Source organism: Mesorhizobium sp. B3-1-6 (genome assembly GCF_006439555.1).
Lineage (GTDB): Bacteria > Pseudomonadota > Alphaproteobacteria > Rhizobiales > Rhizobiaceae > Mesorhizobium.
Genome location: NZ_VFTM01000029.1, coordinates 1 through 90,184 on the forward strand (window position 1 = coordinate 1; position 90,184 = coordinate 90,184).

General features: G+C 63.7%; 83 protein-coding genes, 1 tRNA gene and 4 pseudogenes. 34 read left to right on the forward strand and 54 right to left on the reverse strand.

The features are described from left to right. Positions 1 to 76 precede the first annotated feature (76 nt). Both deoC and FJ414_RS23445 read right to left on the reverse strand, forming a co-directional pair. The gene (gene deoC, locus FJ414_RS23440) at positions 77 to 1,132 is read right to left on the reverse strand and encodes a deoxyribose-phosphate aldolase (protein ID WP_140646766.1); all 1,056 of its coding nucleotides are present in this window, start codon (positions 1,130 to 1,132) and stop codon (positions 77 to 79) included. Between the two features lie 428 nt (positions 1,133 to 1,560). Next, positions 1,561 to 2,388 carry a ferredoxin--NADP reductase gene (locus tag FJ414_RS23445; protein WP_140646767.1) on the reverse strand — a complete coding sequence of 276 codons (828 nt, stop codon included), beginning with the start codon at positions 2,386 to 2,388 and terminating at the stop codon, positions 1,561 to 1,563. Between the two features lie 222 nt (positions 2,389 to 2,610). On the opposite strand from FJ414_RS23445, the gene FJ414_RS23450 reads away from it, so the two are divergent. Together FJ414_RS23450 and FJ414_RS23455 are read left to right on the forward strand one after the other, a co-directional pair. Continuing rightward, complete coding sequence (locus tag FJ414_RS23450) at positions 2,611 to 4,683, forward strand: hydantoinase/oxoprolinase family protein (RefSeq protein ID WP_140646768.1); 2,073 nt, start codon at positions 2,611 to 2,613, stop codon at positions 4,681 to 4,683. Between the two features lie 2 nt (positions 4,684 to 4,685). Then, positions 4,686 to 6,386 carry a hydantoinase B/oxoprolinase family protein gene (locus tag FJ414_RS23455; protein ID WP_140646769.1) on the forward strand — a complete coding sequence of 567 codons (1,701 nt, stop codon included), beginning with the start codon at positions 4,686 to 4,688 and terminating at the stop codon, positions 6,384 to 6,386. 233 nt (positions 6,387 to 6,619) lie between these two features. Here FJ414_RS23455 and FJ414_RS23465 read toward each other — a convergent pair whose 3' ends face one another. The 6 genes from FJ414_RS23465 to FJ414_RS23490 form a co-directional block, all read right to left on the reverse strand. After that, positions 6,620 to 7,081 (reverse strand): MarR family transcriptional regulator, encoded by a 462-nt coding sequence (locus FJ414_RS23465; protein WP_140646841.1) that lies wholly within the window; start codon positions 7,079 to 7,081, stop codon positions 6,620 to 6,622. Next, positions 7,078 to 7,662, reverse strand: coding sequence for an amino acid synthesis family protein (locus FJ414_RS23470; protein ID WP_140646770.1), 585 nt, complete (start codon positions 7,660 to 7,662; stop codon positions 7,078 to 7,080). Before FJ414_RS23470 ends, FJ414_RS23465 begins: the two co-directional genes overlap by 4 nt. Then, positions 7,655 to 8,539, reverse strand: coding sequence for a UPF0280 family protein (locus FJ414_RS23475; protein WP_140646771.1), 885 nt, complete (start codon positions 8,537 to 8,539; stop codon positions 7,655 to 7,657). Before FJ414_RS23475 ends, FJ414_RS23470 begins: the two co-directional genes overlap by 8 nt. Further along, positions 8,539 to 10,080, reverse strand: a complete 1,542-nt coding sequence (locus tag FJ414_RS23480; protein ID WP_140646772.1) for a 6-hydroxynicotinate reductase — start codon at positions 10,078 to 10,080, stop codon at positions 8,539 to 8,541. The genes FJ414_RS23475 and FJ414_RS23480 overlap by 1 nt, the downstream gene beginning before the upstream one ends. Further along, complete coding sequence (locus tag FJ414_RS23485) at positions 10,077 to 12,824, reverse strand: molybdopterin-dependent oxidoreductase (protein ID WP_181181696.1); 2,748 nt, start codon at positions 12,822 to 12,824, stop codon at positions 10,077 to 10,079. Before FJ414_RS23485 ends, FJ414_RS23480 begins: the two co-directional genes overlap by 4 nt. Before the next feature lie 62 nt (positions 12,825 to 12,886). Further along, entirely contained in the window at positions 12,887 to 13,744 is an 858-nt protein-coding gene (locus FJ414_RS23490; RefSeq protein WP_140646774.1) for a xanthine dehydrogenase family protein subunit M, read from the reverse strand. A gap of 290 nt (positions 13,745 to 14,034) precedes the next feature. On the opposite strand from FJ414_RS23490, the gene pncA reads away from it, so the two are divergent. Then, positions 14,035 to 14,649: a bifunctional nicotinamidase/pyrazinamidase gene (pncA, locus tag FJ414_RS23495; RefSeq protein WP_140646775.1), complete on the forward strand. Its 615-nt coding sequence runs from the start codon at positions 14,035 to 14,037 to the stop codon at positions 14,647 to 14,649. Between the two features lie 169 nt (positions 14,650 to 14,818). Continuing rightward, complete coding sequence (locus tag FJ414_RS23500; protein WP_140646776.1) at positions 14,819 to 16,243, forward strand: sodium:proton antiporter; 1,425 nt, start codon at positions 14,819 to 14,821, stop codon at positions 16,241 to 16,243. A gap of 224 nt (positions 16,244 to 16,467) precedes the next feature. Here FJ414_RS23500 and FJ414_RS23510 read toward each other — a convergent pair whose 3' ends face one another. From FJ414_RS23510 to gcvA (FJ414_RS23550), 8 genes are all read right to left on the reverse strand, one after another. After that, the gene (locus tag FJ414_RS23510) at positions 16,468 to 17,196 is read right to left on the reverse strand and encodes an ABC transporter ATP-binding protein (protein WP_140646777.1); all 729 of its coding nucleotides are present in this window, start codon (positions 17,194 to 17,196) and stop codon (positions 16,468 to 16,470) included. After that, positions 17,189 to 17,917 (reverse strand): ABC transporter ATP-binding protein, encoded by a 729-nt coding sequence (locus FJ414_RS23515; protein WP_140646778.1) that lies wholly within the window; start codon positions 17,915 to 17,917, stop codon positions 17,189 to 17,191. The genes FJ414_RS23510 and FJ414_RS23515 overlap by 8 nt, the downstream gene beginning before the upstream one ends. Next, complete coding sequence (locus FJ414_RS23520; RefSeq protein WP_140646779.1) at positions 17,914 to 18,876, reverse strand: branched-chain amino acid ABC transporter permease; 963 nt, start codon at positions 18,874 to 18,876, stop codon at positions 17,914 to 17,916. The genes FJ414_RS23515 and FJ414_RS23520 overlap by 4 nt, the downstream gene beginning before the upstream one ends. After that, positions 18,873 to 19,754 carry a branched-chain amino acid ABC transporter permease gene (locus FJ414_RS23525; protein ID WP_140646780.1) on the reverse strand — a complete coding sequence of 294 codons (882 nt, stop codon included), beginning with the start codon at positions 19,752 to 19,754 and terminating at the stop codon, positions 18,873 to 18,875. The genes FJ414_RS23520 and FJ414_RS23525 overlap by 4 nt, the downstream gene beginning before the upstream one ends. A 218-nt stretch (positions 19,755 to 19,972) precedes the next feature. Then, positions 19,973 to 21,277 carry an ABC transporter substrate-binding protein gene (locus tag FJ414_RS23535; protein WP_140646781.1) on the reverse strand — a complete coding sequence of 435 codons (1,305 nt, stop codon included), beginning with the start codon at positions 21,275 to 21,277 and terminating at the stop codon, positions 19,973 to 19,975. Between the two features lie 155 nt (positions 21,278 to 21,432). Beyond that, positions 21,433 to 22,821, reverse strand: coding sequence for a hypothetical protein (locus tag FJ414_RS23540; RefSeq protein ID WP_246672486.1), 1,389 nt, complete (start codon positions 22,819 to 22,821; stop codon positions 21,433 to 21,435). Between the two features lie 12 nt (positions 22,822 to 22,833). Continuing rightward, positions 22,834 to 24,138, reverse strand: a complete 1,305-nt coding sequence (gene pncB, locus FJ414_RS23545) for a nicotinate phosphoribosyltransferase (RefSeq protein ID WP_140646782.1) — start codon at positions 24,136 to 24,138, stop codon at positions 22,834 to 22,836. A 282-nt stretch (positions 24,139 to 24,420) separates the two neighbouring features. After that, the gene (gcvA, locus tag FJ414_RS23550; protein WP_140646783.1) at positions 24,421 to 25,404 is read right to left on the reverse strand and encodes a transcriptional regulator GcvA; all 984 of its coding nucleotides are present in this window, start codon (positions 25,402 to 25,404) and stop codon (positions 24,421 to 24,423) included. 218 nt (positions 25,405 to 25,622) lie between these two features. On the opposite strand from gcvA (FJ414_RS23550), the gene speB reads away from it, so the two are divergent. The 4 genes from speB (at position 25,623) to FJ414_RS23570 (ending at position 28,858) form a co-directional block, all read left to right on the forward strand. After that, positions 25,623 to 26,678, forward strand: a complete 1,056-nt coding sequence (speB, locus tag FJ414_RS23555) for an agmatinase (protein ID WP_140646784.1) — start codon at positions 25,623 to 25,625, stop codon at positions 26,676 to 26,678. Positions 26,679 to 26,753: 75 nt separating this feature from the next. Further along, positions 26,754 to 27,551 carry a transporter substrate-binding domain-containing protein gene (locus FJ414_RS23560; protein WP_140646785.1) on the forward strand — a complete coding sequence of 266 codons (798 nt, stop codon included), beginning with the start codon at positions 26,754 to 26,756 and terminating at the stop codon, positions 27,549 to 27,551. A 6-nt stretch (positions 27,552 to 27,557) separates the two neighbouring features. After that, positions 27,558 to 28,214 carry an amino acid ABC transporter permease gene (locus FJ414_RS23565; protein WP_140646786.1) on the forward strand — a complete coding sequence of 219 codons (657 nt, stop codon included), beginning with the start codon at positions 27,558 to 27,560 and terminating at the stop codon, positions 28,212 to 28,214. Beyond that, a complete protein-coding gene (locus FJ414_RS23570; RefSeq protein WP_140646787.1) occupies positions 28,211 to 28,858 on the forward strand; it encodes an amino acid ABC transporter permease in 648 nt (215 codons plus the stop codon). The genes FJ414_RS23565 and FJ414_RS23570 overlap by 4 nt, the downstream gene beginning before the upstream one ends. Before the next feature lie 40 nt (positions 28,859 to 28,898). On the opposite strand, the gene FJ414_RS23575 is transcribed toward FJ414_RS23570, so the two are convergent. The 4 genes from FJ414_RS23575 to FJ414_RS31895 form a co-directional block, all read right to left on the reverse strand. Continuing rightward, complete coding sequence (locus tag FJ414_RS23575) at positions 28,899 to 30,302, reverse strand: MATE family efflux transporter (protein ID WP_140646788.1); 1,404 nt, start codon at positions 30,300 to 30,302, stop codon at positions 28,899 to 28,901. Between the two features lie 235 nt (positions 30,303 to 30,537). After that, the gene (locus FJ414_RS23580; RefSeq protein ID WP_140646789.1) at positions 30,538 to 33,345 is read right to left on the reverse strand and encodes a DUF3131 domain-containing protein; all 2,808 of its coding nucleotides are present in this window, start codon (positions 33,343 to 33,345) and stop codon (positions 30,538 to 30,540) included. Continuing rightward, positions 33,342 to 34,532, reverse strand: coding sequence for a glycosyltransferase family 2 protein (locus FJ414_RS23585; RefSeq protein ID WP_246672489.1), 1,191 nt, complete (start codon positions 34,530 to 34,532; stop codon positions 33,342 to 33,344). The genes FJ414_RS23580 and FJ414_RS23585 overlap by 4 nt, the downstream gene beginning before the upstream one ends. Further along, entirely contained in the window at positions 34,435 to 35,670 is a 1,236-nt protein-coding gene (locus tag FJ414_RS31895; protein WP_246672487.1) for an NAD-dependent epimerase/dehydratase family protein, read from the reverse strand. Before FJ414_RS31895 ends, FJ414_RS23585 begins: the two co-directional genes overlap by 98 nt. Before the next feature lie 443 nt (positions 35,671 to 36,113). Between FJ414_RS31895 and FJ414_RS23595 the strand changes: the two genes are divergently transcribed. From FJ414_RS23595 to ugpC, 7 genes are all read left to right on the forward strand, one after another. Continuing rightward, positions 36,114 to 37,460, forward strand: a complete 1,347-nt coding sequence (locus FJ414_RS23595; protein ID WP_140646792.1) for a nucleotide sugar dehydrogenase — start codon at positions 36,114 to 36,116, stop codon at positions 37,458 to 37,460. Between the two features lie 114 nt (positions 37,461 to 37,574). Continuing rightward, the gene (locus FJ414_RS23600) at positions 37,575 to 38,492 is read left to right on the forward strand and encodes an AraC family transcriptional regulator (protein ID WP_140646793.1); all 918 of its coding nucleotides are present in this window, start codon (positions 37,575 to 37,577) and stop codon (positions 38,490 to 38,492) included. Between the two features lie 239 nt (positions 38,493 to 38,731). Further along, positions 38,732 to 40,006: an extracellular solute-binding protein gene (locus tag FJ414_RS23605; RefSeq protein ID WP_140646794.1), complete on the forward strand. Its 1,275-nt coding sequence runs from the start codon at positions 38,732 to 38,734 to the stop codon at positions 40,004 to 40,006. A 160-nt stretch (positions 40,007 to 40,166) separates the two neighbouring features. Further along, a complete protein-coding gene (locus FJ414_RS23610; RefSeq protein ID WP_140646795.1) occupies positions 40,167 to 41,033 on the forward strand; it encodes a sugar ABC transporter permease in 867 nt (288 codons plus the stop codon). Beyond that, a complete protein-coding gene (locus FJ414_RS23615; protein ID WP_181181694.1) occupies positions 41,030 to 41,857 on the forward strand; it encodes a carbohydrate ABC transporter permease in 828 nt (275 codons plus the stop codon). Before FJ414_RS23610 ends, FJ414_RS23615 begins: the two co-directional genes overlap by 4 nt. Positions 41,858 to 41,873: 16 nt before the next feature. Then, positions 41,874 to 42,920, forward strand: coding sequence for an NAD(P)-dependent alcohol dehydrogenase (locus FJ414_RS23620; protein WP_140646843.1), 1,047 nt, complete (start codon positions 41,874 to 41,876; stop codon positions 42,918 to 42,920). 3 nt (positions 42,921 to 42,923) lie between these two features. Beyond that, positions 42,924 to 44,009 (forward strand): sn-glycerol-3-phosphate ABC transporter ATP-binding protein UgpC, encoded by a 1,086-nt coding sequence (ugpC, locus tag FJ414_RS23625; protein ID WP_140646797.1) that lies wholly within the window; start codon positions 42,924 to 42,926, stop codon positions 44,007 to 44,009. Positions 44,010 to 44,036: 27 nt separating this feature from the next. Here the strand turns inward: ugpC and FJ414_RS23630 are convergent, their stop codons facing one another. The 9 genes from FJ414_RS23630 to gcvA (FJ414_RS23670) all read right to left on the reverse strand — a co-directional run bounded on the left by FJ414_RS23630 (position 44,037) and on the right by gcvA (FJ414_RS23670) (position 54,111). Further along, positions 44,037 to 45,623, reverse strand: coding sequence for an FGGY-family carbohydrate kinase (locus FJ414_RS23630; protein ID WP_140646798.1), 1,587 nt, complete (start codon positions 45,621 to 45,623; stop codon positions 44,037 to 44,039). Next, the gene (locus tag FJ414_RS23635; protein ID WP_140646799.1) at positions 45,620 to 46,303 is read right to left on the reverse strand and encodes an HAD-IA family hydrolase; all 684 of its coding nucleotides are present in this window, start codon (positions 46,301 to 46,303) and stop codon (positions 45,620 to 45,622) included. Before FJ414_RS23635 ends, FJ414_RS23630 begins: the two co-directional genes overlap by 4 nt. Before the next feature lie 82 nt (positions 46,304 to 46,385). After that, positions 46,386 to 47,864 (reverse strand): mannitol dehydrogenase family protein, encoded by a 1,479-nt coding sequence (locus FJ414_RS23640; protein ID WP_140646800.1) that lies wholly within the window; start codon positions 47,862 to 47,864, stop codon positions 46,386 to 46,388. Between the two features lie 166 nt (positions 47,865 to 48,030). Beyond that, the gene (locus tag FJ414_RS23645) at positions 48,031 to 48,801 is read right to left on the reverse strand and encodes an L-iditol 2-dehydrogenase (protein ID WP_140646801.1); all 771 of its coding nucleotides are present in this window, start codon (positions 48,799 to 48,801) and stop codon (positions 48,031 to 48,033) included. Positions 48,802 to 48,811: 10 nt separating this feature from the next. Beyond that, positions 48,812 to 49,816: an ABC transporter ATP-binding protein gene (locus FJ414_RS23650; protein WP_140646802.1), complete on the reverse strand. Its 1,005-nt coding sequence runs from the start codon at positions 49,814 to 49,816 to the stop codon at positions 48,812 to 48,814. A gap of 46 nt (positions 49,817 to 49,862) precedes the next feature. Beyond that, positions 49,863 to 50,687 (reverse strand): carbohydrate ABC transporter permease, encoded by an 825-nt coding sequence (locus tag FJ414_RS23655; protein ID WP_140646803.1) that lies wholly within the window; start codon positions 50,685 to 50,687, stop codon positions 49,863 to 49,865. Between the two features lie 11 nt (positions 50,688 to 50,698). Then, entirely contained in the window at positions 50,699 to 51,571 is an 873-nt protein-coding gene (locus tag FJ414_RS23660) for a sugar ABC transporter permease (protein WP_140646804.1), read from the reverse strand. Positions 51,572 to 51,714: 143 nt separating this feature from the next. Next, on the reverse strand, positions 51,715 to 53,025 hold the full coding sequence (locus tag FJ414_RS23665) for a sugar ABC transporter substrate-binding protein (RefSeq protein ID WP_140646805.1): 1,311 nt from the start codon (positions 53,023 to 53,025) through the stop codon (positions 51,715 to 51,717). Between the two features lie 177 nt (positions 53,026 to 53,202). After that, entirely contained in the window at positions 53,203 to 54,111 is a 909-nt protein-coding gene (gene gcvA, locus FJ414_RS23670; RefSeq protein WP_140646806.1) for a transcriptional regulator GcvA, read from the reverse strand. A 212-nt stretch (positions 54,112 to 54,323) separates the two neighbouring features. Between gcvA (FJ414_RS23670) and FJ414_RS23675 the strand changes: the two genes are divergently transcribed. Next, positions 54,324 to 54,509: a hypothetical protein gene (locus tag FJ414_RS23675; RefSeq protein ID WP_140646807.1), complete on the forward strand. Its 186-nt coding sequence runs from the start codon at positions 54,324 to 54,326 to the stop codon at positions 54,507 to 54,509. A 20-nt stretch (positions 54,510 to 54,529) separates the two neighbouring features. On the opposite strand, the gene FJ414_RS23680 is transcribed toward FJ414_RS23675, so the two are convergent. Beyond that, complete coding sequence (locus FJ414_RS23680) at positions 54,530 to 55,486, reverse strand: sugar-binding transcriptional regulator (protein ID WP_140646808.1); 957 nt, start codon at positions 55,484 to 55,486, stop codon at positions 54,530 to 54,532. 208 nt (positions 55,487 to 55,694) lie between these two features. On the opposite strand from FJ414_RS23680, the gene FJ414_RS23685 reads away from it, so the two are divergent. Further along, positions 55,695 to 56,327, forward strand: a complete 633-nt coding sequence (locus tag FJ414_RS23685; RefSeq protein WP_140646809.1) for an HAD family phosphatase — start codon at positions 55,695 to 55,697, stop codon at positions 56,325 to 56,327. A 388-nt stretch (positions 56,328 to 56,715) separates the two neighbouring features. Here the strand turns inward: FJ414_RS23685 and FJ414_RS23690 are convergent, their stop codons facing one another. The 9 genes from FJ414_RS23690 to ureC all read right to left on the reverse strand — a co-directional run bounded on the left by FJ414_RS23690 (position 56,716) and on the right by ureC (position 63,634). After that, complete coding sequence (locus tag FJ414_RS23690) at positions 56,716 to 57,483, reverse strand: class II aldolase and adducin N-terminal domain-containing protein (RefSeq protein ID WP_140646810.1); 768 nt, start codon at positions 57,481 to 57,483, stop codon at positions 56,716 to 56,718. Between the two features lie 83 nt (positions 57,484 to 57,566). Further along, positions 57,567 to 58,199 carry an urease accessory protein UreG gene (ureG, locus tag FJ414_RS23695; RefSeq protein ID WP_140646811.1) on the reverse strand — a complete coding sequence of 211 codons (633 nt, stop codon included), beginning with the start codon at positions 58,197 to 58,199 and terminating at the stop codon, positions 57,567 to 57,569. After that, entirely contained in the window at positions 58,196 to 58,636 is a 441-nt protein-coding gene (locus tag FJ414_RS23700; protein WP_140646812.1) for a DUF3995 domain-containing protein, read from the reverse strand. Before FJ414_RS23700 ends, ureG begins: the two co-directional genes overlap by 4 nt. Then, on the reverse strand, positions 58,633 to 59,304 hold the full coding sequence (locus tag FJ414_RS23705) for an urease accessory protein UreF (protein WP_140646844.1): 672 nt from the start codon (positions 59,302 to 59,304) through the stop codon (positions 58,633 to 58,635). The genes FJ414_RS23700 and FJ414_RS23705 overlap by 4 nt, the downstream gene beginning before the upstream one ends. Next, entirely contained in the window at positions 59,297 to 59,869 is a 573-nt protein-coding gene (gene ureE, locus FJ414_RS23710; protein WP_140646813.1) for an urease accessory protein UreE, read from the reverse strand. Before ureE ends, FJ414_RS23705 begins: the two co-directional genes overlap by 8 nt. Further along, complete coding sequence (locus FJ414_RS23715; RefSeq protein ID WP_140646814.1) at positions 59,866 to 60,471, reverse strand: glutathione S-transferase family protein; 606 nt, start codon at positions 60,469 to 60,471, stop codon at positions 59,866 to 59,868. Before FJ414_RS23715 ends, ureE begins: the two co-directional genes overlap by 4 nt. A gap of 59 nt (positions 60,472 to 60,530) precedes the next feature. After that, positions 60,531 to 61,124, reverse strand: a complete 594-nt coding sequence (locus FJ414_RS23720; RefSeq protein ID WP_140646815.1) for a hypothetical protein — start codon at positions 61,122 to 61,124, stop codon at positions 60,531 to 60,533. Positions 61,125 to 61,240: 116 nt separating this feature from the next. After that, a complete protein-coding gene (locus FJ414_RS23725) occupies positions 61,241 to 61,729 on the reverse strand; it encodes a DUF29 domain-containing protein (protein ID WP_140646816.1) in 489 nt (162 codons plus the stop codon). A gap of 189 nt (positions 61,730 to 61,918) precedes the next feature. After that, the gene (gene ureC / locus FJ414_RS23730) at positions 61,919 to 63,634 is read right to left on the reverse strand and encodes an urease subunit alpha (RefSeq protein ID WP_181181698.1); all 1,716 of its coding nucleotides are present in this window, start codon (positions 63,632 to 63,634) and stop codon (positions 61,919 to 61,921) included. 179 nt (positions 63,635 to 63,813) lie between these two features. Between ureC and FJ414_RS23735 the strand changes: the two genes are divergently transcribed. Both FJ414_RS23735 and FJ414_RS23740 read left to right on the forward strand, forming a co-directional pair. Next, positions 63,814 to 64,200 (forward strand): hypothetical protein, encoded by a 387-nt coding sequence (locus FJ414_RS23735; protein ID WP_140646818.1) that lies wholly within the window; start codon positions 63,814 to 63,816, stop codon positions 64,198 to 64,200. A 117-nt stretch (positions 64,201 to 64,317) separates the two neighbouring features. Next, entirely contained in the window at positions 64,318 to 64,815 is a 498-nt protein-coding gene (locus tag FJ414_RS23740; RefSeq protein WP_140646819.1) for a hypothetical protein, read from the forward strand. A gap of 20 nt (positions 64,816 to 64,835) precedes the next feature. Here the strand turns inward: FJ414_RS23740 and FJ414_RS23745 are convergent, their stop codons facing one another. From FJ414_RS23745 to FJ414_RS23765, 5 genes are read right to left on the reverse strand one after another with little or no spacing between them, the layout of a single operon-like run. Further along, the gene (locus tag FJ414_RS23745) at positions 64,836 to 65,141 is read right to left on the reverse strand and encodes an urease subunit beta (RefSeq protein WP_140646820.1); all 306 of its coding nucleotides are present in this window, start codon (positions 65,139 to 65,141) and stop codon (positions 64,836 to 64,838) included. Between the two features lie 7 nt (positions 65,142 to 65,148). After that, positions 65,149 to 65,742 carry a HupE/UreJ family protein gene (locus tag FJ414_RS23750; protein ID WP_140646821.1) on the reverse strand — a complete coding sequence of 198 codons (594 nt, stop codon included), beginning with the start codon at positions 65,740 to 65,742 and terminating at the stop codon, positions 65,149 to 65,151. Positions 65,743 to 65,767: 25 nt separating this feature from the next. Beyond that, positions 65,768 to 66,022, reverse strand: a complete 255-nt coding sequence (locus tag FJ414_RS23755; protein ID WP_140646822.1) for a DUF1272 domain-containing protein — start codon at positions 66,020 to 66,022, stop codon at positions 65,768 to 65,770. 5 nt (positions 66,023 to 66,027) lie between these two features. Continuing rightward, the gene (locus FJ414_RS23760; RefSeq protein WP_041003069.1) at positions 66,028 to 66,330 is read right to left on the reverse strand and encodes an urease subunit gamma; all 303 of its coding nucleotides are present in this window, start codon (positions 66,328 to 66,330) and stop codon (positions 66,028 to 66,030) included. Positions 66,331 to 66,351: 21 nt separating this feature from the next. Next, positions 66,352 to 67,227: an urease accessory protein UreD gene (locus FJ414_RS23765; RefSeq protein ID WP_140646823.1), complete on the reverse strand. Its 876-nt coding sequence runs from the start codon at positions 67,225 to 67,227 to the stop codon at positions 66,352 to 66,354. A 201-nt stretch (positions 67,228 to 67,428) separates the two neighbouring features. On the opposite strand from FJ414_RS23765, the gene FJ414_RS23770 reads away from it, so the two are divergent. The 3 genes from FJ414_RS23770 (at position 67,429) to FJ414_RS23780 (ending at position 69,730) form a co-directional block, all read left to right on the forward strand. Beyond that, entirely contained in the window at positions 67,429 to 67,683 is a 255-nt protein-coding gene (locus FJ414_RS23770; RefSeq protein ID WP_041003067.1) for an acyl carrier protein, read from the forward strand. Positions 67,684 to 67,687: 4 nt separating this feature from the next. Next, positions 67,688 to 68,896 carry a beta-ketoacyl-[acyl-carrier-protein] synthase family protein gene (locus FJ414_RS23775; protein WP_140646824.1) on the forward strand — a complete coding sequence of 403 codons (1,209 nt, stop codon included), beginning with the start codon at positions 67,688 to 67,690 and terminating at the stop codon, positions 68,894 to 68,896. Between the two features lie 129 nt (positions 68,897 to 69,025). Next, complete coding sequence (locus tag FJ414_RS23780) at positions 69,026 to 69,730, forward strand: glutathione S-transferase N-terminal domain-containing protein (protein WP_140646825.1); 705 nt, start codon at positions 69,026 to 69,028, stop codon at positions 69,728 to 69,730. A 3-nt stretch (positions 69,731 to 69,733) separates the two neighbouring features. Here the strand turns inward: FJ414_RS23780 and FJ414_RS23785 are convergent, their stop codons facing one another. The 3 genes from FJ414_RS23785 to FJ414_RS23795 all read right to left on the reverse strand — a co-directional run bounded on the left by FJ414_RS23785 (position 69,734) and on the right by FJ414_RS23795 (position 72,311). Beyond that, positions 69,734 to 70,060 (reverse strand): hypothetical protein, encoded by a 327-nt coding sequence (locus tag FJ414_RS23785; RefSeq protein WP_140646826.1) that lies wholly within the window; start codon positions 70,058 to 70,060, stop codon positions 69,734 to 69,736. A 200-nt stretch (positions 70,061 to 70,260) separates the two neighbouring features. Beyond that, on the reverse strand, positions 70,261 to 70,872 hold the full coding sequence (locus FJ414_RS23790) for a nucleoside triphosphate hydrolase (protein WP_140646827.1): 612 nt from the start codon (positions 70,870 to 70,872) through the stop codon (positions 70,261 to 70,263). A 332-nt stretch (positions 70,873 to 71,204) separates the two neighbouring features. Then, complete coding sequence (locus FJ414_RS23795) at positions 71,205 to 72,311, reverse strand: hypothetical protein (protein ID WP_140646828.1); 1,107 nt, start codon at positions 72,309 to 72,311, stop codon at positions 71,205 to 71,207. A gap of 221 nt (positions 72,312 to 72,532) precedes the next feature. On the opposite strand from FJ414_RS23795, the gene FJ414_RS23800 reads away from it, so the two are divergent. Then, positions 72,533 to 72,976 carry a hypothetical protein gene (locus FJ414_RS23800; RefSeq protein WP_140646829.1) on the forward strand — a complete coding sequence of 148 codons (444 nt, stop codon included), beginning with the start codon at positions 72,533 to 72,535 and terminating at the stop codon, positions 72,974 to 72,976. A gap of 354 nt (positions 72,977 to 73,330) precedes the next feature. Here the strand turns inward: FJ414_RS23800 and FJ414_RS23805 are convergent, their stop codons facing one another. Further along, positions 73,331 to 73,555 carry a DUF6471 domain-containing protein gene (locus FJ414_RS23805; RefSeq protein ID WP_140646830.1) on the reverse strand — a complete coding sequence of 75 codons (225 nt, stop codon included), beginning with the start codon at positions 73,553 to 73,555 and terminating at the stop codon, positions 73,331 to 73,333. Positions 73,556 to 73,705: 150 nt separating this feature from the next. Between FJ414_RS23805 and FJ414_RS23810 the strand changes: the two are divergent. Beyond that, positions 73,706 to 73,821, forward strand: a pseudogene (locus FJ414_RS23810) (transposase); the annotation flags it as partial. Between the two features lie 526 nt (positions 73,822 to 74,347). Next, positions 74,348 to 75,088: pseudogene (locus tag FJ414_RS23815) on the forward strand (D-alanyl-D-alanine carboxypeptidase family protein); the annotation flags it as partial. Positions 75,089 to 75,549: 461 nt separating this feature from the next. Here FJ414_RS23815 and FJ414_RS23820 read toward each other — a convergent pair. Continuing rightward, a complete protein-coding gene (locus FJ414_RS23820; protein ID WP_140646832.1) occupies positions 75,550 to 75,999 on the reverse strand; it encodes a universal stress protein in 450 nt (149 codons plus the stop codon). A gap of 382 nt (positions 76,000 to 76,381) precedes the next feature. On the opposite strand from FJ414_RS23820, the gene FJ414_RS23825 reads away from it, so the two are divergent. Then, positions 76,382 to 77,305, forward strand: coding sequence for a DUF1003 domain-containing protein (locus tag FJ414_RS23825; RefSeq protein WP_140646833.1), 924 nt, complete (start codon positions 76,382 to 76,384; stop codon positions 77,303 to 77,305). Between the two features lie 261 nt (positions 77,306 to 77,566). Next, positions 77,567 to 77,643: transfer RNA gene (locus FJ414_RS23830), tRNA-Arg, on the forward strand. 281 nt (positions 77,644 to 77,924) lie between these two features. On the opposite strand, the gene FJ414_RS23835 is transcribed toward FJ414_RS23830, so the two are convergent. After that, positions 77,925 to 78,518 carry a hypothetical protein gene (locus FJ414_RS23835; protein WP_246672488.1) on the reverse strand — a complete coding sequence of 198 codons (594 nt, stop codon included), beginning with the start codon at positions 78,516 to 78,518 and terminating at the stop codon, positions 77,925 to 77,927. A 92-nt stretch (positions 78,519 to 78,610) separates the two neighbouring features. Between FJ414_RS23835 and FJ414_RS23840 the strand changes: the two genes are divergently transcribed. Together FJ414_RS23840 and FJ414_RS31900 are read left to right on the forward strand one after the other, a co-directional pair. After that, positions 78,611 to 78,826: a helix-turn-helix transcriptional regulator gene (locus FJ414_RS23840; RefSeq protein ID WP_082525684.1), complete on the forward strand. Its 216-nt coding sequence runs from the start codon at positions 78,611 to 78,613 to the stop codon at positions 78,824 to 78,826. 209 nt (positions 78,827 to 79,035) lie between these two features. Beyond that, positions 79,036 to 79,110 (forward strand): annotated as a pseudogene (locus FJ414_RS31900) (transcriptional regulator); the annotation flags it as partial. Between the two features lie 5 nt (positions 79,111 to 79,115). Here FJ414_RS31900 and FJ414_RS23850 read toward each other — a convergent pair. Beyond that, positions 79,116 to 79,967: an exonuclease domain-containing protein gene (locus FJ414_RS23850; protein ID WP_140646834.1), complete on the reverse strand. Its 852-nt coding sequence runs from the start codon at positions 79,965 to 79,967 to the stop codon at positions 79,116 to 79,118. Positions 79,968 to 80,377: 410 nt separating this feature from the next. Between FJ414_RS23850 and FJ414_RS23855 the strand changes: the two genes are divergently transcribed. Next, positions 80,378 to 82,360 carry an AAA family ATPase gene (locus tag FJ414_RS23855; protein ID WP_181181695.1) on the forward strand — a complete coding sequence of 661 codons (1,983 nt, stop codon included), beginning with the start codon at positions 80,378 to 80,380 and terminating at the stop codon, positions 82,358 to 82,360. Positions 82,361 to 82,616: 256 nt separating this feature from the next. Here FJ414_RS23855 and FJ414_RS23860 read toward each other — a convergent pair whose 3' ends face one another. Beyond that, positions 82,617 to 82,817: an AlpA family phage regulatory protein gene (locus FJ414_RS23860; protein WP_140646846.1), complete on the reverse strand. Its 201-nt coding sequence runs from the start codon at positions 82,815 to 82,817 to the stop codon at positions 82,617 to 82,619. A 127-nt stretch (positions 82,818 to 82,944) separates the two neighbouring features. Continuing rightward, the gene (traA, locus tag FJ414_RS23865) at positions 82,945 to 85,992 is read right to left on the reverse strand and encodes a Ti-type conjugative transfer relaxase TraA (RefSeq protein ID WP_140646836.1); all 3,048 of its coding nucleotides are present in this window, start codon (positions 85,990 to 85,992) and stop codon (positions 82,945 to 82,947) included. A 172-nt stretch (positions 85,993 to 86,164) separates the two neighbouring features. Here traA and FJ414_RS23870 point away from each other — a divergent pair, with 172 nt between their 5' ends. From FJ414_RS23870 to FJ414_RS23885, 4 genes are all read left to right on the forward strand, one after another. Continuing rightward, entirely contained in the window at positions 86,165 to 86,491 is a 327-nt protein-coding gene (locus FJ414_RS23870) for a conjugal transfer protein TraD (RefSeq protein WP_181181699.1), read from the forward strand. Position 86,492: 1 nt separating this feature from the next. Continuing rightward, a complete protein-coding gene (locus tag FJ414_RS23875) occupies positions 86,493 to 86,759 on the forward strand; it encodes a conjugal transfer protein TraD (protein ID WP_140646838.1) in 267 nt (88 codons plus the stop codon). Positions 86,760 to 87,199: 440 nt separating this feature from the next. After that, positions 87,200 to 88,798, forward strand: a complete 1,599-nt coding sequence (locus FJ414_RS23880) for an AAA family ATPase (RefSeq protein ID WP_140646839.1) — start codon at positions 87,200 to 87,202, stop codon at positions 88,796 to 88,798. After that, positions 88,785 to 89,876, forward strand: coding sequence for a UvrD-helicase domain-containing protein (locus FJ414_RS23885; protein WP_140646840.1), 1,092 nt, complete (start codon positions 88,785 to 88,787; stop codon positions 89,874 to 89,876). Before FJ414_RS23880 ends, FJ414_RS23885 begins: the two co-directional genes overlap by 14 nt. Before the next feature lie 90 nt (positions 89,877 to 89,966). Here the strand turns inward: FJ414_RS23885 and FJ414_RS23890 are convergent. Further along, a pseudogene (locus FJ414_RS23890) lies at positions 89,967 to 90,108 on the reverse strand (IS630 family transposase); the annotation flags it as partial. Between the last annotated feature and the right edge of the window lie 76 nt (positions 90,109 to 90,184).

The following is a 90,184-nucleotide window of genomic DNA, read 5'->3' on the forward strand; positions in this document are numbered from 1 at the left end:
CCCCCCTTGTGGGGGAGATGTCCGGCAGGACAGAGGGGGGCGCGAAGGAACTCGGCGTTCAAGGGCTTCACTCGCCCTACGCCATCGCGTGGCGATGGTTGGCCGAATAGTGGCCGGTCAAATGATGCTCAAGCTGGCGTTCGATGTCGGTGAGCAGGCTTGAGGCGCCGAAGCGGAACAGGTCCGGTTCGAGCCACGGCCGGCCGAGCTCTTCCTTCATCAGCACCAGCCAGTCCAGCGAGACCTTGGCGGTGGAGATGCCGCCCGCCGGCTTGAAGCCGATCAGGTAGCCGGTCTCCTCGAAATAGGCGCGGATGGCGCGCACCATGGCAAGGCCGACGGGGAGCGTGGCGTTGACGCTTTCCTTGCCGGTCGACGTCTTGATGAAGTCCGCCCCTGCCATCATCGCCACCATGGAGGCAAGCATGACGTTGCGCAGCGTGGCGAGGTCGCCGGTGCCAAGGATGACCTTGAGATGCGCATCGCCGCAGGTAGCGCGCATGGCGACGATCTCGTTGAACAGTTCGCGCCATTTGGCGCCGTAGACCAGGCCGCGCGGGATGACGACGTCGATCTCGTCGGCGCCGTCCTTCACCGAGGCCTCGATCTCCTGCAGGCGGGTCGAGAGCGGCGCAAGGCCGTGCGGGAAAGCGGTCGAGACGGCGGCGACATGGACGCCGGTGCCGCGCACGGCGTCGACCGCGGTGGCGACGAAGGGATGGTAGACGCAGACCGCCGCCGGGCGGATGGTTTCGCCTGATATGCCCAGACCCTCGACGATATCCTTGCGTAGCGGATTGATCGCCTTGGCGCAGAGCCGGCGCACGCGCTCGTCGGTGTCGTTGGAGTTCAGCGTTGTCAGATCCATGCAGGCGATGGCCCGCAGCAGCCAGGCCGCCTGGTTGTCGGCCTTGATCGAGCGCCGCTTGGTCAACGTCGCGACGCGGAGCTCCAGCGCCGAGCGGTTGACGCTGTGCACCGATTCCAGGAAGCCGAGATCGAGCTTCATGCCGGGATTGCGGGCAATGCCGTGTTCCAGCGGCAGCGGCGTGTTGGCGGCGGCGCGTGCCGGCAGCGGCATCACCTTGGACGCACCTGCGCCTGCGCCGGCTTCGCGGATGGTGCTGCTCATCTCCTGCCCTTTCATTTCAGCGCCTTTGCGCTTTTATGCCTTCGTGGTGTCATTGGGCGACAGACACGAAGATAGCCCGCGAAGCGATGCTTCACGAGTCCTTCAAAGCGTCATAGCGGAAAAAGGCCGCTCAGGCAGCAGATTTTTGACCCTATGGTCAAAACATCATGCTGGGTAGGCGCTCCGGCGTTGGAGATTGGCGGCAACGCCCATCCCTTCGTCATACTCGGGCTTGACCCGAGTATCCATGCCGTGACCTCTGCCGCAGAGTGCAACGGTGCAGAATTCTGTAACCGCCGCAACGCCTTGGCGTAATGGCATGGATTCTAGGGTCTGCGCGCGTCGCTCCGCTCCTTGCTCCGCCCTAGAATGACGAAGCGCGAATAATCTCAAACGCCTCCAACAGAGCTGGCGGACCGCGATATGTCTCAGCCGACGAAGGCGCGCTCGACGACGAAGCTTGCCGGGTGGCTGAGCGAGCCTTCCTGGAAGCCGAGGCTCTCGGCGAGTTCCTTGACGTCCTTCAGCATATGCATCGAGCCGCAGATCATGATGCGGTCGGCCTCGGGATTGAGCTTGTCGATGCCGAGGTCGGAATAGAACTTGCCCGAGCCGATCAGCGCGGTGATGCGGCCCATGCGCGCCGACTCTTCCCGCGTCGTCGAATTGTAGAGCGTGACGCGGCCGCCGGTCAGCTCGCCGATCAGCGGGTCGCTTTCGAGCCCTGCGACCAGTTCCTGGCCGTAGATGAGCTCGGCATTGTCGCGGCAGGTGTGGGTGAGGATGACCTCGTCGAACTTCTCATAGGTATCGGGGTCGCGCAGCAGGCTGGCAAAGGGCGCGATGCCGGTGCCGGTCGAGATCATGACCACGCGCTTGGCGGGCGTCAACGCGTCGAGCACCAGCGTGCCGGTCGACTTCTGGCGCATGATGACGGTGTCGCCGACCTCAATCTTCTGCAGCTCGGAGGTCAGCGGACCGTCCGGCACCTTGATCGAGAAGAATTCGAGCTCGTCATCCCAGGCGGGGCTGGCGACCGAATAGGCGCGGAAGATCGGCTTCTCGGCATTGGGCAGGCCGATCATGACGAATTCGCCGGAGCGGAAACGCAGCGACTGCGGGCGGGTGATGCGGAAGGAGAACAGCCGGTCGGTGTAATGCTTCACCGACACCACGGTCTCGGCGTAGACATTGGCCGGGATCGGGAACTGCAGCGGCTTCGAGCCTGCGACGTTCAACGCGGATGTCGTGTTCATTCCAACCCAACTTTCCGGCCCAGATGGAACGCACTGGGCGCCAAACTTTTTCCTGCGCGCCCGAACGGTCAGGTTCCGGCGTGCTCCTCACACACTGCCAAGCGGTAAGCTCTTGTGTCGGGAATTTATTAGTATACAAATGATCTTCAGGTCAAGATGGCAGCGTAAAACGCCTTTCCAAACCAAGGCATATCCGTAGTTCTGGCATTTCGGGTTTCGGCAATGAGTGAGAAATTTTCGGCGCCGGCTGGAAGCGTCGTTGCCGGCATCGATGTCGGCGGGACCTTCACCGATCTGCTCTTGATCGACGGCAAGGCAGGCGGCAAGGTCCATATCGCCAAGACGCCGACCACGGTGGAGAACCAGGCCTTCGGCGTGGTCGCAGCGCTTGGCGCCACCGGTTTTCCGATCGACGGCATCGACCTCATCGTGCATGGCACGACGACCACCACCAACGCCGTGCTGGAGCGCCGGCTGGCGCGGACCGGCATGATCACCACGCGCGGCTTTCGCGACGTGATCGAACTTGGCCGCCGCACAAGGCCGCAGGCTTATGGCATGACGGGAACTTTCGTGCCGGTCATTCCCCGCGACCTTCGGCTCGAAGTGTCGGAGCGGGTCGAGGCGTCGGGCGCCGTGCGCATTCAACTCGACGAAGCCGAGATGCGCGATGCGGTGAAAAAGCTGCTCGACGCCGGCTGCGAATCGCTGGTCATCCATTTCCTGCACTCCTACGCCAACCCATCGCATGAGCGGCGGGCCGCCGCGATCGCGGCGGAGGCCTGGCCGAACGGCCACATCACCACCGGACATGCGCTGCTCTCGGAAGCGCGCGAGTTCGAGCGCGGCGTGACAGCGGCAGTCAACGCGTCGGTGCAGCCGATCCTGGAGCGCTATGTCGAGCGGCTGCGCAAGGAACTTGGCGCGAAGGGCTACGCCCGCGACTTCCTGATCATGAACGGCAATGGCGGCATGATCTCGGCCCGCTTCGTCACGCTGGAATCGGCCAAGACCGTGATGTCCGGTCCGGCCTCCGGCGTGATCGCCGCCGCCTATACGGGAAAACGCGCCGGCTTCGGCAACCTCGTCACCTACGACATGGGCGGCACATCGACCGACGTGGCGCTGATCCGCAACGCGGAACCCGCCGTGTCGAACGAGATCGAGATCGAATATGCGATGCCGATCCATGTGCCGATGGTGGCGGTGCACACGGTCGGCGCCGGCGGCGGCTCGATCGCGCGCGTCGACGCGGCCGGGCTGATCCAGATCGGCCCGGAAAGCGCGGGCGCCAATCCCGGCCCGATCTGCTACGGGCGCGGCGGCGTGGAACCGACCATCACCGACGCCAATCTGGTGCTCGGCCGCCTGGCGCCGAAGAAGCTGCTTGCGGTCGACAATCCGGTCACCGTCGAGCGCGTCACCTCGATCTTCGAGGACAAGATTGGCAAGCGCACCGGCCTTTCCGGCGTCGAAGCCGCCGGCGCGGTGCTGCGGCTCGGCAACATGAAGATGGCGGGCGCGATCCGCATGGTTTCGGTGTCGCGCGGCCACGACCCGCGCGATTTCGCGCTGTTCGCCTTCGGCGGCGCCGGGCCGCTGCATGCGACGGCGCTCGCCCGCGAACTCGGCCTGCCCAGGGTGCTGGTGCCGGCGCGCCCCGGCATCACAAACGCGCTCGGCTGCGTCGTCGCGGATCTGCGCCACGACTTCGTCAACACCATCAACCAGCCGGTGACGCTGCTCGACGAAGCGAAGCTTCGCGAGTTATTGGAACGGCACCGTGACGAAGGCGAGGCGCTGATCGCCAAGGAAGCGGTGAAGCCGGACGCGATCCGCGTCACGCATTCCGCCGACATGCAGTTCGTCGGCCAGACGCACATCATCAACGTGCCGCTGCCCTCCTCGTCGGTTTCACGAGAAACGCTGCAGCTTCTGTTCGAAAAGGCCTATTTCTCCCGTTTCAAGGTCGAACTGCCCGAAATCCGCGCCAACCTCGTCAACCTCAACACCTCGGTCACCGGCGTGCGGCCGCAGATCGACCTGTCGCGGCTGATCGACCCGGCAGGCCGCGGGGCAACGCTCGAGGAAGCGCGGCGCGAGATCCGGCCGGTCTGGTACGATGGGCGCTGGTACGACACACCGGTCTATGCGCGCGAAAAGCTGCCGCTCGACGCCGTGATCGAGGGGCCGGCGATTCTCGAACAGATGGACGCCACGACTGTGCTCGAACCCGGCGACCGGGCGTGCTCGGACGCGGACGGCAACATCATCATCGACATCGGCGAGGCCTGACAATGCCAGCGTTTGGGGCAAAACTCGACACGATCACGCTTTCGGTGCTGCAGGCTGCCCTGCAACAGGTCTGCGACGAGATGGACCTGACTTTCTCCCGCGCGGCCTTCTCGCCGGTCATCGCCGAAGCCAATGACCGCTCGGACGGCATTTATTCGGCGGTCGACGGCTCGCTGATCGCGCAAGGCAGCCAGGGCCTGCCGGTATTCGTCGGCGTGATGCAGTATTCCACCAAGACGGTGATCGAGATGATCGCCGACGGGCGGTGCCTGGCGCCGGATCCGGGCGACATCTACATCGTCAACGATCCCTATCTCGGCGGCACGCATCTGATGGACGTGCGCTTCGTCATGCCGGTCTATCGGGGTGGCAAGATCTTCTGCTGGCTTTCCAACACCGGTCATTGGCCGGATATCGGCGGCTCGGTGCCGGGCGGCTTTTCGGCCTCTGCCACCGCGGTCGAACAGGAAGGCTTGCGGCTGCCGCCGGTGAAACTGTTCAAGAAGGGCGCGCTCGATTCCGAGATCTACGCCATCATCTGCTCGAACATCCGGGTCGCCGACCAGCGTATCGGCGACATCCGCGCGCAGGCCGCCGCATTGCTGATCGGCCAGGACAGGTTCAATGAAATACTGGATCGTTACGGTGACGAAACCGTCGTCGAGGCGATCGCGGAACTGCGCCGCCGCGCCGCCGAGCAGATGCGCGCCTCGATCGCCGTCATACCAGACGGCGTTTATCGCTCGCAGGCCTTCGTCGATTCCGACGGCGTGGTGAACGAGCCGCTGACCATCGATCTCGCCGTCGAGAAGAAGGGCGACACGCTGACCTTCGACTTTGCCGGCTCATCGAAGCCTTGCGCCGGGCCGATGAACAGCGTGCTGGCGACGACCTTGTCGTCCGTCTATCTCGCCATGCGCCATATCTTCCCGGAAGTGCCGATCAGCGCCGGCGCCTTCGAGCCGCTCATCGTCAAGCGGCCGGAAGGCACATTCCTCGACGCAAAATACCCGCGGCCCGTATCAGGCTGCGCGGCGGAAGTGTCGCAACGCATCGCCGAAGCGGTGTTCGCGGCCATGGTGCAGGCGCTGCCGGAAAAGGTGACGGCGGCGCCCGCCGGCTCCAGCGGCAATTTCGCGCTCGGCGGCAACGATCCGGCGCGCGGTCGCGACTATGTCATGTACCAGATCTCCGGCGGCGGCTATGGCGGCAATGCCGGCCATGACGGACTGAGCAATGGCTGCTCGACCATCGGCATCTCGAAGTCGCCGCCGGTCGAGATCATGGAGCAGGCTTTTCCGGTGCTCTACCGCCACTACGCGCTGCGTGAAGGCTCCGGCGGCGCGGGCAAGCATCGCGGCGGCTTCGGGCTTGCCTACGAGGTGGAGATATTGCGCGGCGAGGCGCGTGCGTCCTTCGTCATGGACCATGGCCGCTTCGGGCCGCAGGGCGCGCTCGGCGGCAAGGATGGCGCGCCAAACAGCGTGACTGTGTTCCGGAACGGCGAAGCGCATGTGCCACCGCATCTTTCCAAGGAGCAGGACATCGCGCTCAAGGCCGGCGACCGCGTGCGTGTGGGCACGCCAGGCGGCGGCGGCTATGGCGATCCGCGCGAGCGCGACCCCAAGCAGGTCGCCGAGGATGTCAGGCTTGGTTACTATACGGCCGAGCAGGCTAGGGAGATGTTCGGGGTGGACTTGTAGGGGGACGGGCGTGGCATTAGGCCAAACGCCCGGGTCGAGTTCCCGCCAACCCCCCTCTGCCCTGCCGGGCATCTCCCCCGCAAGGGGGGAGATCGGCCGTCACCTTCGCTTTCGCCAATCGCCAACGCTGCAGGACGAGCGCCGGCGTTCGAACTGCTAATCTCCCCCCTTGCGGGGGAGATGGCCGGCAGGCCAGAGGGGGGTGCTGTCCCTCCAGCGTCGAAAGCAACCCTTCACGCCAGCTTCGCCAGCAGCCGCAAAAAGGTTGCGGTCTCCTTGGCCGTCAGCGGCGCCAGCGTTTCCTCTGTAATCGTGCGGGCAAGCGGGATCAGACGCTCGATCGCCTCGCGGCCTTGCGGCGTCAAATTGACCAGCAGCCGCCTTTTGTCGACCTCGTGCTTGGAAACCTCGACCAGACCGCGCGCCTTCAGCCGGTCGATGACGCCTTTCACGGTGGCGGCGTCCATGGCGATCAGCGTTCCGAGCTGGTTCTGCGAGGTTTCGCCGATATCGTAGAGCTTGGCGAGCGCCGCGAATTGCGGCGGCGTCAGGTCGCCGATATGCGAGGCGAAGAGCGCGACGTGGCGCTGATGCGCCTTGCGCAGGATGAAGCCGACCTGGTCCTGCAGATGGTAGTTGTTCTCGTCGCCGTCTTCGGCCTCGACCAGCCGCAGCAGATTGTCCTCGCCGCTCATCTTAAACCGTCCCATGCCTTGATGTCCTGCGCAGCCAGGCCACCCATGCGGTTGTGGACGCGCGGGCCGCAGGTCATGGCGAGGCAGAACAGGATCTCGTCGGGACGCGGGCCGTCGCTGATGCCGACTTCCATGGCATCGAAATGGCTGCGCACATAGGCGGCGTTGATGTGGCCGAGCGGCACGTCGAGCCGCGAGCCGAAGGCGCCGACCTTCTTGGCCGACGGCACGATGGCCTTGGCGTCGCCCAATCGCTCGCGCATGGCGTAGCCGCCGGGCACGTGCCACAGCGCACCGTGCTCCAATTCGCCGGCGGAGCCGACGATGGCGCCCTTGCCGTAGCCGTCGATCTTCTTCACGTCGCCGCCGAGCGCCGCGATCAGCCTGTCGGAGAGCAGAAGCCCGAGCGGCTTCAGGTCTTCCATCGCGCCTTGCAGGTCCTCGACATAGCGGCCGGCGAAGGGGTTCTTGACCACGGCGAGAGCCGCCGCGCGAAGGCGGGGCTCTTTCGCCACCGGGCCGCCATCGTGAAAAATCTCCTCGGTCAGAACCGCGACCTTGCGGATCGGAAAGTCAGGCATGGGCAGTTTCCTTCGCTTTATGTTTGTTGGGCGCGGCGAGCGCCACCGAACCACTGATGCGGGCCTCGCCCGCCAGAAACAGCGCCGATGCGGCGATCAGGCCGCGCCGGCGAAAATCTTCGGCGACGGCAAGGCCGTTGTCCAGCGCGCGCGCAACCTCGGCGGGCGCGAGCGCGCCGACGCTTTGCGTCACCAGCATCTCACCGAGATCGCTGTCCGGCGCCAGGTCGCGCGCCGCGGCGCGGGCGATGGCAGGGTGACCGGGAAGATCGACGGCGTTGGCAATCAACGTCGCCGCCGCGTCGGCCTCGGCGCCGGTCGGGGCGAGAACGGTAACGGCGTCGGCGATCCCGAATGAAAACGAGCGCCCGCGCCAACCACTGGTGGCAATGCCGCGCACGCCGTCCTGAGCGCGAATAGTGACGCGATCGGCCATGCGACTGCCGGGGCCGGCAATGGCCACGGTCATCGACTGGCTTCTGCCGAGATGGAGGGCGCAATCGCCGCCATTGTTGACGTAAGCGCGATCGAGCCGGCGGCCGGCGAGCATTGAGCCAAGAATTTCGTCGGCTACCGAACCGGCAACGGCGGCCATCGGGGTGATGAAGCATTCCGCCAATGACGTGACGGCTGCTTCCATGCGGCGCGCCGTAGGGCCGGCAAAACTGCGGGGCGCCAGGAAGAATGCAGGAAGCCGCAATTCGGGCAGCTCTTCGACCACCTCGATCAGGATCGTCTGAAAGCGGGCGACTGCCTGTTCGTAAGCGGCGCGGCGTTCATCCGCTTCGCCAAAGGCCTCGACGACCAGGTCGATCGGCCCATGGTTGAGATGGAGCCGCCTGCCGTCGGCAAGCCAATGCGCCTGTGGGCCGTTCATCAGCCGGCACCATTCGCCGCTGAACGCCGCAGCTGCGCCAGCGGCGGCCAGGGATTGCCGGCCGGCGCGCCGGTGTTGTTGCGCGGGTTGAGGTATTCGCCGCCCTTGGCGAGGATGTCCTCGACGCTGCGGATCTCGTTTTCGTAGCCGCCGAGCCTGACATAGTCGTCGCGGCGCATGGTGAACTCGATCGGCGCCACCAGCGCCGGCGTCGGCACATAGCCGAAGGCGCCTTCCGGCACGCGGGTGACGTCGACCATCAGCGTGATGCCGCCGCCCGGCCAGACATAGACGGGCGCGCCGCCGACGGTCACATAGGTCTTCAGGCCCTGCACCGAGCGGGTCAGGTTGACCGGGTTCTCGGTGACGCCGGCGCGCAGCGAGCCGCCGGCGCCGCCGATGAAGAGAACCGTGCACAAAGCCGGTTCGCAATTGTCCTCGATCAGGCCGACGGACTTTTGCAGCCGTTCCGGGAACGGCTTTTCGACCGGCTTCAGTTCGTCGTCGAGCTCGTAATAGGCGAATTGCTCGCCGGTGGTCGACACCATCAGCAGCGACAGGCCCGGACGCGCGCCTTTCTTGGCATTCCAGTCGCCGAGGATCGACAATGGGTCTGAAATCGTGGTGCCGCCCCAGCCGAGCCCGGGCTCGGACACCTTGAAGTAGCGGCCGGGCGTCGAGCGGCGGCCGATGATCTTGATGCCGGTGTCCTCCCAGCCCAGCACCTTGCCGGCCTGATGCTCGGAGACGACGCCGGTGATGTGGTCGTCGACCACCACCACTTCGTCGACCAACCCGCGCCATTGCGTGGCGAACATGCCGATGGTGGCCGAGCCGCAGCCTACGCGCATGCGGTGCTCGACCTTGCCGTCGATGACCGGCGGTTTGCCGGCTTCGACGATCACCGTCGCGCCGCCGTCAATGGTGAGTTCGACCGGCCTCCTGTTGCAGAGGTCGAGCAGCGCATCGCAGGTGGCGCGGCCTTCGGCCTTGGAGCCGCCGGTAAGGTGATGCACGCCGCCGAGCGACAGCATCTGCGAGCCGTATTCGCCGGTCGTGACATGGCCGATCGCTTCGCCTTCCGAGCGCACGATCGCCGTCTCGTCGCCGATATGACGATCGGTGTCGATCTTCACCTTGACGCCGCAATAGGAGAAGATGCCCTCGGTGACGACGGTGACGAGATCGACGCCCTCGACTTCCTGGCTGACGATGAAGGGGGCCGGCTTGTAATCGGGATAGGTGGTGCCGGCGCCGATGGCCGTCACGAAGCGATGGCCGGTGTTGACCAGCTCGCCGTTCCAGGCCTCGCCCTCGGCGACGAACGGCACGACCGCGCCGCCGGTTTCGGCCGCGTGGTCGAGAATGGTCAGCGGGTCCATGCGCACGATGCGGCCGCCGACATTGCCGTAGCGGTCGCAGGCGCCGGTGCGGCTGTCGGCGATGTAGCACATGACCGGACAGGCATCGCAGCGGATCTTCTCCGCCACCTGCTTCTCGCCGGGATCGTGGGTTTCGAAACGTTCGGCAAGCTCGCTCATCGGCGCGCCTCCTTCTCGCGGATCGCCGCAAGGATGCGGCTCGGCGTCGCCGGCACCTTGGTGACCAGGACGCCGGTGGCATGGCGGATGGCGTTGAGGATCGCCGGCGCGGTCGGGATCAGCACATGCTCGCCAAGGCCCTTGGCGCCGAAGGGTCCCTCCGGATCCGGAACCTCGACCAATATGTGCTCCACGGGCGGCACGTCGCCGATGGTAGGGATGAGGTAATCGTGCAGGTTCTCGGTGCGTCCGGGGATATATTCCTCCATCAGCGCCATGCCGATGCCCTGCGCGATGCCGCCTTCGATCTGGCCCTCGACCAGCACCGGGTTGATCGCCTTGCCGACGTCATGCGCGGCGGTGATCCTGATCAGCTTCACCGTGCCGAGCTTGAGGTCGACCTCGAGCTCGGCGATCTGCGCGCCATAGCCATAGACGGCATAGGGCTTGCCCTGGCCCTTGGCGTCGAGCGGCAGCGTCGGCGGATCGTAGGTTTCCTCGGCGACGAACACCAGGCCGTCGGCATCGGCCTTGAGTGCTGCGAGGTCGATGCGCCGCGCGGCATCGCCTTCGCGGATGGAGATGCTGGCATCGTCGAGCGCGATCGTCGCCTGGCCGGAGACATTGGCGAAGCGCAGGATTTTCTCGCGCAATGCGCGGCCTGCCTTCTCCGCCGCCTTGCCGGTGACAAAAGTCTGGCGCGAGGCCGATGTCTTGCCGGCGTCGGGCGTGATAGCGGTATCGGCGCTCTTCAGCTTGAACCTGCCCAGCGGCAGGCCGAGCGCGTCGGCGCAGATCTGCGTGATGACCGTGTTGGAGCCCTGGCCGATATCGACCGCGCCCTGATGCAGGACGACGTCGCCGGAGGCCGAGATGCCGACCTTGATGGTCGAGGGATTGGGCAGCGAAGTATTGCCGCAGCCATACCAGCAGGAGGCGATGCCAACGCCGCGCTTGCTTGCGCTATGGATCGCATTGAACGCCTCCGCGTCCGCCAGCGCGCGCGCCCAATGCGGTTGAAGCTGCTCCAGGCATTCGCCGATGCCGACGCCCGACTCGAGGCGCTGGCCGGTGACCGTTTCGCAGCCGTCACGCAGGCAATTCCTTAGCCGGAAGTCCAGCCGATCGATGCCCAGCTTGCCGGCAAGCTCGTCATAGAGCGTCTCCTGCATGATCGTCGACTGGGGGACGCCAAAGCCGCGGAAGGCCCCCGCGATCGGGCCGTTGGTGTGGATGGCATAGCCGGCCGCCCGGTAGTTCGGCGTGAGATAGGGGCCGGAGGCATGCACCGGCACGCGGTTGGCGACCGTCGGCCCCCAGCTGGCATAGGCGCCGGTGTTGAAATCGCCCTCGAAGACCATGCCGGTGACGCGGCCTTCGGCATCGGCGCCGATGGTCGCCTTCATCTCGGCCGGATGGCGCTTGGTGGTCGACATCATCGATTCATTGCGCGTGTAGGCGAGCGCCGCCGGCCGTCCCGTCTTCATCGCCACAAGGCCGATGAGAGGTTGCAGCGAGACATCGAGTTTCGAGCCGAAGCCGCCGCCGGTGGCGGTTGGAACGATGCGCACTTTGTCGACGGCAAGGCCCAGCACCTTGGCCGTCTCGTCGCGGTCCATATAGGGCGCCTGAGTACAAGCAACGACGACCAGCGTGTCGCCGTCCACATAAGCATAGCCGGCTTCCGGCTCGATATAGGCATGCTCGACAAAAGAAGTCTCGATGGCGCCCGACACGGTGGCAGCGGAAGCTGCCAGCGCTCCCTCAGGATCGCCGCGTTCGACCAGGCCGGAGGTGAGCAGGTTCGCCGGCCGGTGGCCGTGGATCAGCGCGGCACCCTTGGCCTTCGCCTCGGCGGGCTGCAGCATATGCGGCAGTTCCGTCCATCCGATCGGAAAATCCGTCAGGTCGAGATCGAGGATCGCCTCGCGCTCGCCCGCCACCAGGGCCACGGCCTCGCCGCGCAGACGGACAAAACCCTCGGCCAACGCCGGCTGGTCGGCGAAGGGACCGATGACGCCGAAGCAGTTGTGGCCTGGGATGTCGGCCGCCGTGAAGACGCCGGCAATGCCGAGATGCGCTTTCGTCCAGGCATCGAGATCACCGAAGCTGAAGCGGGCATGATAGTGCGGCGAGCGCACCACAAGCACCGACAATGCGTCGGCCGGAAAGGAGTCTCCACCGAACATCTCGTCGCCCGTGACTTTCGGCACGCCGTCGAGGCGGATGGGAGAGGCGCCGACGGCGTGGCCCACTTCCGGGAGGCGAAGATCGATGCCGTTCATATGCCGCGAGGCGCCCATCACCGCCGCGACGATCTTCCTGTAGCCGGTGCAGCGGCAGAGCACGCCGCCCAGCGCATCCTGCGTCTCGGTCTCGCTTGGCGTGGGGTTGCGTTCCAAAAGCGCGGTGGCCGCGACCAACAGGCCGGGCGTGCAAATGCCGCATTGCGCGGCGCCGTGTTCGAGGAAGGAGGCCTGCAAGGCGGACAGCCGGCCATTGGCAAGGCCTTCGACGGTGGTGACGGAAGCGCCGACCACGGAGGCCGCCGGCATCAGGCAGGCGCAAACCGGATTGCCGTCGACCAGCACGGTGCAGGCGCCGCAATCGCCGGCATCGCAGCCGACCTTGGTGCCGGTCAGCCGCAACTCGTCGCGCAAGACCTGCGACAGCCGCCTGACCGGCGGCACGGATACGCTGACAGCCGCGCCGTTGACCTCGAAGGCAATCTCGGCGCGCTCCATGCCGGACCGGGCCATGGCGGATTGGGCCATGCCGGATTTGGCAGCGCCGGACTGGGTCATGCTCATGCGGCCACCTTGCCTTCGCCGTGATCGATCGCAGCGCGCACCGCGCGGGCTACGATCTCGCGCGCGGCATCCTGTCGGTATTCCGCGCTGCCACGCACATCGGCGATCGGCGACAGTTCGTCGATCGGCGCGGATAGCACCGCATCGGCAAGGGCAGAAGTAACTGGCTGCCCGCGCAACGCCGCCTCGACGCCGGCGAGACGACGGGCAACGGCAGAGCAGGCGCCGACGGCGATCGCCGCATCGGCGACGACGCCATTCTCGACCACCAGCCGCGCCGCCGCCATCGCGATCGAGATGACGAGATAGCGCCGGGCGCCGAGCTTGACGAAGGCCGAGGCGCCGACGGCGGAGCGCTTCGGCACGCGAATGGCGGTGACCATCTCGCCCGGCTGCAGGGCGGTGCGGCGATTGCCGAGGATGAATTCACCGAGCGGAAGATGGCGGACGGCTGTGGCCGAGCGCAGTTCGACGTCGGCTTCGAGCGCCAGCAATGCCGGCACGCCGTCGGCCGCAGGCGAGGCATTGCAGAGATTGCCGGCTACCGAGGCAACATTCTGGATTTGGACCGAGCCGACCTCGCGCGCGGCGGCCTTCAGCGCGTCGAACGCCGTCGGCAGCGGATGGCGGACAACGTCCGTCCAGGTGGTGCGGGCGCCGATGCGCCAATGATCGTCGGCCTCGGCGATGCCGCGCAGTTGGGCGAGACCATTGATGTCGAGGATGTTGTCGCGGAAGGGTTTGGCGCCCTGCGTCGGATAGAAATCGGTGCCGCCGGCCAGAATGCGCCAGCGGTCCTCGCCAAGCAAAGCGAGCGCCTCGTCGACCGTGGTGGGTTTCGCGTAACGGATCACGCTCTGCCTTCCAGACAATTGGGCCTTTCCGAAAGGGGCCTTCCCCTGGCCCTCCGAAGTGCCTGCTTCGGGTCTTCCCGCCGGCATGCGCACCGATCAAATTTCATTCGTATGCAAATGATATCAGGCCGGCGGCAATTGTCAAAGCCAGAGTTGGCGCCGCGAACACCTGAACGCGATTGTTATGGCGCCGGAGGTTGACGCCGCCGGCCATCTGGTCAAGGTTCCGTGTCCGGTCGCGTCAGCGGCTTTTGGACTGGAGCCCCCAAGCTGAAACGAGAGGGAACCGCATGGCCGAAGAAGCGCTCATCGTCATCGACCTGCAGAATGATTTTTGCCCCGGCGGCGCGCTGGCGGTTGCCGGCGGCGACGAGATCGTGCCTTTGGTCAACGACCTGATCCGGCGCAGCGAGCATGTGATCCTGACTCAGGACTGGCACCCCGCCGGCCATTCGAGCTTCGCCTCCAGCCATCCCGGCAAGCAGGCTTTCGAAACCATGGAGATGCCCTATGGGCCGCAGACGCTTTGGCCGGACCATTGCATCCAGGGCAGTCTCGGTTCCGATTTCCATTCCGGGCTCGCCTGGACCAAGGCCGAGCTGGTGATCCGCAAGGGGTTCCGCACCGCGATCGACTCCTACTCGGCCTTCTTCGAGAACGACCATACGACGCCGACCGGCCTTGCCGGCTACCTGAAGGAGCGCAGCATCGACACGATCACGCTTGTCGGGCTTGCTACGGATTTCTGCGTCGCCTTCTCCGCCCTCGACGCGGTGAAGCAAGGATTCAAGACGACGGTGCGGCTCGACGCCTGCCGCGGCATCGATCTCAACGGCTCCGTCGAGGCGATGCTGGGGCGGATGCGCGAGGCCGGCGTGACGCTCGACGATCATCTGTCGGACTGACCGGACTGTGGGGAAGGCCCCCCTCACCCGGATTGCCCACCGAATTGCGAAGGGCAATTCGGTGCAATCCGACCTCTCCCCGAGGGGAGAGGAGGTCGCCGGTATGCGCCGCCGGATTGCGGGTTCCCCCTTCTCCCCTTGTGGGAGAGGGTGTCGCCGACGGCGAGGGATGAAGGAGCTTTTTCCATACTTCACCGCGCTCGCCATCGCGATGCTGTTTCCAGCACAGGCGCTGGCCGCCGAAATCCACGAACTGCCCGGCGCCGCGATGTCGCTGTGGTGGGGCCTGCCCTTTGCCGGCCTGCTCTTGTCGATCGCGACCGGGCCGCTGCTCTTCCCGCATGTGTGGGAACATCACTACGGCAAGATCGCCGCTGCCTGGGCCGTGCTGGCGGTCGTGCCGCTGGCGGTGGCCTTCGGCCTTGCTTCGGCAGGCGACGCGGTGCTGCACACGCTGCTTACCGAATATCTGTCCTTCATCATCCTGTTGTTCGCGCTCTACACGATTTCGGGCGGCATTCTGCTTGCCGGCAACATCCACGGCACCCCGCTGGTCAACGCCGGGCTGCTGCTGATCGGCGCGATGCTCGCCTCGGTCATCGGCACGACCGGCGCTTCGATGATCCTGATCCGGCCGATGCTGCGCGCCAATGACAACCGGCCGTTCAACGCTCATGTGGTGATCTTCTTCATCTTCCTGGTTTCCAACATCGGCGGCTCGCTGACGCCGCTCGGCGATCCGCCTTTGTTCGTCGGCTTCCTGCGCGGCGTCGACTTCTTCTGGACGACCGCAAATCTGTGGCGGGAGACGTTGTTCGTCGGCGGTGTCGTGCTCGCCGTGTTCCTGGCGCTCGATATCGTGCTGCATCGCCGCGAGGGCGGCATGCAGAAGATCAAGGATCCCACTCCGGACACGAAGGTGCGTCTGCGCGGCCTGGCCAACCTGCCGCTGCTGGCCGGGGTTATCGGCGCCATCCTGCTTTCGGCCGCGTGGAGGCCCGGCGTCAGCTTTTCCGTCCTGGGCATCAGCCTCGAACTGCAGAACCTCGCGCGCGACGCCATCATCCTGGCGCTGGCGTGGCTGTCACTTCGCGTCTCGTACAAGAGCCACAGGGAAGCCAACGGCTTCACCTGGGGGCCGATCGCCGAAGTGGCGAAATTGTTTGCCGGCATTTTCGTCTGCATCGTGCCGGTCATCGCCATCCTCAGGGCCGGCCACGACGGCGCGCTGGCGCCGCTGGTCGCGCTGGTCACGTCGGCGGATGGCCAGCCTAACAACCTTGCCTATTTCTGGCTGACCGGGGGGCTGTCGTCCTTCCTCGACAACGCGCCGACCTATCTGGTGTTCTTCGAGCTCGCCGGCGGCGACGCCCGGCATTTGATGACGGAGGCTGCCTCGACGCTTGCGGCGATCTCGGCCGGCGCCGTGTTCATGGGCGCCAATACCTATATCGGCAACGCGCCGAACTTCATGGTCTATGCCATCGCCCGGCATCGCGGCGTGAAGATGCCCGGCTTCTTCGGCTATATGGCGTGGTCGGGTGCGGTGCTGATCCCGACGTTCTTGATCGCCGGGTTTTTGTTTTTTCGATGAGCTGAGCTACTCAATTTCCACCGTCGGCGCTGCCCCTCATCTGGCTACCGCCATCTTCTCCCGTGAACGGGGAGAAGGGAGCTGACATCGCCGATTTCGCCAATCACCAACGTTGCAGAATGACCGCCGAGGTCGCGGCCAGCTTCTTTCTCCCCGTTCACGGGGCAGGGCAATGAGGGGCAGCGCAGCGGCCGATAGTCTTGGTACGAACGCGCATTCAGCGCTTATCCCACACCGACATACCGCCGCACCGCCGACGGATCGGCGCGCAATTCCTCGACATCGACCGTCTCGCGGTTGCGGCCGTTCTCGATGAACGAGACGCGATCGGCGACCGAGAGCACGGCGTCGACGCGCTGCTCGACCAGGATGGTCGAGACGCCAAGATCGCGCAGCTTCGCCACCGTCTCGCGGATTTTGGCGATCATCGACGGCATCAGCCCTTCGGTCGGCTCGTCGAGCAGCAGCACCTGCGGTTCGAGGCAGAGCGCGCGGGCCATGGCCAGCATCTGCTGTTCGCCGCCGGAGAGCGTGCCGGAGCGCTGCTTCAGCCGTTCGCGCAGCAGCGGGAAGAGGTCCAGCACGTTTTCCCGCACGACCTTGCCCTTGCCGCGCGCCATCAGGCCGATCTCGATGTTTTCCGCCACCGTCATCTCGGCGAACAATCGCCTGCCCTGCGGCACATAGGCGACGCCGGCCTTCGGCACGTCATGCGCGGCGAGCCCGGTCAATTCCTTGCCGTCCAGTTTGATCGAGCCGCCGGCCGGCGGGACCAGGCCCATGATCGCCTTCAGCGTCGTCGTCTTGCCGGCGCCGTTGCGGCCGAACAGGCACAGCACCTCGCCCTTGTTGAGCACGAGGTCGAGGCCGTAGAGCACCTGCACCTCGCCATAGAAGCAGTCGAGGCCGGAAATGGCGAGCAGGCCTGTGTCGGCCATGAGGGGCTCAGCCATGGGTCGCTCCGAGATAGGCATCCTGCACCTCGGCGTTGGCGCGGATCTGCTCCGGCGTGCCTTCGGCGAGGATCTTTCCCGAATTGAAGACGGTGATGCGGTCGGCAAGCTGCATGACCACCGGCATGTTGTGCTCGATCAGAAGCACGGTGGCGTCCTTGGCGATCTCGTGCACCAGCGTGATGAAATTGTCGATCTCGGCGTCGGCCAGGCCTTGCGTCGGCTCGTCGAGGATGAGCAGGCGCGGTTTCAGCGACAGTCCCATCGCCACTTCGAGCAGGCGTTGGTGGCCGTAGGAGAGCTGTCCCGCCAGCGTGCCGGCGCGGTCGGCCAGGCCCGTGCGCTCCAGCGCCGACATCACGCCGGCCCTGACCGCGCCCCTGGAGCGGCCATCCGTCAGCGTGCGCTGCACCGGCAACGCGACATTGTCGAAGGCGGTGAGGTTGGCAAAGACGCTGGTGATCTGAAAGGTGTAGGCGACGCCGAGGCGGACCCTGGCATAGGCCGGCAGGCTGGTGATGTCGCTACCGTCGAAGACGATCATGCCCGACGACGGCTGGATGCGGCCCGAGAGCAGGCTGACGAAAGTGGTCTTGCCGGCGCCGTTGGGTCCGATGATGGCGCGGATCTCGCCCGGCATCAGCGCGAAGTCGACGCCGTCGACGGCGCGAAGACCGCCGAAGTTGCGCGACAGGCCCTTGGTGGTGAGCAGCGGCATCATGGCAGCCACCCCAGCCAGCGCTGGCGGATGCTGCCCATAATGCCCTTCGGAGCAAACAGGACGAGCAGGATGAGCGCCACGCCGACGATCAGGAGATAGGCGGAGGTGAAGCCGCTGGTGATGTCGGTGACGTAATACATGAACAGCGTGCCGATGAGCGGCCCGAGCGTGGTCGCGGCACCCCCCAGCAGCACCCAGAGCAGCGGCAGGATCGAATATTGGACGCCGGCGAAGCTCGATCCGACATAACCGAACAGCAGCGCATAGGCGGCGCCCGACGCCGCGCAGATGGCGCCTGAGGCCACGACGGCCGCGAGCTTGTTGGCGACCGTGTCGTAGCCAAGCATCTTTGTCCGCTCCTCGTTCTCGCGGATGGCGACCAGCACGCGGCCGAAGCGGGAGCGGACGACGGCAAGGGTGATGAGCAGCACGACCGCGAACAGCGCCAGCGCGCTCATATAACGAACGGTCGGATCGGTCAGGTCGAGGGAGGTGCCGCCGATCGAAAACACCCGCGATGCCTGCTGGATGACCAGGCCCTGGTCGCCGCCGGTCCAGGCGGCGAAATAGAGGATGAGCAGGTAGAAAACCTGGGCGAACATCATGGTGACGATCATGAACGCCACACCCGAGGTGCGCAGCGCCAGCAGGCCGATGACCAGAGCGAGCAGCGCGCCGCAGACGACTCCGGCAACGAAGGCTTCGGGTACACCCCAGCCGAGATGATAGACGGTCAAGCCCGCGCCGTAGAGGCCGGCCGAGAAGAACATGGCGTGGCCGAGGCTGAGCAGGCCGACATAGCCGAAGAGCAGATTGTAGCCCATGGCGAAGACGGCCAGCGTCATGATGCGGGCGGACAGGCCCTGGTGATAGTCCGGCAGGATGAAGTTCAGCGCGAAGAGAAGCGCGATGACGCCGATATGCAGGGCGTAGGCCTTTGTCGGCGAAGCATCCCTCATCGCGGCGTGGTCCCGAACAGGCCCTGCGGCCGGAACACCAGCACCATGGCGACCACCAGCGTGGCGATGATCTTGGCGAGCGTCGGCGAGAAGAACATCGAGATGATGCCGTCGGAGAGGCCGATCAGGACGGCGGCGACCACAGTGCCGCGCAGCGAGCCGAGTCCGCCGATGATGACGACGATGAAGGAAAGCAGCAGCGGGTCCTGCCCCATCAGGTAATGCGCCTGGCTGATCGGCACGATCAGCACCGCGGCGATCGCCGCCAGCATGGCGCCGACGGCGAAGACGCCGGCATAGACGCGCTCGACCGGGATGCCGAAGGCCTGCGCCGTCTCGCGGTCATATTGGGTGGCGCGCATGATCAGGCCGATCTTCGTTCGCGTCAGCACCAGCCAGGTGATCACCAGCAGGATGGCGGAAGCGGCAACCACGGAGAGCTTGTAGCCGGAATAGCCGAACCACGGCAAAAGGATGCGGTAGCTGAAGGGCGGCTCGACCGGTCGCGCCTCGGGGCCATAGAAGGTCAACGCCAGTTGCTGGATGATGTAGAGCATGCCGATGGTAGCGACGATGGTGCCTTCGGGATTGTAGTTGAGCCGGCGCAGCACCAGGCGTTCGGCGACGAGCGCAACCAGCCCGACCAGCACGGGCGCGATCACCAGCGCGGCCACGAAACCGATCGCCGGGTGGCCCGAGATCGCCGTCGAGACCGCCCAGGCCAGCACCGCGCCCAGCATGAAGAACTCGCCATGGGCGACGTTGACGACGCGCATGACGCCGAACACCAGCGAAAGGCCGAGCGCCGTCAGCGCCAATACGGCGGAGGTGACGAGGCCTTCGAGGGCGGCGAGGAGGAGATGGGGTCCGAAGTGCATATGCTAAGCACCAACGGATGCGCGAGGCACCCCCCTCTGCCCTGCCGGGCATCTCCCCCGCAAGGGGGGAGATTGGCCTTCACCTAAGGCTTCGCCAATCGCCAAAGGAAGAAAATAGGCGCTGCCGCACGAACTGCTGATCTCCCCCCTTGCGGGGGAGATGGCCGGCAGGCCAGAGGGGGGTGCCTTGGCGCTCACGTGTGCAGGAGCAGCTAAGCTCACAGCGCCTGCGTCGTGTAATCCCCTTCCGGCTCGTAGAGGCCCTCCTCGATCTTGGTCTTGTGCACGACCTTGAGCTTGCCGCCTTCGACCTTGGAGATGTTCTGGATGCCGAAGCACTGGTGGATCTTGCCGTTGAAGGTCTTTGGACCCTGGGGATGCTCCGGCCCCTCGGCGAATTCCTTCAGCGCCTCGGTCGCCTCGACCAGCTTGGCGCGGTCCTCCGGTCCCTTGTAGCCGGCGTCTTCCATCGCCTTCTTGACGACATAGAGCGTTTCCCAGCAGCCGAACATGTGGGCGGCGGTGGAGACGTCCTTGGGGTCGCCGACGGCGGCGCCATTGTCGTCGATGCCGACGGCGGCGCGATAGGCCTTCTGCGCGGCCGAGTCATCGGCCTGCGCGTAACGCGGCGAGCCCTCCCAGAAATGGCTGCCGTCGAGGAATTCGAGGCCAGGGCTGTTGATGTCGACGGCCTCGAGCGAATCGATGAAGCCGAAGAGCTGCGGTCGCTGCGAACCGTAGAACTCGCCAAGCTCCTTGACGAAGGTGAGCACGGCCGGGCCGACCATGACATGATAGATCACCTCGGTCTCGGCCGGGATCTGCGGGAAGTATTTGGTGAAGGAGCTCTCCGTCGGCGGGATGGCGATCTGCGCGATCACGTCGGCGCCCTGCGCCTTCAGCGCCGGCGGCAGGTAGTCGCGGTGGTCATAGCCGAAGGCGAAGTCGGGGAAGATCTGCGTCACCTTCTTGCCGGCGTTCGCCGCGATCCATGGCGCCATCGACTGGATTTGGCTTTTCACGTCGGTGATGCCGGGCTGGAAGACGTAGCGGTTGAGCTTGGTCGAGGCGACGTGATGACCTTCGCTGACCACGAAATAGGGGATCTTGTTTTCCCCGGCGGCGGGCGCCGAGCCGATCACGACATGCGAGAACAAAGTGCCGAAGACGATGTCGGTCTTGTGCTGCTTGGCGAACTTGGCCACCACTTCGGCGCCGCGCGCCGGGTCGGTGCCGTCATCCTCGATGACCAGCTCGACCTGGCGGCCGCCGATGCCGCCGGCATCGTTGATCGCCTTGACGGCGGCGGCGCTGGTCTTCTCGTACCAGCGGCCATAGGCGGCGCCGATGCCGGTGCGGTGCGACTGGAAGCCTATTCTGATCGGCGCCGAGCTCTGCGCCTGGCTGTAGCGGACGAAGCCGGGCGCCAGCGCCAGGCCGGCGCCGGCGGCGATGCCCTTCAGCGCGGTGCGGCGGGATAGTGTGGTTTTCGAGAGGTCGAAAAATCCGTTCTTGTCGGCCATGTCGGTTCCCCTGTTTTTTCAGTCTTGACCAGCGATAAGGCGGCTAAACCATCCCGTTCTGGAGGATGGGAAAATTGCATGTGTACAAACTAAATCACCAAAGCTTTGGCCTGGCAAGCGAGCTTTACCCGACGGCACCGGAGCGCGCCCTTGTGTCATCCGGCGGTCGGCGTGGCAAGCAACCACAAGCCGAAGATCGTGTAGGCGATCATCAACAGTGTGAGCGGGAGTTGGCTGAGCGCGGCTCGCGATGGCTGCGGGTGGAGACGCCAGGCAAGGCCATGCGCGACGAGCACGGCCAGCACATGGCCGGCGATGATGACGCCTGCCTGAAGATTCCACAGCCACCAGGCCGACTGAGCGCCGGCGACGACGCCTGCCTCGACCATCATGTCGGCGGTGCCGAACAGGTTCCAGCCGAGCGCGAAGGGATCGGAGAGAGCGACCAGGGCGTACTGGCCGTCAACCAGCAGCACTGTGAGGTAATGCGCGATGTGGTAGGCAAGCGCGATCGGCACGATCGACCAGACCAGCAGGCCGGCGGCTTTTCCGAACGACTGCACATCGGCGGCGAGGCGTTGGCCGAGAAAGACGGCCAGCGCGAACGCCGCCGCAAGCAGGATGAAGGTCAGGACGAGGCCAAAGCTGCCGATGCCGATCAACGCGGTGCGGCCGGGAAATTCCAGCGGGTTGATGCCGAACTGAGCGAGCCAGAAGAAGGTTTTCGACAGGCCGTCAAAGGATACCGAGGACAGGGCCAGGAGGAGAAAGGCGGTGCCGCTTAGTGGCAGCGGCTCAGCGGCGAGCAGCTTGGCGCCGGGCCAGCAGAGCGAGAGCCGGCCTTCGTCATGCTCGAAAGGTGCGAAGCGGGCGACCATGGAGAAGAAGACGGTCAGGAATTCGCCCCGTTTGCTCCAGCCGTCGTAGCCGACGATGAGCATGGCGATGAAGCTGACCAGCCAATAGATGCCGGCGGCGCATGCCAATCGCGCGGGATCGTCGGGCGCGGGATCGATCAGCTCGAACCAGGCGAAGGCAAAGAACAGCACGAAGGCCGGCCAGTAGCTGAGCCATGACGGCAGGCCTGACCGCTTTGCATCGCCCGCATGAATGCCGAAGACACGAGAGGCGACGCGCCACGGCCCGTACCACGGGTTGAACCATGACCAGAGGTTGCCGAGCACGCCCTGCAGCAGCGTGAATCCGGCCCAAAGCAGCGTCCAGACCACCAGCGGCAGCGGGTTTGAGAGCGGGTCCCGGCTACCGAAAAGGCCGGCGGCGATGAGAAGTGTGAAGCCGGCAAAGGAAATCAGGCTGACGATGACGCGCGGGCGGTGGCTGAGGGTGAGGAGCGACAGACGCTTGCGCCAGAAATTGTCGAGGGCGGCGGGCGGCAGCAGCGCCAGGACGAGGAAGCTGACGGCCACGGCAAGCGCGCCGCCGGCGAGGTAGTAGCCGGTGGGTAGCAGCAGGACAGAGGGGGGTGGGCGGGAACTCAACGTTTCAGGATTATTGGCGTCAGGTGGTGATCCAGGCATGGACATCACCGATGTCCTCTACACCTTCACCAACTGCTCCACCCGCCCCTTCTCGCCGAAAATCCTCAGATACCTTTTGATCTCCTTCTCGTCCCCCGTCGCCTTGGCAGGATTGTCGGAGAGCTTCACCGCCGGCCGGCCATTGGCCTCGGTGACCTTGCAGACCAGCGATATCGCATCGAGGCTGTCGGTCTCCGTCGGGGCGCAGCCTTCGAAATCGTTGGTGAGGTTGGTGCCCCAGCCGAAGGACATGCGCACCTTGCCGCGGAAATGCCTGTAGGTCTCCTCGATGGTCTCGACCTCCAGACCGTCGGAGAAGATGAGCAGCTTCTGCTTGGGATCCTTGCCCTTCTTGCGCCACCAGTCGATGATTTTTTCGCCGCCCTCGATCGGCGGGGCGCTGTCGGGGCGGAAGCCGGTCCAGTCGGCGACCCAGTCCGGCGCGTCGCGCAGGAAGGAATCCGTGCCGAAGGCGTCGGGCAGCACGATCAGGAGATTGCCGCCATAATAGCGCTGCCAGTCCTGCAGCACCTTGTAGGGCGCCTCGCGCAATTCCTCCTCGGAATTGGCCAGCGCCGCGAAGACCATCGGCAGCTCATGCGCGTTGGTGCCCAAGGCTTCGAGGTCGTTGTCCATGGCCAGAAGCACGTTGGAGGTGCCGGTGAAGGCATCGCCGATGCCTTCCTTCAGCGCCTCGACGCACCAGCGCTGCCACAGGAAGGAGTGGCGGCGTCTTGTGCCGAAGTCGGAAATGCGGATGCCGGGCAGCGCTTTCAGCCGCTCGGTCTTGGCCCACATCTTGGCCTTGGCGCGGGCGTAGAGCACATCGAGCGCGAACGGGCCGTAGGAGCGCATCGCCGCGCGGGAGCGCAACTCGTTGATGATGGCCAAGGCCGGGATTTCCCAGAGCGTGGTGTACATCCAGGGGCCGGGGAAGGAGAGCTCGTACTGGCCGTCACGCCTGGAAAGCTCGTAGTCGGGCAGGCGGAAATTCTCCAGCCAGGCCAGGAATTCCGGCTCGAAGATCTGCTTGCGGCCATAGAAATTGTTGCCGCCCAGCCAGATCATCTCCTTCTTGGAAAAACGCAAGGTGCGAGCATGGTCGAGTTGGGCGCGCAATTCGCCTTCGTCGATCTCGTCGGCCAGGCGCACCGAGGTGGTGCGGTTGATCAGGGAGAAGGTGGCGTCGACCTTGGGATACATGCCCCAGATCATCTGCAGCATCAGGAGCTTGTAGAAGTCGGTGTCCAGCAGGCTGCGGACGATCGGGTCGAGCTTCCAGGTGTGGTTGTAGACGCGCCGCGCTATATCGGTTTTTGCCATGTCTCAATGCGCTTTCGTTGCTCGCTAGATCAGGATGACGTTTCGTTGAATCGCCATCCTGATCTACTTTTTTGTTGAGCATGATCTTTTCCGAAAACCGGTTCCCACTTTTCGGGATCATGCTCTGGCCGCGGGAATGCCTCTTAGCACTGTATTTTCGAACGCGCTTGCTGCTTTGCAAGCTGGCCCGACAAAAAGCAGCTATGCAAGTCCAACCATCAAGACGCCGCGCCGGAGCATTTCCAGACGGAGGCTACGGCGAAGTCGCCGAGCCTAACCGCTTCACACTTTTCCTGGAATTGCTCTAGCCCCGATCACCTTCAGGGCGGGGCGTTTCCTGCGGCTGGGCACGCGGCCGGCCACCGGCGCGTCGGCCCGGCCCTCATCCTGCTCCTTCTCGGCGAACAGCCAGTCGATGAAGAGCTGGACGATCGGCGCCGAGCGCATTTCGTTGCGGCAGACGACGTAGAAATCATCAACCGCCGGCACCGACAAGGTAAAAGGCGCGACGAGCATGCCCCTGGCCAGCAAGGCGCGCGCGGTGACGGAATCGCCGAGCGCCACGCCATGGCCGTGCACGGCGGCCTCCGTCGCCATGCGCGCATCGCCCAGATGATGGCGGCGGCCGCGCTCCAGATCGAGCGCATCGGCGGCGGCCAGCCAGGTGTGCCATTCGCGGCCGTCGTCGCCGTGCAGGAAGACGTGATCGGCAAGGTCGCGGACGCCGCGGATCGGCCGGTTGTTGATCAGCGTCGGGCTGACCACGGGAAAAAGTTCCAGCCCCGACCATTTGCGTATCCAGCAATCGCTCCAGCTGCCGTCGCCATAATGCACGCAGACGTCGATCTGCGGGGCGCGAATATCACGGGCGTCGTTGGATGGGATCAGCGTCAACTGGATGTCCGGATATTGCGCCGTGAAGGAACCGAGCCGCGGCGTCATCCAGAGCAAGAGCAGCGCCGGCACGCAGGATACCGACAGCGCGCCGGCGCTTGCCGGCCTGGTCATGCGCTGGGTGGCGGCGGCGATGCCATCGAAGGCGGACGAGACCGCCGGCAGGAATTCGGCGCCATGCGGCGTCAGCTTCACGCGCTGACCGGTGCGCTCGAAGAGTTTCACGCCAAGCGATTGCTCGAGCGCCTTGATCTGGTGGCTGACGGCGCCGTGCGTGACATTCAGCTCACCCGCGGCCTTGGTCAGCGAGGCGTGCCGCGCCGCGGCTTCGAAGGCGCGCAGCGGGTTCAGGGGCGGCAGGCGCTTGGCCATGGGTCGGCTCCTACTTTGTGAGATTTTCTCACATCCAAGACCCTAACAATATCAATTGATTTTTCAAAGCGGCTGCCCGACACTTTTGCCCGGAACAGCTTCAAGAGACGTGGAATCCGCAGCACAGCCGGCGGGCAACGATCCAGCCGGACAACAGGCTGGCTTGGCAAATCGTCCATGCGGGCAGTGCTGCGGGCAGGCAAGAGAGGAGACCGGACATGGGTTACGATCGCGGCAAGCTCGAAGCGTTGCGCCGCAAATATGGCGAGAGCCATGGCGGCGAGATGTTCGACCCGAAATTCCGCAAGGTTGCCGACAAGATCTTCAACAAGTCGGGCACAAGGTTGGCGCCCTATTCCGGCATCCCGACCTTCCTCGCCGCGCCCTATCGCGAAATATCGGCCGACAATCCGGATTTCGGCGACCTGCAGGTGGCGATAATCGGCGTGCCGATGGACCTCGGCGTCACCAACCGTCCCGGCTCGCGCTTCGGGCCGCGCGCGCTGCGCGCTATCGAGCGCATCGGACCCTACAACCATGTGCTGGAATGCGCGCCGACGCATGAGCTTCGCGTCGCCGACATCGGCGACACGCCGTTCCGCAGCCGCTACCGGCTGGAGATCAGCCATGAAGACATCGAAAAGCGCACCAACCAGATCGTCGACGCCGGCGTGCTGCCGCTCTCGGTCGGCGGCGACCACTCGATCAGCCACCCGATCCTGAAGGCGGTCGGCAAAAAAGCGCCGGTCGGCATGATCCATATCGATGCCCATTGCGACACCAGCGGGCTGTTCGACATGACCAAGTTCCACCACGGCGGCCCATTCCGCAACGCGGTGCTGGACGGCGTGCTCGATCCCTCGCGCACGATCCAGATCGGCATTCGCGGCTCGGCCGAGTATCTGTGGGAGTTCACCTACGAATCCGGCATGACCGTCGTGCATGCCGAAGAGGTGACCGGGCTCGGCATCCCGGCAATCATCGAGAAGGCGCGCAAGATCGTCGGCGACGGCCCGACCTATATCTCCTTCGACGTCGACAGCATCGATCCGGCCTTCGCGCCCGGCACCGGCACGCCGGAAGTCGGCGGGCTGACGACGCGCGAGGTGCTCGAATTGCTGCGCGGCCTGAAGGGCCTCAACATCGTCGGCGGCGACGTCGTCGAGGTGGCGCCGCAATATGACGCGACCACCAACACCGCCCATGTCGGCGCCCAGGTCCTGTTCGAGATTCTCAGCCTGATGGTGTTCAGCCCGGCCATCAAGAAGGGCTAATGCCATACCAACACGGCCGCCGCGCTGGAGCCGGCGGCCGGATGCAACAAACAAGCTTCCAGCAGGGGAACAACAATGACTCTTCGCAACGCACTGAAATCCGTCATCACCGCGGCCGTCATCCTCGGCGCCGGCCTCGCCACTCAGGCGAAGGCCGATGCCGTCGACGACATCACCAAGGCCGGCGCCATCAATGTCGGCATCTTCTCCGACTTCCCGCCCTTCTCGTCGGCCAGCGCCGACATGAGCATCAAAGGCTACGACGTCGACGTCGCGCAGGCGATCGCCGATGCCTTGAAGGTGAAGCTCAACCTGGTCAGCGTCACCGGCCAGAATCGCATCCCGTATCTCACCGACAAGCGCGTCGATATCCTGATGAGCGTTGGCTACTCCAAGGAACGCGAGCAGGTGATCGACTTCGCCGCCGCCTATGCGCCCTACTACATCGCCGTCATCGGCCCGAAGGCAATGACGGTCAAAGGCAAGGAAGACCTTGCCGACAAGTCGATCGCCGTCAATCGCGGCACGCTGGAGGACACCTCGCTGACGGAAGCAGCACCGGCTTCCGCCGACATCCGCCGCTTCGACAACTACAATGCGGTTATCCAGGCCTTCATCTCCGGCCAAACCCAGCTGATGGTGGTCGGCAACGATGTCGGCGCCCAGGTTCTGGCCAAGCAGGACGCGCTGCAGCCGGAGCAGAAATTCCAGTTGCTCACTTCGCCTTCGCATATCGGCCTCAACAAGAACGAGGACCGGCTGAAGAAGGCGGTCAACGACGCGGTCGCCAAGATGCTCGCCGACGGCAAGCTCGACGAGAGTTCGAAGGCCTGGCTGAAGACGCCGCTCAATCCCGACAACCTCAAGGATTGAGTTGCCGTGGCCTTCGGCTGGCTTCCAGGCGCTGTGGGCGACATCGCTCACGGCGCGGCCACGACGATCCTGTTGATCGCCGTGACCACGGTGGCGGGAACGCTGCTCAGCATTCTCGGCGCCGCGGGCCGGCGGAACGGCCCCGTGCTGCTGCGTCGGGCCATAGGCTGGTATGTCGAGGTGATGCGCAACACGCCGTTCCTGGTGCAGCTGTTCTTCATCTTCTTCGGCCTGCCCAGCCTCGGCATCAGGCTCGACCCGATCCTGGCCGCGATGCTGGCGATGACGCTCAACATGGCGGCCTATACGATCGAGATCGTCGGGGCCGGGCTCGACGCCGTGCCGCGCGGCCAGGCTGAAGCCGCACTGGCGCTCGGCCTCAGGCCTCGCCAGGTGTTCATCAAGATCGTGCTGCCGCAGGCGCTGAAGGTGATCTACCCGGCGCTGACCAGCCAGATCGTCATCATGATGCTGGAATCGGCCGTGGTGTCGCAGATCGCGGTGCGCGAGCTGACCTATGAGGCCGACATGCTGCAGGCCCGCACCTTCCGCGCCTTCGAGACCTATTTCGTGGTGACGTTGGTCTATCTCGGCCTGTCGATTGGGCTGCGCCGGCTGCTCGTTGCCGGGGGGCGCCAGGCGCTTGGAGCAGGTGTTTCATGATCGAGTTCACCTTCTGGGACATCCTGCGCAACCTGCTGCTCGCCGCCCGCTGGACGGTGCTGTTGTCGCTCGCCGCCTTCATCGGCGGCGCGCTGGTCGGGCTGATCGTGCTGTTTTTCCGTATCGCCAAGACCAAATGGAGCCGGCGCATCGCTTCGGGCTATATCGCGCTGTTCCAGGGCACGCCGCTTTTGATGCAGCTCTTCCTGATGTTCTTCGGCCTGCCGATGCTGGGGCTGCGCATCGAACCGTGGACGGCGGCGGCGCTCGGGCTCACCTTCTTCGCCAGCGCCTATCTGGCCGAGATCTGGCGCGGCGGCGTCGACGCGCTGCCGCGCGGTCAGTGGGACGCGGGCGCGAGCCTCGGGCTGCATTATCTGCAGGAGCTCAGGCTGATCATCCTGCCGCAGGCCTTCGCGATCACCCGCGCGCCGACCGTCGGCTTCCTGGTGCAGCTGATCAAATCGACGGCGCTGACCTCGATCATCGGCTTCGAGGAACTGGTCAGGACCTCCAACGCCATCAACAACGCGACCTTCGAGCCGTTCAAGGTCTACGGGCTGGTGGCGCTGATCTTCTTCGCCCTGTGCTTCCCGCTGACGCAATACGCGCGCCGGTTGGAGCAACGCGCCGGAGCGCGTTGAGCCGGCGCAAGGCTGCCGATCGTGCCGGCAGCCTTTCCTGTCAATGCCCGAAGGCCAGCGCCGGCGCGATGCGGTCGCGCCTGAGCCAGCGCGCCAGGAGCAGCGCCGCCACCACGGCCAGCCCCGAGGCCAGGCCGATCCAGATGCCGACGCCGTTCAGGCCGAAATGGAAGGCGAGCAGCACGCCGAGCGGCAGGCCGACGCCCCAATAGCCGATCGCGGCGTAGATCATCGGCACCTTGGTGTCGTGCAAGCCGCGCAGCATGCCGGCCGCGACCGCCTGGGCGCCGTCGAAAATCTGGAACAGCGCGGCGAACATAAGGAACGACACGGCAAGCGTGATCACCCTGGCATTGGCCGGATCGGCGAGATCGATGAAGGCGCTGATCAGCGCATGCGGCCAGAGAATCATCACCAGGCCCATCAGCGCCATGAACGAGACGCCGATGACGAAGGCAGTCCAGCCGGCGCGCGAAACGCCATCCGGGTTGCCGGCGCCGTGCGCCAGGCCGACCCGCACGGTGACCGCCTGGTTGAGCCCGAGCGGCACCATGAAGGAGATCGAGGCGATCTGGATGGCGATCGCGTGGGCGGCCAGCGAATCCGCATCGATCAGCCCCATGAGCAGCGCCGCCGCATTGAAGATCGTGACCTCGAAGGCGAGGATGCCGGCGATCGGCATGCCGAGTCTCAGCAGGCCGCGGAAACGCGGCCAGTCGGAGCGCCAGAAGCGGCCGAACAGACGGTAGCGGCGGAACTTCTTCTCCAGCATCACCACCGCCGCCATGCCGACGAACATCAGCGTGCTGGACAGAGTGGTGGCAAGGCCGGAGCCGGCGATGCCCATCGATTTGACGCCGAGATTGCCGAACATGAACACCCAGTTGAAGAAGGCGTTGCAGGCGACCGCGACGAAAACGATGATCAGCGCCCAGCCCGGCCGCTCCAGCGCCGAGATGAAGGAGCGCAGCACGATATAGCCATAGAAGGGCAGCACCGCCCATTGCAGCCAGTGCAGGTAGACGCCGGCCTGATGCGCGAGCTCCGGTTTCTGGCCCATGGCCAAAAGCACCTCTTCGCCATGCGAGAGAAAAATCCAGATCGGGATCGAGATCAGGATCGCCAGCCACAGGCCCTGGCGCACGGTGCGGCGCAGGTCGCGCACCGAATGGCGGCGGCGGCCGAGCTCGGTCGCCATCATCGGTGAGGTCGCCAGCATCAGGCCGAGGCCGAAGATCAGCGGCATGAAGTAGAGGTTGGCGCCGAGCGCGCCGGCGGCGAGCGTATCGGACCCCAGACGGCCCATCATCATGACGTCGGTCGCGGTCATGGCGGTCTGGCCGAGATTGGTCAGCACCATCGGCCAGGCAAGCGTGATCGTCGCCCTGATTTCCTGACGCCAAAGGTTTTCCGGCGCGCGAGCGCCGGCTTCGATCGCAGACATTGTTCTGCTCTTTCAGAACACGGCGCGTCGGCCAAAGGGCCGGAAGCCGCACAACAACGGCGCGAAATGGCGCCATTTGCGTCGCCTTGTGAACGAAATGCGACATGTTGGCAAGGGAGGGACCCGGGTAGCGATTGATCCAGCCGACGCAATCCGGCGCGACGGCTGCCGCTTCCGTGCCAGGTGACAGAAACGCCGGGCAGCGCGATTCCACCGCCGCAAGGAGCGGCGCAGTTCAGGCCTCTGCGCGTGAAATCAGGGGTTTGCGGCCACCGAGTATATAGGCGACAGACTCGAGGATGACGCCGTTGGTGTTGATATCGGTGACCTCGATCCGCTTGCCGGTCCGCTCGGATATGCCGGCGGAAAAACCTATTCCCTTCATCCTGGCGCGCTCCCTGACATGGGCTACGAGCTTTTGCGCGTAGTCGCCCGGCCGCGCCGCGAGCCACAGATAGGCGCCCTTGGAGTTGACCAGCCGCAGCGAGTCGGAAAGCTTCGCCGCCTTCTCGGGCGCGGAGGTCTTCAACGTGTCGACCGGGAAAGTGCCGCCATCGTGGGTCAACTGGTAGCCCTGGTAGGTGAAATAGGGCGGCCCGGCCATGGCGGTCTCTGAAACGCAGGTCAGGATGCCGGTGTCCTGGAAGCGCTTCATCTGGGCGGCGTAGAGGATGTCCGCGATCAGCCGCCCATGCGGTGATGCGCCCAGCTCGATTTCCTCGGTGACATGAGGCTCGGTCGCGATGCGGCCGCGCCGCTGGATTTCCACCATGGCCGCGAGGGCGGCGTCCATGTCGTTGCTCGGATCCGCGGTGCCGAAGACCGGCGATATCGCCTCGCCCCAGAGGCTGTATCCGCGGCCGGCATAGCCGGCATAGCTGTTGTACTGTCCCGACGAAATCTTGCCGGTGTCGCTCACCACATGCATCTCGCCATCCTTGAGGACGGGTCCGAATGACCAATGCTGCACCAGCTTGAACACCGGGAAGGCACCCGCCGTGTAGCTGTCCAGGATCTTCAGCGCGACGAGCAGGCGCCCGGTATCGGCGCTATCGAAACCATCGCGCTCGCCGCCCCTTGAACTCAGCCGCCGCTCGGTATTTGGAATCTTCACCCCGGCGAAGCTGAAATCACCTTGGCCCAGGAATGCCAGGATCCGATTGATCATCGTCTCGAATTCGGTCTGGTCGATGATGCGCAGGCGTTGGGCGGAAACCGCCGCCAGGATGTGCGATCCGATATCCCACATGGTGACAAACGGATATCCGGCCTGCTTGCCGGATTCGATCCAGGACGTGGCCGGCGCCATGCCGTTGTAATGCCTTGCGCCCCAGTCGAAATAGGTCCAGGCCAGTTCGGCATCGGCCCTTAGCGCTTCCTCCTCCAGCCAATACGGATCGGGTTTTCTCCAGTCCTTCACCGATACCTCGGCACGGGCTTGCCTGATCCGATCCACCTTCGGCATGGCCGGGCAGACGGCTTTGTAGTACTGCGCGAAATTGACCAGCGTCGTCCCCGGCAGGCCTGCCATCCGGGTGATGGAGTCGAGTATCACCTGCTTCTTTTCGGGCGTTTTGGCGGTGTCCGGATGGATGCAGAAGACCGCATCATTGTCCTCTCCAAGATAATCGAAGACCTGTTCTTGCGAGAAATAGGGAAGGTCGCCCGTCCAGGCGGCTTCGAACTTGACGGTATTGGACACATGCAGGATTCCACGCCTGTCGAGACCGTTGAACCAGCGCATGTCGCCCTTCTCGGCGGCGAACATCGGCGTCCCTGTGCCGGCCACGGCATCGAGCGTGTTGTCGTCGAAATCGTCGTTCGGAGGGATATAAGTCAGCGGCAGCCTGCCGGTGGAGCGGTAGATTTCGCTCATGCAGTCCCTGATGAGGTCGACGTCCTTCGCGAGCGAGTTTCCGAGCAGCTCGGAAGGCGTATGATGCCAGCCATGCCCCGCGATATCGTATCGCTGGTCCGCCAGCATCGATCGCAGAAAGGCCTTGCTGTTTTCGTCCGCCGACAGCAGGCCCGCCTTGGGGGCCGGGATGATGGCGTTGGTGACTGGATAGCCGGCTTCGATGAGGCCCTTGACGAAGGCCATGTGGCTCGGATCGGTGTCGCTGTCGAGACGCAGGTCATCCACCCTGACCACGATGTAGCGCCTGCCGGCAGCGCGGCTCTGCGTATAGAGCCTCTGCGGCGTCAGGACACGCACGGCGCCGGATGAGGTGGCCGCAAGCACCGCCTTGGCGACGCCGGCCGCGTAGTCGGCCGCATCGGTGTTGGACAGGCCGGCGAGCGCGTCAAAGGGAATTTCAATGATGACCGGGTCGATGTTGGCGGCAAGAGCCGTGATATTCCGCGCAAGCGCGGCCGAGGCCGTCAGCGCGGCTGTCGCATTGCCCGATGTGGCGGATGTTCGCACCGAGGCGACGGTGTTCACAAGGCCGGTGTTGGTCATCCAATAGCCTCCATCCGGAGGCTGCTGGCCGACCTTGTCGTCTGGCTCGCCCGCAAGACGAATGACGGTGCGAATGCCGGCCGACCTCATCGAGGCGGCGTCCTGAGGCGATTGCAGCGGCTGATTGGTGGTCAGCGTCAGCGCGGTGATGACGGCCTTGGACTTGTAACGGTCGAACGCGTTGATCATGAGCGAGAAGGCGGCCTGCATCTCGCCGGCCTGCCGGGCCTGCAGATAGGGATCGGCCGGCGCGATCTTCGTGGCATGGATTCCGAATTCGATGGCGTTTGGAGCCAGTTCCACGGACTGCCTGATCCACTTGGCCAGGCCGGAGCTGTAACCTGGGATGTCGCCGGGATCGCCTGCCATCTTGATGGTCATGGCGATCGGCAGACCGGCGGACGAGAAGGCGTTTGCGACAGCTTCGAGCTTGCCTGTGTCGGCGCGGGCGCCGACGCCGCTGACGGTCACGATCAGCGGATTGGGCAGGCGCGCCGCGGCCGTGGCGACACCTCGTCCGGCAACGGCCAGGAGCGGGATGCCGATGCCGCCGAGAAGGACCGAACGCCTGGTTATATTCATGAGTGCCTCCTGTCGGCGGCGGGAATTGCGTACCGCGCCGGGCTCACCCAGCGGCCATCGGATTTCGCGGAGAAGGATTTGGCGAGGGCACGCAGGAAAAGAGCGGCGTCGAGAAGCCGGATGGCGGGAAAGGCGATGCCGTAGAGCATCAGGCTCGGCCGCCGCTCGATGACCGCGACGACCAGTGTGAGCGCATAATCGACGGCGAGGAACAGAGCGAGGAGAATGACGGGCGAGACCGGCCGTATCGCCAATTGGCCGATCGACAATGCGGGCACTTCAAGGCCTGTCGCGAGATACGCCAGGACGGCCAGCGGCAAGGCGAGCGCGAAAACCGATATGACGAGCAATTCCGCCAGCAAGCCGCCGAGCGAAAGCCAGAAGCGGCTTGGCCAGATGCCATGCCGGCGCACCGTCTGCCAGAAACCCAGATACCAGCGTTGCACCTGCTTGCGGTAGTCGGAGAGGTTGAACGGATCTTCCGACGAGCATCGCGCTCTCGGCGTATAGGCGACGCGGCCCAGCCCTTTGTGCTGCACCTCGAAGGTCATGTTGAAGTCTTCGATCACAAGGCCCGGGGCCGTGATGTCGATCTGGGTCAGGGCCTGGGTGCGATACATGCTTGCAAAGCCGGGCGCGATATAGCTCACGCTGGTCCATTTCCAGGACTGGCCATATTGGAACGCCGTCTGCAGGATCCTGTAGAGACGTGTGCGATAGGCAGCGAAGAGCATATCCAGCGTCGGCAGGCGCTGATCGCGCCAGCGCGACAGGACATGGCCCGCGACGACGCTGACACCCGGATCGTCGAACAGCGGAAGGGCGTGGTCGAAATAGTGTGGGTCGATTTCGGAGTCTGCGTCCTGGATCAACACCGCCTTGAACCGCTCGCAAAGGCGATAGTGCTTGATCGCCCGGTCTATGGCCTTGGCCTTGCCACCGTTGGGCCGGATATCAAGAGCCCTGCAGCCCAGGCTCCGGGCGATGGAAACCGTGGCATCTTTCGATCCGTCGCTGGCGACATAGATCTGCCGGGCCGGGATGATCGCCTTGAGGGCGGCAATGCATTTGGGAAGCGCGATCTCTTCATTATGCGCGGGAATGACGACCGCGACATCGGCGACCCTGATGGCGCGAGGGATCGCGGCGGCCTTGCTGCTGCCGAGTTCGGCGATGAAGCGCAGCAGCCCGACCGTGCACCAGAATGCGATGTTTATGCCCAGCGACGCGCTGAGAACCATCAAGGTCATATTGAGGGCGGCCGTCGGGCTCATGGCGCGGCGGGCTGCAACCGATCGCCCGGGACCGGCGCGCCGCCGTCCCTCCTGTGCGCGGGGCCGAGAGCCGAGCGGGCAGGCTTGATGCCCATCGCGCGAAGCAGGTCCTGGTAGCTCTGGCGGATGCCTGCTTCCAACGAGATGTTCGGCCGCCAGCCGAGGGCCCGAAGCTTGGTCGTGTCCGGCCAGCGGCCGCGGTGATCTTCGATGAAATGCTCGCGAAAGGCTGCTTCGCCCGCAAGCCGGTCGCCTTTTTCACCGTTGCGAAGAGGTCGCGCACGGTGATCTGTTCGTCGCCGCCGACATTGTAGACCTCGCCGCTTACTCCCTTTTCGACGACGGTGAGAAGTCCGTTCACCAGATCGTCCACATGGAGAAAGGTTCGCGTCTGCGTTCCGTCGCCATAGATCGGCACGGGCTGGCCGGCGATGAGGCGGGTCAACATCTGTGGGATGACACGCTGATCCTTGGGCGACATGGCCGGACCATAGGTGTTGAAAATACGCACGATGCGCACCTCGATTCCATATTTGCCGCCCCAGAAGCGGGTCAGCGCCTCGCCGAAGCGCTTGCCTTCCTCGTAGGGGCTGCGCGGCCCGACCGGATCGACCCGCCCGACATAGGTCTCAGGCTGCGGGAAGACGTCCGGATCGCCGTAAGCCTCGGCGGTGCTGGCGAACAGATATTTCGCCTTGCACCTGCGCGTGATCTTCAACAGGTTCAGCGTTCCGGCGGACGAGGCCATCAGCATCTGCTCGCCCAGCCGCTTGATGTTGGGAACGCCCGTTGGACAGGCCAGGTTGTAGACATGGCTGTAACGACGGCGCTGCAACCGCCGGCAGATTGCCGGATCGGCGATATCCATCTTGATGAAGCCGAAATTTGGATGGCGCGACAACTGGTCGACATTCGCCTGGCGACCGGTGGAGAGATTGTCGACGACATCGACCTGCGCGCCCTGATCGAGAAGGCGACGGGCAAGGTTGGTCCCCAGACACCCCGCGCCTCCGGCGATAAGGCATCTGACTTCGTTGCTGTTCATGCTCATCGAGCGACAATCCTCGTTTGCAAAAGAAGAAAGCCGCACCCCCTCATTGTGCGCCTTGCTCCATGAAACGAGGATTTCCCCAGGCAAAGCAACTGATAGTTAATAATATGATAAACAACAGTGGTTAATTACCTTTTTGTAATCGTTGCTTTTTTTGGCGTTCCTTTTTTAAGATGACCTAAAGTGGAACGACTGCGTGCGAAATCGGCACAAGCAGCGCGCTTGACAATCCGCAGAATCTTGATCCGCCGCGAGCCGCAGTCGCCTTGTTTGCCGGCCCTGCGCAAGGTTCAGCCGCAGAAGAAAACTCGTGGCACAGGAGTTGCATCGCGGCCCATGACAACGTGGGGTTATGACGCCGGCTACAGAAGTCCTGTCCGTCAGAATTCACGGCATTGCAATGCGGCACCGGTTCCGGTCAGCCGCCCTGGTGGAGGGCAACAATGACTTTGGTCGAGCAGGCTCGCGGCGCGACACTTCATTCGAAACTTGAATCACGAACGGCCACGATCGGCGTCATCGGGCTTGGCTATGTCGGCCTACCGCTTGCCGCGGTGGCGGCGCGGGCCGGCTTCCGGGTGATCGGCTTCGACATCGACAACAGCAAGGTCGAGAGGCTGAGGGCGGGCCGGTCCTATATCGGCGCCGTTGCCGACGAGGCGCTGCAGGACATCAGCGCAGGCGGGCGTTTCCAGGCGACATCGGACTTCGCGGCCCTCGAAGAATGCGATGTGATATCCATTTGCGTCCCGACGCCGCTGACAAAGCAGCGGGAGCCGGACCTCTCCTTCGTGGAAGGAACGACGCGCGCCATCGCGGCTCATCTGCGCAAGCACCAGCTTGTCGTGCTGGAATCGACCACCTATCCCGGCACCACCGACGAGGTGATGAAGCCCATACTGGAAGCGACGGGCTACAAATCCGGCAGGGATTTCTTCCTCGGCTATTCGCCCGAGCGCGAGGACCCGGGCAGCATCGGCTTCGAAACCGCCACCATTCCGAAAGTTGTCGCCGGCGACGGGCCGGTCGCCGCGAAACTGGTGGCGCTCTTCTACGGCGCGATCGTGGAGAGGGTCGTGCCTGTCTCGAGCATCAAGGTGGCCGAAGTGGTGAAGCTGACGGAAAACATCTTCCGCGCCGTCAACATCGCCTTGGTCAATGAGCTCAAGGTCATCTATTCCGCCATGGGGATAGACATCTGGGAAGTCATCGAGGCGGCCAAGACGAAGCCTTTCGGCTATATGCCGTTCTATCCCGGTCCAGGGCTCGGCGGACACTGTATCCCGATCGATCCGTTCTACCTGACCTGGAAGTCGCGCGAGTTCGAAGTGTCGACGAAGTTCATCGAACTGGCCGGCGAGATCAACGTCTCCATGCCGCACTACGTCATGGCGAAGCTCTCGGAAGCCCTCGACACACAGCTTGGCCTGCCGCTGAGCCAGGCAGCCATCCTGATCGTCGGCGTCGCCTACAAGAAGAACGTGTCGGACGTGCGCGAAAGCCCGGCGCTCAAGCTGATCGAGCTGCTCGAGACACGCACCGCCGACATTGCCTATCATGACCCTCACGTCGCGCGCATCCCGAAGACGCGCAAGCACCCGATGCTGGCCGGCAAGGATTGCATCCGCCTCAACCGCGACTCGATCGCTGCCTATGACGCGGTCGTCATCGTCACCGACCATGACGGGGTCGACTATGGGCTCCTGGCAAATCATTCGCGACTGATCATCGACACGCGCAACGCCATGCAGCGCAACGGCATCGTCTGCGACCGGGTGGTGAAAGCGTAGGGCATTCGCCGGCCAGCCTGGGATCCGGCGCCGACGGCACGTTCACTTGCCGGGGCTGGGCTGCTACGGATAGCGCCGATACGGATAGCCGGCGCACCGCGCCGGGAGGAATGGATGCCCTTCAAGCGCAGAAAGAACACCGCCGCGATACCACGCACGGCGCCCGCCTTCGAGCATATCGTGACCGAGGCGAGCGACAGTTTCCTGTGGCGGCTGGACGACTATCCGTGGGAGCGCAATGTCTGGAATTTTCACCCCGAATACGAAATCCATCTTCTGAGGAAATCGTCCGGCGTGGTGCTGGTCGGCGACCATATCGGCGAGTTCGGCCCGGGCTACCTGACCATCGTCGGCGGCGGCCTGCCGCATGACTGGGTGACCGCGGTGCAGCCCGGCGAGCTGATCGAGGGTCGCGACATCGTTCTCCAATTCGATCCCGAGCGGCTGCGCGGCTCGTCCGGGCTGCTGCCGGAACTGCGCGAGCTGGAACCGTTCCTGGAACGCTCGCTGCGCGGCATGGTCTTCCATGGCCAGACCGCGCTCGACGGCGCCGACCTGATGGAAAAAATGGGAGAGGTGCAGGGGCTGGCGAGGTTCCGCCTGTTCCTCGAACTGCTGGACCTTCTGGCCGCCACCGACGAATACGCGCTGTTGTCGTCGCCGGACTTTTCGCCGCTGCTCGACGCGGAATCGCTCGATATCATCCAGCGCTCGCTGACCTATCTGTTCCAGCATTTCGCCGAGGATCTGAAGCTGCCGGAGGTGGCGGCATTGGCCGGGATGAGCGAAAGCACATTCTCGCGCTTCTTCCAGAAGAATACTGGCAACTCGTTCAGCGATCATGTCGCCAAGCTGAGGCTCTGGCAGGCCTGCAAGCTGCTCGCTGATACCGAGATCCCGATCACCGACATCTGCTTCCAGGTCGGCTACATGAACATCTCCAACTTCAACCGCGCCTTCCTACGCAAGCACAAGATAACGCCCTCCTCCTATCGCAAGCTGTCGCGGCAGCGGCTGACGCTGCGGGCCTGATCGAGCCGGGAGCGGCTACGCTTGATAGCACTGATACTCGTGTGACGGGCAGACTCTGCCCGTGCCATTTTTTGCGCCGCACAATGCATAAAAGTACAGGTCTGCTGCAACGGGGCTTCTAGTCTCGCCCCTTCCAACTCCTCATTTTGGCGACGGGTCGCAGTCATGCGGGCGACGTGAGGGTCGCTTAGCCCGCGGACTTGCGACTTCCCGCGCATGTTCCTGGAGGAGAAACATCAATGAAATCAAACCGGCTCGCTGCCAGCCTCGGTGCAGCTTTCGTGCTTACCGCTTCTGTTTCAACCGCAGCCCTGGCGCAGGCGCCGGTCTGCTCGGCGCCGGTCAAGGTGCTGGCGCAGCCGCGCGACGGCCTGACGCTGCTGGAGGATTCGAAGGACGAGTTCAAGAAGCTCTCCGGCGCATCGTTCCAGATCGATTACCTCAACGAGAACGACCGCCGCGCCAAGTCGCGCGCCGATGCTTCCACCGTCGGCAACTACAACGTCTACTATGTCGACGAGGCCAATGTGGCGCTGTTTGCGTCCTCCGGCTGGATCGTGCCTCTGACCGATTATTACCCGGCTGACTATGACTATGCCGATTTCGATCCGGGCCGCCAGAAGGTCGCCACTTATGACGGCAAGGTGTGGTTCGCGCCGCTGACCGGCGGCGGCGACCTGATGGTCTACCGCAAGGATGTGCTGGAGGCCGCCGGCATCCAGCCGCCAAAAACGCTGGACGAGCTGATCGCCGACGTGCCTAAGCTGACCAATGCCGACAAGGGCATGTACGGCATTGCGCTGCGCGGCGCGCGCGGCTCGGGCGCCAATGTCTGGCGCTGGATGCCGTTCTTCAAAGCCTATGGCGGCAAGTGGTTCGACGGCGACAAGCCGGCTTTCAATTCGGACGCCGCCGTCAAGGCGACCGAGACCTACCTGAAGCTGTTCAAGGACTCGGCGCCCGGCACGCAGACCGGCAGCTGGGATGAATCGACCGGCGCTTTCCTGTCCGGCCAGGTCGCCATCCTCGTCGAATCGACGCCGCTGTCGGGCATGGCGGTGGACCCGAAGACCTCGCAGGTGGTCGGCAAGATCGGCTTCCTGCCGCCGCCCTCGCCCCTGCCCGGCGGCGGCTACGGCCACGGGCTCGCCATCGGCACGAAGGCCAATGCGGACGACGCCGCGAAGAAATGCGCCGGCCTGTTCATCGCCTGGGCGACGTCGAAAGAGAACGAGAAGCGCCGGCTCGACGCGCATCAATTCGGCGAGCTCAACCGCACCAGCATCCTCACCAGCAAGGAATTCGCCGATATCTACGGCGCCGATCTCGGCCAGGCGCTGGCCGATACCGGCAAGGTCACGGCGGTGAACTTCTGGCAGGATCCGCGCTGGCCCGATCTCGGCGACCGCTGGGGCATCATCCTGGAAGAGCTCGTCACCGGCACGCGCACCGACATCAAGGGCGGCCTCAACGAGCTCGAGGCCTATGCCAACGAGCTGGTGAAGAAGAAGTAATCCTCCCGCCCGCGGCGCGCGATCCACGGCATTCGTCGGAATGCCGGGATCCCCGCCGCGGGTTTCATGCCAGCGATCCGATCTCTTTGCTTGAACGCAATTCCGGACGGAAACCGCGTCACATTTTTCCTGGAATTGCTCCGATACCCGAGGATAGGCAATGCGCCGACGCTCTTCCCTGCCGGTCACATTTCTCGTTCCGACGCTCGCCATCCTGCTCGTGCTGTCGATGGTGCCGACGCTCTACGCCATCGTCATCGCGCTGCAGAACCGCGAGCTGAGCACGACGGGCTATTCCTGGGTCTGGTTCTCGAACTTCGCCGATCTCTTTACCGACCGCCGTTTCCTCAACGCCGTCTGGGTTTCGGTGAAATGGGAGATCGTCACCGTGGTGGCGACAATGGTGGTGGCGATCGGACTGGGTGTGCTGATGTTCGAGGTCGCCGGCCCACGCCTTCGCAATTTCTATTGTCTGCTGTTCATCATCCCGGTGCTTTTGCCGCGCGTCTCGGCCGCCTTCGTCTGGAAGTTCGCCTATCACCCGCTCTACGGCATCGCCACCTATCCCTACCGGCTGATTACTGGTGGGCTGATCTTCGATCCGCTGTCCAAACCGGCGACCGCGCTGTTCGCCGTCGCTTCGGTGGATGTCTGGCAATGGGGGCTGTTCTTCGCCGTCATCGTGCTGAAGCTGCTCGAAACCTTGCCGCCGCAGCCGATCGAGGCGGCCAGGCTCGACCACGCCAAGCGCTGGCAGATCCACGCCTACGTCACCTTGCCGATGCTGAAGGCGCCGCTGATCAGCCTGATGTTCGTCAAGATGATCGAGTCGCTGCGGTCCTTCGACCTCATCTATGTGATGACGCGCGGCGGGCCCGGCGTCGCGACCGAGACGCTCGACATGTACGCCTTCTCGCAAGGCTTCATCGAATCCGGCAAGGTTTCCTACGCGTCGGCCATGGCGGTGCTGATGATGATCGCGACCGTCATCACCTTCACCATGCTGTGGAAGCGGGTGCAGGCATGAAGCCATATCCGATAAGAGTGGGCCGCCTGATCGCCAAGGCCATCCTGGCGCTGGCCGGATTCCTGGCCGTGTTCCCGTTGGTCTGGACGGCGCTCAACGCGCTCAAGAACAATGTCGACATCATCACGCGCGTGCCGAAAGTGATCTTCACGCCGACGCTCGCCAACATCAGCTACATCCTCGGCCGCGACAGCGTGCTGACCGGGCTCTACAACTCGGTCGTCGCCTGCGGCGCGGCGGTGGTGATCGGCATCGCGCTCGGCCTGCCGGCAGCCTATGCGGTGGCGCGCTACCCAAACCGCTTTGCCGGCGACATCCAGTTCTTCGTCTTGTCGCTGCGCTTCCTGCCGCCGGTGGCGGTGGCCATCCCGCTGATGGTGATCTGGCTGCAGGTCGGCCTCTACGACACTTTGCCGGCGCTGATCGTCACCTATTCGCTGCTCACCATCTCGGTGATCATGTGGCTCGCCATCCCAGCCTTCCAGGGCGTGCCGAAGGAGATCGAGGAAGCGGCTTTCGTCGATGGCTACGGCGCCTATTCGGTGTTCTGGCGGATCGCGCTTCCCGTCGCGGCGCGCTCGCTGATCGGCGCCGTCGCCTTCAGCTTCGTGCTGGTCTGGAACGAATTCCTGATCGCGCTGATGCTGTCGAGCTCCAACGCCAAGACGCTGCCGATCGTGGCTTCCGAGCTGTCCCAGCAAGGCATGAACGTGCCGTGGGGAATCCTCAATGCCTCGGTCGTGCTCTTGTCGCTGCCGCCGCTGCTGTTCCTCGGTGTTTTGAGCGGCTTCCTGAATTCCGTTTTCCGGCAAAAGAAAAATTGAAGTGAGGCTTATCCCGATGCGGGCACTGGTGCTTGAGAAAAAAGGCGAACTGTCGCTGCGCGAGATCGCGCTGCCGCAAGACGTCGGGCAGGACGACGTCAGGATCGCCATCCACACGGTCGGCGTCTGCGGCAGCGACGTGCATTACTACACGCATGGCGCCATCGGCAGCTATATCGTGCGCCAGCCGATGGTGCTCGGCCATGAGGCCTCGGGAACAATCGTCGAGGTCGGCGCCAATGTCACAAGCCTGAAGGTCGGCGACCGGGTGTGCATGGAGCCAGGCGTGCCGAACCTTGCGTCGCGCGCGACGAAGCTCGGCATCTACAATGTCGACCCGGACGTCCGCTTCTGGGCGACGCCGCCGGTGCATGGCGTGCTCGCGCCCTATGCAGTCCATCCGGCGGCCTTCACCTACAAGCTGCCGGATAATGTCTCCTTCGCCGAGGGCGCGATGGTCGAGCCCTTCGCCATCGGCATGCAGGCGGCGGCGCGCGCCAGGATCGTTCCGGGCGATGTCGCCGTCGTCGTCGGCTGCGGACCGATCGGCATCATGATCGCCCTGGCCGCTTTAGCCGGCGGCTGTTCCAAGGTGCTGATCTCGGACTTCTCCGCGCCGAAGCTGGAGATCGCCGCCCAGTATCCCGGCATCGTACCGGTCAATGTCGGCAAGCAGTCACTGGTCGACACCGTTGCGGCCGCGACCGACAATTGGGGCGCCGATATCGTGTTCGAGGCGAGCGGCAGCCCGAAGGCCTTCGCCAATCTGTTCGAGGTCGTGCGGCCGGGCGGCGCGGTGGTGTTGGTCGGCCTGCCGGTGGATGCGGTCGAGCTCAACGTGCCGGCTGCGATCTCCAAGGAAGTGCGCATCGAAACCGTGTTCCGCTATGCCAACATCTTCGACCGCGCCCTGCAGCTCATCGCGTCAGGCAAGGTCGACCTCAAGCCGCTGATCACCGGCACCTATGATTTCTCCGAGAGCATCAAGGCGTTCGAGCGCGCCGCGCAAGGCAAGCCGCAGGACGTCAAGCTGCAGATCCTGCTGACCGGCGAGAAGGGATAAGGAATGTCCGCCATCGTTTGCTCCCATGTCAACAAGGCCTATGGCGCCACGACGGTCATCCGCGATCTCAATCTCTCGATCGAAGAGCATGAGTTCGTCGTGTTCCTCGGCCCGTCCGGCTGCGGCAAGTCCACGCTTCTCAGGATGCTGGCGGGGCTGGAGGACATCAGCGGCGGCAAGGTGTCGATCGGCGGCAAGGTGGTGAACGATCTCGACCCAGGCGACCGCGGCATCGCCATGGTGTTCCAGAATTATGCGCTCTATCCGCATATGACGATCTTCGACAACATCGCCTTCGGACTGAAGCGGCAGAAGGTGCCGGCGGCCGAGATCAAGAGGCGCGTCGAGGCCGTCGCGAAAACGCTTGGCCTCGAACCCTATCTCGGCCGCAAGCCGACCGAGCTTTCCGGCGGCCAGCAGCAGCGCGTGGCGATCGCGCGCGCCATGATCAAGACGCCGAAAGTGTTCCTGTTCGACGAACCGCTGTCCAATCTCGACGCCAAGCTGCGCAACCATATGCGCGTCGAGATCGCCCGGCTGCACCAGTCGCTGAAGACCACCACCGTCTATGTCACGCATGATCAGCTCGAGGCGATGACGCTCGCCGACCGCATCGTCTTGTTGAAGGACGGCGTGATCGAGCAGATCGGCTCGCCGGCGGAAATCTATCGCCGTCCCGGCAATCTGTTCGTGGCCGGCTTCATCGGCACGCCGAACATGAATTTCATCGAGGCCATGGTCGGCCGCACAGGCGATGGCTGGACGTTGACCGGCGCGGGGACAGTGCTATCGGTCGAGGGCAGCGACTTCTACCTGCAGCACGGCGATCGCGTGGTGCTCGGCATCCGGCCTCCGGATCTGAAGACGGCGGAAGCCGGCGCGGGAAACCTGCTGCAAGGCACCGCCGACCTCATCGAGTTCCATGGCAATGACGCGCTGGTGACGGTCGGCTTTGGCGGCAAGGAGATCAGCGCGCTGGTGCCGGCCCGCGAATGCCCGCAGCAGAGCGCGCCGGTGCGCTACACGTTCGACGAGGAAAGCATCCATCTGTTCGACGCCGAGACAGGCAAGTCGCTGCGCAGGCAGTAGAACGGCGAGAGCGCTCCGGGAATCGCCCTATCCAATCGCGTCGAGCATCTGCCGCTGGCGATGCATTTCGAGGAATATCCGGTAATCGCGGTCGAAGCGAGCTCCAGCGGCCTTGTTGGGCGCGCGGATCTTGCCGCCCTGTTGCATGGCGACGCAGGCGGCGTTGAGATCGGGATAGATCCCGGCGGCGGTCGCCGCCACCATGCCGGTGCCGAGCAACACCGCCTCGTCGGCCAGCGGCTCGACAACCGTGCAGCCGGTGGCGTCGGCGTAGAGCTCCATCAAAAGCGGGTTCTTGGTGTGGCCGCCGGTGACATGCAGCGTGTCGATCAGATAGCCGTTCTCGTTCAGCGCCTCGAGCACATGGCGCACGCCGAGCGCGATGCCGACGGCGGTGCGCCAGTAGAGCTTGCAAAGGCTGTCGAAAGAGGAATCGAGCGTCAGGCCGCTGATGACGCCGACGGCGTGCGGGTCGGCGAGCGGCGAGCGGTTGCCGTGAAAATCCGGCAGCACATGCAGCCTTGCGGCCAGCGCATCGCCGTCCTCGGCGCGCAGCTCGGCGACGCGCCCGGCGATCTTCATATGCATCGCCGCGTCCGGCTCGCCGCCGGCGCCATGCCAGCGGATGATGTGGTCGAGCAGCGCGCCGGTGGCCGACTGGCCGCCTTCCGACAGCCACAGCGTCGGCAATGCCGCGCCGAAATAAGGGCCCCAGACGCCGGCAAAAGGCTGCGGGTCGGGCGACATCGCCATGACGCAGGACGATGTGCCGGCAATCAGCGCCAGATGCCGGCCGATGTCCTTCTCGTCGCCGGCAAAGCCGCCGAGAACGCCGAGAGCACCCGCATAGGCGTCGATCACGCCGGCGCCGACCCGGCATTTTTCAGTGAGGCCAAGTTCAGCCGCGGCCTCGGCCGTCAGCGGACCGATATCGGCGCCGACGGGGCTGGCCTTTTCCGGCAGGTTGGCGTGCTCGAACAGGTCGCCGAGACCGACAAGTTCGAAGAAGTCGCGCCGCCAGCTTTTTTCCTCATGCGCGAGATAGGTCCATTTCGCCGTCAGCGTGCATTGCGAGCGGGCGAGCGAGCCTGATGCCTTCCAGGTCAGGAAATCGGCGAGATCGAATAGATAGCCGGCTTCGTTCCATGTCTTCGGCAGATGGCGCTTCAGCCACATCAGCTTCGGCGTTTCCATCTCCGGCGACATCACACCGCCGATATAATCGAGCACGGCGTGGCCGCTCGTGGTGCATTCATCGGCCTCGGCGATGGCGCGATGATCGAGCCAGACCATCGTGTCCCAGCGCTTCTCGCCGGTGACCGAGACGCTGATCTGGCTGCCTTGCCTGTCGCGCGCGACCAGCGAGCAGGTGGCGTCGAAAGAGATGCCGGCGATATCCCCAGCGGCGACGCTGGATTTCTGCAGAGCGGACCGCACGGATTTGCATACCGCCGACCAAATATCTTCCGAATCATGCTCGGCGTGATCGGGCTTGGGCTGATGCATGGCGATCGGATGATCGGCGCGGCCGAGCAGGTTGCCTTCGGAGTCGAGAATGCCCGCGCGGGCGCTCCCGGTGCCGACATCGACCGCGCAAACGAAACTCTTCGTCAAGATGCTTTTTCTCTCGCTCCCAGGCCTGCAATCAGATCGGGCAATTGCAGCATGTCAGCGAATATAAAGTCCGGTTCCGTCGACGCAAGCCGCGCCTTGAGGACGGGGTTGGACGCGTGCGAGCCACCGGTGAAGGCAAAAACGCGCATGCCCGCCGCGCGGGCCGCGGCAACGCCGGCGGGGCTGTCCTCGATCACCAGGCAACGGCGCGGATGCGCCCGCATGCTGGCGGCGGCATGCAGGAAAAGGTCGGGCGCCGGCTTGCCGCGCTTGACCATGCTGGCGCTGAACAGATGCGGCTCCAGCGAGGGAAGCAAGCCGGTGACGTCGAGCGCGTAGCGGATGCGCTCCAGCGTGCCGGAGGATGCGACGCAGCATGGCAGGCGAAGCTTCGGCAGCAGCTCCTTGACGCCCGGGATCGGCTTCAATTCCTCGCGGAATTTGCGCATCAGGTCGACGCGCATGGCGGTCAGATGCTCGTCGCTGATCTCCAACCCGAAATCGCGGCCGAGGATCTCGCGCACGCTTTTCATGCTCTTGCCGAGGAAATGCTCGTAGGCGGCGTCCTCGCCGACCGTGCCGCCGGCGAGCTCGATCATGCCAAGCAGCGCCGAGACGGAAAGCGCCTCGCTATCGACCAGCACGCCGTCACAGTCGAAGATGACCAGTTCCGGCGTCATGGCTGTTGCTTCCAGCTAAGCAATTCCAGGAAAAGTGTGGGCGGTTTTCCGCCCGGAATTGCGTCAAAAGAGATCGAGGCTTTCAGAGCTTGCCGGCGAGATAGCGCGTCAGGGTTTCATGCGCGCCCTGCGCCCACAGCACCTTCAAGGCGTGGGCGAAGGCTTCGCCGAAGACGGGCGAGCGGCCGACATCGCCATAGATATCCTCCATCGCCAGCCAGGCCTTCGGATCGTCCTTCGCCGCTTTCGCGGTCGCTTGCATGCGGTCCCAGCTCGGGTCGTTCGGCTCGATGACGGCGCCGCTGTCGGTCGTGCCGAAGCAGTAGCGGCACCACAAGGCCGATTCCAGCGCGAGACCGGCGACGCCCTCGCCCGCCTTCAGCCGGTCGGCGATCGTCGGGATGATGAATTTCGGCTGACGGTTGGAGCCGTCGAGGCAAAGCCGGCGGATGGTGTCGCCGATCTTCGGGTTGGAGAAGCGGCGCTCGATGAGCTGGTAATAGTCCTCCAGATCGGTGTCGGGCACGGGCGGCACGGTCGGGATGATCTCGTCATGCTCGAGCTTCGACAGGAAGCCGCGCACCAGCGGCTCCTGCATGCCTTCATGGACGAAATGGATGTCCATCAGCCCGGCCGGATAAGCGATCGTGGCGTGGCCGCCATTGAGGATGCGTATCTTCATCAGCTCGTAAGGCGAGACGTCCTTGACGAACTGCACGCCGACCTTTTCCAGCGCCGGGCGGCCGGCGGTGAAACGGTCCTCCAGCACCCATTGCTTGAACGGCTCGCAGAACACCGGCCAATTGTCCTCCAGCCCGAAATCGTCGGCGAGGATCTTGCGCTCTCGGTCGCTGGTGGCCGGGGTGATGCGGTCGACCATGCCGTTCGGGAAGGCGACCTTGTCCTCCACCCATTTCGCCAGATCCTCGTCGATCAGCCTGGCAAGGCCGATCACGCCGTCGGAGGTGACGTGGCCGTTATGGGGGATGTTGTCGCAGGACATGACGGTGAACGGCACGATGCCGTCGGCGCGCCGGCGCAGCAGGCCGGCAATGATGATGCCGAAGACGGTCTTCGGCACAGCACCCGGCTGGGCGTCGGCGACAATGTCGGGATGGGCCGGATTGAACTTGCCGGAGGCCGGATCGATGAAATAGCCGCCCTCGGTGATGGTCAGCGAGACGATCTTGATCGCCGGATCGGCGAGTTGGTCAATGATCGCGGCCGCGTCGCCGGGCGTCAGGAAATCGATCATGGCGCCGGTGACGCGGGCGCTCATATGACCCTGGTCCTGTTCGACGACCGTGGTCAGCCAGTCCTGTTCCTGGAGCTTGGAACGGCCGATCTTCTCGCCCTCGAACACGCCGGCGCCGATCAGCGCCCAGTCATGGCACTCGCCGGTGCCGAACAGGTCGTCGAGATAGACCGCCTGGTGCGAGCGGTGGAAATTGCCGACGCCAAAATGGACGATGCCCGCCTTCAGGGCGGAGCGGTCGTATTTCGGGCCGGCGACCTTGGCCGGCAGCCTGGCGAGGTTCGAGGAAGAGAGTTTCACGGTCATCTCATTTTACCCTTTGGCCGATCCGCAGCCCGACTGTTTACGCCTCCTTGGGGAGAGCGAGGATGAGGGGCAACACCTGGTGTTCCAGTATGCCGCCCCTCACCCGCCCCATGGCGTCTTCTCCGGAGGAAAGAAGAGAAGCGCCTTCCCCCTCAGCCCATCCCGGTCAACTCATCCATTGGCCGCCATCGACATTGTAGGTCTGGGCGACAATGTATTCGGCCTCGTCGCTGGCGAGGAAAACCGCCATGCCGGCGAGGTCCTCGGGCTTGCCCATGCGACCGTAAGGAACGCCTTCGCCGACCAGACGCTTCTTTTCGCCCTTGGGCCGGTTCTCGTATTTGGCGAACAGCGCGTCGACCTGGTCCCACATGTCGCTGTCGACGACGCCCGGCGCGATGCCGTTGACGTTGATGCGATGCTTGATGAGATCGAGACCGGCCGATTGAGTGAGCGAGATGACCGCGGCCTTGGTGGCGCAATAGACGGCGACCAGCGGCTCGCCGCGACGGCCGGCCTGGCTCGCCATGTTGATGATCCTGCCGCCCTTGCCGCGCGCGATCATCGAGCGGGCAGCCGCCTGCAGCATGAACAGCGTGCCGGCGACGTTGACGGAGAACAGTTTTTCGTAGCTCGCCTTGGTGATCTCGACGATCGGCGCCAGGTCGAAGATTGCGGCGTTGTTGACCAGCACGTCGAGCCCACCGGTCTTCGCCTCGACCGCCTTCACCGCCGCCTCGATCGAAGACTGATCGGTGACGTCGAGCCGGACCGCGTAAGCGGCCGGGCCGATCGCCTTCGCCGTCGCTTGCGCCGCGTCGAGGTCGATGTCGGCAATCGCCACCGTCGCGCCTTCGCGCGCATAGGCTTCGGCGAAGGCCCTGCCGATGCCGCGCGCCGATCCGGTGATCAGCGCCGATTTGCCTTTCAGCCTCACTTTCCCGTCCTCACCGGGCCAGCGCCTTGCCGTCGGCGCCGAAGCGATGGAGCTTGGCCTTGTCGGGGGTCAGGTAGACGGTATCGCCGTGTTTCACGCCGACCTCGCCGTCGGCGCGGACATTGACGGTGCCGATACCGTCCGCCTGGACGTGCAGGAAAGTGTCGGAGCCAAGATGCTCGGCGACGCCGACCGTCGCCTTCCAGTCGCCCGACGTGGTCGAGATGTTGAGATGCTCGGGCCGGATGCCGATGGTCTTGGCGCCGTATTTGTCAGCCGGCGCGCCTTCGATCAGGTTCATCTTCGGCGAGCCGATGAAGCCGGCGACGAAGAGGTTCTTCGGCGTCTTGTAGAGCTCCATCGGCGAGCCGACCTGCTCGATGTTGCCGGCGTTGAGCACGACGATCTTGTCGGCCATGGTCATGGCTTCGACCTGGTCGTGGGTGACGTAGATCATCGTCGTCTTGAGCTGATGGTGCAGCTCGCTGATCTCCAGGCGCATGGTGCCGCGCAGTGCCGCGTCGAGGTTGGACAGCGGCTCGTCGAACAGGAAGGCCGAAGGCTGGCGCACGATGGCGCGGCCGATGGCGACGCGCTGGCGCTGGCCGCCGGACAGCTGGCCGGGGCGACGCTCGAGATAGTTGGTGAGGTTCAGCACGCGGGCTGCGTCCTTCACCTTCTTGTCGATGGTCGCCTGGTCCTCGCCGGCCATCTTCAACGGGAAGGCGATGTTCTTGGCGACCGTCATATGCGGATAGAGCGCGTAGGACTGGAACACCATGGCAAGCTTGCGTTTGGCCGGCGCCTCGCCGGTGACGTCGCGGCCATCGATGCTGATGGTGCCGCCGCTGGTGTCCTCGAGCCCGGCGATCAGCCTGAGCAGCGTGGACTTGCCGCAACCCGATGGGCCGACGAACACGACGAACTCGCCGTCATCGATGTTGAGGTCGATGTCCGGAATGATCACCGTCGACCCGAAGGACTTGGAGACGTTCTTGAGCGTGATGTTTCCCATGGTTTCCTCCCGGGGATGGTCTTCGTCGTCCGCCGCTCGGGCGTCGTTACTTCACGGCGCCAAAGGTGAGGCCGCGCACCAGCTGCTTCTGGCTGAACCAGCCCATGATCAGGATCGGCGCGATCGCCAGTGTCGAGGCCGCAGAAAGCTTTGCCCAGAACAGGCCTTGCGGACTGGAGAAGGAACTGATGAAGGCCGTCAGCGGCGCGGCATTGGTGGTGGTGAGCCGGATGGTCCAGAACGCTTCGTTCCAGGCGAGGATGATGTTCAAGAGCATGGTCGAGGCGATGCCCGGAACGGCCATCGGCGTCAGCACATAGATGATCTCGTTCCACAGCGAGGCACCGTCCATGCGCGCGGCCTCGAGGATCTCGCCCGGGATCTCGCGGAAATAGGTGTAGAGCATCCAGACCACGATCGGCAGGTTGATCAGCATCAGCATGACCATCAGGCCGATGCGGCTGTCGAGCAGGCCGGTGTCGCGGAAGATCAGGTAGATCGGGAACAGCACCGCGACGGCCGGCATCATCTTGGTGGACAGCATCCACATCAGGATGTCCTTGGTGCGCTTGGTCGGCGAGAAGGCCATCGACCATGCGGCAGGGACCGCGATCAGCAGCGCCAGGATGGTCGAGCCGACCGACAGCAGCACCGAATTGAAGAAGAACTTGAAATAGCCGCTCTGCTGCTGGACCTCCGAATAGCTCTCGAAGGTCCCGGACGGGATCAGGGCGAAGCCCTGGATCGCCTCCTGCTCGGATTTGAACGAGGTGATGATCGTATAAAGGATCGGAAAGAAGATCAGCAGGGCGACGATCCAGGCCGCGGCCGTGGCGATGGTCTTGTGCTGGGTGGTGACTGCGCGGGCCATCTTGTCCTCCCTTACTTGTCGAGGTTCTTGCCGACGGCGCGCATGGCGAAGAAGGCAACGATGTTGGCGAGAATGACGGCGATCACGCCACCGGCGGACGCCTGGCCGATTTTGAACTCCAGCAGCGCCTTCTGGTAAACGAGGAAGGGCAGGTTGGTGGAGGCGTAGCCCGGACCGCCATTGGTGGTGACCAGGATTTCGGCATAGATCGAGAGCAGGAAGATGGTCTGGATCAAGATGACCACGGTGATGGCGCGCGACATGTGCGGCAGCGTCAGATACCAGAAGCGGCTGAGGAAGCCGGCGCCGTCCATCTCGGCCGCCTCTTTCTGCTCGCCGTCGAGCGACTGCAGCGAGGTGAGCAGGATCAGCGTTGCGAAGGGCAACCACTGCCAGGCGACGATGATGATGACCGCCGTCAGCGGGTGCTGCCCGAACCAGTCGATCGGCTGGGCGCCGAAGAAGCGCGCAATGTCGGCGAAGACGCCGTATTGCGGGTGCATGATCATGTTCTTCCAGACCAGTGCGGCCACCGGCGGCATGACGAAGAACGGCGAGATGACCAGGATGCGCACGATCCCCTGACCCCAGATCGGCTGATCGAGCAGCAGCGCAAGAAGAATGCCGCCGATGATGGTGATCAGGAGGACCGCCACGACGATGGTCAGCGTGTTGAGAATGGCGGCGAAGAACGCCGGATTGTCGTAGAACAGCTTGTAGTTGGAGAAACCGACAAAGCCGTCGCGGATCGGGTTCAGCGGATTGTATTGCAGGAACGAGAACCACAGCGTGAACGCTAGCGGCACGATCATCCAGATGAACAGCAGGATCACCGATGGCGCCATCATGAAACGCGCAAGCGAACGGGTTTGCTGAGTAGCCATGACGGTCACCCTCCCAAGGTCAGCCGGATTTTCAGAGTTGTGCCAGAATTTTCCCGATTTTGAAGGGTGGCCGCCCGAACTGGGTTTCGGGCGGCCACCTGCCGGTCATGATGCGCGACCGGCGTTCGGCACCGGGAGGAGCCTTACTTGATGTAGCCGCCTTCGGTCATCGCCGCGGTGGCTGCGTCCTGAGCCTGCTTCAGCGCATCGTCGACGCTCGACTGGCCGGCAAGGGCGGCCGAGAAGAGCTGGCCGACGGTGGTGCCGAGGCCCTGGAATTCAGGAATGGCGACGAACTGCACGCCGACATAGGGCACCGGCTTGACGGTCGGATGCGTCGGGTCGGCGGCGTTGATGGAGTCCAGCGTCATCTTCGCGAAGGGCGCCGCCTTCTGGTACTCCGCATTGGCGTAGAGCGAGGAGCGCGTGCCCGGAGGAACGTTGGCCCAGCCTTCCTTCGAGGCGACCAGCTCGGCATAGTGCTTGCTGGTTGCCCAGGAGACGAACTTCTCGGCGGCATCGGCCTTCTGGGTGCCGGCGGGGATCGCCAGCGACCATGCCCACAGCCAGTTGCCGCGCTTGCCGAGGCCGTTGTCGGGCGCCAGCGCGTAGCCGACCTTGTCGGCGACCTGCGAGGCCTTCGGATCGGAGACGAAGGAGGCGGCGACGGTGGCGTCGATCCACATGCCGCACTTGCCCTGCTGGAACAGCGCCAGGTTCTCGTTGAAGCCGTTGGACGAAGCGCCTTCCGGACCGTCGGCCTTCATCAGGTCGACATAGAACTGCAGCGTGTTCTTCCACTCGGGCTGATCGAACTGCGGCTTCCAGTTCTCGTCGAACCAGCGCGCGCCGAAGGAGTTCGACATGGCCGTGAGGAAAGCCATGTTCTCGCCCCAACCGGCCTTGCCGCGCAGGCACACGCCGTTCACGCCGTTGGCGCGGTCGGTCATCTTGTCGGCGGCCTGCTTGATGAAGTCCCAGGTCGGGGCATCGGGCATCTTCAAGCCCGCCTTCTCCATCAGGTCCTTGCGGTACATGACGAAGGAGCTTTCGCCGTAGAAGGGCGCGGCATAGAGCTTGCCGTCGACCGAAAGGCCGCCGGCGATGGCCGGGATGATGTCCTTGACGTCATAGTCGTCGCCAAGCTTGTCGAGCGGCAGGAGCCAGCTCTGCTTGGCCCAGATCGGAACCTCATAGGTGCCGATGGTCATGACGTCGTACTGGCCGCCCTTGGTGGCGATATCCGTGGTGACGCGCTCGCGCAGCACGTTCTCTTCGAGCGTGACCCAGTTGAGCTGGATGTCGGGGTTGGCCTTGGTGAAGTCGTCCGTCAGCTTCTGCATACGGACCATGTCGCCATTGTTGACGGTGGCGATGGTGATGGATTCGGCTTGCGCGGCGAAAGCGAGGGCGCTGGCCGACAACAGGCCCAGGGTGAGCGTGCGAAGTTTCATCAAATTCCTCCCATAAACCAAGTTGAGCATTTGCCTTGGCTTTGGGCAATTACTCACTTGGCGTGAATTATGTCAACCCTGAATCTATGCTGCAACGCAGCAGAAATGACGTTACGTGACCCCGATCCAGCGATGCGGCCGGCATCTTTGGAGGAGGAAGCTAAGGGGGGTGCCGGATTACGGGCAGGCGATCTCGGCCAGGATCCAGTCGCGGAAGGCGCGGATCTTCGGCACGTTGCGACGCGCCGTCGGATAGACCAGCCAATAGGCATGGCCGTCGTCGCCGACCAGGTCGAAGGGCTGGACCAGGCGGCCGTCGGCGATCTCGTTCTTGAACAGGGCCCTGGTCAGGATCGCCACGCCGTGGCCGGCCATGGCCGCATTCGCCTCATAGGCCTGCGCGCCCATGCTGGAGCCGGGCCGTTTTGCGAGGTCGTGCCCGGTCACGCCGGCGGCCTCGAACCATTGCGCCCACCAGACGTCGCCGGGATCGAGGATCGGCAGGCGCAGCAGATCCGCCGGCTCGTTGACGCCGCCGATGCTCGCCGCGAGCTTCGGGCTCAGCATCGGGGTGAAATCGGCATCGAGCAGCTTATGCGCCTCTAGGCCCGGCCACTTGCCGCCGCCCGAGCGGATAGCGAGATCGACATCCTCGCGCGCGAAATCGGTCAGGCGGCTCGACGTGTCGAGCCGCACGGCAAGTGCGGGATGGGCGAGCTGGAACGAGCCCAGATGCTGCGCCAGCCAGTTCGAGGCGAAGGTCAGCACGGTGGTGACACAGAGCAGGCCGTCGGCGCCGCCGCGCGCCGCGGCATAGGCCTGGCCCAGGATGGCGAAGGCCTCGCTGACGGCGGGCGCCAGGCGCTGGCCGGGCTCGGTCAACTCGATCTGCCGTGGACGGCGCAGAAACAGCGGCGCGCCGATGCGCTCCTCGAGCAGCTTGATCTGGTAGCTCGCAGCCGCCTGGGTCATGCCCAGCTCCTGCGCGGCCTTGGTGAAGGACAGGTGCCTGGCCACCGCCTCGAACACCCGGATCGCCTGCAGTGGCGGCAGCGGCGCAAGCTGCGGAGAGCTGAGATCGGGCATAAGGCCTCCTTATGGGTCATGATCGAGGTTTAATTGGAAGCACGAACCGGCCAGACCGATATTTGGGGTCGACGATCAACCCAGTTCAAGCGCCAGAGCGCTTCGCCGTTTCACCGAAACGGCAAATCGCTCCAACTCTCTGATTTTACGCAATTCCGGACGGAAAACCGCTCACACTTGTCCTGGAATTGCTCAAGCGAAGGCTGACGATCATGACCACGGTACAGGAAAAACTCGTCTCCACCCCGGCACGCGGTTGGTTTTTCACGCTCGTGCGGGAATTTGCAAGGTTTTCGGGCCGCAGGCGCGGCTATATCGATGTCAGGGAACTATCCGAGCATCTGCAGCGCGACATGGGTTTTCTCGACGGCAACGATCCGCGCGGCCCCTCGCAATAGGCGGCTCTTTTTATGGGCAATCAGCCATCAAGCAAGGCTTCGGCCGTCCGTTCGTCGGTGATGAGGCCGTTGACCAGCCGGCGGTTGACGGCGGCCAGGATGCCCGGCAGCTTGCGGTCGCCCATGGCCAGAGCAATGACCAGCGACCTTTCCCGCGACGGCAGCGCGGCGGAGGACACCCGGTCGTTGGTGATGCCCTCGATCATGCGACCCTCCCGGTCGTACACCCATCCAACGATTTCGGCGATGCCGCCGGCCTTCTGCAGCGCCTTCAACTCGCTTTCCGAAATGAAGCCGTCCTCGTAGAGGGGTGCCTTAGGCCCGAGGTCGCCGATGCCGACGAAGGTGACATCGGCCTCGGCCGCCAGCGCCAATGTAGGCTGGATCATCGGCTGGTTGAGCAGCATCTCGCGCTCTTCCGGCGAGGACGCAATGACCGGCAGCGGCATCGGGAAGGACCGCGCCTTGACGCGGTCGGCCATGGTGAAGATGACGTTGTAGAAGGCGGCCGAGCCGTCGGGCGAGATGTTGCCGGTCAAGGACACGACCTTGTGCTGCGGGCATTCCATCGGCGGCAGTTGCTCGATCGCCGCCTTCAGCGTTCGCCCAGTGCCGATCGCCATGACGATGGGGGCCTCCGAGCGCAGCCGGCGTTCGATCTCGGCCGCCGCCGCCTCGGCGATGCCGATCGTCGTCGAATTCGAAGCCGGATCGCTCGGCACCACTTCGACGAGGTCGAGCGCGAAGCGCGACTTCAGCCGCGCGGCGAGGTCGAGGCAGTTGGCGATCGGGTGATCGACCCGCACCTTGATCAGGCCTTCCGACATGGCGAGCGATACCAGCCGCTGCGCCGTCTGCCTGGAAATGCCCAATTTGGCGGCGATCTGGTCCTGTGTGTTGCCGGCAACATAATAGAGCCAGCCGGCGCGCGCGGCGTCGTCCAACCTTGTGCTGCCGGTGTCCTGTCGCGAATTCACGTCCTGCCTCCCCAACCCCGTGCAACGTTCAAGCGGGCGCCATAGCTTACAGCGATTGCAGCGGCGCGCAATTGTCTATCGAAAGAGCAATTGCTTGGTAATTTTGACTCTGGGAAGGCGGCCGTTTCGCCCCTGTCCGAGCCATTTGCCATGGGGACGGTTTATCTCTACCGGGAAACGCTTTAAGGGATCGGAAAAGGAGCCTCGCGTGATGCCGAAAGCGGTTTTCTGGGACATGGACGGAACGCTGGTCGACAGCGAGCCGCTGCATGCGGCTGCCCTTGCGGCCGCGCTGCGCAGCGTCGGGATTGCGCCGCCGGTCAACCTGCATGAGCGCGTGCTGGGGATCGCGGCGTGGCCGGTCTACGAGATGCTGCGCGACGAGTTCGGCCTCGCTCTGCCCTTCGACGACTGGATCGGGCGCAAATACGACCATTATCTGCCGATGGCCGAAACGCTGAAGCCACGGCCCGGCGCGATCGAGGTGTTCAACGAATTGCGGGCGCTCGGCGTCGAGCAGGCGGTGGTGTCCAATTCCGACCGGCTGATCGTCGATGCCAATCTGCGCGCCGTCGGCCTCACCTATCCTGGCATGATGACGGTCAGCCGCAACGACGTGATCGACGGCAAGCCGCTTCCCGAACCATTCCTGCGCGCGGCCTATCTCGCCGGCGTCGATCCGGCGGATGCTTTTGCCGTCGACGACAGCCTGACCGGCGCCATGGCCGGACTGGCGGCGGGCATGAAGACGATCTTCTGGCCAGAAGCGCCGATGGAGGGTCCGGCCGGGGCCATCGTCATCAACAGCGCCGAGGAGCTGCGCACGCAACTGGGGCTCTGAGCAGCTTCAGACGTCGGCGCCGCCCCTCATCCGCCTGCCGGCACCTTCTCCCCGTGAAACGGGCTACGGCACACATCTCCGAGCAGCTGGTCTCTGGCGATAGCGTGCATGGCAGCTTGGCGCATGCATTGTCTTATGTAGCGCTGGTCGACCCCCACTCCGTCTCGGCTTCGCCGAGACACCTCTCCCCCGATCGACGGGGTAGAGGAAGGGCGCCAAGCCTTTTGCCGTCAACGCCCGTCCAGCAACGCTCCCTTCCTTTCCCTCCGGAGGCGGAAGGTGGCGCTGCGAAGCAGCGACGGATTGGGGAACCACATGGCAATCAAGCCTCGGCCTGATCAGTCGCGCCAGTCACAGGAGATGTGTGCATAGCGTAGCCGGGGGAGCATCAATTCCGGTAGACCGGCTCTTCCTCGTCGAGGATCGCTTTCAGCTCGGCCAGATGGCGCTCGGCCTGGCCGGGATAATCGTCCATCTCGCGCGCGGTCTTCTCGGCGATCTCGTCGGAGAGCGTGCGCAGCGGGCGGCCGGTCCACAACGCCTTGATGTAGGTCTCCGCGGCGCGCTCGAAATAGAACATGCGGTTGAAGGCATCGGCGACAGTGTCGCCGATGACCATGACGCCGTGATTGCCCATGACCATCACCTTGACCTTGGGGTCGGCGAGAAGCTGCGAGCAGCGCTCGCCCTCTTCCTCGAAGGCCAAGCCGCCATAATTGGCATCGACGACATGGCGGTTGAAAAACATGGCCGAGTTCTGGTCGACCGGCGGCAGCGTCGAATCGGCCAGCGAGGCAAGCACCGTGGCATGGATCGAATGGACATGCATGGCGCAGCGCGCATGCGGCACATTGCGATGGATGGCGCCGTGCAGGCCCCAGGCGGTCGGGTCGGGCGCGTTGGGACCGGACAGCGTTTCGGGATCGTTGGCGTCGATCAAAAGCAGGTCGCTCGCCTTGACGCGCGAGAAATGCACCTGGTTCGGGTTCATCAGGAATTTGGTGCCGTCGTCGTTGACGGACAGCGAGAAGTGGTTGGCCACCGCCTCGTGCATGTTGAGCCGCGCCGTCCAGCGGAAGGCGGCGGCGAGATCGACCCGCTCCTCATAATAGGGCAGGTTGCTCAGCGGTTCCTTGTGCAGGCGGGCAAGGCTCATCGAAAATCCTCCGCTTGGGTTTTGTTTTACGACAATGCCGCGCGTGGCGGCCGCCAGCAACCGATAAGTGGTGGCTCAGCGGATCAAGCCGCCGGGCGCGCCGACTGCAGCCCGCCCCGCTCGACGATGAAGTCGATGACCTCCTCGAGGCCCTTGCCGCGCGACAGATCGGTGAAGCCGAAAGGCCGCTTGCCGCGCATGCGGCCGGCATCGCTCTCCATGATATCGAGGTTGACGTTCACATAGGGCGCCAGATCGCTCTTGTTGATGATGAGGAAATCCGAGCGGGTGATGGCCGGACCGCCCTTGCGCGGGATCTCCTCGCCCTGGCAGACCGAGATGACATAAAGCGTCAGATCGGCAAGGTCGGGCGAGAAGGTGGCGGCGAGGTTGTCGCCGCCGGATTCGATGAAGATGATGTCGAGGTCCGGGAACTTCTTGTTCAACTCGGCGATGGCGCGCAGATTGATCGAGGCGTCCTCGCGAATGGCGGTGTGCGGGCAGCCGCCGGTCTCGACGCCGACGATGCGCTCCTCGGGCAATGCTTGTAGCCGCGCGAGCATCATCGCGTCTTCCTTGGTGTAGATGTCGTTGGTGACGACGGCGATCGAAAAGTCGTCGCGCAGCGCCTTGCAGAGCTTTTCGGTGAGCGTCGTCTTGCCGGAGCCGACCGGCCCGCCGATGCCGATGCGAAGAGGACCGTTTTTCGACGTCATGCGGGAAACTCCGTGATGGCAAGGATTGCGAAGCCTGCCCCGATCAAGAGGCAAAGCGGCGAATAAAGGCTTTGGTCAAGCCGCGCGAAAGGCTGTTCGGGCGCAAGCCAGCGCCACCAGGGCATGAAGCCGGCAATGCCGCGACCGAGGAAAACGAGGCCGATCATCAACGCGGTGGCCGCCAGGCCTTCCCGTGGAAAGGGCGTGGCGAACACACCAGCGAGCGCCAGCGGCCAGAGCGTCGCGAGCGCCAGGCAGGCGGCGACCGCGAGGCTTGCGAAGGTCGAGGGCATCTCGTCGACGCCACGGAAGCCGACGACGGCGCGCGCGCAGGAGGCCTGGTCCGTGCCCGGCCAGATGCCGCCTATGCCCCAATAGACATGCAGCGTGGTGATCAGGAGCAGGACGAAGGAGAGGATGACGGCAAGCACGATCATGAGCGGAACAGCCTGGAATATTGCGTCTCATGCTGCATCGCCATGATGTCGGACATGAAGGCCGCGCCGCCCAGATCGTCAAGCGTCGAGGCAGCCGCGCGGGCAGCCGTGTCTATGGCCGAGGTTTCAAAGCCGGCTAACAACGTGACGGCGTCGACCTGACCGACGACACCCAGCCTGATTGCAGCCTGCACGAGATTGGAGAAAAAAGCTTGCAGGAAGGCAGACAGCGCCTGCGCAAGGTCGATGCCGCCGCTGCCGGCAACAGCGCCGACCGCAACGCAATAGGGGCAGTCGGCCGGCAGACGTCCCAACACCGGAGGCGACCAGGCGGCCACCGCCTGGAGAAAGGCCGCGCCCTGCAGCATGGTTTCCATGTGCCGTTCCTGCGACCCGGCAAGCGCTTCGGCCAGCGCGGCTACCTCACTCAGATCGCCACCGTCGCGCGCACGGCGCCAGCTTTCGGCGAACAGCACGGCGTCGTTCCAGCCGGAGCCCAACTCGACCAGCGTCTCCAGCCAGCCAGCGAGATCTTTCCGATCGGCGATCAGCCCATCATGCACGGCGCGCTCGAGCCCGTGGCTGTAAGAGAAGCCGCCGACCGGAAAGGACGGCGACAGCCAGGCCATCAGCCGCAGCAGCGCGATGCTGGAAAGCTCCTCAGTCATGATGATGGTGGTGGCCGTGGTCGTGGTCGTGGTCGTGATGATCATGGTGCTGGTGGTCATGATCGTGATGGTCATGCGAATGGCCGTGGTCGTGCCCATGCCCGGAATAGGCGCCGCGCACCGGGCTGAACGGCTGCGAAACCTCATGCACTGTCGCGCCGAGGCCTTCCAGCATCGCCTTGATGACGTGATCGCGCAGGATGAGGATGCGCTCCGCCTCGATCGCCGCCGCGAGGTGACGGTTGCCGATGTGCCAGGCAAGCTCGGCGAGATGAACCGCGTCGCGGGCGCGGATGTCGTAGACCTCTTCGGGCGCTGCGACGATCTCGAGCTGGCGGCCGTCCTCCAGCTCCAGCCGGTCGCCATTGTTCAGCGCCACCGGCTCGGGCAGGTCGACCAGCACCTTCTCGCCGGCAGCGGTCTCGATGGCGCGGCGGCGCAGATGCCGCTCGTCATGCGGCAGCACGGCCTTGTCATAGGGCGGCGCTGAGCCAGCCTCGCCGGCTGGCAACACCGAGACGGCGCGCGGGAATTTGGTGAAATCGGTGGTGATGTTGAGCTTCATTTTATGGCTCCGCCATTAGCTTGGGCACGGGCACGAGCGGGTCGCGACAGCACACGGTCGAAATAGGCATTCACCCGTTCGGAGTCGATCGGGAAGCGGCCGGCGCGGGCCCAGCCGCCCATGTCGCCGAGCAGGACATCGACGGCGGAAAACCGTTCGCCCAATGCAAAGGATCTGCCGCCAAGCCGCCGTTCCAGCGCCTTTATTTCCGATGCGAAATCATAGGCCGCGGCCGGCCCGACATCGACGCGCACGTCCCTTGGCAGCAGGAAGCGATGGCGCAGCTTGTTCCATAGCGGCGCTTCCAATTCGCTCTGGGCGAAATGCATCCAGGAATCCATCTCGGCGCGGCCGGCGAGGCCCGGATTGGCGCCCATGCCCTGATCCGCATGCTTGTCGGCCAGGTAGACGCAGATCGCCGCCGAATCCGTGATTTTGAGGTTATCGTCGATCAGGATCGGCACCTTGCCGGAAGGGTTGAGCGCATAGGCCTCCGGCGAGCGCAATTTGACCTCGACGAACTCGTAGGGCTGCCCGAGCTCCTCGAGCATCCAGAGCACCCGGCTGACACGGGAGCCGCGCGATCCGACGGCCTTGTACATGGTTGAACTCTTGCCTTTCCCCAAATCCTAGACCAACGCAGGCGTCGGCCCAACGCCACTTACACGATGGTGTCGAAGAGCCGCAGGATGAATGAGACCTGATAGATCAGCGCGGCCGCGACGAAGGCGATGTGGAAGCGGCGGTCGCGCACCAGGATCGCGATCAGGCAGAGCGCCACGAAGACCGGCGTGCGGATCAGATATTCGTTGCCGAAGCGGGCAAAATGCTCCGGACCTTTGAGCAGCGTGTCGACCACGTCGAGCAGATAGGTCGCCGCCAGCAGGCCAAAGAACCAGGCGCGGCGCGAGTAGAAATAATCCTCGTAGGAGGTGTAGTCGAGCATCAAATCCGGGAACAGCAGCGCGCACAGCAGGAACAGCGTGATGGCGTAGAAGATGATGAAAAGATATTTGCCGAAGGTCCAGTTCTCGATGGCGTAGAGGCCGAACTCCCACCACCAGAAATGCACCAGCATCAACAGCACCGAGCCTACCCAGGCGAGATGCACCGCGTAGAGTCGGTACTGACCGGGGTGCTGGACGATGCGGGCCGTTCCCGAAAGCAACCGCGTGACGCCGAGGCCGATCACTATGCCCATGACGATGCGGATATGCGGGAAGATGTCGTGGGGAGAGGCGATTTCGGTGGGCATGCCTGATCACAATGCGGCTGTTCGAATGAGGCCGCATATTGCGGTCTGCGGGCGCGAGCCGCAACCGGCCCTCCGTTAGATCACAGCAATGCAGGCAGGGAGGCAGTCCGAACCTCTCAGTCGCGAGCAAGCTGCTCCGGCAGCCACGGCTCCCCCGGGAGAAAATCTTGATCGAGTATATCCGCGATCTGATAGGGGCAGTCGGCCGGGAAACTCTTCTTCGGCAAGCCCGCCTCGTCGGCTGCTCTCAGCCGCGCAAACTCGTATTCGGCAGCTAGCTGCTTTCGAGGATGAGCCTTCAAGCTTGGGCTTTCATCAATCAAGCTTTTAATCTGATGCCGCTGCTCGCGGATCGTAAGCAACCAGCCAACTTTCCGCATTTCCACCTGAAAATGCCATTTGAGCAAGTGCAGAAGCAAGGTACCCAATCGCTTCGTAATTTCCCGTCTGTCGCTCCGCCCCAAACTCTCGATCTCCTCGGCAAGGTTCTCGCGATCGAGGTCGGAGAGACGACCTTCGCGCAACAGCGCGCCCTGTTCGGCGCACCACTGAGCATAATCGGCCTCATAGGGCGTCAATTGCTGTTTTCGAAAAATCTTGTCCATTTGGGTGATACTGCTCTCAAGGCGAGCAATTTCCAAGCCCAGCGAGAAAAGGCAGGGCCCGTTCGGCCCCCCCGCGCAATATCTTCACGGCCACATTTGACAAAGGCCATGCGCTTTCAACGAAGGCTCATTTTACAAATTGGGCTTGTACTTGATCGAGTTCATGAACTTCGGCAGACGCAATCGGTCTCAAAACAGGAAATACCGCTGCGCCATCGGCAGCACGGTCGCGGGCTCGCAAGTCAACAGCTCGCCGTCGGCCCGCACTTCGTAGGTTTCCGGGTCGACCTCGACATGCGGCGTGGCGTCGTTGAGCACCATGGAATGCTTACCGATGCCGCCGCGCGTGTTCTCGACCGCGATCATCGCCTTGTCGACGCCCAGCCTGCCCTGCAGGCCGGCGTCGAGCGCCGCCTTCGAAACGAAAGTCACCGAGGAGTTGGTCAGCGCCTTGCCATAGGCGCCGAACATCGGCCGGTAATGCATCGGCTGCGGCGTCGGGATCGAGGCGTTCGGGTCGCCCATCGGAGCGGCCGCGATCGAGCCGCCGACCAGCACCATCTCCGGCTTGACGCCGAAGAAGGCCGGATTCCACAGCACCAGATCAGCCCGCTTGCCGACGGTGATCGAGCCGATCTCCTTCGACAGGCCGTGCGCGATGGCCGGGTTGATGGTGTATTTGGCGATGTAGCGGCGGACGCGGAAATTGTCGTTGCCGCCGGTTTCCTGCGGCAGCGCGCCGCGCTGGCGCTTCATCTTGTCGGCGGTCTGCCAGCAGCGGATCGCCACCTCGCCGACACGGCCCATGGCCTGGCTGTCGGAGGAGATGATCGAGAAGGCGCCGATGTCGTGCAGAATGTCCTCGGCGGCGATCGTCTCCTTGCGGATGCGGCTCTCGGCGAAGGCGATGTCCTCGGAGATCGAGGGCGACAGATGGTGGCAGACCATCAGCATATCGAGATGCTCGGCCAGCGTGTTGACCGTGTAGGGCCTGGTCGGATTGGTCGAGGACGGGATGACGTTGGGCAGGCCGCAGACCTTGATGATGTCAGGCGCGTGGCCGCCGCCGGCGCCCTCGGTGTGGAAGGCATGGATGGTGCGGCCCTTGATGGCCGCCACGGTGTTTTCGACGAAGCCCGATTCGTTCAGCGTGTCGGTATGGATCATCACCTGCACGTCATAGTCGTCGGCGACCGACAGGCAGCAGTCGATGGCGGCGGGTGTCGTGCCCCAGTCCTCGTGCAGCTTCAGCGAGCAGGCGCCGGCCAGCACCATCTCTTCAAGCGCCGCCGGCTTTGAGGCATTGCCCTTGCCCGACAGGCCGATATTCATCGGGAAGGCGTCGAAGGACTGGATCATGCGCGCCATGTGCCACGGTCCCGGCGTGCAGGTGGTGGCCAGCGTGCCGTGCGCCGGGCCGGTGCCGCCGCCAAGCATGGTGGTGACGCCGCTCATCAGCGCTTCCTCGATCTGCTGCGGGCAGATGAAGTGGATATGCGCGTCGAAGCCGCCGGCCGTCAGGATCCTGCCCTCGCCGGCGATGATTTCCGTGCCCGGCCCGATGATGATGGTGACGCCGGCTTGCGTGTCCGGATTGCCGGCCTTGCCGATCGCGGCGATGCGGCCGTCCTTGAGGCCGATATCGGCCTTGACGATGCCGATGAGCGCGTCGACGACCAGCGCATTGGTGATAACGGTATCGACCGCGCCGCCGGCCCGCGTCACCTGGCTTTGGCCCATGCCGTCGCGGATGACCTTGCCGCCGCCGAATTTCACTTCCTCGCCGTAAACGGTGAGGTCTTTCTCGACCTCGATGAACAGTTCGGTATCGGCGAGCCTCACCTTGTCACCGATGGTCGGCCCATACATCTGCGCATAGGCGGCGCGGGTTATCCTGGCCATCAGCGATTGCTCCCGAAATTCAGGTTGCCAAAAGTAAGGTTGTTTGGGCGCGGACTGCACATTGTCGCCATCCAATGGTCACGCAATGACCCGCTCGGCGACACCTTGCGCTCCCATTTGGCGGTTGAGGTGGCCCGGTCAGCCCAAAACGACCGTTTGCCAAATCGATGGAAGGAATATCCATGCTCAAAGCGATTGTTCTCGCCGCAACCGCCGCCACGTTGATGGCGGGCGCCGCGAAAGCCCAGCAGCAGCCGACGCCGCAGCCCAGCCCCGCGCCGACCGCGCCCGCCGCGCCCGCCGCGCCGAAGGCTCAGCCCGCGGCGCCGTCGATCCAGAGCGTCAACGTGGTCGACATCACCGAATTGCCCAAGGACACGCAGACGCAGGTCAATCAGATCGTGGCGCAACGCGGCGACGCCGGCCTGCAGACATTGCGCAAATCGATCGACGCGACGCCGAAGGTGAAATCCGCTCTCGAAGCCAAGGGGGTGAGTTCGGCGCAAGTGATCGCCGCCAGCTTGCAGCCCAATGGCGCGCTGACGCTGATCACCAAGAAGGCAAGCTGATTGCACGACCAGGCGGGCCGCTTCGCGGTCCGCCGGCGAGCTTTTGAAGGGAACCACCGGCCAGGCAGGACCGTTTCGCTGTTTTCGCCCCGCCACGAGTTCAGTCAGGAGCGAGCGATGGCGAACGCCCCGCGCCTTGCGAAATGGAGTTCCGTGATTGCCGCCACGCTTTTGGCGGCCGCTTTCGTGGCCGCGCCCCATGTTGCACTCGCGGCGCAGCCACTGGACAGCGACAGGCCTGCCGCGGCAATCGTCGATTCCAACATCCGCCAGGAGGAAGCGCTCTCCAGGACGGAAGCCGGAAAGGTCATCACGGCCATCGACCGCACCCGCGACAACATCGGCGCGGTGCGCAAGACCACCAAGCTCGACACGGTCGACATCGTCTTCCTGACCGACGCGGCGCGCAGCGAAGGCGGGCCGCCGCCCGTCATCGAGAACAAGGTGAAGCAGCATAAGGACGATGTCGCCGAACTTCGCCAGGAGATCGAGGCGAACGCCCTGCTCTTCAACGCGATCGATTCGCGCCGTGTTCTGGCCGAGGACGTGCTTGCGGTGGAGTTCGACAATCCCGGCAGGATTGTCATCTACGCCGCAGCCAAGCCTCCGAAGTGATATCAGCGCGGCGGCGGACCTCACAACTTGCCCATCACCTTCTGCTGGAAACCATAGACTTCGCGCTTGCCGCCCAGCGGCACGAGCGTGACATCGCGCTCCTGTCCCGGTTCGAAGCGCATGGCGGTGCCGGCGGCGATGTCGAGCCGCATGCCGCGCGCGCGTTCGCGGTCGAATTTCAGGCCCTCATTGGTCTCGAAGAAATGATAATGGCTGCCGACCTGGATCGGCCGGTCGCCGCTGTTGGCGACCTTGAGCGTCACCATGGGCAGGCCTTTGTTCAGCTCGATGTCGCCTTTGGCCGCGATGACTTCGCCGGGGATCATCGCGCGCTCACAGCACGCCGAAGGCAAGGCCGAGGCCGATCGCCGCGCAAGCGGCGCCGGCGGCGCGCGTCAGGCGGCGGAAACGCGAGCCTAGCCCGAGACCGGCCGCAATGCCGACGCCGTGGAGCAGCGCCGTGGCGGCGGCAAAGCCCGCCATATATTCGAGGCCACTGGCGTTTTCCGGCACTTCCGTGCCATGCGCGTGCCCGTGGAACAGCGCGAACAGGCCGATGACGGCGACCCCGGCCGAGACCGGCAGGTCGATCGCCAGCGCCACCAGCAGACCGAGCGCCACGACGGAAGCGAGGATACCCGGCTCGACGAAAGGCACCGGCACATGCAGCATGCCGAGCACGCCGCCGACCAGCATCACGCCGACAAAGGCGAGCGGCCAGGCCCAGATAGCCTTGCCGCCCTTCAGCGCCGCCCACAGGCCGACCGCGATCATCACGGTCATATGGTCGAGGCCGGACAGAGGGTGCGCGAAGCCGGCGGTAAAGGACGAGGTCGCGCCGACGCCGACATGGGCATAGGCCGGCATGGCGGCTGCCAGGAAAAGGATCGCGGCAAGCGTGGTACGTTTCGTCGAAGCGGGAATCATTTTTCTGCCTTTCCAATTGACCTGGTCAAGCGGCCTTGCGCGGACCGCAGCCTTCGGCCTTGAGCACGCGTTTGGTCGATGGCGGATATTTCGTCAGCTTGACCGCCGGCCGGATCGGCCGCGGCGAGAAATTGCCGCCGCAATTGGGGCAGACGCCACCCAGCACATTATCCACGCAGTCGGCGCAGAAGGTGCATTCGAAGGTGCAGATCAGCGCATCGGTCGCGTCCGGCGGCAGATCCTTGTCGCAGCATTCGCAATTCGGCCTGAGCTCCAGCATCGGTCTCACCTTATGGGTTCGTGCACGGTCACCAGCTTGGTGCCGTCGGGAAACGTCGCCTCGACCTGGACGTCGTGGATCATCTCGGCGATGCCGTCCATGACCTGGGCGCGGGTGACGACATGGGCGCCCGCCTCCATCAATTCCGCGACCGGGCGGCCGTCGCGCGCGCCTTCGACGACGAAGTCGGTGATCAGGGCAATGGCTTCGGGATGGTTCAGCTTGACGCCTCGCTCCAGCCGCTTGCGCGCCACCATCGCCGCCATGGCGATGAGCAGCTTGTCTTTTTCACGCGGCGTCAGGTTCATGCAATGTCCCGGCAATCGAAATCAGAGTGACCACAATTTGGGCAGGCCCGCCCGCCCATTGAGCAGTTCGACCAGCGGAACCAGCCGCTTGCGGAGCTGGTAGCCGTCGCCGGCACAAAGCCTCGCAAGAAGCTTGCCAGATCGGCCGACGCGCCAGAAACTGGCGCCGCCCCCCATAAAGGGATCGCCGATGATAGCACGGGCCGGTTCCAGCAGGCTTTCGGCCTGCGGCGAAACGAGCAGCAGTGTGGCGACGGCAAGCGCGCCGCCGGCCGCCGCCGGCCGCCGCAACGTTGCCGCGATATCCGGACCAACGCGAAAATCCTCCGCATGGATCAGCGCGCCGCCCTGGCGGACCCGCCAGCGGTCATGGAAACTGCCGTTGGTTGCGCGCTCGCCCATCGCCAGCCGGCCGAACAGCGTGGCTTCGAGCACCAATGCCTCGGCATCGTCGCCAAGCTCGACATCCAGCGTGCGGGCGAAGGCGGCGCGGTCGAAAACGATGGTTTCCTGCGGCAGCCAGGCCACGCGGCCGCCCGGATCGACCCGCAGGCGGACGCTTGTCTCGGCCCTGTCGGCGGCGGCGCGATAGACCTTCTCGCAGGCCTGGGTGGTGATGGCGGCGAAGGCGTCGGCGCCGACCTCGATCGTCCAGCCGAGGCGGTCGCCGCCGGTCAGGCCGCCGGCGGTGTTGATCAGCACCGCCTCGAGCGGATCGCCTTGCACCGCCGGCAGGCGGATCTTGGCCGATCCGTCCTGGTAAAGCCGCTGCAGACGCGTCAGGCCGCCGCTTTTGCCGCAGAAAAGCCTGCCTAGGCCGGCAACACGTTGCGCGGCAGGCAAGGAAGGGGCCGCCAGGGGCGAGGCAGGTTGGGATGTCAAGGCGTCGTCGATCATGTCCACGATCCCAGGTTAAGCACTCCGGCGGCTTTGTCGATATCGCTTGTTGCTTGACATCGTTTCGGTTTCTATAGAGGGAAGCCACCTTGGAGCGGTCGCGCGGTGCCTGGCGAGGTAAGGCGACGGCGTTTGTTGGGTCCGGGGATCAAAAAGGGGCGCTGATCAGTTGGCGTCGGGCAACGACAGGGAAGGAACCGAATGGCTGACCAACTGACGACCGAGATCATCGAAAAGATCAAGGCCCATGCCGATACCGGCGGCGAGGAAATCACCGCCAGCACCGATCTCGGCACGCTCGGCATCCATTCGCTGGAGCTGACCGAGATCATCTTCGATCTCGAGGAAAAATACGGCATCGAGATCGAGATGAATACGGTCGACGCCTGGAGCAATCTGAAGAACGTCGGCGACATGGTCGAGGCGGTTCGCGAACTGATCGCGAAAAAAGCCTGACTTCATGCAAAAACGCGTCGTCATCACCGGCATTGGCGGGATTTGCGGGCTTGGCAACGATGCGCCGGCGATGTGGGAGGCCATGCGCGCCGGCCGCTCGGCCATCGGCCCTATCGACAACCCGTCGCTGCATGATCTCAAGGTCAAGACCGGCTGCGAGATCAAGGAATTGCCGGACCATGGCATCGACCGCAAGCAGGTCGTGTCGATGGACCGCTTCAGCCTGCTGGCGGTGATCGCCGCGCGCGAGGCCATGAGGCAGTCCGGATTGACGGCGCATGCCGACAACACCTACCGGATGGGGGCAATCGTCGGCATCGGCGTCGCTGGCTTCGAGACCATCGAAGAGAATTACCGCGCCATTTTGCTCGAGGGGCGCAACCGCGCCGCGATCTTCACCGTGCCGAAAGTGATGCCGGGCGCGGCCGCCGGCCAGGTCAGCATGAATCTCGGGCTGCGCGGCCCTGTCTTCGGCGCCACTTCGGCCTGCTCGTCCGCCAACCACGCGATTTCCTCGGCCGTCGACCAGATCAGGCTCGGCCGCGCCGACGTAATGGTCGCCGGCGGCACCGAAGCGCCGCTGGTGTGGGGCGTGCTGAAGGGCTGGGAGGCGCTCAGGGTGCTTTCGCCCGACACGTGCCGGCCGTTCTCGGCCGATCGAGCAGGCCTGGTGCTCGGCGAAGGCGCCGGCATGGCGGTGCTCGAAAGCTACGATCACGCGATGGCGCGCGGCGCCACCATTTTGGCCGAGATCGCCGGCGTCGGGCTTTCGGCCGACGCCTCCGACATCGTCGCGCCGACCGTGGAAGGGCCGGAAGCGGCCATGCGTTTCTGCCTGGCGGATGCCGGGCTCGATCCGGAAGATGTCGACTACCTCAACGCGCACGGGACAGGCACCAAGGCGAACGACCAGATCGAAACCGCGGCGATCAAGCGCGTCTTCGGCGAGCATGCGCGTTCGCTTTCGGTATCGTCGACCAAGTCGATGCATGCGCATTGCCTCGGCGCTTCCGGCGGGCTGGAGATGATCGCCTGCGTGATGGCGATTCGCGACGGCATCGTGCCGCCGACCGCCAATTACCGCGAGCCGGACCCGGAATGCGACCTCGACGTGACGCCGAACACGGCGCGCGAGCGCAAGGTGCGCGCCGCGCTCAGCAACAGTTTCGCCTTCGGCGGGACCAATGCGGTGCTGGCCTTCAAGGCGGTCTGATCTAGCGATTCCGTTGACTGTGCACGGCAAGCCGCTCGCCGGTGTATTGATCCGGCCGGCCAGGGTCCTAATTCTTTCTTCACCCGCCATGAGCGCCGCCCCGGCGCCAATCCGCATCCGGAGTTTCCGATGACCGACCTGTCCGCCTTTCCGATCGCCAAGCGCTGGCCGGCCGAGCACCCCGATCGCTTGCAGCTTTATTCCGCCACGACGCCCAATGGCGTGAAGGCGTCGATCGCGCTGGAGGAGATCGGCCTGCCCTACGAACCGCACTACGTCGACATCGGCAAGAACGAGAGCTGGACGCCGGAATTCCTGTCGCTCAATCCGAACGGCAAGATACCGGCGATCATCGATCCGGACGGTCCGGGCGGCAAGCCGATCGGGCTGTTCGAGTCCGGCGCTATCCTGCTCTATCTGGCCGACAAGACCGGCAAGCTCATTCCCGCCGATCCGGCGCGGCGCTACGAGACGATCCAATGGGTGTTCTTCCAGATGGCGGCGATCGGCCCGATCTTCGGGCAGGTCGGCTTCTTCCACAAATTCGCCGGGCGCGAGATCGCCGACAAGCGGCCGCTGGAGCGTTACCGCGACGAGTCGCGGCGGCTGATCGGCGTGCTCGAAACGCGGCTGAAGGGCCGCAAGTGGATAATGGACGACGACTACACCATTGCGGACGTGTCGATGCTGGGCTGGGTGCGCAACCTGATCGGTTTCTACGAGGCGCGGGACCTGGTCGGCTTCGATGATTTCCCGACCGTCGCCGAATGGCTGGAGCGCGGCCTGGCACGGCCGGCGGTGAAGCGGGGCCTTACCATCCCGGCGAAAGGCTAAGAGCTATTTCGCCTTGGCCTTCGCGCCGCCGCGGCCGAACACGGAAGCCGCGAACCTCGCGGTGGCGACAACCGCTCCTGTCGCGACGCTGGCCACAGTGCGGATTGGCCCCGATTTGCCAGCCGGCGACTTGGCATGTTTCGCGCTCTTGGCCGCGACCTTGTGGGCCGCGCCAGGCGTCACTTTCTTTGGCGCCGCCTTGCCGAAAGCCGGCTTGGCGTCTTTCGACCGCTCAGCGATTGTGGGGTCGGCGCCGGCCTTGGCCTGCGTCGCCCTGGATTGGTTGGCCCTGCTTTTCTTGGGCGCGGGTTTTCTGCTGTTGGTTGCCATCTGACGGCTCCTGTCATTTTCTTTTCATTTTCTTTTTTGCAATTCCGGAGGCAAAGCGATGCGCCTTCCTGGAATTGTTCCGGCGCCGGACAATTCGGGATAGGGTCATAACGGCGTGAAAACCTTAAAGTTCCCGTCGAAAAATATTGAAAATTGAGCAGGTTAACCAATCACCAGGGTCATTGATCAATGACCAGTCATTAACCAATGACCATGTCGGCCGGCCGGCGCCGCGCCAGCACCCGCTCGATGTTGGGCATGTCGTTGGAGGCGATCCAGGCACGGGCGTCCTCGTCGGACTTGCCGTGCTCCCGCCAGCGCTCCATCAGGCGGCGCTCGAGCTCGTTGCGCGGCACGTCGACGAAGATGGTGAAGTCGAACAAAGGCGCCAGCCGCGACCACGGCTCCTCGTCGAGCAGCAGGTAATTGCCCTCGACCAGGATGAACTTGGTGTCGGCGCCGACGATTTCGGCCGCCGCGCGCGACAGTTCGATGCTGCGGTCGAACACCGGGATGGCGATGTCGGGTTCGCCGGAGCGGATGCGCTTCAAGAGCGTCTCGAAGCCGGCGAAATCGAAGGTTTCCGGCGCGCCCTTGCGGGGGCGCAGGCCGCGACGGTCGAGAATGATGTCGTCATAATGGAAGCCGTCCATCGGCACGACTTCCGAGCTGCCTTCCGGGAGCAGCTCATGCAGCGAAGCGGACAATGTCGACTTGCCGGAGCCGGGCGGACCAGCGATGGCGACGACGAAGCGCTTGGCCTTGCCGGCGCGCTTGAAGATGGCGGCTGTGATATGGGCGATCTCGGACATCGGCGGCTTTCCGGCTGCGGTTCGGCCGGCATCTTGGCGGGTGTGGATGGAAATTTCAAACCTCGTTCCGAAGTTTCGGCGGCCTGCACGCCTTCGAGATTAGCCGAGGCGTCCACCCCATCGTCATCCACGGGCGGAGCAAGGAGCGTTGCGACGCGGCGCAGCCCCGCGGATCCATTCCGTGCCCTTGAGGGTTGCAACGGCGCAGAATTCTGCTCGGCTCACGCCTTTCTATCGAGGTAACGGCAAGGATTCCAGGGCCCCGCGACAGAGCTTTGCTCCTCGTTCCGCCCTGGAATGACGAATTTCTAGACGCGCTGTCCCCGGACCTCTCACGTAGGAACCGAGCGGCCGATACGCAGGAACCCGCCGTCGAACGGCAGCTCCCGCGCCGCGCCGCCGGCGGTGACGACGCGCAAGCGGTCAGGCGCCGATTCCAGGCCGCCCGGCGGCTCCACACCCGCGAACGGAACCGCGCCGATGACATGGCGGAAGGAGATCGACCGTCCCTCGGCGAGCATGAAGGCCGTTGCCACGCCTTCATGCTTCAACCAGTTGTCCCCGAGCGAGGCGGCGTGGCCGACGGCCGTGCGGCCGTCCTCGACGCCGAGCACGCCGACGTGACGGCCGCTCCAGGGCGCGTAGTCGCGGCCGCCATTGCTGAACCACAGCATGGTCACCGGCAGTTCGGCCGGGTTCTTCAGCACCAGAACCAGGTCCTGCTCGGCGTGGCGGGCGATCGCCGTCCAGCCCGGGCCGCCGTGATCCGTCTCGACCAGGGTTATGAAATCCTCGCGCCTGTCTTCCATGCGATAGTCGGTGAGGTCGGTTGTGCCGCCGGCGGCCAGCGGGAACTGCGTGAGGTCGCTGGCGCGGGCTGGATAGGCCAGCCGAAAACGCCCGCACGCCGGATCGGGCTCCGGCGGCGTCGGGGGCGTGACGGCCATGCGCTTCGGCGAGAAGGCCAACCGGCCGCCGCCCTTCATCACCGTCATCGGATGGTGGGCGACGGAGATCGCGCCGGAGCCGCCGGAAAAGATGTGCTCCTGGTAGAGGAAGGGATGGCCGTCTCGCAGCGTGAAGACCTTGTCGATGGTGGCGCCCATCACCTTGCGGCGCAGCCGGAAGACGGCGCGCCAGCCGCCGGCGATGGCGCCGTTCTCGACGACGTCCCACTGACTGTTGGCCGGCCAGCCATGCAGGGGTGCCACCTCGACATCGCTGGTGGAAAATGGCGCGCAGAGGAAATCGCCGGACAGGCGGACAGTGCCTTCGGGCAGGGTTTCCGGCAGGCTCTCGCGCGGCGAACCGACCCAGGGCGCGCGATGCAGGGGTTTCAGAACGCGGCCGTCGGCTTCGATGTCCATGGCGGCGATATGGCCGACCGCGAGATCGAGCGAGACCGAGATGCCTTTTGCGCCGATGGTGAGCGTGTCCATGAATGTCTCCCGCGAATCTTTGCGCAAGAAAAGCCTGTTCGATGGAACGCGCGCAAGCGGAGCGACCAGCATTTTGCATCACCGCGTTTGCGCCCTGTGAAATCCCCTCTCTTGGATTTTCTACGACTTAGCTCCGCTAAGATCGTGAAAATCCGGCCTTATGTAGCAAACGCACCAAACCGCGACGACGGGAGGGGGACCGTGACTTAAGGCGGCGCGCCGTGTGGGCGCGAGCGGCGCTGACCGCGATGCTAGTTGGATTCGTTCCCCTCTTGGGTGAGGCAAAAGTTCTCCCCATCAACGACGCCATCTTCGTCAACGTCGAGCTTGAACCGGTATTCTGTCGTTCGGTTTGGCTCTTTGGCGAAGGTGTCACGGTAGGTGAGCTTGCCGAACACGTACAGATCGGTTTTCATTTTCCGGGCCTCATCCAGTTCAAGCTCCGGCTTCCGTCTTTCCCACTCGACCATGCTTATCAAGATGGTCGATGTCATATCCTGTGTGGGCGCGAGGTTCATCTTGCCGGCGAGGGTTCGGAAATTCCGTACATGCTGGCGCGGGAGGCGGTCGGATTCCCGTTCGTGAAATTCATAGTCACAGATGTTCTTCAGTTCATAGGCTGGCGTTTGGCCGAAGTTTTTGAATTTGATGCGGATATTGGGTAATCGACTGCACAGCCACGTAAGCCCGCAATTGGGCTTCATTGGAGCGCGTGGCGATCTCGTTAGCCGTGCTGGCTTGCTCGACGGCGTCGGTGCTGGCCCTCAAAGTGCGCTTAACCAGCCACACGGCCCAAATGCTGACACCTACGCCGACGAGAGCGGAGAACGCTGCGATCCACTGTGCGTACGTATCCGTAGGCGAAGTGTAGGTTTCCCAGAGGCTGGGCCTTGCGACTGGATTGTCTTCCCCTGTCTCGCGGTTCTTGGCGTGCTGGTATCGGTCTTGCTGATAGGCTGGATCACGAAACCCGGGGAAGGTCCAAACAAGAAATAATAGGGCAATCCCGACGCCAACAATTACGCCAAGTGCAGCGTCTGCGAACCGATTGCGCTGAGACATTGAAGTAGAAACGCCGCCGTGAATTTGCCCCTAGAGAGCTTATTCCGCACGTTCACTTCCTTCTCGTCAACGCCCATCGCATTTAGCCGCTCTACGAGCTGGGCATAAGTGACGCCCTTCCGCTTCAATTCGGCTTTCAGGAGGTTAGCCGCAAGGGCCTCATAATCGGTCTTTTCCGCCATACGTATCGCCTTCATATAAAAAGGTATCTATTTCGATACGTATTCCCTTGTATGGGATACGTCTACGTACTATATCCGTTACTTACGTAATGGAAATAGTGCGGTCATGGCGCGGCATTCCTTCTTTCCGCCGAAAGCCGCTCGCTCTCCCTGAAGGACATCTACAAGGGCGGCGAGGAAAAGCTTATGACACGTTCAAACGCCTTCGCTGGGCTTCGTCGCAAGGTGAGCCGGTTTGCCCGAAATGCGGGTCCCTGGATCACTACGGTGCTTTTGCTACATAAGGCCGTGAAAACCCTTTCTCCCCCACAAAGGGGGATGGCGCAGCACCATGGCGATGATCAAAGCCGCGACGGCCGCCGCCAGCGTGATATAGGCGGCAAAGGGTCTGAGCGGGTTGAGCACGTCGCCGACCAGGCCGCTGACGAAGGCAAAGCTCGCCGCCCATTGCCGGTGCGGCTGAGCGATACCCTGGGCAACGAGGTCGCACCCGCGGCGATTTCCGACATGCCGATCCCCTAAACCAAGCCGCGCGCATCGTAGCGGCAAGGGGCGGGGATGGCAAAGCGGGGACGCGCCGGTGTGTCTGAAAGGCTGCAAAACCTGGGCAAATGTTTTGCTGTGCGCGTTAACCAGTTGGACGCGGCGGATGGGTTACGCTAGCTTCGCCGCGTCTTAGCAACAGCTTTAGAACAAGTCTTGCCCCGTCCCTTCCCCTTCCTCCAGAAACTCATCGCCGTATTGGCATTGCTCGCGCCGGTTGCCGGCTGCACCACCACGCCGCCGGAAAGCGTGCTGGCCGTGCCGGCGCAACCGCAGAAATATGCGGCGATCGTGGTCGACGCTTCGTCCGGCAAGACCCTGTTCGAGGTCAATTCGAGGTCGCAGCGCTATCCCGCGTCGCTGACCAAAATGATGACGCTCTACATGCTGTTCGAGGCGCTGGAGTCCGGCCGCGTCACCAAGCAAACGCGGATCCCGGTTTCCGATCACGCCGCCTCGCAGCCGCCGACGAAACTGCGTTTCCGGCGTGGCGAGACGATCGACGTCGATTCCGCCATCCGCGCCATGGTGGTGAAGTCTGCCAACGACGTGGCGGTGGCCGTGGGCGAATATCTGGGCGGCGGCTCAGAGGACCAGTTCGCCGCCATGATGACCGCCAAGGCGCGCTCGCTCGGCATGACCGGCACCAGTTTCCGCAATGCCTGCGGCCTGCCCGACGACGGCCAGGTGACCACGGCGCGCGACATGGCGGTGCTGGGCATGGCGCTGGAGCGCCGCTTCCCGCAGCATTTCCACTATTTCTCCGAAAGCGACTTCATGTTCCGCGGCCGGCTGGTGCGCGGCCACAACGACATGCTGGGACGGGTGCGCGGCGTCGACGGCATCAAGACCGGTTACATAAGAGCTTCCGGCTACAACATCGTCACCTCCTACAATGCCGACGGGCGGCATCTGATCGTGGTGGTGATGGGCGCCGATACCGCGCGCCAGCGCAACGATCATGTCGAGGCGCTGATCCAGCGCAGCCTGGGGCCGACGACTGCCGATGCAACCCAGCCCCGGCTGATGTATTCCGGGCAGCAACCGGCCTCGCCACTTCCCCAATTGCCGCCGCCGGACTCGGCTTTGCCAGGGCTGCCGCCGCCAGGTTCGGCGACGCCTGCGTCGACGCTGCCGGGTTCGCCGGCATCCGATCTGCCGTCGGCGGATCTGGCCTCGCCCAGTGCGCCGCTGCTGCCGACGCAATAGACAAGGCCAACAGGCGCGCCGCGAAGCAGGAGCGAAGCTCCGTTCGCGGAGACCCTGGAATCCATGCCGTGACCTATGAGCGATCCCACGGTGCAGACCTGATGCGAAAGGCAGCGCAGGCTGCTCTGCACCGTTGTATTCTTCGGCTGGCGTAACGGCATGGATTCCAGGGTCTGCGCGACGCTTCGCGTCGCTCCGCCCTGGAATGACGAACTGAAGGGGCGCGCCGCCCTGCCTTAATCCTACCGAACCACCAGCACGGGGATCTCCGTCAGCGACACCACTTCCGCCGTCTGGCTGCCCAGAACCAGGCGGCCGATGCCGCGGCGGCCGTGCGAAGCCATGACGATGAGGTCGCTGCCTTCACTGGCCGCAACCTCGAGGATCGCTTCGGCGGGCGTGCGGTTCTCGATATGGATGCCCTTGGAGGCCACGCCCTTCGCATCGGCCTCGGCCTTGCATTTGTCGAGCAGCTCGCTTGCATATTTGCGCGCGCTTTCCTCGTAGTTGACCAGTTCGTCGGCGGCGACGTAGCCGGCCATGGCACCGCCCCAGGCCAGCGCGGGGAACTGCTCGGAGACGGTGACGAAAGCCACGGTGGCGCCGAGGCCCTTGGCCAGCTCCAGCCCGTGTGCGACGCCCTTCTGGGCCAGTTCCGAACCGTCGGTGGCGATCAGGATTTTCTTGTACATGGTGGCTACCCCTCATTTGCGGGGCGATGCGCGCCCCAATTGGCGGGAGCCTGAACGATCAGGCCTGATTTGGATATAGTCAGCCTATCAGGCCAGCCACAGGGGCCAGTTTGATCTGGATCAAGGCCAGCCGGCGGAGACGATTGCTCCAGGGGAGATTGGATAATCGCGAACGGCGCTCTCCCTCTCATCTCGACTTCGCCGAGCCGAGACGGAGTGGGGGCGGCGCAGTCTTATGCCATTGCACGCATCGCTGGGCGCTCCGCAGGCCCACCCAATCACAAGAACTTGTTCGGTCACACGGGATTCACACTCAGCATGGATATGCTGCGCCGGCTTGGCGTATCGTAGCCGCAAAAGCCCGCGAACAGGAGCACCGACCATGGCAGGCGACCCGAAGGCGTCCGCGCAAGTCCAGGCCGACAACGAGAACGACATCGCCGGCGAATATCTCGAGGCGGAGACCGTGCCGGAGGATGCGCAAGCCGCCGCCGACGAGATCCTCGAAGCGCCGGAAGTGCCGGATTCCGAACCGCATGTGCCCGGCCGGATCAAGCCGAAGAAAAAACCCTCGGCGATCAGCGGCAGAAAGTTCCGCAAGCGCGACCTGGTGCGCGTCGATGATCTGAGGCCCAGCCTCGCCGACCGCATCCGCTCCGACCATCCAGACCTGCCGCGCGGCGCCCGCATCAGCCGCGAGGAGCTCGGCCGCTACCGGATGCGCTACATGGAGGAATTGCTGCAGCAGGAGCACGGCGAATTCTCCGAGCTCGACCGCCAAGTGGTGGAATCGATCGCCAGGCAAGACACGATCTCGGAAAACTCGGAAGAGGAGTTCGAGGAGCACCGCTCCTTCGCCGACCGCGTCTCCGACACCATGGCCGAGTTCGGCGGCAGCTGGTGGTTCCTCATCTCGTTCGGCGGCGTGCTGCTGATCTGGATCGGCATCAACCTGATCGCCGGCCTGGCGCACGCCTTCGACCCCTACCCGTTCATCCTGCTCAACCTGATGCTCTCCTGCATCGCCGCCATCCAGGCGCCGGTGATCATGATGAGCCAGAAGCGGCAGGAGGCCAAAGACCGGCTGCGCTCCTTCAACGACTACCGGGTGAACCTCAAGGCCGAGCTCGAAGTGCGGCACCTGCACGAAAAGCTCGACTACCTGATCTCGCGCCAATGGCAGCGGTTGGCCGAAATGCAGCAGATGCAGCTGGATGCGATGCATGAGCTGGCCGGCGCGAAGAAGCAGAAGCGGGCGACAAGGGCGGTGCGGAGGAAGACGGCGAAGGTGGGGGTGGAGGGATGAGGCCGAAGAGCTTGCGTTCCTCGCCCCCACAAAGTGGGGGTCCGAAGGACAAGCGAGACCCGCGGCTCGCCCCGGAACGGAGGCTCGACAAAACCGAGACGGAGAGGGGGGCGCCATCTCCGATGGCCTATCGGTCGGACAATCGACCCATTACAGGCCGCCGCACAATCGCCAATTGGCCGTTGAAGCTAGGTGCGGCTTCCGCTAAGAAGCCCGTGGCTGGCCGGCTTACCGGCTGGTTCGTTTTCCGGTTTCCGGGAAGCACCCGTAGCTCAGCTGGATAGAGCGCTGCCCTCCGAAGGCAGAGGTCGCAGGTTCGAATCCTGCCGGGTGCGCCACTTTTATACAGTGAAAACAGTCGGTTAGCAAGACCTTCTTTCTCTGCGAAGGGCCCGGGAAACACGTGGCGGAAGCACCACGGAAGCAGTCGGCAGGATGTTCGGGTTAGCTATAGCCCGGACGCTATTCAATCAGCCGCCGGCTTCCCTTCAAACAAACCAGCGATTTCGGCGATAGCTACGCGTCTGGCCGTGACGAGGCTTTTGCACAACGGCCAGTTTCAACATACCCACGTTAGGGAGCTTGGCACCGCACCAAGCCTCGGACAGCCTAGCGAGATTTATAAAGCGGATTCGTTCGGCCGAGCATCCTCGTCCGCAAGCGCCCTGACGAGCTTGCAAGCGTCCTGCCAATAACGCGCTGCATCAGCCCTTGCCGAGGCGCGGTCCGGCCGATAAGGAGGCAATTCGCCCGCAACGGCTTTGAGGTCACGTAGCACCGAAGCAATATGCGGCCACGGAAAGTCAGTCGGGTCACCGATATCTCGATCTGCGCCGACGATCATCTCCAACTTGGCTATGACACCAGCGAGCGACGAAGCCGTCACCTGGGGAATATTATCTTGAAGCTTTAGAGTTTCGGTCATCGCCAAGACCTCGGCCTCCCGCGCAATCGCATACGCCCTTGGATCACCGAGAATGTGATTCGCTCGGCTTTTCGTTCGCTGCAGGGAATCTCCGGTCAATCCCCGAATACCGGGATTGACCATTATTCGGCTCTCCAGCCGCTGCTGCGCGCGGCATAACACCAGAGAGACGTACCGAGCCATCTGCCAACCGTTCATCAGCTGGAGTGCGTCGTCGTGTAGCACTGCAGGTTGCGGTTGCTTGTCATGGCAGGTTGCGATGAGAACATTCGGCTTTGTCGTCGACACGGTATGGCCTCCTTCAAAAGGCGAATTTAACCAACAGCTAATACATATTATAGTTGATAAACCTAAAGTGTGTAAACCTCGATTGTCGACGCATGGACATGCGTCAGCTTGTTGGAAAAAACTTCGCTCGTATTCGGCGAGAGAAAGGCCTGACGCAGGAGGAGGTCGAAGCGCGCTCCGGATTCAGTCAGCAGTATCTAAGTAGCCTTGAGCGCGGTCGTCGAAATCCCACCGTGATTACTCTTTACGAACTTGCCCAAGCGTTAGGAGTAAGTCACTTGGAATTGGTCAAGCCAGACGGCTCCTAGTCCTGGCATAGTTACGAGCCGCTCGGGAGCGAGCGTTCAAAGGACCTGTAGCGGCCGAGCGGCAAGGCCGGGTTTGCAATGCCCGAAAAACCAGTCATTCAATTGTATGGCAATGCCAGGCGTGGCGGCAACGGATAGGACATACTGTCCCCAGAAGGCAGCGACGGCCCGGCTATCCGCAGGTTTACAACGTCGGCGCCGTTTGCCGCGCGCTTGAGGCCGCTGGCGTCGAGTTCATTCCGGAGAATAGTGGCGGCGATGGCGTCCGGCTCCGGAAGCCATAGCCAAATTACTCGGCAACAAGGGCCATGAAATCCGTTTCAGCAAGGAAGCGTATCGGCTGCCCTGTCGCTGCCAAACCCTCTGCCTTCAGGTGCTTCGAGCTTTTGGGATTGCCGTTGGTCCTGAGAAGATCCTGATCGCCGACCACTAGGACGGTGGTGGCTTTGGTAACGCCCGTATCGACGGCACCGCCTGCCATGTGAGCGAGATCAGCAGCTTCGCGGCGGGGTATAGACAAGCTCCCAGTGAACACAACCGTCTCACCGAGCAACGGACCGTCGCCGTCGCCGTCGCGCCTTTCTCCACCTTTCGGATGCCCGGAAAGGCTAAGCTTCACGCGAAACAGCCATTGGTCGAGGTCTTGGCCTGACTGATCTATGGCGCGAAGCAGAATCAATCCCGCAGTTCGTGCATCCTCCAGAGCGTCATGATGCCGAAATGGGATGCCGAAGCTGTTTGCAAGATTTCGGATCCCGTAGCCGCTCTGAGCGAACTGGGGCCACGCCCGCCTGGCAACCTTGGCTGTGTCGAGCCACCGACAAGACACTGCCGGCAGGCGATGATGGTCATGAGCCTGGGTGATAGCTACGCGGTCAAAATGGGTGTGGCAGACCACAACCTGGTCTCGCGCATATTCCGCAAGCCAAGGGGAAACTTGCGGGAACGTCTTTTCCCCGACAACTTGCGACTCGTCGATGCCGTGAATTGAGATGTTCATGCCATCGAACTCTTCCCCAGGATTGATGAGCACTACGTCCGACGCGACCTCCTTCCCGTGTTCAAAGACAACGATACCGATCTGGCAGATACTGCGCATCCGAGCATTTGCCGTTTCCACATCGATGGCAACAAATCGCATCTGACGCCTCCCCCTGTTCCAATACTCTCACAGGCTCGCCGGAGGTCAAGCAAGGACCGCCTTGACCAAGGCCGCGCTGCCGGGGGGGCAATGGCAAAGGTATAGTTCTATTCAACGCCGCCTCGGCTCCATCGATATCGTCCACTGAGATGCTCACGTCGGCGTAGCGCCACAAGCGGCCACTCACGCTCTCTAATCTGCGCGCCTCGATCATGGTTTCTGATCTAGTCGTTGATCCGGAGGCTTGGCTGCGGTTCCGATCTGCGACGACGACTCTTTCTGTAGTTCTGCACTGGCAGGACGCCTCACACGGGCGGTTTTCGTTGATTTGGAACCGCAAGACTCGCACTACACAGTCCTGAGTGCTAGTTACTCTCCGATGTTTTAGTGACGTTGCTTGGGGGATTTCCGTGGAACTGAAAAGCGTGCGTATCCAGAACTTCCGATCCGTCGAGGACTCTGGCGAGTTCACCGTCGAGCATCTCACCTGCCTCGTCGGTAAGAATGAGGCAGGCAAGACCGCCGTTCTTCAAGCGATAGCTGGCCTCAATCCCCATCCTGCAACGCCGTTCGCATATGAGCTGGAACGCGACTACCCGAAGCGTTATCTGGCTCGATACAAGGAGCGGCACGACGGCAAAGAAGCCGAAGTTATCCGCTCGGTCTGGGAGCTGAACCAGGAAGAGATCTATGAGTTGAAGGGAGAGTTTGGTCCCGAAGCGGTCACCGGCAAGTCGATAACAGTGTCTCGCTCTTACAACTCGACCGCTACGGCTTGGACGGTTCCGATCAACGAGGCCAGCGCCATCGCCTTCCTCATCTCGCAGCGTGGCTTTTCAGCCGCCGAGAAGAGCCAGGTCGGCAGTCCGACGACGATTAAGGAGCTCATCGCGAAGCTCACCGAGCTTGAGGCGAACACCAAGCACAAGGCATTGCTCGACCTGGTGAACGCTTACCCACACAAGTCGATCTTCCATAAGGCGCGAGCGATCCTCGAGCCACAATTTCCCCAGTTCATGTATTTCTCAAACTACGACCGCATGAATGCGGTGGTGCATCTGCCATCGCTCAACGACTGGGCGAACGACAAGACGCTCTTCAGCAATGAGCAGTACCGGGGCGATCGGCTCTTTTGGGAGTTCCTCGAATACTCCGGCGTGCCCCTCTCTGAGATCTTGGGCACGACGACCTTCGAAAGCTTCAACGCAAAACTGCAGGCTGCATCGAACGTCCTCACGGAGGAGATCCTCGAATACTGGACCCAGAACCAGGACATCGAGATACGTGTGAGCGTTGCCCAGGGCCTTCCAGGCGATCCACCGCCCTTCAACTCGGGCGCCGTCGGCCGCGCCCGTATCTACAACCTACTCCACAAGGCCGACACGTCGTTCTCGGAGCGGAGCGCCGGCTTTACGTGGTTCTTCTCATTCCTCATCAAGTTCGATCGTGTGAAAAAGGACGCCACGGGTAAGGTCTTCCTGCTGCTCGACGAGCCCGGCCTAACGCTCCACGGCCTCGCCCAAGCTGATCTACTGCGCTACTTCACCGAGAAGCTCGAACCGCACCATCAGATCATCTACTCGACCCACTCCCCCTTCATGGTGCCGCACGACAACATCATGGCCTCACGGATAGTTGAGGACCTTGTAGAAGTCGACGCGCGTGGACGGCGCACGCCTACGGGCACGATGGTGCGCGAAGATGTGCTCAAGGCGGACAAGGACTCCGTGTTCCCCCTCCAGGGAGCGCTCGGCTATTCGCTAACCCAGTCGCTTTTCATCGGAAAGCACACGATCCTCGTCGAAGGGCCAGGCGACATTCTCTATCTGCAGGCGCTCTCAGCTGAGCTACTCCGCCGCAAGCGTACCGGTCTTGATCCGAAGTGGGTTATGTGCCCAGCTGGCGGCATCGACAAAATCCAGTCGTTCGTCTCCCTCTTCGCAGGCAACAGCCTCGATGTGATAGCGCTCTCCGACTACACCAAGAAGGACAAAACGAAGCTGGAGAACCTCCGCAAGTCCGAGGTCATCAAGGACGGCGGTGTGCTGTCGATCGCCGACTTCGTGACCCAGGAGGAGGCCGACTTCGAGGACCTCTTCGATCCGCAGCTGTTCTGCGCGATCGTCAATAGTACCTACGAGCTAAAAGGCGAGCAGAAGCTTGATCCAGCCAAACTAAAAGCCGCCGACGAGAACACCGAGCGTCAGGTGAAGAGGGCGGAGGTGTACTTCAACCTGCTTCCAGAGCCAACACCGCTCTACAGCCATTTCACACCGGCATCCTGGCTGCTGATGCGCCCGGAGACGCTCGCGGGCGATGCAGAGCCGGTCCTCAAGACACTTGAGCGCGCTGAGACCCTCTTCAAAGTGCTCAATGGGCTGATGGCAAAGTAAGCCGCTGTCCCCTTGGACACGGTTATCTCACGGGCTGCCCCCGGCAGCCGCGAGAGCATGACGGCCGAGATGCTGGGGTGTCCGCTCGTGGCCAGAAGCCGCAACATTGCCGCGCGGCCTAAATGGCTGCGAGGGGGTCGGTTGCTGAACGGCGGCCATACACGAACCCGGCCGATAGTCGACAGTCGGCTATCGCCCCATATTGGACATCCATCAATCGACAGATCGGTGGTCAGCTCCGGACAGTAGTGGCGCGTTATTCCATTCGAACACACCAGCCGGTGGGACTCTCAACCCACCGGTTGATATCGGATTCGCGCCAGCCCGCCCCGTTGACGCTAATCCTGATCTGAGCCGGGAACGTGCCTTCGGCAATCTTGCGATAGAGGGTTGAACGGGACAGGCCGGTCCTGGCAAGGACGGTTTTGAGGCGTATGATGCGATCCGGCTCGGGCATAAATGCCTGCACCTCACTGGTTCTTGCTGATTGCTGCTGGGACAGACAGGACGAACCCATGCCGGAAGCAATCAGGTTTGTCGCCTCAACCGGCTGCGGCGTGGAAACGGCGGCAAATCGGCATGCCTTAGATCCCAATCCCTCGCCCCTTGCCAATGCCATGGCTGAAGGCGAGTTCCGCGCCCAAGCGACGACCCGAATCCACGTTGATGCCGAGCTCGCGTTTGCGGTTTGCGAGTAGGGATTCAAGCTGAGGATCGCGTTCAAGGCTCTTAGCCATATCGGACATGACCGAGCGCGTTGACTTGTAGCCGGACATGTCGCCGGCCTGATATTGCTCCTGTCCCGTACGGTCGAGCTTTTGCCAGCGTTCCACGAAACGGTCGGCGCGGCGGCCGGGATCGATGTCCATCCCGGTGCGGATTTCCGTTTCGAGCTGGAGAGCAAGCACGACGCGGCTGACGCGGCCGGCCCCCGCCTCGCGGACAAGTTCGGGATTTTTCACATAAGCCGCTTCGGCATCGCGCCAGCCATGCGGCCGCACCTTCTCGAAAGCGCTACGGGCTTCTTTTAGTTCGCGCATCTGGTCGGGACTGCCCCGCCCGTCCGCATTTGCGGTACTGAGGATTGCATCGATCGCGCGCGCGTGACGCACAAGCGCGTTTGTTCGAGCGCTGCGCAACGCCGCTTCCGCGTCCACCGGCGTATCCGTTTCGCGCGACACGCCGGTGGCGAGATTTTCTCCTCCGAGCATGGGCCGCGCATCGCCGATCTGCGCGCCGACACTCTCCCTTCCCGGCCCAGGTCGACCTTCCTGCCTGGGCTCGCCGTCTGCGGGCGAGTGCAACCCGTCGAGCAACCCGCCGATCCTGTCGCGCAGCTTCTCCGGAACCATCCGGCGCACGATCGCGACCACGCGCTCGCGGAACGTGATACCGCGCCGCTCGGCATAGCTTTGCGCCGGGTCGATCTGGTCGTAATCCGACGCCACGTCCTTGGCGCGGTCCCGTGACAGCGTTCGGTCGAGCCGATCTCGTGTCGCGAAGTCGTCGCTGGCGTAATGCAGGTCCATCCCGTCTCGATGTCGCGACAGGGCAACGTAGCTGCCATGCGCATCCATGCCCGGCGTTGCAAGAACATGGGTCCGGTCGATTGTCATGCCCTGCGCCTTGTGAATGGTCGCGGCATAGCCGTGGTCGATGTGCGCGTAGTCCTTCAGGTCGAAGCGAACCGACCTGTCGTCATCGGTGCGCACGGTCATGCTCTGTGTGCTGACTTCCTCCACGATGCCGAGCGTGCCGTTTTTGACGCCGAGCCCGCGCTCATTGCGCAGGAACATGAGCCGGTCGCCTCTGGCGAAGTTTCTTGGGCCGCGTTCGACAGCCACTTGCACTTCGTCGCCGAGATCGCCAGCAGCGCGCATGCGCTCGCGCGCTGCCTGGTTGAGCGCGCGCACCTCGTCGTTTGTGTGGGTGAGGATTATCCGGCTTGCCTCTGGATGCGCCTGCCTGTCGCGGTCCCAGCGCTCGACGAGTTCACCTCGCGCGTAGTCGCGCGTTGCAGCCTGATGCACCATGCCTTGCGCGTCGTAGGCGCTGATCGCGGCGCCGATCCTGCCGGTTGCCAGATCGCGCGTGGCATCGCGCTGCCAGTCCTCGCGCTGCCGGCGCACCTGGCCGATTTCGACACCGCCATGTCGCTCGTGGATAGAGCGGAATGCAGCGCCGGCTTCGATCGCCTGCAGCTGGTGCGGATCGCCGACGAGGACGACTTTCGCGCCAACGTCCGCCGCATGGGAGAGCACGCGCTCCAACTGGCGCGTGCCGACCATGCCGGCTTCGTCGATCACCAGGACATCGCGCGTGGTGAGCAAATCCCTGCCCTGTTCCCAGCTATGCTCCATACTGGCGATGGTGCGCGACGAGATGCCTGATCCGCCTTCCAGATTCTCGGCGGCAATGCCGGAGAGTGCGGCGCCTCGAACCTCGAAGCCCGCCGCTGCCCATGCCTGGCGCGCAACGCCCAGCATGGCGCTCTTGCCCGTGCCGGCAAAGCCGACAATGACACCAAGACCGCGACCATCAGTGATGTGCGCAAGCGCATCGCTTTGCTCGCCCGACAGGACAAGCCCGCGTTGCGCGGCCCGCGCCAGTGCTGCCTCGCGATGTGCGTCACTCACCGCGTGTCGCTCGTCCAAATCGATACGTTCTGCCGCGCGGTAAAGGCGCTGTTCGGTGTCGATCATCTGCCTTGTGGTGAAACGATCTTCGCCGCGCCTGTCCTTGCCAAGTTCGATCAGATCGGGCGCGCTGGTGATGGCTGCCATGACGGCGTTGAACTGCTCCATTCCGTCGCTGTGGCGATGCGAGAACTTCGCAATGTCTTTTCGCGTGAAGGTCGATTGCTGATGCGTGATGGCATCCAGCGCCACGGATGGATCGGCGATGATCCGCGCGCCATTGTTGCGCGCGATCTCGCGGTGCAGTTCGGCTCGATCTGCTTCAATGTCGCCAGCGTCAGGGCCACCACCCTCGATGCGTTGCGCCGGTGCACCAATCTGGGTTTGTGGCTCCAAGGCAATGCCCTGCGCTTCCAGACTGCGATGATCGATGCGGGCGTCGATATCGAGTTCGGCAAGCCGCTCATTGGCAAGTTCGGCCCAGCGCTTGCGCCAGCGCTCGACCAGCTCGGTCTGGTTCCAGTCTCGGACCTTTGCGCCAAAGCCATCCTCGTCCACGGACCGCATGGTGAGCATGACATGGGCATGCGGTTTGGGACTGCCATCCTCAGCCCTGTCCCAGTGCACATTGAGATCTGCGACCATGCCCCGGCTGACAAACTCGGCCTGCACGAAGTCGCGCGCCAGTTCGATGCCTTGCGCCTGGCTCAGTTCGCGTGGAAGGGCAAACTCCACCTCGCGGGCGAGCTGCGCATCCTTCCTCACCTCGAACGCCTCGACATCGTTCCACAGCCGTTCGCGGTCGCTCCAGGCATTCGGCGCATTCTGCGGCAGCAGAACCTCGGAGTGGACGACACCGCGCTTGGCCGAGAAGTCATGGCTGCGTTCGATCCGCTCGTCGCGCAGCCGCGTAGCCGAGCGGTAGGCGGCGGATGCCACTGCACTTGAGCCTGCCTTGCGGCCAATGACCTTGACGTGAAGATGATAGATCGCCATCGCGACCAGATCATTTGCACGGCAAAGCGTGCGTCGGCACGACGTATAAGCGCGCCCTCCCTCGAAAAAATCTCGGGATGGACCAGCCCGTCCCGGGCTGTCTCGGCAACCTTGAAGCCTTCCGGTAGGCGCTCGCCTATTATCGCTGCATTGACGTCAGATGGAGACAGCCATGCGTAAACCAAGAGACTTCGATGCGGAACTGAAGGCACTCGAAGACAAGGCGCGGGAACTCAAGACGCGAAAGGTCCAGCAGCTTGGCGAGCTTGTGATCGCCACCGGCGCCGATCAACTCAGCACCGACGAGCTGGCCGGCGCGCTGGTCGCAATCGCCGAAACGAAAGACACTGCCAAGCGTGAGGCGTGGGCGAAGCGTGAGGTGATGTTTTTCGAGAGCGGGTCCAAAAGAACTGCTCCGGCATCTCAGCGCAACCTGCGCAGCGCTCAGGCGCAACCAGGCAGCCAACAATCGCCGACAGGCGGCACTGGCTCGCAATGACATGCGCACGTGGCAGGTCGAGCGTCGCAAGCGCACCCGACACCTGATCGAACTCGGCGGTCTGCTCGTCAAGGCCGGCATCGTCGAGCTGACCAATGACGATCGCTCCATCATCTACGGCGCGCTCATCTGGATGGCTGATAAGCTTAAAAGCGAGGATGCCGAACGCGCGCGAAGGCTCTGGGCCGAAAAGGGCAAAGCGGCGTTCGCGAGCGAACCACTGGTGAATTCGCCGACCGCTTCGCATGCGCAGCAGGACCGGGCGTGACGATGGCGGGCGGCGCAAAGACCTCAAATATCGTAGCGCCTCCCGCCATCGCTGGCAGTCGGAAGATAATGCAACGTGCGTCTGCAACCGAATGAATCGCGAGGCGGCGGATGTCTTGACTGGGGCCGCTGAACGAACACATCTCGGACGTTCGAGACCACTGGCAGTTCCCGAAAGCTGCTCCTTGTCCTAGCAAGGAGTATCGGGATCGCGCCCCCGCAGCGGATGCTCAACTGGCCGGTGGGCGACCCCAAGTTCTGTGGTACTTCAGGTGTTAACTTGGTGGCAGTTTCTAGGGTGGAGAACTGCTGCTACCGTGTGGGCGAAGCAAAGATCACCAAGATCGCTCCGGTCAGCCCTGCCAAGATGAGGCGGAAAAGCATTGCGGGGGTACACTTCGCAGGTGGCAAAGCCCTTGGTTCGGCGCAAAAGGGGGAAGTATGTTCATCCAACGTGTCGTCATTGACAACTACCGCTGCTTGAAGAAAGCGGATGTCACATTCAATGCTCGGATGAACGTAGTCGTCGGAAAGAACGAATGCGGCAAATCCACACTGCTTGAAGCGATCCACTTGGCGCTGACCGGCCAGTTGAACGGCAGGCCGCTTCAGATGGAACTCCATCCTTACCTCTTCAACGTCGATGTAGTCTCAGAATATTTCGAGCAACGAACCCAGGCCCTTAACCCCGAGCCTCCCCGTATACTGATCGAGCTGTACCTCGCCGACGATCCCGCGCTGGCGAAGCTGAAGGGCGATAACAACTCACACCGGCTCGATCTCCCTGGCATTTCGCTCGCAATCGAGCTGAATCCGGCGATGGCGTCCGAGTTCGCGCAATACGTAGCCGATCCGTCCGAAATCCGCACGGTTCCTATCGAATACTATTGTATTCGTTGGCGCGGCTTTCACGACAGCGACATCCTCAACTCTCGCGAAATTCCCCTCAACGCCAGCCTCATTGACGCGAGCACGATCCGGAACAACGCCGCGGCGAGCCGCTACATCATCGATATCGTCAAAGAGAGCCTGAGCCCGAAAGAGAAGGTTGATTTGGCGCTGACCTATCGCCTGATGAAGCACCGCTTCCTAGAACAGCCCAAGGTTCGAGCCATAAACGATGCGCTGGCCGCCAAGCAAGGAGAGATCAGCGATAAAGCGATCTCGCTATCACTCGACACCTCGTCGCGGGCGACGTGGGAAGCGGGGATCATGCCGCACCTCGACGACATCCCTCTGCCGCTGATTGGTAAGGGCGAGCAGAATGCGGTAAAGATCAAGCTCGCGCTTGAAACCTCAGCCCGGTCGCACATCATCCTGATTGAGGAAGCGGAAAACCACCTTTCCTACGCGAGTTTGAACGAGCTGATTGGCCACATCGCGGCCAATGCCGGCGAACGGCAGATCTTCATCACTACCCACAGCAGCTTCGTGCTTAACAAGCTTGGGGTCGAGACCGTTCTCCTGTTCCAGCGTGGGAAAGGCGTGCGTCTGAACGAGCTCAAGGACACCACAACCCGCGACTATTTCATGAAGCTGCCTGGCCACGATACGCTACGCCTTATTCTCTCGAAGCGCACAATTTTGGTCGAAGGGCCGTCGGATGAGTTGATCGTGCAGCGCGCCTTTCAGAAGAAGCATGGGAGGATGCCGATCGAGGATGGCATCGATGTCATCTCGGTTAACTCGCTCGCGTTCAAGCGTTTTCTCGCAATAGCCCAGCTGCTCGACAAGGAAACCGACGTGGTCACCGACAACGACGGCGACGTCGCCACGCTCAAGGCAAGATATGCCGACCATCTAGGTCTCGCCGGCATCGCTATCCAGTATGACGACGATGAAGGCGCGACCACCCTTGAGCCGCAGCTCTTGAAGAAGAACGGTTTGCCAGTGATCAACGCGGTGCTCAAAGAATCCTTCTCTGACGAGCCAACCGCGCTCGCGTGGATGAAAAAGCACAAGGCGGAGACCGGCCTTCGATTCTTCGAGTCGGCCGTGGAATGGAAGGCACCGGACTATATAGACCGTGCCCTCCGCTAACCGCATCATCATCTCTGCGGCCGGCGGGGGCAAGACGACGCGTGTCGTTGAACAGTCGCTCGCTGCCACAGAAGGCGCAACAGCGTTGGTGACATATACTCGCAACAACGTCCGCGAGATTGAGCGCAAGGTCTATGAGCGCATTGCGGCCATCCCTTCGAATGTCGAGATCATCTCCTGGTACTCGTTCCTGCTGCGTGAACTGGCCCGACCTTATCGATCCGCGCTACACAGGCACCGCATAGAGGGAATTCACTGGGTCGAAGGTAAGTCGGTGCAATATGTGCCTGAGGTAAAGACCGACCCGCATTATTTCCTAAGCGGAACCCGCATCTATTCCGACAAGATCGCAAAGTTCATCTGCGTCTGCGACGCGCGCACCGCCGGCGCGGTCATGCGCCGGCTTAGGCAGCGGTTCAGCCGGATTATCATCGACGAAGTGCAAGACATGGCCGGCTACGACCTCGACGTACTCGAACTCATCTTGAAGGCGGGCATCAATGTCACCCTTGTTGGCGACCACCGGCAAGCCATCCTGTCGACGAATAACTCGTCGAGGCACAAGCACTTCGCCGGGCCCGCGATCATCAAGAAGTTCCGTGTGTGGGAAAAGACCGGGCTCGCTGCCATCACGTACGAGCAGCACACGCATCGCTGTAATCAGGCGATTGCCGATCTCGGCGACAGCTTCTTTCCAGGCGCGCCGAAGACAGTGTCGAACAACCAGCTTGTAACGGGTCACGACGGCGTGTTCCTCGTCGGAAGCGCCGATGCCGACGCCTATGTCGCGCGCTACACGCCGCAGGTGCTCCGCTATAATCTGAAGACTTCGTGTGGATCGCATCATGCGATCAATTTCGGCGAGTCGAAGGGCATGACCTTTCCAAGGGTGCTGGTCTTCCCACACGTCGGAGCCAAGAAATGGTTGGCAACGGGCAGCCTCGCAGCGATCGAGAAGTCGGTTGCCCGCATGTATGTCGCCGCAACCCGCGCGCGCTACAGCGTGGCGTTTGTCTACGACGGCAAGGAATGCGCGATCGCAGCAGCGCGCTGGGATTCAGCGGCAACTCCTACTTAAACGCCACAGTGATTGGCCCGCCGGCTCGCGCAGAAGCTATCGGTTACCGGCCCAAAGCGGCTGACCTCGGAAGGCCGCAGCTAGAGCGTTTCATGTTTTGACGGAAGCATAGCCAGCCTTTGCGAGGTAGTTAGCGCATTCGGTGGGTTGTGATTGTGTGGATAAGCTGGCCGATGGTACGCCACGTCTCTTCAATGGTTCGGCGTTGGGCGTGTCGCATCCAGTGTTTGATCGTAAGCGGTGTTCTCAGGCCACGGCCTTAAACTCGGGAGCGGCGACGTAGGCCCAGGGCAGGAGTTCGTCAATTT

What these genes read in the sequence shown, in the direction of transcription:
- FJ414_RS23610 (WP_140646795.1), top strand. Translation starts at nt 40,167, where the DNA reads ATGCGCCGACGCTCTTCCCTGCCGGTCACATTTCTCGTTCCGACGCTC.
- FJ414_RS23805 (WP_140646830.1), bottom strand. Translation starts at nt 73,555, where the DNA reads ATGGCGGAAAAGACCGATTATGAGGCCCTTGCGGCTAACCTCCTGAAA.
- FJ414_RS23735 (WP_140646818.1), top strand. Translation starts at nt 63,814, where the DNA reads ATGCTCAAAGCGATTGTTCTCGCCGCAACCGCCGCCACGTTGATGGCG.
- speB (WP_140646784.1), top strand. Translation starts at nt 25,623, where the DNA reads ATGGGTTACGATCGCGGCAAGCTCGAAGCGTTGCGCCGCAAATATGGC.
- FJ414_RS23860 (WP_140646846.1), bottom strand. Translation starts at nt 82,817, where the DNA reads ATGCCCGAGCCGGATCGCATCATACGCCTCAAAACCGTCCTTGCCAGG.
- FJ414_RS23540 (WP_246672486.1), bottom strand. Translation starts at nt 22,821, where the DNA reads ATGTCCATGCCTGGATCACCACCTGACGCCAATAATCCTGAAACGTTG.
- FJ414_RS23560 (WP_140646785.1), top strand. Translation starts at nt 26,754, where the DNA reads ATGACTCTTCGCAACGCACTGAAATCCGTCATCACCGCGGCCGTCATC.
- FJ414_RS23765 (WP_140646823.1), bottom strand. Translation starts at nt 67,227, where the DNA reads ATGATCGACGACGCCTTGACATCCCAACCTGCCTCGCCCCTGGCGGCC.
- FJ414_RS23515 (WP_140646778.1), bottom strand. Translation starts at nt 17,917, where the DNA reads ATGATGCCGCTGCTCACCACCAAGGGCCTGTCGCGCAACTTCGGCGGT.
- FJ414_RS23725 (WP_140646816.1), bottom strand. Translation starts at nt 61,729, where the DNA reads ATGGACAAGATTTTTCGAAAACAGCAATTGACGCCCTATGAGGCCGAT.
- FJ414_RS31895 (WP_246672487.1), bottom strand. Translation starts at nt 35,670, where the DNA reads ATGAGCATGAACAGCAACGAAGTCAGATGCCTTATCGCCGGAGGCGCG.
- FJ414_RS23715 (WP_140646814.1), bottom strand. Translation starts at nt 60,471, where the DNA reads ATGTACAAGGCCGTCGGATCGCGCGGCTCCCGTGTCAGCCGGGTGCTC.
- FJ414_RS23720 (WP_140646815.1), bottom strand. Translation starts at nt 61,124, where the DNA reads ATGCCCACCGAAATCGCCTCTCCCCACGACATCTTCCCGCATATCCGC.
- FJ414_RS23615 (WP_181181694.1), top strand. Translation starts at nt 41,030, where the DNA reads ATGAAGCCATATCCGATAAGAGTGGGCCGCCTGATCGCCAAGGCCATC.
- FJ414_RS23705 (WP_140646844.1), bottom strand. Translation starts at nt 59,304, where the DNA reads ATGACTGAGGAGCTTTCCAGCATCGCGCTGCTGCGGCTGATGGCCTGG.
- FJ414_RS23690 (WP_140646810.1), bottom strand. Translation starts at nt 57,483, where the DNA reads ATGAGCCTTGCCCGCCTGCACAAGGAACCGCTGAGCAACCTGCCCTAT.
- FJ414_RS23660 (WP_140646804.1), bottom strand. Translation starts at nt 51,571, where the DNA reads ATGGCTACTCAGCAAACCCGTTCGCTTGCGCGTTTCATGATGGCGCCA.
- FJ414_RS23525 (WP_140646780.1), bottom strand. Translation starts at nt 19,754, where the DNA reads ATGCACTTCGGACCCCATCTCCTCCTCGCCGCCCTCGAAGGCCTCGTC.
- FJ414_RS23740 (WP_140646819.1), top strand. Translation starts at nt 64,318, where the DNA reads ATGGCGAACGCCCCGCGCCTTGCGAAATGGAGTTCCGTGATTGCCGCC.
- FJ414_RS23455 (WP_140646769.1), top strand. Translation starts at nt 4,686, where the DNA reads ATGCCAGCGTTTGGGGCAAAACTCGACACGATCACGCTTTCGGTGCTG.
- ureE (WP_140646813.1), bottom strand. Translation starts at nt 59,869, where the DNA reads ATGAAGCTCAACATCACCACCGATTTCACCAAATTCCCGCGCGCCGTC.
- pncA (WP_140646775.1), top strand. Translation starts at nt 14,035, where the DNA reads ATGGCCGAAGAAGCGCTCATCGTCATCGACCTGCAGAATGATTTTTGC.
- FJ414_RS23465 (WP_140646841.1), bottom strand. Translation starts at nt 7,081, where the DNA reads ATGAGCGGCGAGGACAATCTGCTGCGGCTGGTCGAGGCCGAAGACGGC.
- FJ414_RS23875 (WP_140646838.1), top strand. Translation starts at nt 86,493, where the DNA reads ATGCGCACGTGGCAGGTCGAGCGTCGCAAGCGCACCCGACACCTGATC.
- FJ414_RS23675 (WP_140646807.1), top strand. Translation starts at nt 54,324, where the DNA reads ATGACCACGGTACAGGAAAAACTCGTCTCCACCCCGGCACGCGGTTGG.
- FJ414_RS23480 (WP_140646772.1), bottom strand. Translation starts at nt 10,080, where the DNA reads ATGAGCGAGCTTGCCGAACGTTTCGAAACCCACGATCCCGGCGAGAAG.
- FJ414_RS23820 (WP_140646832.1), bottom strand. Translation starts at nt 75,999, where the DNA reads ATGTACAAGAAAATCCTGATCGCCACCGACGGTTCGGAACTGGCCCAG.
- gcvA (WP_140646783.1), bottom strand. Translation starts at nt 25,404, where the DNA reads ATGGCCAAGCGCCTGCCGCCCCTGAACCCGCTGCGCGCCTTCGAAGCC.
- FJ414_RS23510 (WP_140646777.1), bottom strand. Translation starts at nt 17,196, where the DNA reads ATGGCTGAGCCCCTCATGGCCGACACAGGCCTGCTCGCCATTTCCGGC.
- FJ414_RS23445 (WP_140646767.1), bottom strand. Translation starts at nt 2,388, where the DNA reads ATGAACACGACATCCGCGTTGAACGTCGCAGGCTCGAAGCCGCTGCAG.
- FJ414_RS23570 (WP_140646787.1), top strand. Translation starts at nt 28,211, where the DNA reads ATGATCGAGTTCACCTTCTGGGACATCCTGCGCAACCTGCTGCTCGCC.
- FJ414_RS23850 (WP_140646834.1), bottom strand. Translation starts at nt 79,967, where the DNA reads ATGCGATTTGTTGCCATCGATGTGGAAACGGCAAATGCTCGGATGCGC.
- FJ414_RS23880 (WP_140646839.1), top strand. Translation starts at nt 87,200, where the DNA reads ATGTTCATCCAACGTGTCGTCATTGACAACTACCGCTGCTTGAAGAAA.
- FJ414_RS23665 (WP_140646805.1), bottom strand. Translation starts at nt 53,025, where the DNA reads ATGAAACTTCGCACGCTCACCCTGGGCCTGTTGTCGGCCAGCGCCCTC.
- FJ414_RS23780 (WP_140646825.1), top strand. Translation starts at nt 69,026, where the DNA reads ATGACCGACCTGTCCGCCTTTCCGATCGCCAAGCGCTGGCCGGCCGAG.
- FJ414_RS23535 (WP_140646781.1), bottom strand. Translation starts at nt 21,277, where the DNA reads ATGGCCGACAAGAACGGATTTTTCGACCTCTCGAAAACCACACTATCC.
- FJ414_RS23650 (WP_140646802.1), bottom strand. Translation starts at nt 49,816, where the DNA reads ATGGGAAACATCACGCTCAAGAACGTCTCCAAGTCCTTCGGGTCGACG.
- FJ414_RS23640 (WP_140646800.1), bottom strand. Translation starts at nt 47,864, where the DNA reads ATGACCGTGAAACTCTCTTCCTCGAACCTCGCCAGGCTGCCGGCCAAG.
- FJ414_RS23785 (WP_140646826.1), bottom strand. Translation starts at nt 70,060, where the DNA reads ATGGCAACCAACAGCAGAAAACCCGCGCCCAAGAAAAGCAGGGCCAAC.
- FJ414_RS23770 (WP_041003067.1), top strand. Translation starts at nt 67,429, where the DNA reads ATGGCTGACCAACTGACGACCGAGATCATCGAAAAGATCAAGGCCCAT.
- FJ414_RS23840 (WP_082525684.1), top strand. Translation starts at nt 78,611, where the DNA reads ATGGACATGCGTCAGCTTGTTGGAAAAAACTTCGCTCGTATTCGGCGA.
- traA (WP_140646836.1), bottom strand. Translation starts at nt 85,992, where the DNA reads ATGGCGATCTATCATCTTCACGTCAAGGTCATTGGCCGCAAGGCAGGC.
- pncB (WP_140646782.1), bottom strand. Translation starts at nt 24,138, where the DNA reads ATGGCAAAAACCGATATAGCGCGGCGCGTCTACAACCACACCTGGAAG.
- ureG (WP_140646811.1), bottom strand. Translation starts at nt 58,199, where the DNA reads ATGACGTCGAAAAACGGTCCTCTTCGCATCGGCATCGGCGGGCCGGTC.
- FJ414_RS23475 (WP_140646771.1), bottom strand. Translation starts at nt 8,539, where the DNA reads ATGAACGGCCCACAGGCGCATTGGCTTGCCGACGGCAGGCGGCTCCAT.
- gcvA (WP_140646806.1), bottom strand. Translation starts at nt 54,111, where the DNA reads ATGCCCGATCTCAGCTCTCCGCAGCTTGCGCCGCTGCCGCCACTGCAG.
- FJ414_RS23790 (WP_140646827.1), bottom strand. Translation starts at nt 70,872, where the DNA reads ATGTCCGAGATCGCCCATATCACAGCCGCCATCTTCAAGCGCGCCGGC.
- FJ414_RS23795 (WP_140646828.1), bottom strand. Translation starts at nt 72,311, where the DNA reads ATGGACACGCTCACCATCGGCGCAAAAGGCATCTCGGTCTCGCTCGAT.
- FJ414_RS23655 (WP_140646803.1), bottom strand. Translation starts at nt 50,687, where the DNA reads ATGGCCCGCGCAGTCACCACCCAGCACAAGACCATCGCCACGGCCGCG.
- FJ414_RS23755 (WP_140646822.1), bottom strand. Translation starts at nt 66,022, where the DNA reads ATGCTGGAGCTCAGGCCGAATTGCGAATGCTGCGACAAGGATCTGCCG.
- FJ414_RS23470 (WP_140646770.1), bottom strand. Translation starts at nt 7,662, where the DNA reads ATGCCTGACTTTCCGATCCGCAAGGTCGCGGTTCTGACCGAGGAGATT.
- FJ414_RS23775 (WP_140646824.1), top strand. Translation starts at nt 67,688, where the DNA reads ATGCAAAAACGCGTCGTCATCACCGGCATTGGCGGGATTTGCGGGCTT.
- FJ414_RS23750 (WP_140646821.1), bottom strand. Translation starts at nt 65,742, where the DNA reads ATGATTCCCGCTTCGACGAAACGTACCACGCTTGCCGCGATCCTTTTC.
- FJ414_RS23745 (WP_140646820.1), bottom strand. Translation starts at nt 65,141, where the DNA reads ATGATCCCCGGCGAAGTCATCGCGGCCAAAGGCGACATCGAGCTGAAC.
- FJ414_RS23485 (WP_181181696.1), bottom strand. Translation starts at nt 12,824, where the DNA reads ATGGAGCGCGCCGAGATTGCCTTCGAGGTCAACGGCGCGGCTGTCAGC.
- ugpC (WP_140646797.1), top strand. Translation starts at nt 42,924, where the DNA reads ATGTCCGCCATCGTTTGCTCCCATGTCAACAAGGCCTATGGCGCCACG.
- FJ414_RS23700 (WP_140646812.1), bottom strand. Translation starts at nt 58,636, where the DNA reads ATGATCGTGCTTGCCGTCATCCTCTCCTTCGTCCTGCTCCTGATCACC.
- FJ414_RS23580 (WP_140646789.1), bottom strand. Translation starts at nt 33,345, where the DNA reads ATGAATATAACCAGGCGTTCGGTCCTTCTCGGCGGCATCGGCATCCCG.
- FJ414_RS23520 (WP_140646779.1), bottom strand. Translation starts at nt 18,876, where the DNA reads ATGAGGGATGCTTCGCCGACAAAGGCCTACGCCCTGCATATCGGCGTC.
- FJ414_RS23635 (WP_140646799.1), bottom strand. Translation starts at nt 46,303, where the DNA reads ATGACGCCGGAACTGGTCATCTTCGACTGTGACGGCGTGCTGGTCGAT.
- FJ414_RS23760 (WP_041003069.1), bottom strand. Translation starts at nt 66,330, where the DNA reads ATGAACCTGACGCCGCGTGAAAAAGACAAGCTGCTCATCGCCATGGCG.
- FJ414_RS23605 (WP_140646794.1), top strand. Translation starts at nt 38,732, where the DNA reads ATGAAATCAAACCGGCTCGCTGCCAGCCTCGGTGCAGCTTTCGTGCTT.
- FJ414_RS23825 (WP_140646833.1), top strand. Translation starts at nt 76,382, where the DNA reads ATGGCAGGCGACCCGAAGGCGTCCGCGCAAGTCCAGGCCGACAACGAG.
- FJ414_RS23595 (WP_140646792.1), top strand. Translation starts at nt 36,114, where the DNA reads ATGACTTTGGTCGAGCAGGCTCGCGGCGCGACACTTCATTCGAAACTT.
- deoC (WP_140646766.1), bottom strand. Translation starts at nt 1,132, where the DNA reads ATGAGCAGCACCATCCGCGAAGCCGGCGCAGGCGCAGGTGCGTCCAAG.
- FJ414_RS23870 (WP_181181699.1), top strand. Translation starts at nt 86,165, where the DNA reads ATGCGTAAACCAAGAGACTTCGATGCGGAACTGAAGGCACTCGAAGAC.
- FJ414_RS23575 (WP_140646788.1), bottom strand. Translation starts at nt 30,302, where the DNA reads ATGTCTGCGATCGAAGCCGGCGCTCGCGCGCCGGAAAACCTTTGGCGT.
- FJ414_RS23600 (WP_140646793.1), top strand. Translation starts at nt 37,575, where the DNA reads ATGCCCTTCAAGCGCAGAAAGAACACCGCCGCGATACCACGCACGGCG.
- FJ414_RS23620 (WP_140646843.1), top strand. Translation starts at nt 41,874, where the DNA reads ATGCGGGCACTGGTGCTTGAGAAAAAAGGCGAACTGTCGCTGCGCGAG.
- FJ414_RS23500 (WP_140646776.1), top strand. Translation starts at nt 14,819, where the DNA reads ATGAAGGAGCTTTTTCCATACTTCACCGCGCTCGCCATCGCGATGCTG.
- FJ414_RS23450 (WP_140646768.1), top strand. Translation starts at nt 2,611, where the DNA reads ATGAGTGAGAAATTTTCGGCGCCGGCTGGAAGCGTCGTTGCCGGCATC.